This window comes from Leptospira ryugenii, from assembly GCF_003114855.1.
GTDB classification, from domain to species: domain Bacteria; phylum Spirochaetota; class Leptospiria; order Leptospirales; family Leptospiraceae; genus Leptospira_A; species Leptospira_A ryugenii.
Genome location: NZ_BFBB01000007.1, coordinates 1 through 115,343 on the forward strand (window position 1 = coordinate 1; position 115,343 = coordinate 115,343).

A 115,343-nucleotide genomic window follows, 5' to 3' on the forward strand; every position below is an offset into this window, starting at 1 on the left:
CTTTCCCTTAAACTACTTCCAGCAGGCTTAATCAGCGTGGCTTCCGTAACTCTCGGTTATCGATTGTCTGTGGCTTTGCACATCCTCGCTTATCTTGTAAGTGAGGCGCAGAACGATCGCTCGCTACTGCTCCCATAGAAAAACCGCCTGGGCTCTCCCGGTAAATGCCATTGTGTAAAAGAGGAAATTGAGGTCAAGAGAATTTAAGGAAAAAGTTTCAGGCCCCATGGGAAAATAAATTTATTATGTCTCATTAGTACTTATGAATATTAATATATACTGAATATATGAAAGCAGGCTTACCATATCACAGCATCCATTGTAGCAAATCTTCGGAAGAAATTTCCAAGATATGGGATTAACAATTAGGTATCTCCTTATGTCTAGTGGGTCAGAAATTGATTAAAAAAAAAATTTATTTTTTCGTCTGATAGAGGATGTCCCCAAATTTAAAAATGAAAATCGACCTTTCCTCAATATTGAGAGTTCATGATTCGAAAATAATGATATAGGCATGAACGTCATGAAATATCTTTCCAAAGTTCCCTTCCTGATTTTCCTGCTGCTTTGCAATTGTTTGGCATACCCTTTATTGCAAAAAGAAAAAGAGTCCAATGCCACTCTGCCGTTTGTTCTCCTTGGGATGGTACAATCCAATTCTTTGAGTGAATTTAAAGTCAAATCAATACTTCCGGAAAGAGAATCAGTCGATGTGGCTCTCAATACCAATATCCAGATAGAGTTTTCGGAAGAGCCAAGCGACACTTCGCTTAAAGATGGACATCTACAAATCACTTTGCAAGAACAAGTGATACAAGGAACCTTCCAAAAAAAAGGTAAGTTCGTCTGGTTTCAGCCAAATACAAGTTTTGACCAAAACCAAGTATACCAAGTAGACATTAGTGAAAGTTTCGTAGACAAAAATGGACAGGCATTGGAGAGCTCCTTTACCTCTTCTTTCACCACCCAGAATATAATTGATGTTACAGGACCAAGTGTACGCAATACTTACCCCGAAAAAGATGCAACGTCAGTTTCAAATCTCAGCCCAATCACTATCACATTTTCTGAGCCAATTTTAGCAGCTTCCATTAACAATACAAGCATCGTAGTTACGGTGAATGGAAGTCCTGTAACAGGAACTATAAATTTAGCTTCAAACTCATCGATTCTTTTTGTTCCTTCTCTGGCCTGGCCAAATTATGCTCTCGTATCTGTTTCGATCTCAACAGGCATACAAGATTTGAGTAATAATAGTATTGTAAATCCGCCGAGTTTCAATTTTAGAATTTCAGATACTGGAGTTGTAAGCTTTATTGCAGGTAGTGAGGCTTCTACATCAGGTTATGTAAATGGAACGGGGAATGCTGCGCGGTTTAATACTCCAAGTTATTTGACATCAGATGTATTTGGGAATGTGTTTGTTACGGACACGCAAAACTGCTCCATTAGAAGGATTACAACGAGTTCTGTCGTAACTACAATTGCTGGTTCGACGAGCGGAATATGTGCATTTACCAACAATGCAAACGGATTGTCTAGTCGCTTCAACTATCCACAGGGGATAGCTTTGAACCTGGCTCAAACTCAGATGTATGTAACTGATAAATTTTCACATGCGACAAGGAGGGTGATTAATTCCGGGAGTTTTACTGTCAGCACACTTAACGGAAATAATGCGAGTGCTAATGTTAATGGATCTGGAACGACGGCCAGGTTTTCGTTTCCGGAAGGAATTGCCTTTGATACCGCAGGCAACTACTACGTCACCGATACTGGAAATTGTGCAATTCGTAAAGTGGTAGGCAGTACAGTAAGTACGTTAGCAGGCACAAATCCTACTTCGGTTGGTGTTTGTGGCTATACCAATGCACAAGGCGGGCTTGCTCGCTTTCAATCCCCAAAAGGTCTTGTTTTAGATGTTTTTGGAAATGTGTATGTCGCTGATTCTGGTAACTGTGCTATCCGGAAAGTTAGTTCGACAGGATCAGTGACAACGTTTGCAGGCTCCGAAACTGCAGGAAACTGCGGTTTTGCGGACGGCTTAGGAACACAAGCAAGGTTCAATAATCCGCAAGGGATCACAATTGATGCTTTGGGAAATCTTTATGTGACGGATACGGGAAATTGTGCGATCCGAAAAATCAGCTCCTCTGGTGCCGTCACTACTATCGCAGGAAGTAGTCCAGGGAGTATAACCTGTGGAAATGCCATCGGTTCTATGTTCCAATCTAGATTCAACCAGCCAAAGGGAATTAGCATTGATGGGCAGGGAAGGATTTATGTGGCCGATTCCCTTAACCATACGATCAAAAGAATCATCCCTTAGTCATTTACTTTGTTTCTTCCGGTCCATCGATAACACAATCTTCAATTACCCAAGTTTTTCGGGTTATCGAAATTGTTAATCCACCAAGCGCACTTACGACTCCATCTAGCCAAGTGGTCTTAATCGATATACGATAGCTCCTTTTGCTGTCAGGGAAAAATTCTTGTTCTTTCCATTCGCGGATCGGGTATGCACCCCAAAAAAGGTACCACTGTGGAAATACCCTCTCACTTTTGCACACCTTCTCCCAGCCTTCCAATTGAATGCTGCGGTCAGAGTATGGGCTTTGGATTTTTTGAGTCGTGCAATTTAGGTGAAATGCAAGAAAAGAGAGCAAAAGGAAGTAAGATTTGTTCGGTCTCATAAGGAAAGTATCGGATTTTCTCCAAAAGAAATCAATATTTTAAGACCTTCAGTTCACTAGGATAAAATTATCTATAACTATTGTTAATCGATTAAAAATAGATCATTAAAAAATTATTTGCAAATTTTCGTCCTACCTAGTTATTGATCAGTCATGAAACAGTTCTTTTTGCCATCCCTACTGGTTTCAATTCTATCTTTGGCTCATTGCACAACAATGGAGTCTGCGATTCAATTTCCAGATCCGTCCAAAAGAGATTTGAACATCCAAAAAATTGCAGTACTCACCTTTGATATCGAAGATGCCAAATGGGACGGTGAATTCACCGATGCTTTGTCTTTGCAAATCGCAAAGCATCTACCTGTTGTTGTGATCGAAAGGGATCAACTTTCAAAGGTAGTGAACGAGCAGTCATTTTCAAAAACAGGAATCATCGATACGCAAACGGCTGTTCGTATTGGGAAAATTCTCGGCGTGGATGCATTAGTATTTGGAAGAGGTTCCGCACTTAGAAAAACGGATAGCCATGGAATTTTGCATAACAATCTAATCGATACAGTCTCACTCAAGCTGGTGAAAATCGAATCCGGTCAAGTGGTGGTCAATGCTAGAAAAAAACCAGGTGCCAATTGGTCGACATGGAAATTGACAAAGTACCTTTTAGGTTTTGGATTCATTTGGAGTAGAGAAGATATCTTGATCGAAACCTGCGAATATGATTATGTTGTGGAAAGTTTAGTAGAAAACATCAAAAGCCAACTATAGAATCCCAATTAATTTTCTTGGAGGGCACTCAGTTCAAGATGATTCAATCGTAGCCTTTGTGACAAGATATAAGATAAGGATTCAAAGAAAAGATAGCCGAACTTTGGGTGTGAGTGAACAAATTCATCAAATTTTGCACGAGAGACTACATAAAGCATAGTCTCTTCCAATGCGATGGCATCGGCTGACCTCGGCTCACTATCCAAAAATGCCATGTCGCCAAAAAAATCCCCTTTGCCAAAGGTTGCTAAATGGTGGAAGCGGGTGGCATCTAAAGGAAGCAAAATTCTTATACTTCCTTTTCGAATGAAATACATCTGGTCCGATATATCATTCTTCTTAAACAATACTTCGTTTTCTTGAATTTTAAGTTCACTTGTAAAGGTTTCAAATTGATCGATCAAATCTTTTGGGAAAGGCAAAAAGAACTCAAACTGTCTCAAATGAAGATACGGGATACGTCGAATAGGTTCCAAATTTGATTCATGCAGAATTTCATCTTCCACAAATTCGATGGCTTCATCTAACTCTTCAAAAAATTTAAGATTAGGAGTTGAATTCGATAAGCCAAAACTCTCCAGGTAAACTTGTACATTCTGACCGGTTGATAATTTTTGCGGAACACTTGTCAAAATCAAAGTACCGCCAGCATTTGCAAGCCTCTGGTGGATTTGTTTGAGTAAGTTGACAGCAGTAAAATCCAAATTTAAGATACGCCGAAAATCAAAGATCATATTTCGCACTTTATTTAAATACGGTTCTACTAAACTAAGCAATTGATCAGTTGTACCAAAGAAGAGCTGTCCCTGAAGCTCAAAAATTATATTCTGATCTCCTTTTTTTAAAAGTTCATCCAATTCTGATGGCAATCTTCTTTTTTTGGAGAATTTTTGGTTTCCTAAGAATGACCTCCTAACAACAGAAGAACGAACTTGATCTCTCAAAAAGAGGAGTATCGCAAGGATTATCCCAACTCCAGCAGCTAAAAGCAAACTCGTACTCACAGCGGAAATGACCACACATAAGATCACAAAAAAATCAAATAGTGTTGCTTGGTTTCTTAGTAAACCAACACTTTTCCAATCAATCATCCGAAAACCAATTACGATCAATATCGAAGCTAGGGCTGAAACAGGTATCCAGGAGATTAAATTTGAAAAAAATAGAATAGAGACCAAGGAAAGAACTCCAACGAAGAAACCTGATAACTTTGACTTTGCTCCACTCGAAACGTTCACAAGCGATGCACCCAACGTGCCTGCACCTGCAATTCCACCAAACACTGAACTTACACAATTTCCCAAGCCTTGCCCGAGCAATTCTCGATTGGAATCATGTCTCTTTTCAGAGTATACATCCAGCACCAAACAGGTTTTTAAAGTATCGATGGACAAAAGAAATCCCAGTGTAATCGAAGGAATGAAGAGCGTACGCCAAGAGGAGGCATTGATTAAGTTCAAATTTGTAAGATTTGCAGCAATCTGTGAATGTAGACCCTCACCTTCTGGCATAATGGGTCCAACTACGTAATGGTTATTTTCTAAAGTACGCAATTCGACATAGAACAAACTCAGAGTCCAATAGGTAACTACACCAACTATCAATGAAAAAATTGTCGGTGGTATTTTTTTAAAGAACTTAGGAGCTAATACCATCGAGACTACTGTTACCAGACCAATCAGCGGCGAGATAGGGCTACGGTGTAGAGATTGCAAATCACCTAACAGAGAACCTTCGGAAGAGATAGCCAAAACCCTAGGCAACTGACTCAAAATGAGTAAGAGTCCCAAGCCACTTAAATAACCAGCCACAACAGGATAAGGGATGTATTTGATGAGCCTACCGCCACCTAAAAGTCCTAATATGATTTGGAAGAGACCTGCAATTAGAACCGCAATGCCTACAAGAATAGGAATTTGTTGGTAGGAAAAACTCCCTCGGCGTACCTCTTCTAACACAAAGACAGAGAGAACTGCCGCGGCCGGAGCACAAGGAGCTGAGATGAGACGTGGTGTTCCGCCAGCCAAAGGTGAAACGAGACCAATGAGAATGGTTCCCAAAATGCCTGAGAGGGCTGCAAAACCTGCATAAGACTCTCCTAAAGGGCTATAAACACTCAAACCGAAGGCAATGGCGGAAGGGAGTGCAACAAACATGGCGGCCATACCCGCGAGCAAATCTGACTGAAATTTTGAAAATTTTATATTCAATGAGGGAACCGAATCGCTATTGTAAAAAGAGTTTTTTTTAGGAGATTAAAATGCAAATCAATATTGGGATTCCCGAAGCAGAACGTAGCTCAATTTCGGAAGCATTGAAAAAATTATTAGCTGATACCTATACTCTCTACCAAAAAACCCATAGCTACCATTGGAATGTGACAGGACCGATGTTTCAAACCTTACACGTGTTATTTATGACACAGTATACTGAACTTTGGAATGCAATCGACCCAATTGCAGAGAGGATTCGTTCATTGGGTTATTATGCTCCAGTCGGTGCTTGGGAATTTGCAAAGTATACTAGTATCGTCGAAGACAAAACTGTCCCCAAAGCAACAGAGATGATCAAAAATCTTGTCGAAGGGAACGAGGCCGTGATCCGAACTGCGCGGGCAGCCTATGAACCAGCAGAAAAAGGAAATGACCAAGCAACTCTAGATTTATTGACACAAAGGTTAGATATTCATGAAAAGACAGCTTGGATGTTAAGATCCTTGCTTAGTGAGTGATTTAGAAAGTTACAAACGATTATAGAAAGAATCCAGATGTGCGAGAAAATTTGTTGCATGCGTAAAATGGATAAAATGTCCGCCTTCTGGAATTGTCTCTAATCGAGCATTTGGAAATAAGTTTCCGATTAGCTTGCGATCGCTCTCCGTTATGTATTCTGAACTTCCACCCAATAAAAATAGAGATTTAGTTTGAGATGGGCTAACGTTTTCAAATTGCTCCAAAAAAACTCGGTCCGATTTTCCTATCCCGTTAACATTTAATTTCCAAACGTACTTTCCGTCTAGAGTTCTCTCTAAATTCATTTGTAGGAATTGCCGTATAAAAGAGTCTGGAACATATTCTTTCATTTTTTCATCAATCTCTGCCCTCGATCGAAACAAACTCAAGTCGAACGACATAGAAGCAATTTCATTCTCATAGATAAAAGGATAGTTTCTTGGAGCAATGTCCTGTATAACTAGAGATTTCAACAAGTTTTGATGATGCAAATCAAAGTACATGGCAACAAGCCCACCCATAGAGTGACCAAGAATGTGTAGATTTGTGAGCTTATGTGTCTGAATAAACTCCTCCACATCCTTTGCCATCTCAGGTATGGTATGAATGTTTGAATGCGGAGAGTCACCATGATTTCTAAGATCCAAAGAGTAGACATTAAAGTAGCGCGAAAGATGCTTTGAAACGCTAACCCAGTTTTTGCTTGAACCGAATAATCCATGCAATAGTAAGATCGAATCTAATGAATTGGATTTGTCTAAGCATTGATAAAATTTAAAATTTAGTTCCATAAATATTCTATTTCAAACACTCGGCTCTTAATTTCTCTGCATAGACGGAAAGAATCTTCCTCCTTTTGGCTGAAAAACTAGATACATACTTGGAGAGGCTCTCGATTTCTGATTTTAGGAATTTTGAAATTGGGGGAAAGCAAGGAATAGAATCAGAATCGTTTGTTAAGTAAGAAAGCCTTTTGTTCACGTCACGAAAATAAATCTCGGCATAATTTCCACTTGGGAATTGAGAAAGATACCTAAGTTTTGTTAGACGGATTTGTTCCAGTTCGCAGGCAAGGTCTTTCTCTGGACATTTCCGTACTGGCAGAGATTCAGATGCCATATAGGCAATGTAATCAGCATGTTTTGATCTCGGGCTGAAGTCCAAAATTTTCCAGAAGTATTCGGGATCAACATAGTACTTCTTTTCAACTTCGTCGTACAGGATTTTACTTTGGTGAACTTTTAAGAAATCATACCATTCAGTGGATTGGTTCGGACCAAGGGAAAGAGCATTTGCCTTGTCCAGAGTAACCTTCAGTGCAAACCCAACTTTTGTTTTTAATAAATTAAAATCATCACCTACAAATTCGCCAGCTGATGACCTTGCCTGGAGCGCATTTGTAATTTTCATGGATTCAGCGAGACTGATTTGGCTATTCTTCAAAGCTTTATCGCATTCAAAAATGAGTTCTCTAAAAAAAGATTTTGAAGGCACTAGTCTTACGGCTGTTCGCGGAACAAATCCAATCATTCCGTCTTTTGTTTTAATAGGAAGCCAAATATCGTCAAGTGGTTCCATACTCTTTTCATCGAGAGAAATCATTTCCGCAAAATTAAGTAAGCGTAGTACGTCACTCTTTCTATCGGGAAAAAGATATAGCTTTACATCGAATTGATTTAGGATGGGAAGTTTACCCTTTGCCTCTGTGATAACTTGATTAGGACTCTTTCTAATTTTTGGAGGCAGTAAAGCTTTTGGTTCGGAAAATAAAGAAATGGAGTAAAATAGTATGAACAGAAATAAATAAGAATACTTACGTCTGTTCATATCAATTTATTGTAGATCTAGAACCATTTTTTTGATTCTTTCTATGCCCTTCTCAATGTCTTTTTCACCCAAGGCATAGGAAAGCCGAATGGCCTGGTCGTCGCCAAAAGCAGAACCTGGAACAGCTGCTACTTGGTATTGGTCCAAAAGGATTTCACAAAAGAGTTTTGAATTTGAGGATTCACCTTTGGATTGTTTTAATTTTTGGAAGGCACTCAAAGAAAACACCTGCGTTAAATACGGGAATGCATAAAACGCCCCTTCGGGCATTCTGCAATCAATGCCAGGGATTTGATTTAGCAAACCAACTATCAACTTTCGCCTTACATCAAATGCCTGTCGCATTGTTTCCACAGGCGATTGGTCACCTAGCAAAGCCGCTTCGGCAGCCGCCTGAGCGATGGAAGATGCATTTGAGGTAGATTGGCCTTGCATTGTATCCATATTTTTGACTATTTCTGCATTGCCAGCACCGTAACCTATCCTCCAGCCGGTCATGGAGTAAGCTTTCGACACTCCATTGACAACAAAAGTTTTTTCTTTCATTTTTGTGGAAATCATCGCTGGATTCACAAATTCCAGACCATCATAAATAATTTTTTCATAGATATCGTCTGAAAGCACAATGATATCCTTTGGCTCCAAAACACTTACCAATGATTCTACCTCTTTACGAGTATATGCAGAGCCAGTTGGATTTGAAGGTGAATTAAAGATAAACACTTTGGTTTTATTTGTGATGTGTTTACTTAATTGCTCTGCATTGATTTTGAAACCAGAACTAATATCGGTAGGAACAATCACTGGGATACCTTCTGCAAGCCGTACAATATCCGCATAACTTACCCAGTAGGGCGCAGGAATGATGACTTCATCGCCTGGATTTAATACTGCCATGAAGAAGTTATACAGAACCTGTTTTCCGCCAGTTCCAACAATGATCTGATTTCTTTCGTATTTTAATCCATTGTCACGTTGTAATTTATGGATGATCGCATCACGAAGGCTAACTGTTCCGCTTACAGGCGTATATTTTGTTTTACCAGCATCGATTGCTTTCTTTGCTGCCTCTTTGATGTGCTCAGGTGTGTCAAAATCTGGCTCACCTGCACCAAAGCCGACAACATCTATGCCATTGGCTTTTAATTGGTTTGCCTTAGCAGTGATTGCTAAAGTCGGAGATGGTTCGACGACATCCAAACGTTTTGCAACGAGTTTCATTCTTTCCTCTATCATTTTAATGCTTCTTCCGGTACAGTCTCTTTGAACTGATCTAGAGTATAAATTTCGTATTCATATCCTTGTTCTGTTAAGAACAATTGACGGTTTTGACCGAATCTTTCTTCGTTGGTATCCCTTGAAATCAAAGAGTAGAAGATAGCTGTGTTGTCATTTGACTTCGGCCGCAAAATACGACCAAGTCGCTGTGCCTCTTCCTGTCGACTTCCAAAGGTTCCAGAAACCTGAATTGCAATGTTAGCATCAGGTAAATCGATGGAAAAGTTTGCCACCTTGGAAACCACCAATTGTTTGATCTGGCCTGAACGAAATGCTTGGTAGAGCTCCTGTCTCTCTGGAAGAGGAGTCTTTCCTGTAATCAAAGGAATTTTGAATTTCTGAGAAATCTCTTCCAATTGATTGATGTATTGCCCAATCACCAAGATATTGTTAGATGCATGTTTTTTGAGTATGTAATCAATAGCCCTTAACTTTTCGGGATTTTCGGAAGCCAAGCGGAATTTCTCTCTGTCATCGGCGACCGAATATCGCATACGTAAATCATCTTCCATAGGAACACGTATCTCTACGCAGTTGGCTTCCGCGATCCAGGATTTTGCCTCTAGTTCCTTCCAAGGCACATCATATTTTTTGGGTCCAATCAAAGAAAATACGTCCTCTTCCAAACCATCTTCTCTGACGAGTGTGGCTGTTAAACCTAATCTACGTTTTGCTTGCAATTCACTAGTCATTCGAAACACAGGGGCTGGAAGGAGGTGCACCTCATCGTAGACTATCAATCCCCAATTGTTCGCACTAAAGATATGGAAATGAGTGAAGTCACCACCCTTTTTCTTTCTATGAGTGAGGATATTGTATGTCGCAATGGTGATGGGTTTAATTTCTTTTAACTCACCGGAATATTCACCTATGTCTGATTCAGGTATATCCGTTTTGTCCAAGATTTCATTTCTCCATTGGCGAATGGAAAGAGTATTTGTAACTAGAATTAGAGTTTCTGCTCCAACGATCTGCATCACTCCCATTCCCACGATGGTCTTTCCCGCACCACAAGGAAGGACTACAACTCCAGATCCACCCTCATTACGGCCACCAGCATGAAATGCTTCAACAGAGGCTCTTTGGTAATCACGCATTCCAAATTTAATCCCTCCTTTAGTAACAGGTCTTAGGTTGAATGGGTATTTATTCCCTTCATCGTAACCTGCCAAATCTTCAACTGGAAACCCAATCTTGATCAATGCTTGTTTGATGTGACCACGGTATTCTTTTTTGATACGGATTTTGTCGCCTTCCATTCCGTCGACAAAGGGCTGCACAGCTCGGTTATTTGCAATCTCAGTAATGAAGCCAGCTTCGTTTGAAATGATATAAAGCTCACCTGACTCTTCTTTTACCAATTTTACTTTTCCGTATCTAGAAATTTGCTCTCTAACCTCATTGATCACGTTTTTGGGAACGGAATAGCGGGCAAACTGAACTAAACCATCTATGATTTCATCGGCCGTCATTTTAATGGAGGCTGCATTCCAAAGCGAGAGAGGAGAAATACGATACGTATGCATATACTCTGGGCTTTTTTCGAGTTCTGCAAATTTAGAAATTAAATCACGACATGCTTCAAACTCAGGGTTGTCTACCTCGAGTAACATGGTTTTATCACTTTGGACTGTGAGTGGTTTGGCCATAAAAAATACCTCTCAAAAACCAGGCTGAAAAGCAAAAGTCACCTGTCAAGCCCTTTCCCTTTAGAAGCCTTTCGAGCACTAAAATACGGTTTTTTCAGGAATTTTTTCTAAAAATCACATATAAAGAAGGGGAACCTCGCTTAACACAAGTTAGTATCCCTCTTCCATTTCTATAAAATTTGGTTGACATTTGAAAAAAGCATATTCGGAAGGCCTAACAGGGCTTACGTTTCTTTTGGCTCAGCCAAATTCACTTTGCTACACTTAATTTTCTCTCTTCCCTTAAGGAAAGAAAAGTATATATAATATCTTTTGCGCTTTGTTGGAAATGTTTAGGATCTGAAAAATACCTTCTGTATTCTCTAGCTCCATCTACACCCTGGTACAAACCAAGTATGTGTTTCAATATGTGATGTGCTTTAGTACCTCTTTCCATTTCTGATTCTAAATAAGGGATCAATTGCAAGAGGATTTCCTCTCTTGGTAGACTTGAAGGTATCTCGCCATAAAAATCACAATCAGCATTCAAAAATTGATACGGATTTTCATAGGCTGCCCGCCCTATCATTACACCATCTACATACTTTAGATGGAATTTTGCAGAATCAAAGTTTAGAATGCCACCATTGATGACAATAGGAAGCTCTGGAAAATAATCTTTCAGTTTATACACATCATCATAGCGAAGAGGCGGAACAGTGCGATTCAATGCAGGAGATAAACCTTTGAGGATAGCAATTCTTGCATGTACTATGATACGATCGACTCCTGCCTCTTTGATCTCTCTGACAAATTCGAACAGATCATCAAAACTTTCTCTTCCATCGATACCGATTCTATGCTTCACAGTGACCGGTACCTTTACTTTCGTTTTGACCATAGATACCATCTTTGCGACTAATTTGGGCTCCTTCATCAAACAGGCCCCAAAGGCACCACTCTGGACTCGGTCAGAGGGACAACCAACGTTCAAATTAATTTCGTCATATCCAAAGGATTCACCTATAATGGCCGCCTCTGCCAATAAGTTTGGATCATCACCTCCTAGTTGTAAGGCGATCGGATGCTCAATTTTATCATATTCTAAAAATCGACTAGGATTTGCACTTTTTAGGATGGCTCCCGTTGTAACCATCTCAGTATATAAATATGTTTTTTTGCTCAGGAGACGAAAAAAGTAACGAAAGTGCCGGTCTGTCCAATCCATCATCGGAGCAAGAGAAAGAGTCCACTCTGCAATTGATGGATTGTGATTCATGGCAACTTAGGCCTCCTGTGTTTGCTCCTCTCGAGATGCCAGTGTGAGAACAGAGGCAATGTCTGTCGGCACACCTCTTTGAATCTCTTCTGAGGCTATGACAGCAAAGTTTCTAGGTGGTAGATCTTTGGCGATCAGAAAAGCAAAGGGTTGTCTAAGGGTTCGCGAAATCACAAATATCAAAAATCTACCTGCTTCTGCTGCTTTTTGCAGTTCTGCAAAAACAGACTCCATGAGGCGGATGCGGAATTCGTGCGGGAGTACGATGACTGATCCTCCATCCATTTGGTCTTGCACTAAACTTCGCTGCAATCGATCTACTATCCTTGGATCGATTGTGACTACATGTAATTTTCCATCTGCGGAGAGAAAATCATTTATGATTTGGCGGGAGATTGCCTGTCTTACTGCTTCTGAAAGTAAAATGGAATCTCCACCCACCTTATTAATATTATTTGCAATTGCTTCCATGATTTTGGGTAGATTTTTAATCGATAGCCCCTCCGCCAAAAGATTTTGTAAGGTCTGCTGGATAATACCGAGTCTTCCTTGTTTATCATATTCAAGCTCCTGCACCAATGTCGGATGAGTCTGACGTAAATGCTCTAAAAGAGCTTTTACTTCTTCTCTACCTAATAGTTGAGAGGCATATGTGGAGATTAATTCTTTCAAATGTGTAATGATAACAGTGGATGGATCGACAACCGTATAACCTTTGTTTTCTACCTCAGGCCGTGTCATGGGATCAATCCAAATTGCTTTCATTCCGAAAGCTGGTTCTAAGAAATTTTCTCCAACAATTGGTTCTAGATCCCTTTGTGAGTTGTTCATCGCCATCAGACGATCTGCTTTGATAACTGCTTGTCCTACAACAACACCATTGATTCGAATTGTATAATTATCATGGGGAATCTCCAGATTATCCACGATACGTATAGCAGGAATCACCAAACCGAAGTCAGTGGCAAATTTCTTTCGAGTATTGGCAATCTGTTCAAGTAAATGTCCTCCCGCAGATGCATCCACCAATGGCAAAAGATCTCGTCCTAACTCCACTTGAATGGCTTCAACTGTGATCTCCTTAATATAATTCTCAGGTTTTTTCTCAGTTACTTTTTCTTGTGAGACTGTTTCAATCTTTTTGATCTCTTCTTTTGCTACTTGTTCAATAGAATATCCTAAATATCCTACGCCCGCAGATAAAAGAATGAGTGAAATAAATGGTAAACCTGGAATCAAACTTGCAAGACCGAGAGCGCCAGCAACAACATAGAGTGACTTTGCGTTACCAAAGAGTTGTGTTTTGATCTCTGTGGTTAATTTTTTTTCTGAGCTAGAACGAGTTACAATTATACCTGTAGCTGTAGTGGATAGGAGCCCTGGAATTTGAGAAACAAGACCATCACCTATTGTAAATCGACCATAGGTTTCTATTGCGGCTAAAAAACTTTCACCTCGAATTGTAGAACCAATGATCACGCCTCCAATCAAATTGATGGCCGTAATGATAAGACCTGCCCTTACATCTCCTTGTACAAATTTGGAAGCACCATCCATAGCCCCATAAAAATTTACTTCTCTCTGTAATTTCTCTCGTTTGAATTTCGCTTCTTGTTCGGTAATTGCTCCACTATTCAATTCCATATCGATCGACATTTGTTTCTGAGGTAATCCATCCAATGTGAACCTAGCTGCCACTTCGGAGATTCTAGTTGCACCTCGGGTAATTACAACAACCTGTACGATAGTCAAAATGATAAAGATAATGAGTCCGACTACATACTTTCCTAATCCTGCCTCTCCTCCCACGACAAATGTTCCAAATGCTTCGATTACATTTGAATTCATTGCTGGACCTTTAGAGAGAATCTGTCTTGTCGTCGATACGTTTAAGGCTAACCGATATAAGGTTGTAATTAACAGTAAACTAGGGAAGATAGAAAATTCGCTTGGATCTGTTGCGGATAAAGCCGTCAACAAGATCAATAGTCCTAAGCCGATACTCAGAACTAGTAAAATGTCCAGTATAAACCCAGGCAGTGGAACGATTAACATTCCTAAAATGACGAGAACACCGATTCCTAAAATTAAATCTGATTGTTTAAGGAGGTCTCTGATATTCATTATGTCCTACCTATTTTTCGTTTAAATTTTTCAAGAGTAAATAGAATGTTCGCCACAGCTTGGAATAGTTCATTTGGAATCTCTTTGCCGACATCCACTTGGTGGTATAAAAAACGGGCATTAGCTGGACTTTCTACAATGGGAACATCATTTTCCCTGGCTATCCTTCTGATTTCGAGTGCGAGTCGATTTTCCCCTTTTGCTATGACTCTAGGGGCTGCATCTCCTAATTCATACAAAAGAGCTACCGAGTAATGTGTTGGATTGGTGATGACAACATCTGCTTTTGGCACTTCACGAAGCATATTGCCCTGCATCATATCTCTTGCCAGCTGCATCCGTCTGTTTTTTAAGATTGGATCTCCACCATCATCTTTTGCTTCTCGCTTCGCTTCACTTGGCGTTTGCTTCAAAGACTCTTCAAATTCAAATTTTTGAAAAAAGAAATCACTAACTGCGATCGCCAATAGTAGAATGCCTGCGGTCATCATGATTTTAAATCCAGAATAGGAAATAAGAGTGATGGATTCTAAAATACCCATATTTCCAGTGAGTAGGATTTTTAAAAAGTCGCCCGCAATCAAAATATAACTAATAAAACCAATCAAAATCACCTTTGCTAAGGACTTTGCTAAATTAAACATTGTTTGGCGATTAGGCAAAATACGATTAAAGTTTGGTGTAACTCTATCAAACCGAAATGCCAATGCTCTAGGGGTAAATAAAAATCCTACTTGTACAACATTTCCTACGATGGCAAATAAAACAGTAACTGCCAAGATTGGCCAAATTAATCCTAAAAAATCCGAGGCAACCATGCCTAGCATCACTCGAAATTCCTCAGCTCCGAACCTATCGAGCGAAACACCCATCGCCATATACTTTTTAATAAATTTTGCAGTATCTTTAATAAATTTTTCACCAAATAGAAAAATTACAGCAGTCCCACCTAATAATACTAATGTGGAGGCAACCTCTTGAGACTTTGGTACATTTCCTTTCTCCCTTTCTTCTCTCCTTCTTCTTTCACTGGGAGGCTCAGTTCTACCTTCATCAGCAGCAGCAAATAGCTGGAGATTAATTTGGAAATATGGATCAAGTTTCAAAAGTTCCTGATTCATTATCTGGGCCACTCCCGGATGAGAATTGTGACCTTATCAAGTGATAATTGAATACCTTGCGTCATTTGCGAACTGATGAATGTTAATGTAGCTATAAGGGTAAGTGTACCAATAAATACTTTTAAAGGGAAAGACATAGACATCACATTCATTTGTTGTGCCGCCTTACCCATAAGTCCTTCTGCCAAACTCACTAAAAATAGTATTCCCATCACAGGTAGGGCAATTTTAAATGCCACGACAAACATGGCTCCTATTGTATCTTGGAACAGGTTGAGCAAACCGAGGTTAACTTGTTTTGTAAATTGTAGTATTTGAATCTTTTCAAAAGAATAAGCCAGGGTTTCGATCATCATTCGGTGTGCACCAATGACTAAAAAAATCGCAGTCGCCATTAAATTTTTAATCGTACCTATGGCAGGTAAGGAGTTCTGTGTGATAGGATCAAGAATTTCAGTATATCCAAAACCTATTTGGTTATTGAAAAACTCACCTGCCATTTGGAAAGAAGCAAATACTATCGATACTATAAAACCCATGATCACACCGACTAACATTTCGGAGATGACCACAATTCCATAATTAATCATATGCCCTGGAACTTCTGGCATATAGGATGCCACAACGGGGAACACAATCAGGCTTACCATAAACGAGAATATCATTTTGAGAGTAAACGAAATCGAATCTGAAGAAAAGAATGGCGCAACTAGGAACAAACCTAGCAATCGAGCTAAAACAAATAAAAAAGCTTGAAACTGAAGTAAGAAATATTCCATATCATATCTTTTCTATCATAAAGAATATCTCACGTGTGTAGTCTGTCATCACCCGAACCATCCATGCAGAGAAAAAAACGATTACAGCAAAAATTGAAACGAGTTTTGGAACGAAGGCTATCGTTGGTTCCTGGATCGAGGTGGTAGTTTGTAAAATTCCAATGATCAAACCAACAATGAGTGCAGTTATCAAAATCGGACTTGATATCTTAAGTGTTACTATGAAGGCTTCGCGGATTAAATTGATTACATCTACTTCCGTCATTTATAGCTCCTTACTAATTCGAGCACCAAAAGATTCCATCCATCGATTAAAATAAAAAGAATCAACTTTAATGGTAAAGATATCATGACTGGTGGTAACATCATAAAACCCATTGCCAATAGAGCAGAGGCAACTATCAAATCGATAACGATAAAGGGTATGAAGATATAGATGCCGATGATAAATGCCTTTTTAATTTCTGAAAGCATAAAGGCAGGAACTAAAACATAAGAAGGAACATCATCGAACGATTTTACATCCTTTACTTTCCCAATTTTTAAGAACAATGCCACATCCTTGGCACCTTCTTTCCCAAGCTGTCTTATCATAAATTGACGGAGTGGTTTTAAACTTCCCTCTAAAAATTCGTTTTGATCGATTTTCCCATTAAGATAAGGTTGAAGTGATTGGTCATTGATTTGACCGATTGTTGGTGCCATGATAAAGAATGTAACAAACAGAGCCAATCCCATCATAACTTGGTTAGGTGGCAAGTTTTGAAGAGACAAAGCTCTCCTAACAAAATCAAATACTATGACAACCTTTGTAAAGGATGTTACACTCATCACAATCGCAGGTGCTAAAGAAAGGATGGTAACCAAAAATAAAATCATCAGCGAAAGGCTTGTCTCTTTTGGTCCCTTCGCCTCATTTACATTAAAGGAAAGATTGGGAATGGGAATCCGTGTACCTCTACCAGAATTTGCCTGCGCTGAGAGGTCTAGATTGCATAGGAATAAACATTGAATGACAAAGAACGTACCAAGAAACATAAAAAGTGTCTTTCGTTGCTCAGGTTTCAAGCCGAAGGTCATGATGAACCTCCTTCCAAAAGCTCTCGGTGTTTCCTAAGTCTTTCTACACTTTCTCTCGCTTTCCTCTGGATTTCCGCATCTACCGAAAAGTCTGGGCTTTCTATTTGTTTGCGGTCTATCCTTATTTTCTTTGACAATGCCTTTGACTGAAGGCCTTCCAAAAGAGTTTCCAAGAAGTTTGGTACGTAAGGATCCGCTTCTGACTTCATTTGGTTGATCTGGTTTTTTTCATCTGGCGAAGTGATTTCCGAAATTAAGTTAATGGATCCTTCAGCTACACCTAAAACCAATATCTTCCCGCCCACTTCAACGATTTGCACAGACTGACTAGGACTTAGTGACAAAGAAGATAGAACCTTCATAAAACCTTTTACTGGGTACTTTGAGGCCTTGGAGATTTGCATTTTTTGGACAAGATAATAGCCGGCACCAACTAATATAGCTAAGACGAAAAGTATTTTTAAAAGAATCCAAGTAGCGGATGGGGAATCCTCATTAGTATCCATGTACCTTTCTTGGATAGGATTGGAAGTTTCATTGCCAGTGTTTGTGTTTGTATTCTTTTCTTCGTTCGTTGTGTTAGAATTTGTGTTTGTTGATTTATCGCCGTTTACGCCTAACTCTGTCCTGAGGATTTGATCCATTTCTTTATTGCTGGGAACATCTCCCTCAGCAAAAACTGAACTTGAAAGGAAAAGCTGTACAGCTAAGTACATAATTATCCCTAGCTTGGTTAACTTTTCCACTCTTTTCATTTTCATTTTTCGCCTTTCAGTCGATCCGTAGGGCTGACGATATCGGTAACGCGGACACCAAAGTTTTCATCGATGACCACAACCTCGCCCTTTGCTATCAGCTTTCCATTGACGAGCAAATCAACCGGCTCACCAGCTAACTTATCCAATTCGATAATTGAACCTTCACCGAGTCCTAGAATATCTTTAATGTACATTTTGGTGCGCCCCAACTCTACTGTCAGTGCCATCTGCACATCCATCAATAGGTTAAGGTTAGTTTGACCAGGTCCTGCGCCAGCATTTGCTAAAGACGGAAAGTTGACACCCTTGATACCAACAGAGCTCTGTCCAGCTCCTCCAGCACCGAATCCACCGCCTGGGACCGCAACATTCATCCCTCCTGTGGAAGCTTGGCTTTTTTGTGAGCCACCTTTTTGTATGTCCAAAATGCTGTGCGCCATATTGGAACCTATTAAATAGTACACTTTGAACGAACCTACACCATCAATGTTGAGACTGAGTGCAGTTTTTACCAAATTTTGATCATCTGGTAATTGAAGATCGCGCGGAGATTCCACCAAGGTGATATCAGCAGGTGTTCCAGACATCGCACCACCTAACTTTAATCCAATTTGTGCTGTGACTGTCCCGATGATAGGAGACATACTATCTTTTAAGGTTTGAAGTTGTGCATTATCTAATTGGCCAGGCGGTGTCATTCCACCCATCATAACACCTGCTATCTTGGCAGCATTTTCCTGAGCCATGAGAAGACTCACCTTTCCAGCAAGCGTACCACTCAAATTGGAGTAAAGACAGACCATCTTTGAACCAAATTCTTTTTGGATTTCCGAATGGTTGCTAGACTCAGTCGCGGGATTCATAAAACGCGTGTTTTTTGCTAAAATAGTTCCTAATGTATTGCCTGCGATTTGAAAAGAAGAACCTACGATATCTGATATGATATCTCGGTCTATTGGGGATAAAGCATCCGCCCCAGAAGTTGAACTTTGGCTGAGAGAAGAAAGATCAAATGTATCATCCGCGCCCTGTAAAAGCGCATCTATTTCGTCTTGTGAGAGCGAACCTTCACCCATACCCTATCTCCGGAGAATTCTAGGATAATGAGACATAATGTAAAGATTTCTGTCACCTCATTTTTTTAAGTTTGACAAAAATGAGAAGGATTCATTCAAAGGCCGAGTCAAATCCATCGGCATAGGCACGTAGGTTGTCATAGGAGTAAATCCCAGTGTTGTGGTAATCACTCCAAACCAAAGAAAGCGCATACCTGCCCACTTTGGTCCAGGAAATCAGTTGGATGGATTGGATGTGCCCAGTTGCCTGCCCTACTTTGCCCCCATGGCCTCCGCGACAGGTGGCACAAGGGCATTTTTTGCGCAGGTCTAACAAGGAGTATTTGCTTGAGGCACCATCCTTCCATTGGATCATCAGAAACTGATCGTCAAATTGTATGTCTTTCGGAATGGTTGCGAGTTGGTTTTGGATCATTACGGTTTTACTGGTAGTTTCCATTTTTTCTTTTGGAATTGGCCAACTACCGTACCATATTGGACTTTCTCTCCTAGTACTAGGTTCGGAGAAATTTCCATACTCTCGTTTTCGAAGACAAGGATTACCGTTGATCCCATTTCGAAACGCCCCATTTCACTACCCTTGTCTATGAAAATGGAAACATCTTTGTATTCGTGTTCTTTGGAAAAACGAATCCAATTGTTTGTGACAATTTTATTGTCATAGGTCACTCGTATTTTTCCTACGTTGGAAGCTCCTACTTTGATGACAGCGATTTTTCCATACTCTGTTTGTAGGAAAGTAATCAGACGTTCATTCTTTGGGAATAGCCCACGAATGTTTAAAACTGCCAAATCGTTCACTGGAAATAACTTTCCTGGTTCATAATAATAACCTAAAATTTGTCCATAGAAAGGGGAGTGGATACGGTGATAGTCCTGAGGTGACAGATAGAACGTTATGTACTTTCCATTTGTAAAGGATTTATAGTACTTCTCTGAGCCTATCAATTCCTTAACAGAATAATCGATACCTTTTGCTTGGATAATGGTTGACTCGTTTATGTTTCCGAAGCTTGTAATTTTGGAATCCGTGGGGGAAACGATGGCATTTTCCGCTGAATCAATGATCCTAGCCTCGGCACGCAAAGCCCGAGTAAAGAACTGATTTAAGGAAGCATATTCTTGGATCTCTAGCTCTGCTTCATCAAGATTGATCTTATAGGCTTTAGCAAAGGCTTTTAAGATAATAATCATCATAAAACGAGGAAGTTTGAGAGTAGAGAAGTAACCAAACAATTTGGAAATCAGGTTTTTGGGAAGGATAGTGAGAAAGAGAAGATAGATATCTTTGATGATCTCATACCTTGCACCTGATTCCGAAATGTATTTTTTTAATTCAAATTTTGCCTGCTTTGCCAATAAAATGAGTGCTATTAGCAATGGAATCGAGGTAATCAAAGCCATCGTGTATCCAAATCGCATGGCAAATAAGAGAACTGGTTCTCCTTGCGTTTGGTAAAAATAAGCTGAGATCAGAACGGATCCGAAAAATAAGATTCGGAAAAAATTGGCAAATTTTTCTCCAAAGATATAAAAGGCACTTTGTTCCCCAGTATAAAACCAACCTGCCAAACCTAAAATACCAAATAATAGAATGGAAAGGAAAAGGAGCAAGGCCCCCAATGAGTCTTTGTTTTCTAAGACTCGAGAAGGAAATTCTAAAACAGTCTCTATATTGACTGCCCCATAGGAGTAGAGCACATAACCAACTAATGTTGCTAAAATAAATCCTTCGCAGAAAGTTGCAAACATACTCACCAAACCTTGTTTGGCTGCATAATCAGTGCGCACCACCCCAGCAACGCCTGCTGACTTTCCCACACCTGCTTCCGTTGATAAGAGAAAGGAGCCCACAGATACAGAAATGGTTCTTAAAATTCCAAATAAACCAGCTCCTCCAATGGCAGGCAATGAAAATGCTTCTACAAAAATTTGTTTGAGATAGGAGAAGAATGGTGCGAGATCTTGCCCAAATAACATAACATAGGCGAAAATAAAACTCAATATCCCTATTGGAGCGATCAAGGTAGCCGCGCGGCCTATTCTTCTGATCCCCCCAATGACAATGAAAAGCAAACAAACCGCAAATGAAATAGGACCTGTCATGCCAGAGAAATTCAAACCATCTCTTGCGATGAAACTCAAGGTTAAGAAGGGAAAGACACCACCAAAACTCAAAACGGTCAAGATGGCAGTAATGGAAAATCCTATTGCCAACCATTTTGCCCTCAGAGATTTTTCGATAAAGTACATAGGCCCGGAAAGATAACGCCCGCTAGGTAGTTGATTCCGAAATTTGATGGCGAGAGTCGAAGAAACCAGACGAAGTGGCATGATCAAAAATGAGGTGACCCAGATCCAGAAAATAGTGCCAATGCCACCATAAGCTACGGCAAGGGCTGTGCCCAATAAAGTACCGGTGAGAAGTGAAGAACCTATCCCTGCAAAGAATGCTTGGGAGTGCACCAATTGGCCTTTGGAGCCTTTGAAATCCATATTCCCGGTAAGGATTTTCAGTGAAAGGAAGAGGTAGCGAATTTGGGGAAACCCAAGGCGAAAGCTCAAGATAAGGCCAGTGACCACAACCAAATAAAAGTAAGGACTGATCACGTCGGATCCTAAGACAAAAGAGAACTTTGAATCGCTTTGAAAGAATGTTTCCATAAGATATGTTCCTCACAAAATTGGATGAAAGCCGCATGTCAAGACCGATTGTCCGAAAAATCTATTGCTACGCACTTGGTCTTCTTTTGCCCTTCACCAGCATAGATGCAAACCCTTGGGAATTGGGATTTCGCTATGGCCAAGGATTCCGAGTGCCTGGTCGATTTGATTCGAACCTGAATGGATTTTCTTCCAGCTTTGATCCAACAGTTTTATCGGATGTCACAGTCTCAGGAGGAAAGGGTACGGCAACGTATGAGGCTCTTCTCCGATACTCTATAGACTCAGAATCAAAAATAAGTTTTGTCTTGGGAAGACAAGACCTCTCAACCTTAACCATCAATGAACTGACAACGGATCGATTTGCAACACAACTGAAAAATGATATCTTCTCCTACCATTTACTTGTGATGTATCATTTTGTTTACCGTCTACCACGAGGGATGGAGTGGGAAAATGGATTAGGTTTAGGTTTTGTTTCTGCTGATTGGCAAATCAGAGGATATAGTGGCGGTGGGAATTCTTCTACATCACTCTTTAACCAAAGAGGAAATCTAAGAGGGAGCGGATTGGGATATCGCCTAGAGACAGCCATCAATCTCCCGTTAGTTGACAATAATTACTTTCAGATTGGAATAGGATACCACCATATAGCAATCCCTAATTTTTCAGGGAATTACAATGGTGAAACCTCTAGTTTTTATTTGGGTTCTGAAGGCAGAGTTGGCGTATTCGATAATACAAGGGTACTCGATGCAAATGTAAGTACGGATCAGTTCTTGCGAAGGTTAGATTTAAGTTCTGGATCTTGGAACTTGTATTTTTCGGTCTTACATCGGTTTTTAGATTGACATTGCCTCTTTCTAGCTAAAATTCTGAAGAAAGATTCGTATGAAACCCGCCAAAATCATCACCATAGGCATAAAAGAACTCTCCCATCAAAAAGTAATCTTAGCAGCCTGGTACAATTTTCTGAAAGAGAGCTATGATCAGAAAAAACTTTCTGGCGAAGAATTCACAGACTTTCTAAAAGCCCATGTGATGTATGATCTCGATAAAGACCAAATTGAATTGATGTTGAGTGGCACCGAACCACTGTTAGAAGAGTTTAAAAAATCTATTTTTGGATGAACCTTCAAATCTTCGGCACTAAGAAGTGCAAAGAAACCAAAAAAACTCAATTATTTTTCCAAGAACGTCGGATTCCCTTTCAATTCATCAATCTAGCCGAAAAAGAAATGAGCAAAGGAGAACTGCGCTCCATTCTAGGTTCCGTAAAACTTGATGATTTGATTGATACCGAATCGAAAGTATACGAAGAGAAAAATCTAAAGTATATGCTATATGACAAAGAAGAGGCACTTTTGAACAATCCTCTTCTCATCAAAACTCCTGTTGTCAGAGATGGAAAACGTGCAACCATTGGATACCAGCCAGATGTCTGGAAAACATGGATTTCTGAGGCAAAAAAATAATGATTTTGACAGAGAAAGAAATCTTTATCCAACAAAGTCCCGAAAAGGTATTTTCCTATCTATACGACCTAAATACCATGCCCAACTACAATGCGAGTGTGAAGTCTGTAAAGGCACTCGATAGCAGTGGTGCTACTCTCCCCCAGTATGAAATTGAAATCAACTTTGGATTTTTTTCGTTAAAGGAAAAATACTCCATAACGGAAGTGAAAGCGAACGAGTATTTCACCGCACAATTGAAACATACTGGTCTACAATTTGAAGATCGTTATGAGATCATTGCGAAAGATAGTGGGACTTTACTGAAAGTAAAGGATATTATGGAACTGAAAGGTTTACTTGTGTTTAGCGAACCATTGGTGAAAGGTAATTTGAGCTCTCAGATGTGGGAAAACATGTTGAGGCTCAAATCGAATTTAGAGTCTACTTAGTATCTTTCCCTTCGTTTTTTGATTTTACCCATTTTACCACTTCAGGCAAGGAACCCAAAGAAGAGTGAATGCGATGCATTTCAAGTGCGGGTCTTGCAGGGATACCAAAATAAGCTGTTTTCTCTTTTGAATCTTCTGTAAGACCAGAAAGTCCCATCAATATAGATCCTTTTTTCATTGTTAGGTGTTCTGCAACAGCTGACTGCCCTGCTAAGATACATCCGTCCTCAATGGTGACCGACCCAGCTAGCACAGTGGCTCCTGCAATATAAACATAGTTTCCAACTCGACAGTTGTGGCCTACATGCACGTGGTCATCAAATTTTGTAAAATTACCTATTGTAGTCTCCTCTAAGGCGGCTCGGTCAACCGTACAGTTTGCACCCATCTCTACATCGTCACCAACAACTACGTTTCCTATTTGTGGCACCTTATAGCGAGTGCCTTTATAATCATAAAATCCAAACCCATCTGCGCCAATCACTGTATTGGAATGGATAAGATTGTTTTTCCCTAATTTACAGTTGTAGTATATAACCACTCCCGATTTTAAAACGGTGTTTTCGCCAATCTCAACTCCAGGTTCTAAAACAACATGAGGGTAAATCACACAACGATCCCCGACCACAACGCCTTCTTGAATGACAGCGAAGTCCATGATGATGACGTCTTTGCCTATCTTCGCACTTGGATGGATACTTGCTTTTTCAGAGATTCTAGCTTCGTATTTCGGAAGTCTCTCAAACAAGGAGATGGTTTCGATAAACTTTACTTTGGAGGAGTCTTCAGGGACAATGATTGCATTGGGAAATAGATCCGCTAAACTTTCGATGGTGAGTGCGATTTGGACATCCTTATGTTTAGGCAATTTGTTTATGTATTTTTTGGAAGCTATGTAATATACCGAGGTAGGATGTACGGGAGAATGGTGCTCTAAATCCTTGATTCCTGTGATCTCCAAATCCCCATTGCCTTTCCAGTTGGCTCCTAATTTTTCAGCTAATGATTGCAGACGCATATTCCGATTCACTCCATCAGATTTCCCTAAAAAGGAGACATATTGATTCGACATTTTTTCCATAAGCTCTTACTAAGGCAACGTCATTATCCGAAAATTGATATGTGAACCAAATCGTGAAACTATCTCTGTTTGCTCTCTCTATCTTCTTATTTGTATCTTACAAAGTTAGTTATGGAATAGTTTCTTTAAGTGCCCAGGAAATCGATCCTAACCTTACCAAAAAGTGGACTAGGGCCCAAGAAGAGCGGAAAGGAGTTATATTTTTTACAAAAGGAAGCTTTCGGATCGCTGATTCACATTTAGGGCATTTGCAATCTATCGCTATCTACTTATTGGAACATCCCAAAAGCCTACTATACACGAGAGGCCATGCTTGGCAGGAAGGAACTTCCCAACAGATGTGGAACTTGAGCGAATCCAGGACAAAGGAAATCGAAAGATTCATGGAAATCCATGGTGTTCCTGAGAGACAAATCAGAAGTTTGTTTTATGGGGATACAAGGCCTTTGCAAAATCTCCAATTGGTTGGCGATGTAAGTTTGCTGAGAAGAGTGGAGTACGAAATCATAGAACAATGATTTGTTGCTCAATGAAGTAATTCAAATCACTCTCCTCATCTAGGTCTGAGAGCATAGGCAAAACATATACACTTTTGTTTTGTGAATTTAATCTTTCCATTGTGATCGAAAAAACAAGATTTGTAGACCATGGAACGTCAATAAACAAAATGGGAACCATTTCTTTCATTCCGAGCAAATAATACCCTCCATCCTTTGCGGGACCTATCACTACGTCATATTGATTGAGAGAGCGAAAGGCATTGTCTATAATTTCGTTCGTAATTTCCGGACAGTCTGTACCTATAATACATACGGATCTAGCTTTTTTTAGTTCATTTTGAAATGCAGACTCCATCTTTTGTCCTAAATCTCCTTGTATCTGCACTGCATAAGGAAATTCAGTGCCAAGTCCCAAAGAGTCTTCGGGTATTTCACCTTCCCAATAGAGTATACTCTTTTGTCTGATACTTTGCATCAAACCAAAGGTAATCTGTAAAAGTTGTCGGTAGATAGACAGAGTTACTTCCTCACCTAAGGTTTTTGCCAATCTGGTTTTGACAGTCCCTAAGATGGGTTTTTTTGCAAATACAATGAGCGATTCATCCATATAAATATTCCAAACAAACTTAATTTAAAGAGAGTGAAACTAAAAACCATGTCTTCCATTTGTTTAGCATACTGGAAATAGGAAGCCATACCGAAGATACTTAAAACGAACAAAGGAATGATCTGGCTTCTGGCTAAAATGAGAATTCCATATAAGGGGATGAGATACCAGGGGTGGATAACAGGAGAAAAGAAAGTAAAGAGGGAGAGACCCAATAATACAACCTGTTGTAAATTGAACCCTTTCTTGCACAAAATCCACAGAAAGGTGATACTAGCGATAGAAAGGGAAAGGCTACCAGAGAGATACTCTAGATTTCCTATGAGGTGCAGCGGCCAATACACCAACTCTTCCAAAATCGAATGGAAACGAAAGGAGTGAAAGAATAAACCCAATCCACTTTCTCCTTGGGCCTTTATATTTTGGAAAAGGCTAAACCAAAGAAGGCAAAGTGAAAGCAGAAGTACAAAGATTGACTTAGCTCTTTCTCTTGCATTTCCTAGGAACAAAACACCTGGTATTAAAAATCCTAAACTAACTTTGATTTGTAACAATAAGGGAAATAGAAAGCGAAAATCTTGGTAACGTAAACAAAGGAGAAGGAAAAAAAAGACAATAGGATCTGGATGGATGGCATATATGCCTTCATAAAGAAGTAAGGGAGAAAAACAAAATATAGAATAGAGTTCTCTTGGAAGATGCCAAGTACGCAGAAGAAGCAGATTCCCTAGCTCAAACAACATCAGAATAACCCGCAAAACAAAGATTTGACCCTCTAAAGAATGAGAACTAAAGATCCAAGGTATTGTAAACCAACCTTGTAATGCGATCGGATACACACTATGATAGTCCCTACTGTTCATCTGGGAGTACAGGAGTTGAAATAGATTCTCTTCGTTCCCAAAATATGTATTCTGAATGGATAGTGAAGGAGGAGAGACAAAAGGAGAAATACCCTTTGCCATGAGCCCTCCATCCCATAAAAACCTAAAATAATCATCAGATAATTTTGGTTCCGGGATCATAAGCAGAACACGTAAAAAGATAGCCCAAACCATGAGCTCTGAGCTCGTCTTTTTGTTACTTTGTTTCCAAAGTAAATAAAAAAATAAATGCGTAATCAGAATCCATACTAGTACAGATGTTATACTCTCTCTCTGGAGATTCACTCCATAGAAAAATACCAAACAAGAATACAAAAATGCAGTCACACCAAACATTATGGTCTTTTTGGACGATCCCAAAGAGTCAGATAAAAAAAAGTATAAAGAATTTTGATTCCGACACGAAGTGCCATCAGAATTGTTCCTGAAATCTTGGATACACCAAACCGACGTTTGAAATAAGTGACAGGGATCTCAATTACTTTCATATTGTACTGTAGCGCCCTGATTTGCATCTCCACATTCCAACCCCAAGTTCTGTCTTTTAAACCCATTTGTAAAAGAGAACTATATCTAATGATCCTCATGGGCCCGAGATCTGTGAATTTTCTCCGGTAGAATACATAAATGAGAAAACAGGTTAGGTGATTTCCAAACCTTTGCAAAAATGACAAAGAACCCTTTTCTGCTTTGCCTAAGATTCTAGAACCAATCACAAGATCACAGTCTGCTTTTGTGAATACAGACAATAAATCCTGAACAGAGTTTGTATCGTCGGAACCATCACCATCAATAATTAGCAAAAAAGTAGGATATAGACCAGAGGCTTTGATCTCGCCAAGTGCTTTCAAAATTGCAGCTCCGTAACCCAATTTTGGTTCAAAATGTACGGTGGCTGCGAAAGATTTTGCAATTTGAGAAGAGCGATCAGTAGAGCCGTTGTCAATGACCCATATTTGATTGGGAGAAAAGAGTTGGAGGTTTAATAGATTTTGAAGGACAAGAAGTAAGTTTTCTTCTTCATTGCGAACTGGGATAACAACGATACCATCACTCACCTCTTCGTTTCTCATTCTCCAGAAAAATGCTCTCCAAAGATTTGTCTTTTCTTTTTTGAGACTCTAGGTCCCATTCACTTTCTACAATGTTAGAACTTTGTGGATAGTATTCTTTCATGTTTTTGACTTTAATCTTATATGGATCTGGCACATTTTCAAAAGTTGCCTCCATGTATTTTCTAGTCTGGTCAGAAAGTCTAACGTGAGTTAATCTAAAAATTATCTTTTTGGCTTCCTTGGGAATCTCTTCCTGCCAAGAACGTGTTTCTTTTGGTTTCAACCTATTGTCACTTTTTAACTTTGCGACAGGTGACCATTCCCAAATTTGGCCGATTCTCTTTTCCACTTTTTGTATCTCTACATTAGATGAATCGAAAAAAACCATTTCCAATTTGAAAAATCGTTCAGGGTCACCTGAGGGAATGTAGTGACCCGCTGATTCATTTTTATATGTGATTTGGATTTTGTTTCCATCCCTCTGCCAACCCAACAAACGAAATCCTGGTTGGTAACCATTTTTCAATTGGTGAGAGTATAAAGAGAATTGTTTTGGTATACCACCTCCCACAAAACCATGGATATGTGATTCTTTTGCGGATTTACCAAGTTCTTTCTTTACAAATGACCGATACTTTGTCGGCATATGACAGGAAACACAATCCTTTTCAGGAAAGTACTTTTTTGCTTCCTGCAACTCTTTCCCAGTTTGGAAGTAACAAACCAAACTTGCTTCTAATGTATAAGTTTGGTTATGGCAATCATAACATCGTTTCCGAAGTGCTTCCTTATTTACCTTAACTGGGTGCATGGCATCCGTTTTACCATTTGCACCTAGGACATAACTTTCACCATTTTCATCACTTCTCACATGGCATGTAGCGCAAGTAACAGCCTCTGCTTTCATCACAGGATCAAATTGTGGGTTTGCGATTTCTTTTGGTAGGTGGATATTTCCCTGCCGTAATCCTTCCACAAGAAACTCTCTTTGGTTTCCGACTGGGATATGACAGTTCAAACAAAGCCATGCAGGAGAGCTTTCTTTTGCCAATTCTGATTGGAATTGTAGATCTGATAGAGCATTGGCATGGGTTGAAGTTTTCCACTCCTCGTAGATTTGGCTGTGGCATTTCCCACAGTTCTCCGCACGAACTAAGCCAACGCCTTTCAGTGGTGCCAGATTGGGGATTGTCTTTGTCCAAACTTGGTTGGGAATGAGGGTATCCACAGACACTATTTGGTTTTGTAGGTAGAAAAAGTAAGCAATGATAAAAATACAAATAAAGCAAAAAAATGCAATAAAGAAATAGCGCCGCATTTGTTTCACTATTTATCGATCACCAATGGATAGTCTGACTCAGGTTTGGCGGACCACTCCCACATAGAACCAGCATAATTTTTTGCCTTGTAACCGTAACTGACTAGAACAGCCGTACTAAAACCCGATCTGACTCCTCCCGTACAATAAGAAACTACTTCTTGCCCTTTTTTATACCCTAAGCGATACAATAGATCCTTTATCTCTGAATCTGGTTTGATAAATCCTTTTGCATTGAGAAAAGACTTATAGTAAAGCCATTGTGCGCCAGGTATATGTCCTCCTCGCCTTTCCCCGTAGGGCGTATCTCCTAAATATTCTCTTTTCTCACGAACATCTAACACAAAATAATGGTTTGTCTTTTGTTGTATACTTTTCTGCAATTCAGCGGCTTCTATCGATTCTTGCACAGGCACGAAGTTTGCCGAAGAAAGTGAGGGCTTTGTTTGGTTAAGTTTCTCCTCTTTTCTCTCTGCCCATTTCAAAAAAAACCGCACGCCCCCATCCACCAAAAAAGCATTCGAATAACCAAAGGTACGCAAACTCCAAACAAGTCTTCCCTCCTCCCCCCAGCCAGCCAAAGGGTCTCCTAGGACCAGAAGAGTATGTTTTGTTTGGATTCCCTTTCCCTTTAGAAAATCCACAGCCAAGTTTTGGGGCTTCAGCTTCCCCGCATTTGGTTCTTCAGTTAGCGAGAGATCCTCCCAGGCAAGAGGAATGGAATCTGGCAGCCGGGTACTCAGCCTTAAATGGACCGCACGCGCATCAAGAAGGAGAGCTCCTTTGGACCGCAGGGCCGCTGCCTGTTTGGGAGATACAATCCAGGATCTTTGTAGGTCCCATTCTCTCGTTTCCTCTTGGTTTGTTTGGGCGCTAAGGCCCCATTGAACCCAGAGAAACGCCAGTACTGTGAGGGATGCTATGTTTGCCTTCATTTGATTCCTCTAATTAGACTCACTCCAAGAATCCAAGGCCTTTCCGTCAATAAAATAAACTTTTCCTCTGCAAAATTGAATTTTTCTTGCCTTGCCACGACATGCTGGAGACTAAGACAGAGGAAACTATATGAAAATTGGATTTTACCCGGATGTAGTGAATGAGAACGCAACACGAATCGTGGCCAGCACCGTAGTTGTTTTGGGCCTATTGACCATTGGTCTCCCCAATTGGATCAGCTTAGGCATACTTTTCTATGGCTTTACCGCTCGTGTTCTCTATGGACCCAAGTTTGAGCCCTTTGCCTACATAGTCTCACAGATCTTAGTTCCTAAATGGAAGATTCCTTTTAAGCCAACTGCTGGACCGCCCAAACGATTTGCACAATTGATCGGCTTTCTTTTTGTTCTCACAGCTGGTTCCCTTTTTTTCGCCAATCAAACGTTTTATTTCCGCCTTACAATGAGTATTCTCGTGTTTTTTGCCTCCTTAGAAGCGTTTGTTGGTTTCTGTGCTGGCTGTTTTTTCTTTGCTATTTTGATGAAGATAGGTCTAATACCTGAAGATGTTTGTGAAAAATGCAACAACCTTAACTTCAACAAGTGAGTATTGTAAAGGAGTTCATAGTTCCCAAACACCGTGTTTATTTTTATTCATTTTTTCTCCTAAGCATTAGCCTTCTCTTTGGCAATCAAAGGGTATCGGTGCAAATCGGTATCCTTTGGTTTTTGTTCTTTCTTCTCTGCCTCCAAGTTCTCCATCAGTATACATTCCAAACTGAGATCAACCTTTCTAAATATGAATGCATTTTACTCTTTTCCCTTCTCTATCTCGTCAGATTTATATTTTGCTTTGCTCCCGCCTTTTGGGAAGACGATTGGGCACGTTATCTTTGGGAAGGCAATTTGATTTTAAAGAACGATTCACCTTATCTTCGTTCGCCTGAATTTTTCTTTCAGAATCAAACATTCCCTATCTCCCCAGAAGAAGAATCCATCCTTTCCCAAATCAACCATCCAGATTGGACAAGTATCTATTCACCTGGTATCAATCTCTATTTTGCCTTGCTTTCGTTTCTCTCTCCTCTCTCCTTTATTGTATTCAAAGCATCTTATCTTTTCTTCGATCTCATCATTTGTTTTCTAATCTGGAAGGTAAGAGGAATCTGGTTTGCACTTTCATTTGCAGCATTACCTATACTCACAAAAGAAGTGTACCTAAACGGACACTTTGAACTAATTGGACTTACTTTTTTTGCAATGAGTCTTTATTGGATCCGTGAGAAGCCCCGCGCGATCTCCTTTTTTTGTCTAGGCATCGCCACTCATTGCAAGTTATGGTTTGGCATTGCTTTGCCCTTTTATTTGTGTTTCCACTCGGAACACAAGGACCCTAAGGAAAACATCTGGAAAATCTTAAAGTTGAGTATCTATTTTTTGCTTGGATATCTGTCTTTTTTCTTTCTAGCAGAACTCTTTCAACTTAAAGGAAGTGCCTTATCCATTCGAAACCTAATTCTCTTTACCAGGGAATTTCAATTCAATTCCATCGCAGTCACCCTAGTAAAATTCTGCAATCTTCCAAATGAAAACTTAATTTTACTTTTGTTAGTTGTATTCGCCATACTAGCCGAACTTTATTTCTATCGGAAGTCTAGCTGGGAGCATCTCCTACAGACTCTCACGCGATCCTTCCTACTGTTTTTTGTGCTCTCGCCTGTTGTGAATGCCTGGTATTGCCTTGCCTTTCTCCCACTCTTCTACTTCCAAAAAGAAATCCCGAGAGCGAATCAATGGATTTTATTTGTTTGGCAATGTGCGTATTTGACCTACCAAAATTTGCCCTATGCTCAGACTGGAATCTCGCACGGATTTTATGAGGTTCCAACCGCCGTTATTTTAATCGAATATACCATTATTTTAGGCATTTTCTTTCACTTTAATGACAATAAATCTATTTTAATTGACAAAACATCTAATATATTGAATAAATCCAAATATGAGCGAAACCAAGGAGATCGATGAGTTACTCACGGCCATACTAGGCTCCACCATTAAAAAAAGACGGCAGGAGTTGGGCTATTCAATGGAAAAATTAGCTCAGTTGAGTGCGATTAGCAGGAGTATGTTGGGGCTAATCGAGTCGGGCAAAACCACTCCAAGCGTAGGCATCCTTTGGAAACTCTCTCGTTCTCTCCGTACTCCGATTGCGGACCTCGTTCCCGAAACGAGAACCCTTTCCCCTAAGTTAATCAAATGGAAGGAAAGCAAAGTCCTCACTCCACAGTCCAAAGTAGGCTTACAAATCCGTGACCTCAGCCAAGAAAAAATGGGGCGATTGGCAGTTTACCATTTGAGCATCCCGCAAGGTAAACACTTACTTCCCTCTGCCTTTGAAGCAAAGGTTGACCAAAGCATTGTGGTCCTAGATGGTGAAGTGGAATTTTTGCATAATGCAAAGGTATACCACTTAGAAGCGGGAGATCGATTGGTCCTCAACACGTTTGAGCCTGTTTCCTTCCAGGTTGCCAAACAGGAACAAGCAAATCTACTCTGGATCTCGCCACTGTCTCCCTCCGATGAAAGACGGGCATAGTACAATAAACTGTCCTGTGGATGCAAATAGTATCCAATATAACCCGCAAATACTTCGCTATATTAAATAATTTGTCCTCAATAACGGATATTTTCCGAAAATTGCCCCAGAGAGCCTGGTTTTGGCTCCTGAAGGAGCATCCTATGCGACAATTAACCACAAGCATCCTTGCCCTCTTTTTGGTTTGGGCAAATGTATTCTCATGCAAACAAGATTCAAAAGACGATTTGGCACAAAACGTGCTATTAGCGGCACTTCTAACTTCGACACGAATTAGTACAGCAGCAGATCTTACGACCGAATCCAGCGTAAACTATGACGATAACCAGTTTGGTTTAGTAACTTCGACGAGAGTGAAGTCCTGGATCGACAATTGGGCGGCAAACAAACCATCTGGCATCACAGGAAACTTAGTGATCATCGTCTTCAACCCAAATGGAAGTTACACACGCCAGTATTTGAAACCAGCTGCGGGCGTTAATGTCTTTGATTGGACTAGCTCTGTTTTCAGCTCCACTGACCGATTTGCTTACCGTGCAGCTAGGGACAACGGTATCATCAATGATCCTAATGCTCTCCCCACAGGTGCTATCACTGATGAAATTCTACAAACTTACGGTATCGATGCGAGCAAAGACTTAATCGTCTTCGCAGCTGGACATGACTCTGGCTTGGGGACCAATGCTTCTCCTAGAGGATCCGTCTACCAAAACTTACACCGAGGCATCTATTGGCTACGGTATTGGGGAGTGGACCGAAAGAACTTAGCAGTGTTAAACGGTGCTTTTGACGCAAATGGTGACTTCCCTGCTTCTTATTTAACAACTAGTAGCTCAGAACTCACAAGCCCCACTAAAGGAAGTTTTTCCCTAAAATCACTGCGATCAGTAGACAACTCTGTCCTTGTACAACCTCTCGAGAATATCATTAGTTTCGTGAAAAATGGTACCTCACATAACATATACGGAATTTCGAGTTCGGTGCTGTTTGCTGATGCAAGGCACAATACTACAACTACAGCAGCAGAATTCACAGGAAACCCTGTGACAAGTACATCAGGCCCAAGTGGAGCGGCTCTCTTTGCTGGCCATATCAAAGGATCTAAATTCACACCATGGCCTGTTGTTGTGGACCAAACCACTGGAAAATTTAAATCAAAAGATGAATTGGTGAGCCTCTGGGATGATTTTACAAAGTTTAACTCAGTTAACCAATCAGGTGATGGCTTTAAAACTGGCCAAACTATTGTGCACTATTGCAGAACTAATGCTCGTTCCATGGTAACAGGACTTAGCGCTTTTCTTATTTTAGGAAAACCAAGTGTGTTCTATGAAAACTCTTTCATTGAGTGGTCTGCTCTGAGTGCAAATCACACAAATACTGCTCTCAGAACACTTCCTGCGGGACATGTATATGCTACAGACACAAATGAACTGACTGAAAGTGGATACAACACTCCAGGACCTGTTTACAATAACTCAGCTTCCTTGAGCCAATACTCTGTTTTCCGGATTAACCAGGAGGCAACCACCACTCGGAAGAATTTGGATGAGGATAGAGCATATAAGTTTCAATAGAAGCTAGAATTCCTTGATACACTGGCCTCTCGTGATCGCGAGAGGTTTTTTCAAGGAACATTATATATAGATATTAAAAAAACAAGGAATAGATCATGAATCGCATTTTTTACATTATTTTTTCTCTTTTTGTCATACACTCAATTGCATTTGCATCTGGTGGATTTAGTGGAGGAGGTGTAGGGCAAGTTACTCAGGCCAAGGATAGAGAAAAATTCCATCTCGGCAAAGCAATTTATAACTTAGAAACAGAGTTAGGTCAAGTTGATCCGAACAAAGTGAACGCCCAAACTGAAAAATTGGAATTTCTCCAAGGAGCGCTGCCAAACAGCGAAAAGAAAAGAGTCAATCTCCTTGACTTAGCCGGAAAATTAACTGATGAACAAATCCAGGCATTAGAATATTTCATAAGTGTTCGCTTTAACGTAAAGTTGGATAAGTAAAATGGCTTTATTAAAAAAACTTATCCCTATTTCATTCGTTTTTTTCAGCCTTCCGATTCTTTCTCAGACAGTATGGGCACCATACCAGAGGCAGTTATGGGTGAGGCCTATTTTTACGCATTCCGAATACAATTCTGCCTATTTGGCGAAGTCTTTTGCCAAATATGATGATAACGTAAGGATCACGGCGGGTTCTCTTGCACTCGAATATGGAATCACTGACCGACTCACTGTAGATTTTTTCTCTGGATTCGGAAAGTTAGGAAGACATAGAATTTTTGATCGTTACGCGGGTTTGCAACAAACACCTGAAGTACCGGACCGGTATGGTGTTTTGGATAGCAGGCTTGGCTTACGATACAAAATCGTCGATGAGTATGATTCAAAGTATCGATGGATGCCCACCTTGTCCGTGCGAGTCGGTGCCATCAAAAAAGGTGATTATGATAGAAATCCTCAATCACTGGGCGATGGCGCAAGTGGAGGTGAAGTCACACTTTACTATGCAAAAGACTTTGATATCTGGGGATTGGGTATCTTGGGAGATGTTGCATATCGTAAGAGAGAGTCTCCTGTTCCAGATGATATCCTCTACTATTCAGCCATTTACAAAAGATTTTTGGAATCCTTTTTCTTAACTATTGGAGGAAGAGGCCAAATCGGACAGGGTGGATATGCATATGCAGACCCCAGACAGGCCCCACCTTACAACTATTACAATCTCACCACTCAAGATTTGATTCCAGGCCTAAATCTTACAGATTTATGGATTCGGGACCAGAGACCCGCTTGGGGGAGAAAAGAGACCTTTCATAATCTTGAAATTGGATTGGGGTATTCAGATTCCTTCGGTAACTTTTACAATCTTTTCTATTCAGAGACATATGCTGGATATAACACAGCTAAGCTGAAAACAATTGGTTTTGCAGTAAACCTACCTTTCAATATCTAAAGGATTTTTTATGAAAAATTTATTTAAACCAGTATACATTGTTCTTATATTGAGTTTGGTTTTAGGTGAATGTAAAAATCCTAAAAACTATGATTTCGTACCTGCTTTTTTGAAACTTGTCCCAATTTTTGTGAAAACCAATACGGCGGAGGAGCTAAGTTTTAGTTCTGCAGATTCGTATGATGATAATTCATTTGGTCTAATTTCATTTCGAAAACTAAACCAAATTGTAAATAACTGGGACAAAACGAAAATCAATCAATTGAATGGGAAGGTGGTCGTATTACAAATTGATACCACTGGAACCTCAAATGGATTTTTTATTCCGAGTAGTGCCCAAAGACAGGTCTATTCCTACTATGTATATATAAATCCAAATGCAGTAAGCACGGGGATTTTTGGACAGTCGCGGAACAATGGAGTTTTAGAAACCGAACTCATTGTACCAGAAGGTAGAGTCGTAGATAATTTTTTAGGCGAGTATGGAATCAACCCTGCCCAGGACTATATAGTGATTGCAGCAGATAGTTCCAACCAAGATTCCTTTTTATATTCTCTCAGGCTCTACTATACCTTACGGTATTGGGGTCTAGACAAAAAGAATATAGCTTTTTTGAATGGCTCAGTTCGACAAGGAGTCCAACTGGGAGAAATTACGGCTAGCACAAGTCAAAATCGCGAGATCAAGCAAAGCTTTGCCAGTTTAAAATCTTTGTATACGGACAATACAATCTTACAAGCTACAGTCGGCGATATCTACCATGCCATTTCCAATGGCACAACTACGTTTGAAAATGTGACTAGCATTCCGGCAAACGGAATACAGTTTGTGGATGCGAGGTCAAGCCAGGAGTATTCACCTTCCACTACCACAGGAATCACCGTGCCGAATCGTTCCAGAACCTGTCCGATTGGTTCAAATTGTAAAGTACCCTTTGAAGGAAGGATCCGAGGAGCAAAAAGACTGGAGTGGAGCGAGTTGTTGGTAAGTTCTTCGACAAATGATTTCCGATTTAAAACAAAAGCAGAAATCAAACAAACCTTTCAGTTACGTGGCGTTTCAGAAACACAGACGATCATTGCCTATTGTGATCGGGGATTGCGATCCAACGCAATTTTCTTTGCGGCAGGTGCTATCCTTGGGATTCCAGTGCGACTCTACGATGCCTCATGGATTGAATGGAGTTCCCTTGCCTTTGATGAAAATGGTGATGGTTGGTCCAATCTCAGTGGAAGCTCACCCTGGAGATCAGATCGTAGTGGTCGAACAGAAGGCCTCACTACCACTACTCCAAGCAATGCGATCATACGCTTAAGCTTCCAAACGGCGAGTGCATTTTCTTCTTCATCCTACAAAACAAGGGAAGCAGATAAACTCTATCTGAGAACAGTTGGTAGTGGTAGCTCTTCTGGAGGTGGTGGATCCTCTGGATCTGGTGCAAGTGGTGGTGGTGGAAATGCCTGTGGAGGTTAAGGCCTCCGCATCACTTTCTTATTTCTGTTTAATTGTTGAAAGTTCGGCTAAAACAGTGAATTCTTCTTTAGGATGATATTTCTGATTTAGAAATATCATCGAATCTATGTTTGCTGATATGGTAAAACAATTCTTTAAATATATTTGCTTTGCCTGTTTTTTAGCAATGATTGGATGCGGTGGCTCTACTTTTTTGGAGAAACATTGGAAGTTTCCCCTAGAGGAACAGGGGCCACCTCCCAAACATTTTACTGCCTTAGAAAAGGAACTTGGTGCTAATGCCTGTGGTAACTGCCACCAAAAACAATTCCAAACATGGTCGGCAAGCCTCCATTCAAAATCTGTGGGAGGAGGCTTACGTTGGCAAATGCCTTCCTTAGGGAAAGAAAAAGCAAAAGATTGCCTTTCTTGTCACAGCCCTCTCATGGAAACAAAACAATTGGTCTTGATGCAAGAAGGTTTGGAAACCATGTATCCAGAATCTTGGAAGACCGTCTTTCTTCCAGGTAAAGAACAAAATCTGGGGATCCAGTGCGCAAGTTGTCATGTTAGAAAAAATATCCGCTATGGACCTCCTCCCACAAAACAAAAAATAGATAATAATTCTCTTCCACACAATGGTTTCAAAGCCCAAGTAGAATTTGAATCTTCTCTCTTTTGCAAATCTTGTCATGAAAGTCCTGAAAGTTCAATGCGGATCAATGGCAAAGCAATGATGGAAACTTTTTCTGAATGGGAAAGTTCACACTTCGCCAAACAGGGCATTACATGCCAAAATTGTCATATGCCATCTCGAAACCATGAATGGAAAGGTATTCATGACCCATCCTATGTTCGGTCAGGAATAGAAACAAAATTTTTCGTTAAACAAAATCAAGAAGGCCTATTGTTGGAGGGTAGTTTAACTTCAATGGCAATAGGTCATAAATTTCCAAGTTATGCGGTACCGAAGATCTATCTGAAACTCTACCATTTACGGAGAAATGGTTCCAAAAAGCTTTTGGAGGAACAATTGATTGGTCGTCTTACAGATATTTTCCTTACAAAAGAATTCAGCGATACTCGATTGGAACCTGGTGAGACCATAAAAATCCGTTACCAATTGAAACGAGAGGAGTACCAAAAAGGAGATCAATTCGAATTTTTAATCAAAGTTTCACCCGATGAGTTGTATATTCGGATGTTCGAACACAATTTACAAAATGCAAACCAACTCGGACATTCTGAAACAGTACAAAGAACCCTCAGAGATTCTCTTGTTGAGAAACAAAACTCTGATTATATTCTTACTTCTTTGATTGAGCCAGTGCCTGATCAACCTCGGCAATGATATCATCTATGTGCTCTAAACCAACAGAAACCCGAATGAGACCAGGTAAAATACCAACTGCCAATCTTTCCTCCTCTTGCATCTTTGCATGAGTGGTGGAAGCAGGATGGGTGATCGTTGTCCTAGCATCGCCAAGGTTTGCTGTCAACGAGAACCATTTCAGTGCATCCAAGAATTTTCTTCCCCGTTCCACACCACCTTTCACTACAAAGGTGACAATTCCACCACCTAGGCGCATTTGTTTCTTTGCCAATGCATACTGTGGATGTGAGGGAAGGAAAGGATACTTTACTAGTTCTATTTCCGTATGTTTTTCAAGGAATTCCGCTAGCTTCAGAGCATTCTCCGAATGTTTTTCCATTCGAATAGAAAGAGTTTCCAAACTTTTGGAGATAACCCACGCATTCATTGGCGACAATGATGGGCCAGTTGCTCTTGCGATAAATCGAATTTCTTTGATCAAATCTGCTCGGCCAAGAACTGCACCTGCGATAACTCTACCTTGACCATCCAAAAACTTTGTACCAGAATGAACAACAAGGTCGGCACCCCACTCTGCTGGTCTCTGAAGGTAGGGAGTACAAAAACAATTGTCAACGATCAAGATAAGATTTCTTTTTTTACAAAATGCAGAAATCCATTCTAGATCAATGATATCTAAAGCAGGATTTGAAGGAGTTTCTATATATACTAATTTTGTATTTGGCTGAACGGCCTCTTCCCATTGTTTTTCATTTCCAATATCTGCATAGGAGACTCCTACCTGAAATCTTGAGAAGATAAGATTTAAAACTTGGTGGGTAGATCCAAACAGTGACCTGGATGCTACAATATGATCACCTGATTTCAGTAATGCGAACATTGAATTAAAGACTGCCGCCATCCCGGAAGCAAATGGCACACCGTCTTCCGTCTTTTCCAATTTAGCTAACTTCTGGATGAGTTCTGTCGTATTTGGATTGGAAAACCGAGAGTACATGTTGCCTTGTTTTTCCTCGGCAAAAATAGCCCTTGCATCTTCAGCACTATCAAACAGAAAGCTAGAGGTTAGAAAGAGAGGAGTCGAATGCTCCTTTTGTTCCGTTTTGGGAGTTTGGATGCGAACGGCATCAGTTTCAAAATGATCAAACATAACTCCCTCCAGGTTTTGGAACAGCCCTAGGATGACAGCCATTTTTTTAGATAATTTCTGCTATTCTAACACAAATCGTTCAATATAGCAGATATATTCAAAAAAACTTAATCAATTTTCAAGATTGCTCCATCTTGCAAGTGGATGCGCTTCCCTGCGGCTGCCGCGTAATCAGGATCATGGGTTACAAAGACAATTGTGGTTTTGTCTTCTTTGTTAATCTTGCGAAAGATTTCCATCACCTTATCTCCATTTGTTGTATCCAAATTTCCCGTTGGTTCGTCGGCAAAAAGTATGCTTGGTTTTTGGATGAGAGCTCTTGCAATAGCTGTTCTTTGCTGTTCGCCACCTGACATTTGATTTGGGAATTTGTCTCGGCAATGGGAAAGAGAAAATTCATCCATTAGATATTCTGCATATTCTGTTGCTTGTTTGAGCGTCATGGATTTACGGGCTGGCATGGTTATATTTTCGAGTGCAGATAACTCAGGTAAAAGGTAATGAAATTGAAATACAAACCCAAGGTCTTTGTTTCTCATCTCATGTTTTTCTATTTCTGATAAATCAGACCAAGACTTTCCTTTTATGAAGATCTTGCCTTGTGAAGGGCTATCCAAACCACTTAGGATGTACAATAAAGTTGATTTTCCAGAACCTGACTTGCCGATAAGAGCAGTAAATTCACCTTCCAAAATTTCCATAGATATATTTTGTAAAATTATTTGTGGGGGATCACCAAAGGATTTCTGAATAGATTCCGCTTGTAGGACAACAGACATCAAATTGTGCCTCTGATGATTTCAACGGGCGATAATTTACTCGCAAGCCTTGCGGGGATATAACTCGCGACCGTTGCACTTAGCATAGAAATACAAAATGCTTTCAAATAGATAAGCACATCCCAAGAAATTACCATCGTTCGAAGAACAGCCTTTGTTTCGCCTTTGCTATTTCCTAATGGAATACCCTCAATCATATAACAACCAAATGCGCCTAACAAGAGTCCCAAAATCCCACCAAGCAAACCTAATAATACTCCTTGGATTAAAAAGAGCATGATCGTATCTTTGCCATTAAATCCTATTGATCTTAGAATTGCGATCTCTCTTTTTTTCTGATTCACAACCATATTGAGTATATTGTAAATCCCAAATGCAACTACCAATATGATCGTAAAAGTAGTTGAGTTTCGTACGATATCTTGTGTTTTAAAGACGGATAGTATACTTTCATTTGCCTGGTCCCAACTTTCTACTTTATCTTTACTAATAAATGTCCAATCCTCTGCGATGTAGGAAGCTTCTCTCAAATTTTGGATTTTAACCAAAAGTTGAGAAACCTCTCCGCCAGATTGGGTAAGGTTTTGAACTGTAGAAAGTGAGGCATACGAAGAAACATCATCCACCAAACGATTACCAGTTTTAAGTTCTCCGATGATTTTAATGGGTGAAATTTTCCCCTTGGGAGAAAGAACTTGGATCGAATCACCCACTTTCCCACCCAATTTTGTAAGGATTCCCGAACCTAAAATGACCGAAGCACCGCCACGGCTAAGATCTTTGATTTTACATTCGAAAATATATGTTTCTAGATTAGTAACCTTGGTTTGTTTATTTGGATCGATTCCTATCAACCTAGCGGGAGAACTAGCCTTCCCATTTAAAAAAATGATTTCCCGACTTAGTTGAGGAGCATAGCCTACCACTCTTGGGTCATTGTCAAGTCTCTCCATCCATCCCATTATGTTTGTTAAACGTGTGTTGTCTGTTCGCCCAACAGGCGGTGTGATCCAGCGGATTTCCTTACCTTCAAAAAAAACATCTTCAAAAGTTTTTGCCGAAATCACTTCATCTTTAGGAGATATTTTAATTTGCCCGTCAGAGTTTACCAATTGCTCCATGATCACTTGCTGAAAGCCTAACATCATTCCAGAAAACATCACATAACCAGCGGTTCCCAAAAGAATGCCGAGTATGGTTAGAATGGTCTGCTGAGGCCTAGAAAGTATTTGTCGGATTGCCAAAAAGTACATATCATTCGATACCTAACACAACTTCATCATTCTCTTTCAAATCACCTTCCAATAATTCGCCAAACTCTGAATTGATAGCCCCAAGTTTTACGCTGACTTTTTCTTTTTTTCCATCTCGGTAACGAATCACCTTTCCCTTGGATATTGACTTAATTGGTACAAGTAAGACGTCTTTTTTATCGGCTACTTGGATGGCAACATCGGCTGTCATATCTGGTAATATACCATCGGGAAAAAGATCTGCATTGACGCGCACCATAAACTGTCCTTGGCTAGGATACACACGATCGACAATTCCTGAATAGGTATGTCCCCGCACCGATTCAAAACTAAATTGTACGATCTGCTTTGGGCGGATACGCATTGCGGATTCTTGGTCTAAAGAAACGAGTATATACAAATCATCCATATCCAAAATTTTCAGTATGGAAATACCAGGCATGACTAGTTCATCGTCTGACAAATTTAGGTTGGTAACTGTGCCCGAAAAAGGTGCACGAAAGATTATCCCCGAATCATTCTTGATCAAAGCCTCCCCTTTCTGAACACTTTTTCCTTCACTCACATAGATTTCTTTGATGGCGGCGGAGATTCCAAATTTTAGAGAGTATTCTTTCTCTGGTTTCACCGTTCCCAGAGCATAAACAACTTCCACAAGAGATCCCTTCTTGAGTACGATAGTTTCTTTTTTTGAGGATCGAAAGATGAGTAAGCTAAGGAGAAGGATACCTAAGATTCCAAATAGAACCAAAAGAGGTTTGGATTTCCAATTCATACTCCAAGAAGACTTTAATTTCCCTTTTGCGAATAGTGAAAAATTAACCCTTGGGAATATACTTAGGTTGATTATTGTCAATCAGATGCAGAAAAGTTTGATCTGTTTTGCTACTTATCTAAGTACAAAAACACATTCGGCTTCTTGGTTGGCTTTATGGATCACTTTATGTAATGTGACATCAACAAATTGCCCAATTTGAAGATAATTTGCAGAGGAAGACTCTTGTAAATAGCCCTTCAAATAATTGTCGGTCACCAAACGTCCGTCTGACTCAAGTATAGCTTCTGATTTTGTCCCAAGCATCTTTTGCGCATAGGAAAGATTAAGCCTAGAACTCAGATCCATAAGTTCTAAAACTCTCCTTTTTTTAACATCTCCCGGGATAGGGTCTCCCATTGCCTCAGCACTTGTCCCTCGGCGTACGGAATACGGAAACGCATGGATCTTTGCAAATTGTAGGTCAGTTAAAATACGTTTTGTATCTTCAAAGGCTTCCTCAGTTTCATTTGGAAAACCTACGATTACGTCTGTCCCTAAAAAAAGTCCGGGAATTTTTTCTTTTGCCTTTTCTATTCTTTGGATAAAGGATTGAGGGTGGTAGGTACGTTTCATAGATTTTAGCACATCTCTGTTTCCACTTTGGATGGGAACATGTAAGAATTTACAAAACCTGGGGTGTTGCATCAAATCAATCAAACCTTCACCTACATCAGGCGGTTCAATGGAAGACAAACGGATTCTTGAATACTCGAGTATCTTCAGAATATCTTCTAGAAGTTTGACAAAGCCTTTTTCTCCGGATGACAGCCTATACCAGCCCAAATTAACGCCCGTTAACTGAATTTCGCCAACACCATTATCTTGTAGATACTTAATTTGATCTAAAACATCATCGTAGTTACGACTGACACCAAGACCCCTTGCAGACGGGATTTTACAATAAGAACATTTTCGATTGCAGCCATCTTGGATTTTTAAGTAAGCTCGTGTATGTCCTTCAGGTAAAACGTTGGAATACGAAAATCGATCACCTATCAAAGATTCATTTACTTGGGCGCCATGAACGTCGGCTACAATCCGATCAGGTAAAATACTTTTTTGATGATTACCATATACAGCAGTGACACCTGGAATCGCTGAAATAATTTCTTTATCTGTCTCAGCATAACAACCTGTTACATACACTTTTGCACCAGGGTTGGTTCGAATTGCATTTCTGATGATATTTCTATTCTTTACGTCGGCTTTGTTGGTTACCGTGCAAGTATTCACGATAATAACATTTGCTTCTTCATTGGAATCTGCTAAGGAAAATCCCTTTTCTTTTAGAATTGAAAAAAGCCCATCTGTCTCGAAAAAATTGAGACGACATCCTAATGTATGAAATTTTATTTTCACGCCGAAGGAAGTGCTTTGATCCTTTTTTCGTTTTCTAAGATTGTAGGATCATCCTCTTTCAATTGTAAGGCCTTTTGGATGCATTGTTTTGCCTCCTCTAAATAGGAGACCGCATCCTTTTTTTTGCCCAATTTTAAGTTTTGGCGGTAAAGGGCTTCTTGGACGAGAGCGAGGTTATTCCAGATTCCGGAAGAAGAGTCATTGATGCTTGCCGCCCATCTTAAACTAACATCTGCTTTTTCATAACTTTTCAAAGAGTAATAGATTTTACCTTCTAACTCAAGGAATCGTACATCGTTGGGATGATTAGCCTTTGCTTTTTCTATTTGCGATAGAGCGGTTTTACCTGCTCCTTTTTCTGCCAAAGCAAGAGCGTAAAAATACCTCATCTCCGCATTGTTTGGATAGGTAGGAATGAACTTTTCACAGAGTTCTATGAGTGCCTTCCATTTTTGAAATTTTGCAAGGATTCCGAGCAAATTGGCCGCGAGGTTTTCATCCTCTGGCTTCCTCTTTCTGGCTTCCTGGATAAAATTATATGCATTTTCATAATCATTTAACTTTTCATAATTATAGGCAAGGAGAGCATAACTTTCGTAAGTCGCCTTACCTTGTTCTAAAAGACTCTTCAACAATTCAACTGATTTGCTGTAATTTTTTAGTTTGTATTCTTCCACCGCCTGAAAATAGGAAGAACCGCTAACGGTATTTTCTTGGGCAGGGAGTTGCGAACAGAATAGTACTGCAACAATAAGGGCTAATATATGTTTCATAAAATCAATCCGAAGGGACGCCGATCGAGTTGGGATTCACCTGGTCGATGCGAGAGTGGTAAGGCTCAATAGGGTCTATGTATACAAAGACGCTAGCCGCCTGAGAAAGCAAGAAATGTTCTATATGTTCTTCTGTTATGATTTCGCTTCCATTGATAAAAAGGGAAGGAATTGAATTTTTCCCTAACAAAAGGTGAAACTCTTCTGCCGGCAAAAAATCTTCTAAGTTTAAATAGCCTGAGCCATAGTACAAACCCGATTGAAAGTAGTACTTGTAATGCACTTTAACTTCAGGCAAAACCAGATTGGGCTCAATAGTCCCAATCTGGATCCGCTCAATGGAGGCCAAGGTCCTGATCTTTCTCAATTGAAACCACATCTTCCTAACAAAGAAGTAGGAGAAGAGAAACAAAAGAGGAAAGATAATCAACATCCACTTACACGAGAGCTAGGTCTTTTCTTTCCTCATTGGAGGAAGAATCGTCATCGCGTTTCACGGGCTCCTTGTAATCGGTCCATGGGCTTTCCGCAAAAGTCAGTTTACCTTCGACCAAATCAACCTGGATACGTGTCGGGTTGTCATAGACACCTTTCAAGGATTGAATGGCCATGTAATCCTCTAACTCTCTTTGGAACACTCTGCGGAGTGGTCTTGCACCATAATTTTGGTCATAACCAATTGTTGCAAAGTGCTCTTTTGCTGGCGATGTCAGTTCAACGAGAACCTTTTTCTCTGTTAGGCGTTTGTTGAAGTCTTTCAACATGATGTCGACTATCGAAACAATTTCCTCTTTTTTGAGTGGTGCAAAGTATACCACCTCATCCACACGGTTCAAGAACTCTGGATTGAAATGTTTCTTTAATTGCTCTCTTGCCTGTTCAGCCTTATATTGCTCTCGTTCCGCCTCAAAATCTTCGAATCCCAATCGTCCACCTTTGGAAATTTCTTTGGCAGCGATATTGGAAGTCATGATGATGATTGTGTCACGGAAGTTGACCTTTCGCCCTTTTGTATCCGTTAGGTTCCCTTCTTCCATGATCTGAAGCAAAATATTAAACAGGTCATGGTGTGCCTTTTCAATCTCATCCAGAAGGATCAAACTATAAGGTTTTCGCCTCACGAACTCTGTCAACTGGCCACCATCATCATAACCTACGTAACCAGGAGGAGCTCCGATCAAACGTGAAACCGCATGTGGCTCCATATATTCAGACATATCAATGCGAAGCATCGAATCTTCGGAACCAAACAATTGCTCAGCGAGAGCCTTGGCCAACTCTGTTTTACCAACACCTGTTGGTCCGAGAAAGATAAAGGAGCCAGTAGGTCTCTTTTCGCTCTTCAAACCAGTTCTAGATCGTCTCACGGCACGTGCCACTTTTTCGATGGCTTCTGTCTGCCCAACAATTCGCTCTTTGATGACGGTTTCCAAACTTAAGAGTTTTACGTTCTCTGTTTGTTCCATTTTTTTCAATGGAATTCCAGTCCATAAGCTAATCACGGACAGAATGTCCTCTTCTTCGATAGAGACAGCATAGCCTTCGATGCGCTCTTGCCATTGTTTGATTTTCTCTTCGAGTAGAATCTTTTTGCGGTTAACATCATCACGAACTGCTGCTGCTTTTTCATACTCTTGAGCTCTGACCAAATCTTCCTTTTTTACAGAAAGTGTTTTGATTTCTTCCTCAATTTCCTTGATTTCAGTTGGCCTTTGGCAATTTGCCAATCTCGCCTTTGCACCTGCTTCATCGATGATATCAATTGCTTTGTCAGGTAAAAATCGATCGTTGATGTACCTATGTGACATTTTTACTGCTTGCTCTAAGGCTTTCGCAGAGTAACGAACTTTGTGGTGAGCTTCATATGCTTTTTTAAGTCCATCCAAGATCAAAATTGCATCATCAACCGAAGGCTCTGCAACTTTTACCATTTGGAACCTGCGTTCTAAGGCAGAATCTTTTTCGATGTACTTTCTGTACTCATTGTTGGTAGTTGCACCAATGCACTGCAGTTCGCCTCGAGCCAATGCAGGTTTCAAGATATTTGCTGCATCCACAGCACCTTCAGCAGCTCCCGCTCCAATCAAAGTGTGTAGCTCATCTATGAAGATGATGATATTTTGAGAAGATACAATTTCTTTCATGATCTTTTTCAATCGCTCTTCGAACTCACCTCGGTATTTTGTGCCAGCGATCAAACTTGCTAAATCAAGAGATAACACTCGTTTTTCGAAAAGTAAATCGGGAACTAGTTTATCAACCACTGCTTGGGCCAAACCTTCCACGATGGCTGTTTTTCCCACTCCAGATTCGCCTACAAGAACTGGATTGTTTTTTGTTTTCCTAGAAAGGATTTGAATGACTCTTTCGATTTCTTTCGCTCGGCCAATCACAGGATCCAATTTCTTTTCACGTGCAAGCTGTGTAAGATCGCGGGCAAACTCATCCAAAATTGGTGTTTTACTTTTTTCCTGTCTAGGAGGAGTTGCCGTCTGTTGCTGAGATTGTTGGCCACTCGGATTGGAGCCAACTGCACTTGCAGGAGGTGCACCGAGTAAACGTAAAATCTCTGACTTGATTACATTGTAATTTACACTAAAAGAGGATAGAGAACTTCCTGCAATGTTGTTGTTGTCTCGCAAAAGAGCGAGTAATATGTGTTCGGTGCCAACGTAATTATGTTTGAGTCTCTTTGCTTCTTCTTTAGAAACCTCAATCATTTTCTGGTATTTGTCTTGGCCTTGGGAAACATCTAAAAGGAGGGCCCCACCATTTTCTCTAGTGCGCTTCTCTACTTCCTTTTTTAGCTCATTTAGATTGATATTGAGGTTGGTTAGGATTTTAATCGCAACCGAGTCCTCTTCTCTTAGTAAACCCAAAAGAATGTGTTCAGGTCCGATAAAATCAGATCCTAATCGTTTTGCCTCATCTTGGGCGATTTCGTTGATGACTCGTTTTGCTCTTTTTGTGAACTCCAACATGCCGCACCCTTCCTTTATTACTTAGACGAACGTCCGGGATTCCCTCTTGAACCGTACCGACTCAAGCTAGGCCGAGTAAACCAAGAATTTTGAAAAATCGTAGTTTTTGAGCTGGCACGGCGTTTTTGATCGAAATTTGAACTAAAAACTGATTTGTTCCTGTATTTTCCCCTTCTCCTTTAGTGTTCGGCACAATGCAAAGAATTCCTGAGCCTTCCCATTTGCCTTGGAAGTTTTGCCAATCCGTCCAACTTTGCACCGGAAGCAAGGCTTGCACGGAAAGCCGATCTCCCCTTCCGCAGTTGCTCGGGCAGGAGTTCAGAAAGCCAATTTCCGCCTTCCAGGCCCAAAGCTTTGCTTGGAATAGGATGTTTTGGATTCTAAATCTGTCTGAGATGATGAGAGGAAGCGAATGGCTAATGCATTCCCAGCGCAAGTGGTCCTCTCCATCCTGGTAAAAACGATGGTTGCCAAATGTATGGGAAACCTTCTCACCCAAGGTAAAGCCATTTTTTGTGAGGAGTGTTTCTACCTCTTCTTGCCTCCTTTCATAGTAGGTAAAAAAGCCCTGGCGAAAGGAACGGGTGATCCGAATTCGGTAGCTCTTGGAAAGCCAGGGAAACCTGGGCACTCGCTCTTGAGAAGGGTTTTGCCTTTGGAGGAGATGGAACCTTCCTAGATTTGGCTCGAACACTTGGTAACAATCAGGACAGGCAAACTTAAGAAGCTTTTCATAGGTTTCCTTTGTGAGTCCGCAACGAGGGCAATGGTCCAAAGGTCCTCCTCAAAGAGGATTTAGTTTTCCAGATAGGATACGATTCCTTCGATGTGCCATGGACGCCAACTCCATATCATGAGTAACTAAAATCAAAGAGAATTGGAACTCTCTTTGTAAATCCTTGATCAAATCCATCAAATGACGGCTGTTATCGCGGTCTAGATTGCCTGTAGGTTCGTCGGCAAGAATCAATTGTTTGCGTCCGACCAAGGCACGGGCCACACCAACCCTTGCTGATTCACCACCTGAAAGTTGTGAAGGAAAACTTTCAGTACGATTGGCAAGGCCTACTTTCTCCAACATCGCAAAGGCAGCTTGGCGTGCTTCTTTATTTGGCACCTTTGAGATTAAGAGTGGCATCATAACATTTTCGATTGCAGTGAAGTCGGGAAGGAGTAGATGCTGCTGAAAAATAAATGAAATCTTTTCTGCTCGGAACATCTCTCTCTGCCTTTCGCTTAGGTTTTTGAGGGAGACGCCACATACTTCCACATCACCCTCATTAAACGAATCCATAGCTCCTAAGATATTTAAGAGAGTCGACTTTCCAACACCTGATGCACCTTCGACGGAAACGATCTCCCCTGCCTTTACTTCAAAATCCAAACCATCAAGGATATGGTACCTTTGGTCTAAAACTTGGTAGTACTTTTGAAGACCTCTAACTGAAATTGTGATCAAATCTTTTGTATTAGTCATTGCGAATTGTATCCACTGGGTTTAAATTGGCAGCCCATCTAGCAGGAAAATATCCTGCCAGACCGGAGAGAATGGTTGCGGCAGTTGTCACCATAAAGATAAAAGAAATATCGATATCAACTGGGATATGATCAAAATAATAGATATCCTTCGGTACCAATTCAACATTTGTCCAGGTATTTGGATTCAAAGTAGAACCCACTGCATTGATGATCTCGGAAAGGGCATTGATGATCACTTCTAATTTGGAGGCAACGAAGATCCCCCACATCCCCCCAACTAAAGAAGAAAGTATGCCGATAATCATCGCATTTAAAGTGAAAATGAGAAGAATATCATTCGAAGAAAGGCCTAGGGCTTTTAAAGTGCCAATTGACTTACGTTTTGCACGTACGAGTGAATGAACCGTAGCTACCATACCCAAAGCTGCCAACACAATGAAAAGAAAGACTATGATCGAAATGATCGTCTTTTCAAGGCGTAGTGCCGCGAGAAAATTCTCTTGCTCTTCAGCGATTGTGCGTACAGAAAAAGAAGACTGGTCCTGGATTTTTTGGTTCCAGTTTTCTTCTGTTAGTCGGCTTAAAATTTTACCTTTGGTTGCACGTAGATCATCTAGGGAATTGACCTTGATCGCGATTTGGTTGACCGCATCTTTCATTTTAAAAAAATCTTGAGCGACTGGCAATGACAGAAATACAAACTTAGAATCATAATTGTAGTATCCTGTTTTGAATAATCCTGCTAACCGAAAGGTTTGCACATTTACCTGTACTCCTCTCTCCACAGTAAATCGACCACCAGGCACAGCCATGGTGATTTCTCTTCCCATACCATAGCCATAGATTGCACTCATTTCCTTTCCAATCACCACTAACTTTTTGGTGTTTATGTTTTGGATCTCCTCACGGTTGTATTGGTAGAGTCTTGGGAAATTGGGTAATCCATTCTCGATCAGTTTTTCCAAACTGTCTACGGGTACGGCCCGTATCATGATAGGATTGAAGTTATTATTGCTCTGGATGAGACCATGGCTTGTAATATTTCCTTCTATGGATACAATGCTATTCTTAAGTGCGGGATCTGATTGAAGGTGCTCAATTACTTTTGGATAGTCATAAATGGCTCCCGAGCCATAAGCATTTTCGATTGTTATGTGAGGGCCTCCCTGCCAGAGAGATTCTTTCACCTGCTTTTGGAATCCATTGAAAATGGAGAGAACGACGACAAGGAGAGAGACTCCAGACATCATCACAATGAAAGAAAGTCTGGATTTGATCGATAAAAAACCGAGTACCCGTGAACCCCTGATGTAGCGCGTCGTTATTAATGTGACTATTCCCATGATAACCTAATCTTTTTGACAGCTTTCTTCCTTCGATAGATACTGTCAAAAAAGAACCTTATGGGCGACTCTGCAAATTATTACTCCCTAAAAGTGGCAATCCGAGATGAGGGCACTATGACCTATGTCATGTTTGCAGCCCTTCTGGACCCGATCGAAGTAAAAACGGTAAAATATGAAGGCGTTGCCAGTGGGACTCCACATTCTCTTTTGCCTGTTCGGTCCACCTTCCAAGACTATTGCAATCGCACACAAAGGGTAATTTATAAAGGTGACCAGCTCAAAAATATCACCAAATCTCTACAAGAAGTCTTAAAGAGCTCATTCTCTTCCGAAAGTACCCTCACAGAGATCCTTCACTATATCGACCACAATATGGTGGATCGACTCGAATTCATTGTCTCACAAATACATACAAAAATTGCCGGCAAATCAAACCCGCTAATTGAAATCCATTATGAAATCATCGGAAAAGGTGATGTTCAAAAAACAACCGTAGACGAAGACGAAATCGCCAGAAAAGAAGCAGCTTCCCAAAACATTGTCCCGTCTAGTTCGAGTTTTGTGATCCCCATTGACAAGCAGCTGATACAATTTCGGTTTCAACTCTCACCTGTCAATGGAACTCCACTTACGGATTTAAAACCAGGAGATACTGTTTATATACGGCCTCTTCCCGGTGACCCAATTACCGACGGCATCATCAGCTCTTTAGATTTAAAAAACGAAGATGGGATGATCAAACAGATCCCTGCTAAGATTGTGAATATCTCTAGTTCAAAGAACATATCTGAAGTAGTGATTAAAATCAATGAACAGGTTTACGGAAAGATCATTGAGGAAGAGAATTCTGTGAAAATCAAAACCTTTGATGCGCAAGCCGGAGCTGTGCCCGTGCTCACCTCAGTTGCCAGTGCTACAGAATCATCCAAGTCCGGAGGCATCCACAAAAAGGACCCAGGCGATGTCTCTCATATCATGCCGTTTATCTGGATTCTCGGCTTACTTGCCATAGGAATGTTTGCTATCTTTTTCTTCATATGAATATAAAAAATAAACTACCTCTCATCGCCTCAATTCTGCTCTTTCTACTCAGTCTACATTCCATACTTGTAGATTTTGAAATTGAAATACCAACATCGGTCAGCCTCGTCGGCGAGGAAAAGATAGAGGCTTATGAAAATCTTCAGCCCGTGATCGTTCTAAAAAAAGGCCTTTGGTATCGTCTCGACCTCATCCAAGAATCAATACGGGAGCTTGGTTCAGAAGTGGTCCCAGTTGATTCGGAACCAGAAGAAAGTGTGGACCGTTTGAATCGAATCCTCATTGGCCAAAGAATTCTTTTCTTTCTTTATAATTTTTACATCATCCTTTGTTTTTCAGCCTTCGTGACTTATCTTTTCGATGCTTGGTTTTATTTAGTCTTAAATCGATTGGTGCTTTGGCCAGGCCTACTGTTTTCTATTCAACTAACGACAGTGTACGCTAAACTTCTAGCAACACCGACCTTTTTCTATATCGCGTTCTTTATTTTCTTTGCGATTACTTTCCTGGTATCTTTGTTAGCGCTTATCCAAATCGAGAAGAGCAAAAAAGGAAAAGAAACGAAATACGAGGCCTTGAAACATTCTTCCTCTCTTGAAGAAGAAGGTAGAGCACCTATCCCTGCCGGTAGATCATCTTATGCCAAACTTTTGTATCACTTCTGCATCATCATCCTGACAGGGATTATCATTGGAAACTTTGTATATATACCTCTGTTTCTCTTGCAGAAATACTACGTTACAGAATTTACGTTTCTAATCTTTTCTTTGATTCTACTTTTATCAGCCTTTTATATATACAATTACGGAAAAGTAGGCGGAGAATCCAAGTCTTCTCAATTCCAAAATACAGTTGTGAGTATCGCTTACCTTCAATACCGGTTCTTGCGAAACGGATTTATGGGGATTTTTGCAACCATTTTGGTCGTATTCTTTGTCACCCTACTCTTTAGTTTGCTATTATTAAATATTGACATCATTCAAAACAACACGGGTCTATTTGGGAAAGGTAGCCAGTTCTAGTTTAGCATCAGAAACATTTTGGTTCGAGCGTAGACTTTGTTTCACACCATACCGACCCGTTTGGGTAATAGGTAATCCTTTGCAATAGATCACCCTTTGGCGAATACACCTCAATTGCTTCCTTTCTACCATCAGGATAGTAATAGAACCAATCCCCTACTTTGTAATCTTCAAAATAAGTTCCCTTGGATTCTATTTTTGTATCTGGGTAGTATTTAACCCAATCACCTGATCGATTCCCACCATCGTAACTCCCTTTTTCACTCACTCTTCCATTGGGGAAATAGCGTACATACTGTCCATTTTCATTGCCCCATTCTAAGGTAGGGTACCAAAACTTTCGTTTACGGACGCCTGGTGAAAAATTCATTTCGTAATATGGTTTTCCATCTGAGTATTTCCAAACCCATTGTCCTGATTTTTCCGATAGAGTATAAGCTCCTTTGGTAATCAAAAGCCCAGAATTGTAATCATACCTTTCCGCGAGACCATTGTACATCCCGTATTCATTGAGTTGAGTTTTCGCAATTAAATTGCCATTTTCATACCAAGAATATTCAAACCCATCTTTTTGTAAGATGTAGAGATTTAACTTTCGGTTGTACTTTGCTTCTATGGGAACAGATTTTGGTCTTGAATTGGATCCTAAACAGTTACATATGAATAATAATAGAATAAAGACAGTCGATATTTTCACAGCTTACCTCTTTTGTTTAATGAGTCAGTTGAATGTCAGACTCTAATTTAAACTTTCTAAGAATTTCTTTAGAAACCAAAATACGGTTCAATCGTTTTGATCTGATCGGTGTAAGATACCGAAGTGAGAGTAAAATGTACCCTTCCTCAAGTGAAGTATACACGATAGGTGTTGTTTTGCCGAGCCTAACCAAATAATTTTTCGATAACTCTCGGATTTTTTGGTCCACCAATTCAGGAGCGAGAACTAAATCCTCATTTAAGATCTGCGTACAAATTTTTTCCGCCTTTTCCCAGTTAGACTCTAGTGTGATATGAACTTTAAACTCATCCCAAACAAAGTCCATTGCATCAGACACAACAAAAAATTTATGAAGGACTAGATTGTAGTTTGGAAAGTGAATCAATCTATTGGTAGACTGTTCATTTTTTGGATCAGAGGAAACTTCGAGTAAGGTAAACTTCAAAAACCCAATGTTAACAACATCACCTTTGATGTTTTCTATCTCAATACGATCCCCAACCTGAAATCCATTGCTTCCCATGATCAAAAACCAACCAACGATATTCAACCAAACTTCTTTCAAAGAGATGACAATACCTGCTCCAGCAAGACCCAAGACTGTTGGTAAATGGGAAAGACTAGAGAATATAACAGGTAAATATACGATCGTATAGGAAATTAAAAATCCGGTTCGGATAACCTTTCTACGGTTGTATTCTATTGCTGGATCTGTTTCTGGTTTTAACTTTTCAATGATGAGCATTGTGATTTTGTAAGTCACAATCGCAAAAGCCAACATGTAGAGAAAAAGGATGAGTGTCTGTGCTAAGTCACGATCTGTTTGTCTTAATAAAGAAAGAGGATTTAGCTCCCGATAAAATTCTTTTAAATGTTCACCCAAGTTCTTTCATTCCTTTCTGCAACAATAGAGTTTTTAGAATCTGGTCTCTACCAACCGTAATTCCAAACTTAGGTTTCCCAAAATCTTCGAGCAAGACAAACTTTAATTGATTACCCTCCCGCTTTTTATCATGGAACATATGTTTAAGAATGTCCTCGGGATTTTCTTTGATTTGAAGCGGGAGTTCCAAAGCCTTCATAACGCGAATTGCGCGCTGTAAACTTGCCTCTGGAAAATGAAGCAATTCTCTTGAAAGAAGCAATGCAGTCATTATCCCAATCGATACTGCTTCCCCATGAGAGTATTTTTTATATTTTGTGAGAGACTCAATGGCATGTCCCGTAGTATGGCCTAAATTTAAAATCGCACGTAAACCAGTTTCTCTTTCATCCTGCCCAACAACCAAAGATTTGATACGAACAGATTCATCGATGCTATCCAAAAGTGCCGATGATTTTGGCTGGAAATCTGATCTTTTCGCTTTTTCCAAAAGAGTAAGCAATGGTCCCGCATCTAGAAATGCATGTTTGGTGATCTCAGCCAAACCACAACTCCACTCCTTTTTTGGGAGGGTGCTCAAAGTAAAAATCGGAGCAAACACAAATTCTGGTTGGTGAAAGGCTCCAACCATATTTTTGCCCATATCTAAATTTACAGCGACCTTTCCTCCGACAGAAGAATCCACAGAAGCAAGTAAACTCGTGGGAACCTGTACAAATCGTACACCTCGTTGGTATGTGGCAGCAATAAATCCAACAAAGTCACCCACAACGCCGCCACCAAAGGCAACCAAAACCGCTTTTCGGTCTATATCTAATTTAATCAATTCATGGTAAATTTTTTTGACTCGGTCAATGTGTTTGTTTTTCTCACCTTCCTTGGTATACAGGATGTGAAACGGGATCGCTGAATCTCTAAGCTCTTTTACTATGTATTTTTCATATATCCCGGCAATCTTTCGATTTGTGATGATGATGATAGAAGAAACTTTTGGAAGAGATGTTAACCTTTCTCGGAGTCCTTGGAAATCTTCATGGAGTTCTACTGGATAGGAAAAGTGAGAACCCTTTACCTCTCTGGATCGAAGCATCATGGTTCAGCCACCCATTTGCTTTGGTAATATATACCCGCTTTCGGTGCTTTGGATTTGAAAAACTCCTTGGTGTCGGGTCTTAAGTCCATATTTTGGATCTCTTTTCCAGTAAAAAAACCAAATCCAGAAATTGCCTGTTCTTTTTGGTTTAGCTTAGGGACAAGCTCTCTTACCTTAACTTGAAAATTCAGTTGGATCAAGTGTCGTTTTTTCTTTGGATCAATGGACTCATTTAAAAATAAAAAATGCGAACTGAGAACTACCAAATCCAATTCTTCTTTCAATTCCCTTTTTAAAGCATCTTCCGCAGACTCACCAAATTCTATCCCGCCTCCTGGCAATAACCAATAGCCATTGCCATGTTTTTTTTGTTGGATGAGCAAAACTTTCCCTTTGGGGTCGTGGATGATTGCGGCTACTCGTACTCGAAGTCCTTTCTTTTTTAAGAAAAAATCGATCATAGTATCTTCAATTCCTTTAATGCCTGTTTTGCGGCATTCTGTTCTGCACTTCGTTTATTTTTTCCACTGCCTTCAGCTGAGATATGCTGTGCTAAATGCACCTGGATTTTAAAGAATTTTTCGTGGTCAGGACCAGTTTCTGTGAGCGTAGTGTACTCAGGTATTTTTTTCCATTTCTTTTGGCAATATTCTTGAAGGATTGTTTTGAAATCCTTGGTCTCTTCAATTTCCTCCAATAGTTGGTCCATGGACCGAAAATTTGGTTTTAAAAATTTCCGACAGGCATCGAGTCCTTGGTCTAGGTAGAGAGCCCCTAAAAATGCCTCGAAACAATCTGCTTGTAAATTAGAATTCTCTCCACCTTTTTCTTTTTCACCCCTTCCTAGCAAAAGGAAATGATGGAATTCGTACTTTCTTGCGATTGCGGCTAGAGCTGGCATTGAGACTATTTTGCTTTTTAATTTTGCAAGTTTGCCTTCTTTGCCTTTTGGAATAGAGACATATAAATATTCTGCTGCTAGTACACCCAGTACGGAATCACCTAAAAATTCCAATCGTTCGTTGTCTATCCCCACTCCATCTTTTGATTCATTGGCAAAGGATCTGTGTGTAAAGGCCTGTTTTAAGAGTTTTGTGTCTTTGAATTGGGTTTTTGTGATTGTTTGGATTCTATCAAGATCGATTGGATCTCGCATATGCTGAGAAGGGTTTTGTTTAGATGAGGGAATGGATTCCAATCTTGGAAGGAAATCCGGGCCCCCCGACTGGGAAACCCGGTTTTTGATTGGGAATTAACCCTTAAGTTTATCGATGAATTTGATTACATCGCCTACTGTTTGGATCTTTTCTGCGTCTTCATCAGAAATTTCCACGCCAAACTCTTCTTCAAGAGCCATAACGAGCTCAACAGTATCAAGAGAGTCTGCACCGAGGTCATTGATGAAATGAGCTTCAGGGGTAACTTCAGACTCATCAACACCAAGTTGTTCTACGATGATTGACTTAATTTTTTCGAAATCTGCCATGTGTATCCTCCAGGCCACCGTAGCGTCTACAGTGGGGCAAAAATTGTTAAATTGTTCCGAGGTGCGTACCTTTGTGGTACCCAGTCGTTTTTTTAAAATGAAATCGTCGAAATTTTTGGCAAGTCTTATTACATTATTTTGTTCTCCCGAAAAAAATAGAGCAGAATTCACAGTCTAACACACATTATCTGAACATAATATCTCTTCGCATTGCAAAAACAGTAAGGTAGGCAATCAAGACTTATCTTTAAGGCTATTCTACTCTGTACAAAGAATTGGAATTTTTCTAAAATATTAATCCAATATATCAAATAATTCATCCAAGATATTGGATTTAATCTAGAATTTTTCCCATATCGTTCGTTTTATGACCTCAAAACATGAATTCGGAGGATGAATATGTTTAAAAAATTTACATTGGGGGTATTGTCTGTCTCCCTACTATTTACCTCGTTTTGCAAAGAGGATAAAGACAACACAAACCAACTTGTTGGCCTTTTATTCTTAGCAAATCAATTGAAAGTGAATTCTGCATCGGATCTTGCAAATGAATCCAATGACGATTATGCGCGCAATGAATATGGCTTAATTGAGGGATCAAAACTTGAATCCTATGTGAGAGATTGGCAGGCAAACAAGCCTAGCTACATCACTGGGAATTTGGTGATTCTACAGACGGATTCTGCAAACCGTATCACGGGCGATACAAAAAGACCTTTTATCGCAGAAAACCCATCAAAAGGAGTCTACGTATACCTGTTAGATGATTACCAAACATCAGGTACAACCAACTTTCGCTTTAACCAAACAAGAGATACTGGGCTTGTAAAAAACTCTGCTCGTTACCAAGCGAATGGTGCCTTCGTAGACGAATGGCTCAAAACATTCGGAATTAACCCGACAAGAGACTTAATCGTATTTGCAGTGGGTACTGGTGGCGTCACCTTGGCAAGTGGTGCAAGTAGTACTGCGGGAACAACTGTGGGAACAGGTTTTGCTGCAAAAGCAACTGGCGCCGGTCCCGTACAAGATATCACAAGAGGCGTGTATTGGCTCCGGTATTGGGGTGTAGATATTAAAAATCTTGCCATCTTGAATGGAAACATCCGATCCAATTTTGGAAATTCGGATTCTTCTCTCCTTTCAAACACTCGTTCTACGATCCCCAATTCCAATGGAAACTTTTCTGTAAAGCAGTTGAGAGTTGATAACACTGTCTTAACTCTCGGTCTCGAAGATGTCTATGAAATCGCAAAATCTGGCTTAAAAGCGAATTTGTCCGGAATCACCAGCGAACAATTCTTAGTGGATGCACGCCCAAGCGCACAATTTCTTGGAACCGTGACTACCATCAATGGTGTTGCCGCAAACACTTACTACATCACAACTTCTTGGGGTTTTTCGGGAGCACCCAATGCAGCAGCAAACCCTGCACAAAAATTTGTGCTCTTTGAAGGTGGTATCAAAGGTGCGGTTGACTTTCCTTGGGTAGACCTTTTAACTAACTCTGATACTGGGTTCCGCTATATCTCAAAATCGGATCTTAGGACATTCTTTGCTAACAAAGGTTATAAAGCAGGGAATACTGTTGTGTCTCAGTGCCGAACCAACTTCGAAGCACAGGTGAATGGATTTGCCGCTCTAAATATCCTCGGTTACCCAACCGTTTATTATGATGGCTCCCTTGTAGAATGGACTTCCTTGACGGCAGCACACCCGGCTAGTGAATTCAATAAGGTAACATCAGGCTTTAAGTGGAGAACGGACGATAGTTCCGTGTCTAGAATTTTGTGGTACAATGGATCTGCAGCAGATACGACTAGAATCCAAGCTGTTGAGTTGGATCCGAATGCAACAACTACCAAAAAGTTTATCGCTGAAGATAAAGCTTATAAATCCCTTTTCTAATAAAAGAGTGTAAAGTTCGATATCCAGATCACTACCGAAAGGAAAGTGATCTGGATGGAAAGAATCTAGGGTTTAGTGTCCCCCACCAGGTAAGAAACCACCACCATTGATGTCCAAGACATGACCAGTGATAAAACTTGATGCATCAGACGCGAGGAATGCAATTCCATTTGCGATATCATCTGGCAAACCTGCTCTCTTCAGTGGGATAGCAGAAATCATTCCTTTTTTGATCTCTTCTGGGATGGCATCGGTCATTTCCGTTGCGATAAAACCTGGAGCAATCGCATTACATCTAACCTTTCTAGAAGCAAGCTCTAATGCCACAGCTTTTGTGAAACCAATCACACCTGCTTTGGAAGCTGAGTAGTTTGTCTGTCCAATGTTTCCGTTTTCACCCGAGATAGAAGATAGATTGATGATAGAGCCACCGTTTTCTTGTTTCATCATCACTTTGATTGCGGCTTGTGTGCAGAGGTAAGTACCTGTAAGGTTTACAGCAATTACGGCATCCCACTGCTCTTTTTTCATTCTCATGAGAAGTGTATCACGAGTAATCCCTGCGTTGTTTACAAGTATGTCGACAGAACCAAACTCTTTTTTCGCTGTATCAATTAATTTTTGGGCATCTTCTTCTACTGATACGTTTGCCACTACTGCTAGTGCCTTGTATCCTTTCGATTTGAGTTCTTCAGCTGTTGCATTTGTGGTCTCTGGGTTCATATCAGCAACAACCACTGCTGCTCCCAAAGAAGCTAACTTCAAACAAGTTGCCTTTCCAATACCTCTAGCTCCACCGGTAACGATTGCCACTTTTCCATTCAAATTGATCATCTACTTCTCCTTGATTGATAAAATAAAAATGAATCCTATGAGTTTTAACTGATCCCATCACCCATGATGGATCGAAATTCCGCCATCTTTTTTCCTATCTGTTCATTGATCTTATGTTTGGCACACTCACTGATCAAACGAACAGCATTCTTTACTGCTTGGGCGTTGGAAGAGCCATGCCCTATCATACATATCCCTTCCACCCCTAGCAAAAGTGCGCCGCCGTATTCTGCATAATCGAGTCTTTTTTTGACAGCATTGAACGTTGATTTTAATAGCAATGCCCCAGTCTGCGCCAGGCTTGATTGGCGAATCGAATGTTTCAGTACATTGAATATAGATTTTGCTAAGCCTTCTGTCGCTTTTAATACAATGTTTCCCGTATAACCATCGCAAACGACAACGTCAACTTCCCTTCCGCCACCGTACAAATCACGGCCTTCGACATTTCCTATAAAATTGAAAGGGATTCTTTTTAAGATTTCAAAGGCTTTCAGAGAGGTAGCGTTGCCTTTTTTATCCTCTTCCCCATTGGAGAGAATGCCTACTTTCGGCTGTTTTATGCCGATTACTTCTCTTGAGTATATTTCACCCATAACGGCAAATTGAGCTAAATATTCAGGCTTACAATCTACATTGGCTCCTGCATCCAAAAGCAGAACAGGCAGACCCTCTTCGCGAGGAATCGGAGCAGCAATAGGTGGCCGCAAAACACCCGGTATGCGCCCTAGGTGCAGAAGAGCAGCCGCCATTGTTGCACCAGTATTGCCTGGTGAAAAAACACCTATACACTCTTTTTCTGCAACCAAACGCACTGCCTTCACTATAGAAGAATCCTCCATAGCTCGCACTGCAATCGATGGAGAATCGTTCATCCCAATGATTTCACTGGAATGCACGACTCTGATTTTTTCTGTATCGTATTCGAATTTTAAGAGGAGATCGAGTAACTCTTGTTCGTCTCCTACAATAGAAACATTGAGGCCATATTCCCGGACGGCAAGGACAGCGCCTTCCACTATGCACTCCGGGCCGTAATCTCCGCTCATCGCGTCTACGGCGACCCACATGATGATTAGTTTTCTTCGGTAGTCTTTTTTACTTTCGGTGCAACTACGAGCGCGCCTTTATAGAAACCGCAATAAGGGCATACTCGGTGGGAAAGAATATAAGAACCGCAGTTGGAACAAGGGTTCAAGTTAGGTTTTCCGATCGCATGGTGCGCTCTTTTGGTTCTAACTTTTGATTTGGATTTACGTCTCTTTGGGACTGCCATGGCTATCCTCTATGGATTACTTACTGATTTTAACTATCGTTTCGGACTAGGCTGTGAAAACAATCTATTTAATTTTCTAGGCTTTCAATTAGTGGGACGAGTTCTTTTTGTTTTGAAAAATAGGCGGATCGGTTGCATACAAGTCTTGCCGTACTCTCTAAAATCACATCAATTTCTTTCAATCCATTTGCCTTCAAGGTTCCACCAGTGGAAACCAAATCCACAATGCAATCCGAAAGACCTACGATGGGAGCAAGTTCTATGGAGCCATACAATTTGATGACTTCACAAGAAATTCCTTTGGAAAAAAAATATTCTTTCGTGAGTTCAGGGTATTTTGTTGCCACTCGAACTTTGGATCTCTTCGCATACAAATCAAAATCAGGAAAGCTAGCGAGCGAAAGTCGGCAAGCTCCGATCCTTAGGTCCACAGGAGCAATGAGATCATACTTTCCTTCCTGGATTATGTCCCATCCAACGATCCCCACATCCGCCGCACCTTCTTCCACATAGGTACAGACATCCTGGGAACGAACAAAGAGTAGCCTCAAACGTTTGTCAGGTGAGACAAAAGCAAGTTCTTTTGAATCTTCCGGTGGGAGAGCGGAAAGCCAGTTCCTTTTTTGTAAGATTTCTGCGCTTTCCATGGCAAGTCTTCCTTTCGGAAGAGCCAAGGTTAACATTTAAGACTTCCCGAGTTTTAGGAGGAGATATGTTGCTTGGAGTTTGGCTTCATCCAAATCATCCAGTCCTTCTCCATCAATGCGCAAAACTTTTTCCAAAGAAAGTTTCGCACCAGCCTTGTCTCCGCTTGCGAATTGGAGTCTGCCTGTGTGTAAAAAGGACCAAGCTTTGAAGGACTTTGCTTCCGTGTTGGTATCCAAAAGAGTGGAAGCAATCTTATAGTCTTCTAGTGCCTTGGGAATGTTTGTTTGTTGGTCTCTATAATTTCCAGCTATGTAGAAATAATATGCCTTTAATTCTTTGGGTGTATCAATGCCTGTGCCTGCTTTTTCTAAATACTCGGCAGCCTTTTCCCAATTTTTTGTTTCGGCGTATAACCGAGATAAGTCCTTCCAAACACGCAAATTCAAATCGCCAGAACTTTCATTCTTTAAAAATGATTCGAGATCAGCTATCTGTGCATCGGTAGGAATGGATTTTTCACGGTGTTTCCGTTGGATTTCTTCGAGAGCAGAAGTTTGCTTTTGGAATACATGGTCTCTGTACTCAAAAAATCCGATGATAGAGATCAGTAAAACGATCAGAACGGATAGGCTTATAAAAACAGTCTTTCGGTTGCGACCTAAATAACGAGAAAACTTCAAAAATAGCAGCTCGGCTTTGCTACCCTCAAAATCGGCGAATTCATCTTCTTTAGAATGAACCGCCTCTTCTCTTTTTTTGTCGATGATGTTCTTTTTTACAAACTTATCCATCTAGTCTAACGGTTGTTATTAAGATTTACAAAAGAACCAATGGACTCACGTGAAGGTTGGTTGTCTTCCTTCATGTATTTTGCCATTTCTTCTCTCTCCACAGCCTTATCAAAGTCTTTGATGGATAGAGAGATCTTTTTGTTATTAGGTTCAATCTTTACAACGACTGTTCTGACTTGGTCACCCACTTTGTAAAGGTCCTCTAATTTGATATTTCTTCCGTCTGGGATTTCAGAAATATGCACTAGACCTTCATAACCTGGTTCCACTTCTACAAAGACACCAAAACTTACAATAGACTTAACCTTTCCTTCCACAAGAGTACCCGGTGGGTATTTTTTGCGAAGAGCTTCATAAGGATGTTCTTGCAATTGCTTTAAACCACAGCTAATGCGCTGTGCATCTAAGTTTACATCTAGGATCTTATAGCGAACAGATTGTCCTTTTTTCAAGAGTGCCAAAGGATTTTTTTCTTTTTCATCCCAAGTAATATCAGAGATGTGAATCAATCCTTCAATGCCACTTTCTACTTCTACGAAAGCACCATATTTAGTAATTCCAGTGATCTTTCCTTCTAACTCACTACCAGCACGCACGCTAGCGGAAAGCGATTCCCAAGGGTTTGGAAGCAATTGTTTGAGACCTAAGGAGAGTCGTCTTGCTTCAAAATCGATATCCAAAATTTCAGAATCAACTTCTTGGCCTTTTTTTAGAACATCTTTTGGATGAGGTGGTTTTTTGGACCAAGAGAGTTCCGTTGTGTGGATCAAACCTTCCAAACCTTCTTTGAGTTCAACGAAAGCTCCGAAGTTTGTAAGCGAGGTTACGAGTCCACGCACGACCATACCTTTTTCTAATTCTTTCTTCGCCCATGCCCATGGGTCTTCATACAGCTGTTTGATCCCGAGGGATAGTTTGTTATTGTCTCGGTCAACTTCCAAAACAACTACATTCACCTCAGCACCTATTTGAAAGTACTGTTTGAACGGAGCGAATTTTTTATAAGAGATATCATTTTGTCTGAGAAGCCCGACGACTTCATAAACAGAAAGGAAAACGCCAAAATTAGCAATCTTAACTACTTTTCCTTGTACTTTATCCCCAACTTTTACTTTCTGTAAAAGCTCTTCCCATTTTTCCCCGTTGATTTCATCAAGGAGGGTTTTTCGAGAAACAACACCCGTCTTGGTTTTCTCGTTGAGTTCAATGATTTTGAATTGGAATTCTTTGCCAGATTCAGTGGCTTCTTTAAAACGAACGCCGACATGAGAGGCAGGCAAAAACAATTGGATGCCTTCGCTTTCTACGAGATAACCTTTGTTTTTGACTTCATTGACAATTTTTCCTGAGAGAGGGTAACCGTTTGCAAAAGCATCTTTGATTGTTTCCCAACCAACTCTTTGGTCAGCTTCCTTTTTGGATAAAACACAATAGCCATCCACTCGTCGTTTGAGGACGGCGCTAACCTTTTCTCCTCGTTTAGGAGTTTCTGAGAAATCTTCTCGTGGTACACGCGCTTCGAGTTTTTCACCAATATCGAGAAAAACAGTGTCTCCGATGACATCTACGACTGTGCCGTCAATGAGTACGCCTTTACTTGCGACACTTTCTTGTTCTTGTGTTTGCGATTCCCACTTTTCTAAAAGTTCTCCAAAGGAGGAAGTGGCATCATTTTTGGGGGAGGAAGAGGGACTGGTTGAATTCAATGGTTACCGAGATACAAAATTTAGATTTGTTTAGGTTTACTTGAGCCTAGACAGGATAGTATTAAGGACAGTTTCCGTATCTGAGTCTGAGGTGTCAATGAGTATTGCGTCGCTAGCTTGCCGGAGCGGGGCCACGGATCGGTTTTTGTCCGATTCGTCCCGAGCGATTATCTCCTCTTTGAGATGGGAAAGGTCGACTCGGATCCCCTTTTCCTGGAGTTCTTTGTATCTTCTATTTGCTCGTACATCGGCACTTGCGGTGAGAAAAAATTTATACTTTGCCTGAGGAAAGACATCGGTTCCAATATCTCGTCCATCCATGACCAAAGGGTGCTTTTTGGCGAAAGTCCGGATCAGTTGGTTCACATATTCACGGAAGGCTCGGTGAGGGGCAATATAACGGATCCGTTTGGTTAAGTCAGGGCTACGGATTTCCTCTGAGATATTCTGATTTCCTAACCAGACTTGGTTGGTTCCTTGTTCGGAAAGCTCCAGGAAGAGAGGGATTTCAGATAAAGAAAACGAAAACTCCGCTTTCTCTTCGCCTAATAATGATTTATCGGCTAGTTTCTCTGCATAAGAGGGAAACTTCGCTTCATCGCTTTCTTGTTTTTCGAATTCTTGGTAGATGGCATAGGTAAGTCCTCGGTACAAGGCACCGGAATCCAAATACAAATATCCGAGACGATTTGCTAACAAACGTGCGATGGTACTCTTTCCTGAGCCTGCTGGCCCATCTAGGGCAATTACTTTTTCAGTATAAGGAATCTCTTGGCTCATAGATTGCGTCCTAAAACTCTTTTAGTATTTGAAAAAAGCCAGGAAAAGACGTATCCACCCAAGAAACATCATCAATACTTAAGTTTACATCAGCTAACTTTGCTAAGATGGAAAAACTCATGGCAATTCTATGGTCCATAAACGTATCAATCGAGCCAGTTTTGATTTGGGATACCTCACCAAATGCATAGCCATCCTCATACTCCTCAACAGTGATGCCCAAAGTCTGTAAATTTTTCACCATCGCGTGGATGCGATCCGATTCCTTGGCTCGCAATTCTTTTGCATGACGGATAGAAAATCCGCCTTCGGAAAACAAACCAGCAATCGTAAGGATGGGAATCTCATCGATAATAGAGGGGATCAATGCTTCTTCGATTTCTATCTTTTGCAAATGGGAAGGATACACAAGGAGGTCTCCTACGATTTCACCACACTCCTTTCTTTGGTTTTGGATTTCGATCTTTCCATTCATCCTTTTGAGTACGGTGAGTACGCCAATCCGAGAAGGATTTAAGCCTACATTGGGAATTAGAGTGGGCTCACCTTTTGCGCAGAGTGCGAGGACAAGGAAAAAGGAGGCACTGGAAAGGTCTCTGGGAACTTGGTAGGCTGCCGAAGAAAACTTGTAGGGACCTTCAATCCGAAAGCGTAAAGGGCTTCTGTATTCTATCTTTCCCCCGAGGAAAGAAATCATATTTTCGGTATGGTCACGAGATAGTTCGGGCTCTTCATACTCAAGGGATATGTCGGAAGCAAGGCTAGCAAAGACCAAAGCACTTTTGATTTGGGCAGAGGCGATTGGACTTTTGTAGGTATACGCTTGTAGTTGGCTTCCCTTGACTTCCAGAGGGGCTTGACCATTTCCATGTACAGAGCGGATTTGGCCACCCATGGCTCGGATGGGATCGATGATCCTTGCCATCGGACGTTTTTGCAGAGAAGCATCACCGGTCAATACAGCTTGTATCCCAGGCAATCCAGAGAGTAGGCCTGCGGACAAACGAATCCCCGTACCTGCATTCCCAAAATCCAGTTCGGACTTTGGAGAACGTAGGTTTTTTTTCCCTGGGCTTTGGATGCGGTAGGAGCCAGGGGCTTTTTGTTCATACTGAAGCCCCAAAGCCGCAAAAGCAGAAAGGGTATGTTTTGGGTCCTCTCCCTCCAAAAATCCATGGATTTCCGAGGTGCCTTCCGAGAGAGCGCAGAAAAGTACGGTTCTGTGGGAAATGGATTTATCTCCTGGAACGGAGACAGTCATCTTTCGAGAAATATTCAGTTTTGTTTGCAACATGCTCTATTTTTCTAATTTTTTTTTGCAATTTATAGAAAGATTCCTAGTTTTTGTAGGAAGCCCATACGTTAATTCCATTATCCACACATGCCTATAGATACCAGTAAAAATAATCAAAAGATCCCGGTCAATCCTGGTGAGGTACTCTTCGTCGGAGGAAAACCTTGCCTATCCCTAAACATCCTCCATGAGGGTTCGGTTCGCATTGAGGTGACCGTTGGGGACATTTCCTTTGCTTTATACTCACTGGAAGGTGCCAATATGACACCTGCCATATTTCCTTTGTTAGAGGGAACGACTCTTCCTTTCACAGTACGAGCGAAATCTTCCTGTACGATCTCCACCTATGTAATGAACCAGTCAAATGCCAAAAAAACACTCACACAGAAAGTCTCTGTTGGTGTAATGGCTGTTCGTACAATGCTAAAAGAAATCGGCGAGCTCTATAAAAAGATCATTGCGATTCGTGGCATCAATGCCAAGGCAGAAAAGTATATAGATAATATTGGTGCGGCCTACTTTATTCTCAACCCAGCTATCTTTCCAGACCTAAGCCCTGGAGGACCTATCACCCGAGATGAAAACATCATTGATCCAGTGATGAAGTCCATACGTAACAACTTAGCAGGTTTTTATGAACAAGGCGGTATGCTTCCTGATTCCCCAACTGTCAGTTTTTTAGAAGAAGACCATGGGGAATTTTTTCAGAAAGGATACGCGGAAACTGTAGAATGGAACGATAGTATGTTTCACTTTGTACGTAAAATCTTAACCGTGAACCCAAAGATATCTCAGGCACTCTTTGAGTCAGATCCCAGTCTTTTACAAAGTGCCGCAGAAAGTTATGTTTCCACATATCGAGAGTTATTTGATATTTTGGAGAGAGAGGTACACGCCCTTCTCGATTTTTTCCAAGTCCTCTTTGGCGGAGAACAATCTTTGGTAGAGAAAATGAATCTTACTTTAGATCTATTTTCAACTGGGTATTCACCTATTCCCTCTACGACTTTACTTCCAGTTACGGAATGGTGTTTGAAGTCTTGCCAGTCCTTACTTAGCGAGTTCCAGCAAGTATTTGGTACACAATATACGGGCAATTTCTCAAGTCTCGACACCCTAGAGAAAAAGCAAAAGGAAATGACATCAAAGTACTCGCATGAACTGGACTCTAAAAAGGCAATCGAAGAGAGAAAGGCAATGTCGGGAGACGATTCCATTACAGCCGGGATTGATCTTGGAAGTCTCAAAACAGAATTACTAAACTCGGCATCTCAAATCTTAAACTATGCACAAGCAGATCCAGAAGCTGTAAAAGAGTTCTCGACCTTGATGGTCAAATTAAAGTCCTTCAAAAACCCTCTTGATCCCGACCCAGACAATCGAAAGATCCGACGAACTATCGCCAAAACCTATTGGGATGTATACCGTAGATCTTACCTGAAGTGGATCAAAGACGGAAAACGGGGTCCGACTGCTGTAGAAATGATGCTACGGTATGGTTACTTCGACGAATCCTTATTAGACGACAACCATCTACTTGAACTACGAGCTCGTATGGAGCAACCTAGGTATGATAGCAATGTACCTATCCACCTAGGAACGGAATGGTTAGACAAAATTTACGGAAGGGAGATTCCAACATCCGTTGATGAACTTGGACAAACTTTTTTTGAAAAACTCAAACTTGATCTAAAAGATTCGGGAATCAAATCAGAAAGGGATATCCCACCAGAATACGATACCGGGGAAGCACGATTACAATATGAATTGAACGCTATGTATGAGCCAAATGTGCGCTTGACCTCTGGAAATATTTCTAGCCATTTTCCTATTCTGACTCGCTATCACATAACCCTACCGCTTGACAAGTGTTATGTAACCAAATCTCATGTAAACAAGGCGATCCAGGATATTCTTGCTGTTGACTACACAGCTTTCAACCGAGAGATCCTTTACAGAAATGAAGAGATTGGCATCAAAAATGAATTTGTCCAGAGGTCAGTAATCCCTGATTTCGTCATTGTCCCTTCAATTGGGCCCAAAATCATGATGTGGCAAGATCTTTCCATTTTTAGAGGCTCTGGATCCAAAGAATCAAGAGGAAGGATCATCATCCCACACTTTGTTTTAGGAGATTTGAAAACCTTCTTGATGGAAGCTATTGCGGCATTCCGTTGGGAACTATGTAAGAATATACTTGGACCCGATTGGAACAATGTGGGAATCCCATCGATCACTGCGGATTACACCGATTATGTGCAGTTTTACAAAAAAAGTAAGGACCTCTCTCCCGAACTCAAAGAAAAAATCACATCCGATTTTAAACGATTTCGTACAGACCGAGATAAGTTTGCTTATGATTATAGCTTATGGATCAAATATGAGTCAGAAGGTGTCCAAAGAGTCAATAGAGTCGTTCGTTCCATCTTTTATCGACACATTCCATTCCACAAAGTGATCCGAGAAAAAGTCTCTGGCCAACCTGCTTTTGCTGAGCTCCACAATCGATTCAAAAACGTGCGAGGAAGACAGCATAAAGAGTTTGAAAACAAGTACAAAAAGTACATGGATGCTTCGGGTCAGCTACCGAAAGAATTGTATGAAAATTTAATGTTTTACGAAGTGTAAGAAAGGATCATACTTCTTCGACGAAGTATGGTCTGATGTACTCTCTAACTATCTCTACAACAAAACGACCCCATGACTTGGGGTCTTCTTGTGATATGTTTACCTGTTTCATCTTGGAAAAGTATGGCTGTGGTTTGAATACGGAATGTGTAAGTTCAATGGCTCTAAGATAATTATCCAATCGTTTTACTTTTACAAAATTGATGATTTCTGTTTGGATTTTTTCCTTAGGAAGGTAACCTACAATGATCATACGAGGGAAAAGGTTTTTCTTTAAAAGAGTGATGAATTCTTCGAAACTATCCACACGATCAATGAATCCTTCGTAGGCTCCTCCTCCTAGATTCATAATCTGGGTCACAATGTCCATGGAAAAGGAAACCCCTTCCATGGTAGACATATCTGAAATGATGACTAAACCTTCGTCGGGCTGGAAGACTTTGAATAGGTCTGTGCCTTTGAAGTGCCTACGTAAGAGTTTGGCAGCGGAGACATCGATTTCTTGGGCTTTTGGGACAAGAACTTTGCCGGCCCCATCCAAGATAGGATCTCGAGTCAAAAGATACCTTTTCTTTACCGCGTTTTGGTTCATAACGCGAAAGGCCTTTACCTTCTCTTCGATTTCGTCCAATGTCGAAAATCCAATTTTCAGGACGTTTTCCCGCTTTCTTTTTCCTAAATCTGTTTCTTCCATGAATAGAAAGGCCTAAACTTCTTTCTTTGTTCATCCTAAGGTTTTTGGGCTAATGTATAGCATATTTTTGTCTAAAGGTAAGAAATGATTCTGAAATTTAAGCACCTTGCTGTTTTTTTCTTAGTCGGTTGCTCCACAGTTGATTTCATACCTGATCCTGACTTTCGACAAAACTATCCAAAATACCAAAAAAAAACCTGGGAAGAGGTAGAACTTCAGTATGTGAGACCAAACAAGCCTTTTGTTGTGATGGGAGAGATCATCGTCAGAAACCAAAATGGTCAATCCTGGAGGGAATTGGAATCCAGCGTAAAGCGAGAACTCTGGGAAAGGAAGTTAGACGGTGCATGGATGACAGAAAAAAGAAGCCAAAAAGTGGACGGATTTAACTTGGAAACCCAGGATTCCCGCGGGCATACAACCAACTCCTACAAAGATGAAATGAATCTACTCATTTGGAAAGGAATAGCCTATCGCTATCGATGATGTATGAGCCCTAGAAAATTTGATTCAGAAATAAAAATCGATCCCTATGATCGTTGGATCTTTAGGGGAAATGAGATTACCAAAGAAGAGATCCTCCGGTACTTCCGAGAGAACCTCCACCAAACAGAGGAAGCAGTCTATATCCAAAATGTATTTGGAAATTTAAGTGAACATGGGTTTTTAGAAATCCAGGGATATCCTTGCCATGTCCTACATTTGGAGATAGAAGGTGAAGAACTTCTTCTCTATTGTGATGACGGAAAGCAGTTCCGTTTCCCCGATTTTGAAATTTACCAAACCAAAGAGGGCGCACTCATGGGCATACATTCCTCACAACCTTTGGTGAAGTACCGCTTTACTTGGAATGCTGCAAAGGAACTGGGTGATATCTTAGAAGAATCAAATGATTCCATTTATTTCAAGTTTGGTGAGATAAAAATGGAACTTCCTATCTATGAGGGAGAGGTACCTGTCCCTCTCCCCAACTCCTACGGATCTTCAGTTTGAATTTGTAGAGGGATTTGATCCTTCTTGTAAACTTTCCCACATCTTCCAAGCTTCAGGGAAATCCTTTTTGATTTCCATGGCTTTGTGAAGGTATTGCAAGGATCTTTCTGGGCGATTCCACAATTTATAGAGAGTTGCTAAATTGAAATAAGAGATATGCAAAGCATCGTTTTGGGCACAACGAATGGATTTTTTTAGCCAATAGATGGCATCTCGGTCTTTGCCCATTCTTAGGAGGACAACACCAATCTCATTGCATGGATTTCCATACTCATGGTTGATGGACACAGCTTTGTAGTATGAATGTAAGGCCTCTTCCCATTTGCCTTGGGAATTCTGGACCAGTCCTAAATAGAAATAAGCTTCCTCATGTTCCACTTCTTCTAAAAAGCAACGAACATGGTATTCAGCCCGGTCCAAATCTCCGGTCCTAAAAAATTGTTTGGTAAGATCTAAATGAAAAGAGAATTGTTCGAAAGACAAGGCTATCCTCGATGTTTTTCTTTTATTTTCGGACTGAGGATTTATCTCCTTGAAAACTATTTTCTAAATGTAAGTGAATGTCCTCCGCAATCGACTTTGCATCCAACTTATAATGAGCCAGGATCTGAGATCTTTCCCCGTGGTGGATAGGTTCTGGAGGTAGAGCATAGGTTTTTAGGTACTTCTTTAGGTACTTAGGGCTGATTTCGTTTAAAAGGAATCCGGATGCTCCAGCATGAATGTAACTTTCATCTAAAATGACAAAATGATTTACTTCGTCTAACAGAGCTTCTATCGTACTTTTATCAAAGGGACGCAACCAAAACAAATCGACCAAGGTAACTTCTATCCCTTTTTCTTTCAATATCTCACAACTTGTCTTAGCGAGATTTAGCATAAAGCCAACTGAGAGAACCAAAAGATCCTTTCCCTTGGAAAGTACTCGTGTACTCGCCTTTTGGATGGGTGACGGATTGGTAAACTGAAGGGTATTTAAGTCCCCATTTTCTTTTGGAAACCGAATGGCAATGGGTGCGTCTTTGTAGCCATTCATAAAGTAAAGGCTATCGATGATATCTTGAGCCGAACTGGGTACGATGATATCCATGTTGGGTAGTCCTGCTAAATAGCCTAGGTCAGATAAACCTTGGTGGGTTTCGCCGTCAGGACCCACAATGCCCGCACGGTCGATGACAAAGCGTACGGGTAAATTCATAAGGGAAACATCCTCAACGAGCTGGTCCATCGCACGTGTCAGAAATGTTGAATAGATGCACATAAAAGGAGTCACACCCACATCTGTCATCGCACCGGCAAAAGCGACAGAGTGTTGCTCTGCAATCCCAGCATCGAATGTATTTTGAGGAAACTTCTCTTGGAATTCGCGTAAGCCACTGCCCTCAATCATGGCCGGTGTGATCACAGCAATGTTCTTATGAGTCTCGGCGAGAATAGATAAAGTTTTGCCTACAATTTTTGATAGGCCAATCTTACTAGCATCGGCACTCGCCATTTTCCCATCACTTTTGTTAAATGGTGTCACTCCATGATATTTGATAGGGTCTGCTTCTGCTGGTTTGTATCCCTTTCCCTTCTGAGTTAAAACGTGGAGCAAAACAGGACCTTTTATCTTTTTGACATTTTGTAACATCTGAACGACTCGTCTGACGTCATGACCATCAATGGGGCCAAAGTAAGTAAAACCAAGATCCTCAAACAAGCCACCTGGTCTCAACATAAAATGTTTGAATGAGGACTCCATTTTGTGTGCCACACTTTCGAGAGCTGGACCTATCAATGGTAACCATTTTAAGAAATTGTAAAATACAGCTTTCCATCGATTGTAAATTTGAGATGAAATGATATTGTTCAAATAATTAGAAATAGAGCCCACATTTTTGGAAATCGACATATAATTGTCGTTTAAAATGACAAGCATATCTGGTTTGATATGACCACCATGGTTCATTGCTTCCAATGCCATACCCGTTGCAATCGATGCATCTCCAATCACTGCTATGACCTTATGGTTTTTTCCCATAAGATCTCTCGCGCAGGCTTCTCCCAATGCTTGCGAGATGGAGGTACCTGCATGACCCGTGTTGTAGAGATCATAGACTGACTCTTCTCGTTTGGGAAATCCAGACAGCCCTTGCCACTTCCTAACACTAGTTAACTGATCTTTTCTGCCAGTCAAAATTTTATGTGGATAGGTTTGGTGGCCAACATCCCAGATCAGACGATCAACAGGAGTGTTGAAAACATAGTGGAGGGCGACTGTGAGTTCGACTACACCTAAATTGCTCGCGAAATGCCCACCGACATCTGATAAGGTATCAATGATAAACTCCCGTAGGTCTTTGCAGACAGCAGGGAGCTCAGTCTCATTGTATTTTCGTAAATCTTCTGGGAATTGGATCCGATCTAAAAACGGGTATAAAGACATGTTGTTGTCATGATGCGGCTCTTTGCAAAGGACGCTTCATTTTTTCCATATCTTCTGGGTTTGTGATTCCCATCAATTCGTAAATCCGAACAGGTAAGGTTTTTCCCTTCACGCGCACTAAATCAAGTTCACGCGCGATCACTCGGTCTTTAACCTTTTCATATGTGTGCTCAGAAATGATGATATTGGTACCATACATTTTATTGGACCCTTCTAAACGAGAGCCAAGGTTGATCGTGTCTCCCATACAGGTGTATTCCATTCTATGAGATGAACCCATGTTCCCCACTACGGCAGGACCTGAATTGAGACCGATTCCTATGTCGATGACTGGTACCTTGCGTTCTGCCCATTTTTTTTGGAGTTCTTTTAGATGCTCTAATTGGGCAAGGGCCGCCACACAAGCATAGTATGCATGGTCTTCTAGAGGTACGGGTGCACCCCAAAATGCCATAATGGCATCACCCATATACTTATCGATAGTACCTTTGTACTCGATGATGAGCTCTGTCATGGCGGAGAGATATTCATTTAAAAGTTTTACAAGGTCTTCTGGGCCGAGAGCTTCCGAAATCGTCGTGAATCCTCGGACGTCCGAGAAGAAGATAGTAATCTCACGTTTTGATCCGCCTAATGCGAGATTGTCGGGGTGTTTCAATAGTTCGTCCACGACATCAGCAGATACGAATTTTGAGAAGGTTTGACGTATGTATTTTACGTTTTCTTCTTCTGTTAAGATACGGAATCCGATGATAGCCACAAACACGACTACCTGCTCAATTGTAACCGAAGGCAATACGGTTATTAAGTTAAAGGATTGGAACAAATAAAGTGTGAGCACGCCGTAGAGCAAAAGCTGTGTCAACATGATCACGAAACCCCAATGTGTTTTGACACGAGGTTGCAGGATTCCAATCATAACACCTAACACAATGTATATTGCAAAGGTAGCCCAGTTCGGGAGAGTAGACATAAAATCTTGATTTAGGATGGTGTTGATAGCATGTGCGTGGTGTTCAATTCCAGACATATCACCAAAGGGAGAGAGGTGAGAGTCTTTGGATGCTCCACGACCAGTTGCGTAATACATAGCAACCAAAAAGATCTGGTTATTGAATTGATTGGATTCAATCACTTCCTCATCCCATTGGTTGGCTACTTCAAAGATTTCATACTCTTTAAAAGAATACCGACCACCAGCGAAGTTGATTTCCATTTGGCCTTCGATGTCAATGGGAATGATGACTTCACGTTTTTCATTGGGAATTGCCATCAAATCTTTTTCTTCAAAGGCTCTCTTAGCAATGTTGAACTCACGAAGTGTCTTTTTGGGAATGTTCATGAGTTTCACATATTTCCCCATATTCACTTCTACATCCCTTTGGACATCAATGCCATAGTATTGGCAGACGATCAATAGGTCTATGGACGGAAAGTACTCGAACTCTTTTTCTGGACCAGAGCGTGAAACCTTTACAACCAAAGGCATACGTCTATTCAAGCCAGACTCATCCTTTTTGACATTTGCAAAGCCTAAACCAGCAGACAGTTCACCGATCTGCTCGATTGGCGGTTGTGGGAATTTGACCCAACTAACGCCAATATCACCTTCGTCGATGACATTTTTCAATTTAAAACGCCGGAGTATCTCTAATCGCTTCTCCAAATTGAGTACGGACTCTTTGGATTCAGCACTGGTTTCCATAGGGTAGTCAAATAACACCCGTCGGTTGGTTTGCAGTGCTTCTACCATTTCTTCCATCTGTCCGGGTTTGTAATCTACGAAGAAAATATCGAACATCAATGTGTTTTCGGATTTGCTAAAGGTTTTGATGATGTTGGCGTAATACTTCCATGGAAGTGGCCAGGTACCTTGCAATTTCTCTAGAGATTCTGTGGTGATACCCACAATTTTGATGTCTTTACGAGCCTTTGGAGGTGGTTGGTAAGTGATCGATTCAACTCTACCTGTATCACTCTCATGTTCCTTTTTTGTCGTTGTTCCTCGCAAAAACTGAAACCGAGTCGATATGGAGTTCTCTTCCAAATCCTTGAGGGGTTGGAAGGTATTTACCAAGGTATACATAAAGATTGCAATCACGAAGGAAAGCCAAATGGCACCAGACTTTTGTTTGTCGCTGGATACCTTTTCTATGATTTTATAAACAAAGAAACTTGATAGGAGGAGAATTGTCATCCCACCCAATAAGAAGAAAAAGGAATAATCCCACTCTGGTAAAAAAACAGATAGGGTTACCCCACCTGTTCCACCCAGTGCAATGAGTAATATGAGATAATCTAAGATCGAAAGAGATTTAGATTCTTTGTCAGCCATAGAGACCTATCCTACGAGGAATTTCCTAGCCATTTTCCTCATAAAATTCGCAAGACTCAAACGTTATTTTGCTCCTCCTGAGGAATGGGAGAAATTTTTTAAGGGAAACTGTTTCGAATCGAGAGGCAGTACTCCGAAAGTTTTTGGCAACAAGCTACGGTATCAGCGCCTGACTCTTCAATGATCCTCTGGATCGCGGAACCAATGATGATTCCGTCCGCATAATGTGCGATTTGCGAAGCCTGCTCCGGGCTGGAAATGCCAAAGCCAGCACAAATTGGCAATTGAAGGATTTCTTTTAAACTTCTGATTCGTTCTTCCAAATCCAAAGAAAACTCCCGCCGTTCACCTGTGACTCCAAAGGAGGTCACATAGTAGATAAAACCGGAAGATGTTTTCTTTAGAGCCTGGACTCGTCTCTTTGTGGTGGCTGGTGTAATGAGATGGATCAAGTCCATATCCCTCTTTTCGAGGGCGGCGAAGAGATCTTCGCTTTCTTGTGTATCAAAGGGAAGGTCTGGGATGACAAGGCCTTCTACCCCAGAATCCTTTGCCTGGTCCAAAAAGGAGGCAACTCCACAATGGTAGATTGGGTTAAAATAGGTAAGATAAACGAGAGGTCGGTCAGGTTTGTGGGAGTGGATTTGTTTTGTGGTTTGGAAAATCTTTGCAAAATCAAAAGGATTTTTGAGAGCACGTGCCACAGCCCTTTGGATCACCGGACCATCCGCAACTGGGTCCGAAAAGGGTATGCCTAGCTCTAAGATATCGGCACCCGAATCCAAAATGGTTTGGCCGTATTTGACAGAGGCCTCGTAATGAGGATCCCCCAAAGTAAAGAAGGGTACGAAAACCGATTTATTTGTCTTGTTTGCAAAATAGTCTTTGATCTTACTCATGTTTTCCACCACCTAAGATGCGTAAGACCTCCACAACATCCTTATCACCACGCCCAGATAGGCAAACAACAAGGTGCTTTTTTTTGCCAAGTTTTTTTGCAACATCTTTAGCAACATGAAAGGCATGAGCTGTTTCAAGTGCTGGTATGATCCCTTCTAAGCGAGTGATTTCTAAAAAGGAAGCAAGAGCCTCCTCGTCTGTAACCATGCGGTATTCAACTCGTCCAGATGTTGATAGATAGGCGTGCTCAGGTCCCACTCCTGGGTAATCAAGACCAGCACTTACCGAGTGAGCTGGTACAATCTGTCCATTTGTATCTTGGATGATTAATGTCTTTGTGCCATGTAAAAAACCAGTCTTCCCAAAGGTTATGGTCGCAGAATGTTCTCCTGGTTTTTGTCCCATGCCACCTGCCTCGGCACCGTATAATTTTACTTTTTTGTCCTTCACAAAATCATGAAACATGCCAATTGCATTGGAACCACCACCCACACAGGCAACTACAGCATCTGGCAATTGTTTGGTGGCTTTTTTGAATTGTTTTTTGGTTTCCTTTCCAATTAAAGACTGTAAGTCACGAACAATGGTAGGGAAAGGATGAGGGCCAATCGCACTCCCAACTATATAATGAGTTGTTTTTACGTTAAGTGCCCAATCCCGCATAGCTTCACTAGTCGCTTCCTTGAGAGTGGCCTCGCCAGAAGTAACTGGTAAAATTTTGGCACCTAACATTTCAATTTTTTTGGCATTTAGGTTTTGTCTTTTTACGTCAACTGCACCCATATAGATGATGGTTTCCAATCCGAACATAGCACCGACTGTGGCTGTTGCCAAACCATGTTGGCCTGCCCCTGTCTCGGCGATGATACGCTTTTTGCCCATGTGCTTTGCAAGTAAAGCTTGGCCAATTGCATTGTTGATTTTATGGGCTCCAGTATGATTCAGATCTTCTCGTTTAAGCCAAATATTCGCACCACCCCACTCTTTGGTTAGGCGCTCGGCATAGGTCAAAGGGGAAGGTCTTCCCACATAATTTTTGAGATAAAAATTCAGTTCGTTTTGGAACTTTTTATTTTTTTTGAGCTTTCGGTAAGTGCTTTCCAACTCTTCCAAGGCTTCAGTTAAAATTTCAGGAGCGTAGCGTCCCCCAAATTCTCCAAAGTATCCAGCTTCATACTTTCCCATATATCTAGAATGGGAAGGCTCGGAATTTAGAAAAGGTTTCTTTCAAATTTAATTTGAAATTATTAAGACGAGAAACCGACGAATGGGCTCATACTTGCCCCCTTTCTTTGCCGATATTTGTAGCTGGAAGAGCCATGGCAGAAGAGCAAAAAGAGATCGTATGGCAGTATGGGCGAAGGCAAGGAGACAGTCTCCCTGGAGTGATCCTAAAGGAAGATGGCCGTTATTACGTTAAGTCTGCATTTTATGCCAACCTTAATGAACAGGTCACAAGGCTTTCTATGCTCATGGATGTCTCACGCTCCATCATGGCTGAGATTGATCTGGATTCCCTCCTACAACTCATCATGCAAAAAGTAACTTTGGTGATGAATGCAGATCGCTCTTCCTTGTTTCTGGTTGACCATGAAAAGAAACAACTATGGACCCGAGTGGCTCAAGGTGCCTCGGAAATCCGTCTCCCTCTTGGGGAGGGCATCGCTGGAGACGTTGCATTGACAGGCAAGACAGCCAATATCCCTGATGCTTATGAAGACATACGTTTCAATAAAGAGTTTGATATCAAAACTGGTTATCGAACCAAATCCATTCTTTGTATGGGAATACGAAACCAAAGCGGAAAAATCATTGGAACGATCCAAGTTCTGAACAAAAAAGATGAAACAGCTTTTTCCGAGTCCGACGAAGCATTGTTAGCTGCATTTTGCGGATTGGCAGGTATTTCCTTGGAAAATGCTAGGGCCTATGAAGAATTACAGCTTGAAAGAGATTCTTTGGAAATTCGCGTACAAGAAAGAACGAAAGAGCTGGCTTCCGAAAAAAAGAAATCAGATGAGCTATTGTTGAATATTTTACCATTCGAGATCGCGGAGGAATTAAAAACAAAAGGCGAAGCTGAGCCTAGAAATTTTGAAAAGGTAACGGTTATGTTTACTGATTTCAAAGGCTTCACTCAAGTAGCAGAAACTATGACCGCCGAAAGTTTAGTTTCCGATTTAGATAACTGCTTTTATTATTTTGATGAAGTCATGGATAGACGCAAAGTTGAGAAGATAAAAACAATAGGCGATTCCTACATGTGCGCTGGGGGACTTCCGAATGCGAACAATACAAATCCCATCGAAGTAGTCTTAGCCGCGATGGAAATCAAAAACTTTATGGAAAAGCTCAAAGAAATCAAAACCAATATGGGGCAGGCTTACTGGGAACTTAGAATCGGAATTCATACAGGACCTGTTATTGCAGGCGTTGTAGGAAAACGAAAGTTTGCCTTTGATATTTGGGGAGATACAGTGAACACGGCAAGCCGTATGGAGTCCTCAGGATATCCAGGTGAAATCAATATCTCGGAGGCAACCTATCAGGAGATTAAAGATTTCTTTGTTTGCGAAGCTCGGGGTAAGATTGCTGCCAAAAATAAAGGTGATATAGAGATGTACTTCGTGAAAAGAATCATACCAGAGCTGTCGAACGATGAGGGTGGCCAAGTCCCCAACCAAACCTTTTTCCAAAAACTGGAGAGATTGGGATCTTAAACCTCAAACAGCCGCAACTCGTCTTTCCAAATCCGCCTTTAATTCTGATATCTTTTTGTCCAAAACAGAGGTTAAATCACCAATGTCTTGGAATCGTATCGTCTCTTCCAACATAGACTTTCGGTCAAGAACAGTGATTTCTCCCTTTTCTAGAAACCCCTTACCCATCGTGATTCGTATGGGATAGCCAATTAACTCAGAGTCTTTAAATTTAAAGCCAGGTCCTAAATCACGATCGTCCCAGATGATATCATATCCTTTCTTTTTGAGTTCTGTATATACTGCTTCTATTTTTGCTTGGTCTTCTGGGGCTTTTGCTATACTCACCAAACAAATCTCAAACGGAGCAATTGAGATCGGCCAAAAAATACCCTTCTCATCATTGGACTGTTCAATCACAGTAGCCATACAACGATTCACACCTATACCATAACAGCCCATAGTTGTAAGATTAGCCTTTCCTTTATCATTGAGGACATTGATATCGAAAGCCTTGCTGTATTTTTGTCCCAATTTAAATATGTGTCCCACTTCTATCCCTTTTTCAGCTTTTAAGGGTGCTTGGCAATTTGGGCACTGGTCCCCTGCTCTAGCTTGTGTAAGATCTATGGAAGTGGTTGTGTTTGGGTCTAGATGGTTTTTGAGTTGTAAATTTTTGATGTGAACATCTACGGCATTTCCACCTGCCACGTAAGCAGATTCCCAATCCAATAAAGTATCAACTAATACCAAAAGATCACTCTGGGGCTTAATGCTTGGTCCAATAAATCCTGGAACTAAACCAAACTTTTGTAATTCGGAGTTTCCCATAGGTCGCAATTCATTTGCAACTAGATAGTTCTTCAATTTGTTTTCATTCAGCTCACGGTCTCCAGGCAAAAAGACCAAAACATACTTTCCATCATAGGAAAGTGCCACAGCCTTAATGGTTTGAGAGGCTTCTATGCCTAAAAAATTGGCCACTTCATCGATTGTCTTCTGATTGGGAGTCGCAACTGGCTCTTCCTTTCCTGAAGGGATATGTTTTGGGTAAAGAAAGGAGGTCGGCGTTTTTTCAATATTGCCTGAATAATTGCAAGAGGGACAAATCGTAAGTGTTTCTTCACCGATTGGTGAGACGACCATAAATTCTTCAGAAGCAGAACCACCCATATTTCCAGAATCTGCTTGTACCGGGATTGTCTCCAGACCCATACGGGAAAAAATTCTGCGGTATGTCTTTCGCATTGTTTGGTACGTTTTGTCCAATGAATCTTCATCAAGATGAAAAGAATATGCGTCTTTCATCGTAAATTCTCTGGAACGAATCACACCAAATCTAGGCCGGATCTCATCCCTAAATTTTGTATGGATTTGGTATACATTGATTGGCAGGTCTTTGTAAGATTTTAACATCGGTTTGACGAGGGTACAAAATGATTCTTCATGTGTTGGTCCGAGGCAATTTTCTACATCATGCCTATCTTTAATGCGAAACATTTCTTTGCCCATTTTGTCCCAACGACCAGATTCTTTCCAAATCTCAGCGGGTGTTAAAATAGGAAGTTGGAATTCCAGTGCACCCGATAAATCCATTTCTTCCCTGACTATATTCTCTATCTTTTTGAGAATGCGTAAACCCAAAGGCAAATAACTATATAAACCTGATGAGGATTTTCGCACCAAACCGGCACGCAGCATTAGTTTATGTGAAGCAACAACTGCATCCTGCGGATCATCCTTGGTTGTTGGAATTAGATACTTACTGGCTTTCATTCAAGGTCCTATTAAAAAAATCGCATAACATCATTAAAAGATACATATAAAAACAATCCGACTAAAAAGAAGAATCCCATTCTAAAAACGGCTTCAACTGCTTTGCGAGGCAAAGGTCGACCAGCTATCGCTTCATAAGCATAGAGTACGATATGTCCGCCATCAGCCATAGGGATTGGCAAGAGATTCATGACCATTAGCGCAAGAGATATCCTTGCGACAAAGTCAAAATAGGTGCTCCAACCATATTCAAGACTACTCCCAGCAATCTGCACTATACCCACGGGGCCAGAGAGAGAATCTTTCGGGCTAAGGACTCCTGAGAAGATCATGGAGATGCCTTTCAGAGTGGTTCCGATATTCTCACCTACTTTCTTCACAGAGGAGAGGAAAGCTTCGCTCAGTGATTTTTCTTTGCTTTCTGTTTCGGCAACAAACTTCATTGAGGGTCTAAATCCTAAAAGACCAATGGGTTTCAATTTGAGTTCGGAAGAATATTTCATGTTTCCAATCCATATTTCTTTCCTTTGGCCCCCTTCAGTTTGCAAATAAGATGTGAAACTTTCGGCATTCGAAAATACCTTTCCGTCCACTCTCAGTTGTTCAAGCCTTGAAGTAATTTCGGGATCATAACTATCCAAGCGAAAATAAGGGACATTGAGTTCAGGAAATTCAGGGTGTTTTATGTTTATGAATTCAAATACGTTGGCACCTAATACTGGTATATCGACAGTGACAAGTTCGGTTGACCACGGAGTGAAGAGAGGGTACTTTTTTCTTTCTACAAAAACTGGGATGGTCTTGTTTTGGTACTTTCCAAGCTCTGTCTGCAACTCTGAAACCGTTTGAACATCGACTTGGTTAACTTTTAAGATAACATCTCCATCTTTTAGGTATTTAAGAGCTCGTTTTCTAAGGCTTACTTCTCTTTCTTTTTTTTCTCTGAGCTTCAGGATTTCTTCCGGAATCTCTTCTTTGCGCTCTTCTAGCTGTTTTTGGAAATATGCAGAGGATTGGTCCTCTTTATCTAAGATCTGGGAAAGAAAATGATTGATTTGCTCAGAATAGGTAAACGTAGCCTCTACCCTTCTTTCTCCAAAAGGTTCGACACCAATTGTTGGTCGACCTCCAGCGCTGTACATATGTGGGTGAATGGTTACTTGCTTTTTCTCTGACCCACGTTCGTATTCAATTTGAATGGGTTCACCTTTGGACAAGCTGATGCGTGTGAATAATTCTTCAAAATTTTCTGTTGATTGTCCATTAACAGAAACAATTCGATCTCCCGTCCTTACACCAGCTTGGTAGGCCGGAGAGTTGATTTGATTTGATTGGTCGATGAAGATTCGGTTGCTTGGTGGATTGTCTCCAGCCATTTCCAGAGCAAGAAAGATTAAAAAACCCATCACCAAATTGGCGAATGGACCACCTAATACAGGTATCATGCGCTTCAAAGGAGGAGTCGAGAGCAATTCGCCCGGCCTGCCCTTTGTTTTTTTCCCATATTCATCTCCCTTGAAGAGTACATAACCTCCTAAAGGAATGGCTGTTATTTGGTAGATTGTTTTTCCAATTCTTTTTTTCCAAATTCCCTTTCCATAACCCAAAGAAAAAATTCTCGCCTCTACACCCACCAATTTGCCACACAATAAATGTCCAAGTTCATGCACAAATATGGATACGGCTAACATTAATACTGCGCCTAATACTAGTATGATCATCGCATGACTCCTTTTTTAAAATTCTCAAGGACAAAGTTTCTAACTTCTCTGTCTTTTTCCAAATAACCTGCTAAGTCATTAGGAAAGCTGTTCTCTACTTTAGACAAACTTTCATCAATGACTTGTGGTATCTCTGTAAAATGAATGCGTTCTTCCAAAAACAATGCGACAGCTACCTCATTCGCTGCATTAAAGATAGCCGGTGCTGTTCCGCCCGCTCTGCCTGCTTGGTAGGCCAATGCTAAGGCTGGGTATCGTTTGGCCTCTGGCTCTCGAAAGTGCAGTTCTTTCCAAGAGAAAGGCTTTCTTTCAAGCAGGAGTTTTGGAGTTTTTGAGGGATAGAAGAGCGAATGTGCTATGGGAAAGATCATATCAGGATGGCTTGCATACAGAAAACAAGCTCCGTCTTTGGTTTCGATGAGACCATGAGCGATACTCTCAGGGTGGATGACCACTTCTATTTGGTCATAAGAAAAGCCAAAGAGAAAATGGGCTTCTATGACTTCCAAACCCTTATTCACAAGACCAGCGGAATCAACTGTAATCTTTGGGCCCATAGACCAAGTTGGGTGTTTGAGTGCCTGCTGCACAGTAACATGTTTGAACTCGTCTAAAGGTAAATCGCGAAAACTTCCACCAGAAGCAGTTAAGGTAATCGCTCTTATATTGTTTCTTTCTTCTTTTTCTAGCAGCTGAAAGAGTGCATTGTGTTCGGAATCCACTGGCACCATAGAAACACCATGTTCCTCTACTAATGCATTGATTAAGGGTCCAAAGGTTACTAAGGTTTCTTTATTGGCAATGGCGATCTTTTTTTTTGCCTTTATGGCGGTGATGGTTGGTCTTGCGCCAATAGAACCTACAATTGCAGTCACAACTGTTCGTACTTCGGACAAGGAAACAATCTCATCGAGACCTTCTTCACCATAGACAATTTTTGTAGAGAGAAAGGCATCACCTAAGATTTGCCTTGCGCCTTCATCAGTTATGCAGACAAGGAGCGGAGAAAACTCTTGGATTAAATCTTTCGCCAACTTTATGTTGGAATGTACACTAAAGGCCTTGAGGGAAAAAAAATTGGGAAAAGAGCGAAGTACCTTTACCGTGGATTGGCCAACCGATCCTGAGATCCCAAGAACACAAATTCCTTCCATTCTATTTAGACTGTACGATTAAACAGGAAATCCTAACATTCCTTTGAAGAGAAAATAGTAATACATGGCTGGCACCGTAAAGAGGAGTGCATCGGCAAGATCCAAAAGGCCACCATGGCCTGGAATGATAGCGGAAGAATCCTTCATCTTGGCATCACGCTTCATTGCTGATTCCGCCAAATCTCCCATTACAGAAAGTATAGAAAAAGTGAAGCCCAAAAGGATGGATTCCAACAATCCAACAGGGACTTTCATTCCAGAAAAATGTTCCCACAATGCATTCAATATGAGTACAGATAGTACGGAAGAAACATTACCCATGATGTATCCTTCCCAGGTTTTTTTCGGCGATATTTTGAGTCCCGCTGGGTGTTTTCCGAACCATCGGCCCCCAAAGTAAGCGCCTGAATCGCTAATAAATGTAATGGTAGAAACTAAAAAGATATAATAAGCACCAAAAGGAAAGGCGAGCAGTAACAAAAAGTGACCAAGGGGAAGTGCCAGATAGACAACTCCTGCTACAGTTGAGCTCACCGAAAATAAGGCACCATCTAATGGCCGTTTAAAAATTTGCAAAACCCAAAGGCTAATGGAGAGGACAATGATCAGAAAAGGAACTGGATGGAATCCTTCTCTTAAAACAGTGGAAAGTTTAAGTGCCCATGATGGTGGAGTGATCTGGAATTGAATGCCGAGGAATTGGAAGTAGTAAACTGTAAAAATGGCGATTGCAAACAATGTTCCCGTCAGTGCAAAGGGTTTTGACTCCTCGCGCTTACAAAAGGAATAAAACTCCCGCAAACCCAAGATGATAGCCACCAATCCAAAGAAATAAAATTCTAGAAAATAAAATCCAGAATGAAAGATCATAAAGACGTAAAAAGTAACAAGGGCTATTGCCGAAAGGATTCTTAACGTTGTTTCACTCATGAAAGACCACCAAATTTTCGTTTACGCGATTCAAAAAAATGAAGCGCTTCTTCCAAATCTCTTTCTCCATAATCTGGCCAAAGGGTATTTGTAAAAAAGAACTCAGCATAGGCAATTTGCCATAACAAAAAATTGGAAACTCTTTGTTCACCTGCCGTTCTGATCAATAAGTCTACAGGGGGAAGGGGGTGTGTATACAAATATTTTTGGAATTCTTTTGGACTGACAGCTTTGTCGAGTGGGATTTTTTTCTCCTTTCGATCAGACATCAGTTTGGAAAAACTTTGTAATATTTCTTCCTGACCACCATAGTTGAGACAAAAATTCGCAACTAATCGCTTATTTTTTTTTGTCAGCTCCATTGCTCTGTCAATCTTTTGTAACACTTTGTTCGAGAGTTTGGATCGATTGCCAGAATGGTGAATGCGGATGCCTTTTTCATGGATATCATCCAAACGAGTATCAATAAATTCAATGAGTAGATTGAATATGGCTTGGATTTCCGAGAGTGGCCGTTTCCAATTTTCCGTGGAAAAGGCATATAAGGATACGTTTTTGATTTCAAAGTGAAGGGCTACATCTAACAGACGATCGATAGCCTTTGCGCCTTCCCTATGGCCTTCTGATCGTTTTTTGCCTTTTGCTTCCGCCCACCTACCATTGCCATCCATGATCACGGCGATATGGGCAGGAATCGTTTTGAATTTCATTCTAAGGGAAATTTAGATCAAACAGTTGTGATCTCTTTTTCCTTTTCTTTTTCTAAATCACTAATCTTTGCAATATAGGAATCAGTGATCTTTTGGATTTTGTCTTGGTGGCCCTTCATCTCATCCTGAGAAAGTTCTGCCTGGTGTTTTTTTAAATCGTCGTTCGCATCTCTTCTAATATTCCGAATGGCAACCTTCTTATCTTCCGCTTTTGACTTAACAACTTTTGCCAGCTCTTTCCGTCTTTCACCCGTTAGTTCTGGAATGTTGATACGGATACTGGAACCATCGTTATTTGGTGTAAGACCAAGACCAGCAGCAAAAATAGCTTTTTCTATGTCTTTTAACATTCCCTTTTCAAAAGGAGTGATTAAGATCATTCTTGGTTCTGGAACGGCGATTTTTCCTAATTGGTTCAAAGGAGTCAAAGTTCCATAATAATCAACGCGCACATCTTCAACCATCATTGGATTTGCCTTTCCTGTACGAATTGTGGAAAAGTCTTTTTTGAGGGCATCGACGGTTTTATCCATTTTGCCCTGCATAGTTTTGATAATTTCATCTACCATCTTCGATCACATCCTCAGAGTTAGAAATCAAAGTACCTATTGTTTCACCGCCGACCAAGGATTTTAAGTTGCCCGCTTTAAAAATATCGAACACGATGATCGGCATATTGTTGTCCATACAAAGGCTAAGAGCCGTTGAATCCATAACCTTTAGTCTACGTTTGATGGATTCCATAAAGGAAACTTGTTTGTAACGAACGGCATTCGGATCTTTTTTGGGATCTGCTGTGTACACTCCGTCCACTTTGGTTGCTTTCAAAATCACCTCGCAGCCAACTTCGACAGCACGTAAAGAAGCTGTAGTATCCGTAGTAAAGTAAGGATTGCCAGTGCCACCAGCAAAGATGATCACTCTCTTTTTCTCGAGGTGGCGGACAGCCCTTCTTCGGATATATGGTTCTGCTACTGCCTTCATTTCGATTGCGGATAGGACTCGAGTGTACATCCCTTGTTTTTCGCAAGCATCTTGTAAGGCGAGGGCATTCATGATGGTGCCTAGCATTCCCATATAGTCTGCAGTTGAGCGATCCATACCAGATTTTGCGAGAGTTTCGCCGCGGATCATATTCCCTCCGCCTACAACAACGGCTACTTGCACACCCATGTCATAAACGGATTTGATTTGCCCGGCTAAAGAAAAAGTTTTGTTTGGGTCAATGCCCAATTCACCCTCTCCAGCGAGGGCTTCGCCAGAGAGTTTGATCAGAATCCGAGAGTATTTGGGATTACTGCCCACCTACTTGGAACCTCGCGAATCTGCGGATGGTGATGTTTTCTCCAAATTTCGCAATCGCTTCTTGGAGAAGGTCATTCACCGTTTTGCTATTGTCGCGGATCGATTTTTGGTTTAACAAACAGATGTCTTCGTAATATTTTTTGAGCTTTCCAGGAAGGATCTTTTCGATCTGTTCTGGTTTTTTTCCTTCTTGTTCTAGGAGTGCTTTTTGGACTTTGGATTCGTTTTCAATTTCCGATGCCGGGATCTCCGTTTCACTCACGTAAAGCGGACTCATTGCAGTGATCTGCAAAGCGATCTCTTTTCCAAGAGCTTCAAAGTCAGAGTTATTGGCAACGAAATCTGTTTCACAATTAAGCTCTAAGATAACACCTGTTTTGCCATTTCCATGGACGTATGATATTACCTTTCCTTCCCCTGTTTCACGGCCGGCACGCTTTGCAGCTTTGGCAAGGCCTTTCTCACGCAGGTAAGTAACAGACTTTTCTATGTCACCATTGTTTTCTTCGAGAGCTTTTTTGCAATCCATCATCCCCGCGCCAGTTCTTTCGCGGAGGTCTTTGATTAAATCTGAACTAATCGCCATTATTCGGCACCTTCCCCTTTGTCTTTTGCTTCGGAAACAACAGCTTTTACAGCTTCCGGATCAACTGGAATGTCTTTAGATACTGGAGGCAATTCTTCGTCCATGATGAACTTTCCGGACTCATCGTACTCACCTTGGTATTCCAATGCAAGCTGTTCTGCGTCCATATCTTCACTGAAATTGGTTTGGATGACTTCCCCACCTGTTCCTTCAAGGACAGCATTTGCCATGGTATCAAGGAAAAGGGAAATGGCACGGATGGCATCGTCGTTGCCAGGAATTGGGTAATCAATCGGCTCTGGGTCACAGTTTGTATCGATCACTGCGAAGACTTTAAGGCCAAGTTTCTTTGCTTCTTTGACAGCAATCTCTTCTTTTTTAGGATCGATGACAAAGAGAATTTCAGGAACAACAGCCATATCCTTTATGCCACCCAGAGTTTGTCTGAGTTTTTCCAATTCTCTTTTAAGAGAGAGTGCTTCTTTTTTTGTGCGGGCTTCTTGTTCGAAGGAATTATTTTCCTCCATTTGCTCAAGTCGCTTCAAACGAGCGATGGATTTTTTAACTGTATTCCAGTTGGTGAGAAGACCACCTAACCAACGGTTAGACACATAGTACATATTGCAAGCTTGTGCTGCTCTTTCGATGGCGCCACGGGCTTGTTTTTTGGTTCCAACAAATAAAACCTTTTTGCCTTGCCCTGTTAATTTGCGAAGAGCATCATAAGCTTCTTTTGTTTTTTGGACCGTTTTTTGAAGGTCAATGATGTGGATCCCGTTTCTTGCCGTATAAACATACGGAGACATCTTTGGATTCCAACGACGTGTTTGGTGGCCGAAGTGAACTCCTGCTTCGAGGAGGCTCTTCATAGATATAACAGACATAGTTACCCCTTATTCGTGCGAGGTTTCCAGAGACTACAATTTAAGTTTGCAGGGGTTAGCTGGCCCTCGACATTCGATCTGCGAAACCTAGGAATGTTCACCCTTGGGTGCCATTTTCATAGGCTTCCTCGTCAGGATTTGGAATTTGGGCAGATTGTCAAGGATTCGGAAAGTAGAAACCCAAGCACCGAGCTGAAAATGGGGCAAACCAATCTATGGGCTATCCGAAATTTGCTTTTCTCTTTTCCTGGAAGGAGAGAATGCCCTCCCGGCCTTCCGGTGATCTCATCATTTGGATCGCCTTCTCTGTGACACGTTTGTATTCCGATTCTTCATAATGGCGAGTGGAATGGGCGCTACGGATCGTTTCGAGAATGGCAGAAGGAGCGTTTTCTTCAATTTTTTTTGCTAATTCTTCTGCTCGAGTCAGTAGCATTTGGGGCTCCACAAGCTCCTGCAAAAGACCCAAGCGGTAGGCCTCCTCTCCATTGAAAACATCTCCCGTCAAAAGATACCTCATCGCATTGCCCCAGCCAAATTCCTGAACCATTCGGAATGTGGCGCCACCCATGGCACAAAACCCTCTTTGTACTTCAGCCTGGGTAAACCGAGAACTTCGCGTACCAATCCGTATATCAGCCGCTAATGCAAGCTCCAATCCGATGGTAAAACAAAATCCACTGATTGCAACGATTAGAGGTTTGCTACGCCTTCTACCGATCAATCCATGTGGGTCCACTGAGTTTTCTGGATACTGCACCTTCCCCTCAGAAATCAAATGTTGGGTCACTTCTTCGATTTCCAAACCAACAGTGAAATGTTTGCTAGTTGAATGGAGGATAGCAACGCGAGCTTCGCTATGCTCTTCAAATAAAGTGAATGCTTCAGTCAATTCGTGTAACATCTGGATATGAAACGCATTGTTGGTATCAGGCCGATCCAATCCTATTTTCATGATTTTATCTTTGTATTCTAACTGAATGAATTCCATACAAATCCCCCTGGTGAACCGATCGGTCTACTTTTACAAAAGGGAATCCAGTTGTCGATTTTTTTTCTCTCTTTTTTTTATCTTAAATCCAAACAAATCTGCTTTACAAATTTGTTCAATAGGCACATAGATAAAAGGTATGTTTATCTTAGCCATTGTGTAGACCGCCAAAGCGGTGAGCTTGTTTTGGATGCCCCACCTAAATTTATATAGGAGAAGGCAATCTAATCATAGGCGGTCTATTCCTCACACATCCACTGTTTTGGTCTGATTTTTGTTTTGCCGCAAAAACTGGAAATGTCACGAAAAGATGATGGCACGAATTTTCACAAATTCTCCAAACAAAGACGAACTTTCGACGATGAAGAAGAGATTCATCCAAGAACATCTGTAAAGAGATCCCATAGGTATCGATCGGATACTCGAGAGTTTCGTTGTGTTGAATGTAAAAAAATGGTCTCTCCACCAGGCTTTGGAACCGAGCAGAGAAACCATTGCCCAAACTGTCTGACAAGTTTGCATTTGGATAATACACCTGGCGACCGAAGAGCGGTTTGTGGTAGTAAAATGGAAGCGATTTCAATCTGGGTGCGGAAAGGTGAGTGGGTGATATTGCACAGATGCAAAGGCTGTTCTGTGATCCATGCCAATCGCATTGCCCCAGACGATAATGAATCTTTGCTTCTGTCATTAGCAGCTCAGGCCATGGCGAAACCAAGCTTTCGTTTGTATGAAGAAGACAATGATCCGGTGGGAGAGCCACCGGATTGAAGTAAGAACTTACTTGTTGAGCAACTCTTTTAAGTAATCCTCATATTCCAAAATCTGAGGTTTATAAACACCTACCTTGAGAGAATCCGCTACTTCCATGGTTTGTAGATTGAAATCGCCTTGGTCTTCTCTCCCCCACCAAGCACCAAGATGCTCGTACCTATTTGTAAATGATTTGCTATCGATTAAGTTTAATTTTTTATCATACAATAAAAATTGTGATTCCGTTGCCATACTAGACCAACATGGAACTGTACCTATAGTCGCTATGCAGAGATGAGCAGTCAAAAGAATGCGTCCTACATTTCCCAAATGATCATCAAATGCAGGACCATGGATTGCAATGAGATAGTAATCAACATCTCTTCTTTTCAGAGAATAAGTCATGTTTTCTCCTACTTTTTTGATCTCGATCATTTTTGAGATTTCTGCGAATCCAGAAATCTTTACTTTCCCCAAATAATTCGTAGCCACTTCTTTTGCTAACTCTGAAGATACACTTGTATCAAAACCAGTGCTTGGGATAGTATCAATCGGCTTGCCGATTGATAGAAGGGAGGATGTAGGATTTTTATAGTCTAACACTGCTGTAGTTGTCGTCACTCTCCCCGAAGTATAGGAGGAATAGCTGTATGGATAAAACCCAACTAAGGCAATTTTCGCTTTGGGACTGAAATCATTGAGTTTTGGCTTATACTCGCGAACAAAAACTAAGTTTTTGCAAGCTAAGAAAGATGCGAGAACTGTAATACAAACAAAAATAAGGCGTAGCATTTAAATCTCCTTCATGATAGATTCGCGATTCTCACATTTAGGTAAATGAAAGCAATCAAAAAATGGCTATTTCATTTAAAATTTCCATTTCAATGCGTACAAATTGGACAATCAGGCAGGATCTGGCTCTCTACAGAGAGTAAAAAGAAAGGAATTGAAGGAATTCTCGCGAGAAGTAGTCTAAAGAAATATTTGGATAGTCGAATGAAAATTTGAAGCATTACTTTGAATGGAAACGATAAGCTGACAAAAAATAAATTTACTATCCGATGTAAGACCTGTCATGGAACAAAGACGAAATCAATATAGAATCATCAATGTCGCAAGGCTCGTCGTCATCACTATTTCGACATTCTTTTCACTACATTATGAATTTCTCTTCTTTCAAACTGCCTCTCTTCTTTTTTTTGCCTTTGCTTTATTTTGGTTTCTCTCCGATGAATTCGGATGGATTCCAGAAGAGCGATACCCCTATAGCGTCTTCATTCCTACCTTTTTAGATTTAACAATTATTTCCGTATTCATGTACTTCACAGGTACTTATTATTCTATGGCCATTGCTGGGTATTTACTCGCAACTGCAGTTTGTTCCCTCAATTTAAAAGTACCGCAAGGTGCTTTCGCTGTGGTCATGTCTATCCTATATTACGGAGGATTTTCCATTCTAGTCTATTTGAATGTATTCGATTTTGTGAACGTCTTAGGGGAAGAGATAGAACTCAAAAGAGAAGGACTTTTGATCAACATATCATTGTTTTCTGTATTCAACATCGCCTTACATTTAATCGTCAAAAATCTTTCGATAGAAAATAGAAAGTTACTCTTACTGAAGGAAGCGGAAAAAGAAAAGGCCGATGCAGCGAACCAAGTGAAATCACTTTTTTTGGCCAATATGAGCCATGAAATCAGAACACCCATGACTGGTATCTTGGGTATGACAGGACTTTTAAAAGATTCCGATCTAAATTCAGAGCAAAGAGAATATGTGGACTCTATTCTTAGCAGTGGGAGCTCTCTCTTAAGGATTATCAACGATATCCTTGATTTTTCCAAGATAGAATCTGGTAAAATCGAAATCGAATACATGCCATTTCAGATCCGAAGCCTGCAAGCAGACCTTACTTCTTTGTTTTTATCTGATACTCAAAAACAGAACTTACATTTAGAATTTGTCTTTGATGAAACTCTTCCTGAGGAGGTGCTGATCGATTCGATCCGTTTGCGACAAGTTCTCATCAATTTGATTGGAAATGCTATTAAATTTAGTAAAATGAATGCCTCCATCACTGTGAATGTGACTGTTTTAGAACAATCTCCTTTGAAGATTTTTTTCTCTGTAAAAGACAATGGAATTGGGATCTCAAAGGACAAAATTGGAAAGTTATTTTCTCCCTTCGAACAATTAGATCGTTCCAAAACACGGCAGTTTGGTGGAACAGGCCTGGGACTTGCCATATCAAAACGTTTGGTAGATTTGATGAAAGGAACATTTTATGTCAGTAGCATTGAAAATGAAGAAACCGTTTTCTCTTTCTTTGTCATCGCGGAAAGGATAGATAAAGACTCCAAAGTCCTTTCCTCAACAAATGATAAAAACGAATACGAGATCCGCCCAGATTTGAAAGTTTTGGTTGTAGATGACAATGCCATCAACCAAAAGCTCATCAAAAAATTAATGGAAAAAACCAATCTAACGGTGGACCAAGCGTTCGATGGAAAGGAAGCTCTAGGAAAGGTGAAAGAGTTTTATTATGATTTGGTCTTTATGGATATCCAGATGCCTGTGATGGATGGGATTACTGCGACTATGGAAATCCATAAATTAAATCTCGAGAGGATGCCAAAGATTGTTGCTTTAACGGCAAATGCATTCCAGGAAGATATAGACTTGTGTAGACAAGTTGGGATGTTTGATTTTCTTCCCAAGCCGATTGATTCTGAAAAGTTGTATACGATACTGCAGACTGTTTCCAAATCAAGTGATCAGAAGCGGCTTTCTTAAATTAAATCGTCATCTGTGAAAAGATCAGGACTTTAAAATATGAAAAGTAAATCCAACGTATGAATCCAGAGAGCTCAAAGCAAAACTTTTTACCCATTTTAAAACAGATCAATGATGGAGAACAAAACCGATATGGGGAGATAGAATATGTACACTCTGAAGATAAGAGGCTTTCGCTCTTAAAATCTTTGCTCCCTGCAATCGAGACACAAAAATTCGAAAAAAAGGAAAAACAAACTCTAACTTCGATCATCTATTGGTACTTAAATGGAACTGTTGGAGAATTTGATACAGTTTGTACGATTTTTCTACCTCTCTACCATATCGATATGGTGAGAAAAGGTTTTGCTGATCACTTAGCAGACAATATGGCTCTCCACCACCAGATTTCCAACATACAGAATATCTTTAGGACCATACAAAAAAATGCAATCCCTGCCAAGGAATGGATTGAGGATGCCATCATCTGTTTGGGAAAGGAAAAAGCAAAAGGCGATACAGAAGCAGAAAGTCTTCTATCCTCTTTACGAAATTTTTTGGGTTATCCAAGTAACGAAACCAAATGACTAGAGCAACACTGCGTTTCATTTCATTTCATTTCGTTCCTCAGCGGATAGTGATGGCTATTTACGCTGGTGCGAGCATTAACATCCCACAGCCAAATGCTTTGCCAGAGCCGATCCCTTGCGTATATGCTTTTTTAAAGGCTTCGGTGTTAGTTACTCGAAGGATGCCGGTGAAGTGGACTTGCAATAAATCTAATTCATGCAAAATCTTCATGTTTTTTTTCTTTGAGACCTTTTCTTTTTCACCTTTATCAAATTGTAAGTTTAGAATCTCAAATCCAGATAGCTCCCCTTTACGTTTTAACCAATCAACTTGTTCATAGTCTTTATAGATTCCCACTCGTTTAGAAGGTAATTTTTCTCTCTGCTCTTTGGAAATAGTTTGTATTAGTTTTTCTAGCTTTAATTTTCCTTCTCTATATTTCTCCCGATATTCTCTTGATTCCTTTTCTGGAAAGTCTTTCAATTCCTCTTTAAAAAGAAGCCTATAATTCTTTATCTTCTTAGTTGGATTTGCTTTTAGCGAAAATCGAAAAGAACGATCCTCTTCTATAAAATTATCCAAATTCAAATTTAGAATCTGTGGTTTTCCTTTTAAAAACTCTTCCCCATTAAATGCATTATCCCAAAGCGGAGATACATTAGATAATACTAATATTCTTGGTTTGGGTTCTCCAGCTTGTTTAAAATTTTCTTCAACTCGGTACAAGAAATCTGGATTCATACTTTCACTTTTTTGTTTTTCAAATCCCATACATAGTCTTTGATGAATCTTATAGGGATTTGTTATCCAATTTGCCGCTTTGCTGCTTCGTGAATTTATTTCAAGATTGGATAGGTACATTTTGTTTTACCTCACTTTTATAAAATTCTTTTCTTTCGCTAAACTGCCATCTCTTACGACTTAAAACTTCATCTCTTCTTGTTCTAATATCAGCATTCTCGTCTCCTTCATCTTCCCAAATGTACTCAATAAAATTAGATTTCAACTTTTCATTTTCAAAGAAATAGTTTATATTTTCTTTCTTAAATCTTTCTTTGAGATTTTGTTCATATTTACTAAAAGCTAAAAATAAATCATTTGCATTGACTAAACTTGCAAATACAGGAGATGAAAGTACACAAGATTTTCTTCCTAGAAACAAAGAGAAGATCGGTTCATTCAACTTCTTTTGAATTTCTACTAAATCTATTTCTTGCTTTTTTTTCCTAATACAAACATCATACATTGCATCCATTCGATAATCGCGAGAAGACAGAATTGTGTTTAACTCCAATTTCTCTCTAAGCTCATCTTTACGAGTCGAATAAATTATTTTTCCTTTACTTGGAGGTACTTGTACTGTATGATAATCTCTGAGTAATATTCCTGGGCTATAAACTTTCACACCAAAGGATAAAGATTGAGTGAGTAAAATATGCTTTTCTTCCTCTTCTCGCTTGTATCCTAAAGCCGATGCAAGTAATCCCATAATTGCTGATTTGGAAGGATAGGAAAAGCTATGACGGTTTTCTCCCACAGCTATTTCTCCCCAGGAAGCAATTGGACCATATAACCGGAAAACTAAATAGTCTTTCATATTTAATCTTCCTTTATAAAACTAGAAATACTTTCCAAACTACCTTCCCCTTTCAGGACGTTAAACGATTTCTCTCCTTCAGAACATTTTCCATAGACTTTTTCAAAATTCATTCTCATCTTCTCAATTTCATCAATGGATTTGGCTAACATATCTTTATCCTCAATTGGCTTTAAAAAAGAAACATGCAAAGAACGAGGTTGTTGGTTTCCTTTTTCAGCTAGACAGAACATGGCTCTCGCACGTGAGGCAAAACTGTTTTGTTTACCGGTTGGAGAAACGGTAGTACAGGCTTCCAATAAAGAAGTAATTGTTTGATTGGTTAAGTTTCTATCGCCGTTAAGATTTTCTAATAAAAGATTTCTATCTATGCAAATATATAAATAGAAAAGTCCAGCTCCAAATTCTGTGTCACCTAAATGTCCTGCACCAGCATCTACATCGTTTTTATTCAAATCATCAATAGCAGTAAAGAAATCATCTTCAACTGCAACTTTGTGGACGGTGATTGCATGGGCAACTTGGACAGCAGCTTCTTTATTGAAACTGGGTGAAGAGGCTAACATTCTTCCAAACATTGCAATGTCAGCAGAAGAGTTTTCTTTTTTTAAAAGTTTTAATTCTTCCTCTTTAGGTGCTCTTTTTTCACTTGCAAGTTTTGCAATTAGAGCTTCAATCATAGTTTTTTCTTCCGTACTAAAATGTGCAAGTTGCTCAATCTCTAAATCATTATTTGGACTTTCTTTCTTTTCACCTTTAAGTTTACCGAATACTCCCACAATGCTCTTTGCCCAATCTTTTGCATCTTTATCCTTAACTCCCTTTTCTTTTAAGCTTTCAAAAATTTGAATACCCATTTCTTTCGTTCTAATACCGATATGAGTAGAGAGTTTTTCTTTAAAGGAATCAGATGTTCTCCAAGCTCTTTTTAAACTTTGGGAAGAAATCCGTAAGCGATTAACACCGCCCATGATAGCCGTTTTAGGTCTTCCCAAATCATCTCTGTTTAAATTAGATGGGGGGTAAGAGGTAAGTAAATGTAGTTGAATGAATCTATTCATTGTTTGCTCCTAGTGCAATTGTGTTTTCTAAATCGTCATTATTGTTTTCGCTTGGATTTGTAGTTCCATAGTAATCATAAGCCCATTGCTTTTTGACCTTATCTCCTAATCCCCAGAAGTAGAGTGAGTAGAATATATCGAAAATATTTACTTTACGATCTACATGGTGGATTACTCGAATTATTTTCTGATAAAATAATTCATCTTCTGATATACTAGAATATTGCAATATTCTTCTGAATCGAATATCGCTCACTAATGCTTGGTCACTCCCTGATTTTTTTTGTGATAATTGTCTTGCGAAGTTTATGGGAATGTTTTCTTTCACATGCGAAAGAATTCCCGCTATAGCACAAATCCGATCAGAGGAAAGTTTAAACTGTATATCGTCACTTATTCTTAATTTCGAAATTAAGATTTGACTAACGGGAAGGAAAACAGTTTCAGTGGGAGTATTGCACCTTCTTAAATTGGCTCTATTTCCGTTATTTCTTTGTAAGTCATTCCACCATTGCAATATAATTTCTCCGCTCGGAGAATCTTTATCGAACACTCTCATTTCTTTATTGCTCCTATATTGTTATTTGCCTTTTTCTTTGCTGCTGGTTTATCTTTGATTGGTAATCCAAAATCATTTCTAATCTTATCTCCTAGATTCCAGGAGATTAAACTTTTTCTTGCTTCCACAATCCGTTTTAAATTTTCAAACTCGACAGAGCCAGATTCTACATATAATTCAAAAACCTTTAACGATTCTTCATTTAAATACTTTAACCATTCTTCTTTTGCTTCATTATTAAATGGAAATTCTTTTCCTAAATTATCCCGAATCGTTTTTGCTAAATTGTAAAATTTAGTTTCTGTTGCTTTGAAAAAACTAATTTTCAAATAATCAAAATCGCCTTTTGGTTTTTGATCTTGATTAAACCAAGCATCTTTCACTTTAGTTTGTAAATTGTTAGCTACTTGTGTTGCTGCTTGTAAAATTTTAGAAATTTCTGATTCATATTTATCAATAAATTTTGGATCAATGGAATAAATAGGAATTAAACTTTCATACCAATTTCTAGCTTTCATATTATCCATATCAAAGCCAAATGCCCAGACTCTTGTTTGCTCTTCTGGGAATTTTCTATTCTCAAAATAATAACTTAGAACTTTTGCATTTTTATCTTTATCTTTTTTGCCATAAACAAAAGACATCCATTGGTTATATATGATTCCACCTGGCTGAGGATGAAAAGGAAGCCATGTTTCTCCAAGTTCCTTATCCTTTGTAAAATAATATGGACTTAAAGGATGAATCCAAGAACCTCCTCCATAATCCAATCCATAACCTTTGACTAGATAAGATTTAACTGAAATATCTGATTCTATATTGCAGACATCGCAATGAATATTTTCTTTTGATTGTTGCAATTGAATTCTTCTTGGGTAAGACCAATAAACAGATAAAGGATTCAAATCATTTATTGTTGTTTTAGAACCTTTTGAATTTTGTTTATAGTATTTATTTGTAATCCAAGGAAAAACATTTTCATAATTTTTTTCTTTTTTTGGTTCCTGTGAAAAACAATCTTTAGGAAGCACATTGATCCAAATATCTGACCATAATGTATGTAGTTCTTGATCTTCTTTTTTTGTTGAATTAAATTTTAAAATGGTAGTAATAGGTCCTCCTCCCCGAATAGAAGTTAAATGACCTTGCCCACCAGACGGAGAATTTGTTTGAAGAGTGAAAAGTGCAGATGCCGCACAGTGATTGCAAATTTTTTCAACAGAACCTCTTTTTGTAAAAAAATCTTTGTTCTCTTTGATTGTATTTTCACCAGGCGATTCAATTAGAAGTGCCGAAATATTTGCAGTATTCGCATCAGAGTCCAAACTAATATCCTGCATAAAACGAACCTTTTCTCCAAATAAGTCGAATGCAAAAGCAATTTTATCCGTTTCTTTTTTTAGTTCTTCTGGATTTGGAGGAGAGTTAAATTTATCCTCCCATTCGTTTTCATCCTTAGGTGCATAGACTGTTTGAAATAATCCGATTAAGAATTGATACAAAGCTCCTTGAAAATCAGGACGAGGAGTTACAATTTCAATGATAGGATTATCAGAATTAACCCCATCTGTAATTTGAGAGGGAGCAATTTTTTCAATCTCTCCTTTTTTTCTCTGAACAGTAATCCATTTATCTTGCATTAGATTCATGCTTCCTCTCCTTGTTTCATTTTTCTAAATCCTATATGTTCATTGTATGAAACAAAGACTTCGTTGTTTTGTTTGTCTAGGACTGTACCAATCCAATTTCCTAGTTCATTTTTTGTGAGAGGAATTAATATCGAATACTTACCCTTATCTGGTAAATTTTCTTTACAGGCATCTATTGCCTTATTCAAATCGTTATCCTCGCTTATTTTTTCATACTTAAGAATATACGACATGACTTTCACTTCACTATTAGCCCAAGGATAGCTTCCTTTATTATACCAAGGGGTTAATTTCCCTTCTTCCCATTTTGCTAAACTCACTTTGATCGTTTCTTCTCCTAATCGAGTGGGCGCATTAATATCATTCCAAATCGTTTCATTATCAATAGCAGTGTAACCTGATTCCAAGTTAATGGTATTGTTTTTGGCTTGAGAAGCTTTTTGTTTATCAATATTATTATTTTCATTAGTTATCTCGATTAAGCTTTGCGGAATCGCTTCTTTATCTCCATAAACAAAGTCAATTAAAGTGCGTGCTTCCTCTGGCATTTTGATTTCACCTTTTTGTTTCAGCACTTTCGCGGTTAAATAAAGTTTACCGTGATCAGGATAAACTTTTGCCCCTCCACGAAATACAGAACTATACCAATTCTTCTCTGGCTCATCATTAACTAATGGAGAATAAACATATAGAACGGGCTTTTCTCTTTGGTCTTTAGCAAAAACTCGGTTACCTAGTTGATCTCTCGTATGGCGGTGCAATCTTCCAGCTCTTTGAATAATTAGATCAATCGGAGCTAGGTCTGTTACCATTATATCAAAATCTAAGTCGAGAGATTGTTCCACAACTTGAGTGGCTATTACTATTTTTCCACTTCGCTTTATTGCATTACTTTCTTTTCCAAATAATTCTAAGACCTGTTGTTCTTTATCTAATCTATCTCCCATTGCAAATCTAGCGTGAAATAGAACTATATTTTCTTTTTTATAATTGCCATCAGAAGTAAGCATTTCATAGGAATTCATTGCGTCTGTTACAGTATTTCTTATCCAACAAACACATTTGTTTTCGTGGATGGATTTCTGAATTAATTTATAGATTTCCCCTTCTTCGTGAATCAATTCAACTTTCACTGTTCGTTTCACTTCTTCACGAGTCGCTACTGGAATTAGGATTGGCGATTGATTCAGAACAACTTGAGTGATCAGTGGATAAGGATGTTTAACATCTATAGAATTTTCTTCTATAATTTGATTTGAATAGGCAGAGATAAATTTCTTTTTTAAAGAATTTGGCATTGTAGCAGTTAGTAGAATTACACTAGCTCCTATTTTTGCCTGTGTCTTTAAAAGTGATTCAATCAATTCATTCATATAACTATCATAAGCATGAACCTCATCTAGAATCAGGACTTTATTCATCATCCCAAAAAGTCGCAAGGATTGAAACTTAGAAAGAAGTATAGAAATTAAAACTTGGTCTATTGTTCCAACAGCAACATCAGCTAACGTCGACTTTTTACTGCTATCCGCTAACCAAGCAATACAACTAGCAGAAGCTGATTCTTCATCTTGAGCATAAGAAATATCCTCAGGAATTTTTTCTGATATAATCGTATCTTTAAATATATCAGACAATCCTCTTGCACCATGAGCCAATACTAATGAAGCTTGCGAATTTAGTTCATACAATTTTTGATAAAAAGAAGCAACACGGTTATACATTCCATTAGCCGTTGCCATAGTTGGGAGACCGATAAACAGTCCATCGCTACCAGTTGTTTCCATTAACCGCTTAGCTAGAATAAATGAGGCTTCTGTTTTTCCTGCTCCTGTAACATCTTCTAGAATGATCAACTGTGGTTCATTTTGTATTTTCAAAGAATCGCAGGCGGCCTGAAGCGGTGTAGGTGAAAAAGATAAATTATCAGCAATATTCGAAAATAATTCTGATGGAGTTGCGTATTTGGATATTTTGCATGGTAAAACTCCTGCTATTGCAATTGCTTTTCTAGCTCGTGGAATGGCGAAATCATTCCAATATTTTTCTAAAGAAATTTTATCTGATTTGAATTCAAAAATTTCCTTGTTTGAACCAATCCAATCACATAATACGGATAAGCCGGCTAACCAAAAGGAAGTTCTTGTAAGTCTACCCTTTACATCTTCAAAATCAATCGTCGTAAATTTTTCTACCATTGAGCCTGATAAAAATAAATGATATGTATCACTTAAGAAGTGAAAAGACTCTTTTATATTGTTTTCAAGAAACTGTGAATATATATCAACTGTATTGCCAGTGTAGCCAGTATTGGATGGAGGTTTGCCATGATGACCAGTTGTAATCGAAACGAATAATTCTAGAATATCCTTTACCTTTCTATTTTCTATAAAGTTCAGATTAAAAAAATTTGATTCAAGTAAAATACCATTTAAATTACCGCGCTTATTAATGAGAAATTTATTTTTCCAGAGTATAAAACCTAAACTGTCATGTCGAATTATGTAATTTTTTGCCGTTGATCCAGGATTGAGTTTTGAATAAATACTTTTAACTTGACCTTGAAAAGCATCGGAAAATTTTCCAAGATCATGAATGGCAAGAAAGAACAGGAAAAGATTTTTAAATAAAGCTGATTCAATGCCCGTCAAAGTAGAAAATCTAGATAATAGCTTCGGATTTTCCTCAAGTAATACTTCCCCCACCGCAGAAACATCCAAACAATGATAAGGCAAGAGATGGTAATTGCCGGCTATATCTGCCTTCCCCCAATATTTAAAATATCCGTTTGACTCGTCCAATTTACTCATAACTAAAGTTTACAGCGAAGCTAGGACAAAAGAGGGCAAAAGAACAAAAAATTGTCTGAAAAAGTAAGAAAGTGAACGTTAAATGAAAAAAACCTAACATTTGCTTATTTTTAGTGTTCCAATTTTCGATTTTTAAAGGGTCATGGCAAATAAAAATCTACAAGAGCTACCAAAATTTGAAGATAATTGGAGTTATCTCTACTTCGAGAAAGGGAAAATCGATCAGTTTCAAAAATCAATAGCCTTTCATTTTCTCGAAAAGACCGTCCCGATACCTATTGAAACGATTACTTTACTGATGTTAGGTCCAGGAACCACGATCACCCATGAGGCAATCAAAAGAATCAGTGAAAGTCGCTCACTCGTGGCGTGGACTGGAGAAATGGGCGTTCGATTTTATTCCGCAGGGTACACAGGAACGTATTCTGCGAAAAATCTCCTTAAACAAGTTGAAAGTTATGCGAATCCACTAAAAAGAGATCGCATTGTTCGCCGAATGTACCAAATGCGCTTCCAAGAGGTTCTCGATCCGTCTTTGTCAATTGAACAAATTAGAGGGAAAGAGGGAGCAAGAGTTCGTAATATCTATAAAACATATTCCGAATCCATCGGTGTTGAATGGAAGGCCCGCTCCTATGACCAGTCAAATTGGGATTACTCGGATCCCTTGAACAGAGCATTATCGTCGGCAAATGCTTGTTTATATGGAATCGTTCATGCGGCTATTTTAAGTTCAGGATTTTCTCCAGGCATCGGATTTGTGCACACAGGAAAACAATTATCATTTGTGTATGATATTGCAGATTTATACAAATCAGAAGTTTCGATACCTCTCGCGTTTGATGTTGTTAAGGAAAGCAATTTCGATGTTGAACGACGTGTCCGATTTCAATGTAGAGATTATTTCAAAGCCGCAAAACTGATGAAACGTATTATTCCCGATATAAAGGAGTTGCTCTATGGTGGTGATATTAATGCAGAAAGCGAAGATTTCCCAGAGGGGAGAGATGTCGCGATTAGCTATTGAAATCAAGGCGGGTGTCTTTGTTGCAACGATAAACGCGCGGGTTCGAGATGAACTCTGGAAACGAATGACGGAGGAGTGGCGAAATCCATGTATCATGATCTTCAGCATGAATAACGAACAAGGTTTTGAGATTCGAACATTTGGTGATCCAGAACGTGAGGTTTTAGACTTTGATGGCTTATTTCTCTTGGCTCGACCTTCAGAAAACCGAACCTCGGATGATTTGTCAGAGGTTGATGATACAAAAATAGATTGAAAGGCCTGTCAAGTGATAGTTTACTATACATGTATTTAGCCTATTCCCCACGCATGTGGGGTTGAACCGAACTCATCGCCTTTCTTGATATCGAACAAAGCTATTCCCCACGCATGTGGGGTTGAACCGTGACCGTTTTGCTTTTTTCTCTTTTTCCTCTTCTATTCCCCACGCATGTGGGGTTGAACCGAAGCTGAAACAGCTTATAGGGAAAATGCATAACTATTCCCCACGCATGTGGGGTTGAACCGACTCTCCTTATGCCAGAAACCAAAAGGGAAAACTATTCCCCACGCATGTGGGGTTGAACCGATTACGCCATCCTGGAGATTTATCCTGTCAGCCTATTCCCCACGCATGTGGGGTTGAACCGGCCACCCAAAGTCGTTCCCTGTTAGGGTTACTCTATTCCCCACGCATGTGGGGTTGAACCGTCAAACAGGCTTTTATTGGTTCGGTCATTTCCTATTCCCCACGCATGTGGGGTTGAACCGGGACAAGGGCTTTTTTTTCGCCTTCAACGATTCTATTCCCCACGCATGTGGGGTTGAACCGACGAGTACGCTATGATTTTTACGCGCGAATTTCTATTCCCCACGCATGTGGGGTTGAACCGTAGACCCGGAGCAACGAAGCCCCGTAATTTTTCTATTCCCCACGCATGTGGGGTTGAACCGGATTTCATTTAGTACCCCAGGGATTCGTATTTCTATTCCCCACGCATGTGGGGTTGAACCGAAAGTCTTTTCAGTTTCTCGTCTGTTGTGCCACTATTCCCCACGCATGTGGGGTTGAACCGGATTGGTCCTACCGTCGGCCCTAAAGGAGTGACTATTCCCCACGCATGTGGGGTTGAACCGAAAACGAGGTGCTTGCGGTGTCATATGATGCCTATTCCCCACGCATGTGGGGTTGAACCGTAATCTCCTATATCTATCAAATACTCTGTTCTCTATTCCCCACGCATGTGGGGTTGAACCGGAGGATTGAATCCGCCATTAACTATCCCTTTTCTATTCCCCACGCATGTGGGGTTGAACCGTCTAACGGACTCGTTACCTTTGAACCGATCCGCTATTCCCCACGCATGTGGGGTTGAACCGCAGAATACCAAATCAGAGGATATTTGAAAAGCCTATTCCCCACGCATGTGGGGTTGAACCGCGGAACTACTGCCGTAGCAGATGCAAGCGTTACTATTCCCCACGCATGTGGGGTTGAACCGCTAAAAATGTATGAGGGGGTCGCACACTTTTTCTATTCCCCACGCATGTGGGGTTGAACCGGTGGTTATCCTTGCAACAAGGCGGGATACTCGCTATTCCCCACGCATGTGGGGTTGAACCGTCACAAGACACGGACATATCACTCCTTTAGGGCTATTCCCCACGCATGTGGGGTTGAACCGGATAAAGGGTTTTGGCAAAGGTCATTAAATTCCTATTCCCCACGCATGTGGGGTTGAACCGAAATTTGTTCTTCATTTAAACGGTGGTATTTTCTATTCCCCACGCATGTGGGGTTGAACCAATAAATAACAAATCGGAGGGTGAGCCGATACTCTATTCCCCACGCATGTGGGGTTGAACCCCACGGCTGGATTGTAAAGAACCACAAATTTACTATTCCCCACGCATGTGGGGTTGAACCGGTATCAATGTCAATGTAGAGTTTAGGGATATGCTATTCCCCACGCATGTGGGGTTGAACCGTTTCGGCGTTTATCATAGACGACTTGCGAATCCTATTCCCCACGCATGTGGGGTTGAACCGTAGCCCAGTTGCCTTAGTGTAGTTGTTGTTACCTATTCCCCACGCATGTGGGGTTGAACCGCAACATTATCTCCAAGGGTAGACGGATCTCCTCTATTCCCCACGCATGTGGGGTTGAACCGCGGAAGCGAAGCTTTGCTTTTGTGGTTGAAAGCTATTCCCCACGCATGTGGGGTTGAACCGTTCTCGAGCACCTCTTCATCCAGGACACAACGCTATTCCCCACCCATGTGGGGTTGAACCGCTGAGAGCTTACATCGTCATCGTCACCTTTAGCTATTCCCCACGCATGTGGGGTTGAACCGAAACCGACGTTGCAAAAAGACAAGCACTCGCACTATTCCCCACGCATGTGGGGTTGAACCGGATGGCTCTATGCTGAACGAGCGTCTCGCAATCTATTCCCCACGCATGTGGGGTTGAACCGCAAGATGAGTTCCCACCCCGCTCGGCCCGATTCTATTCCCCACGCATGTGGGGTTGAACCGCATGGGGCAACGCAAATTTTGGTTCCGTTTCGCTATTCCCCACGCATGTGGGGTTGAACCGTGCAAGAGCCTTTTCTAGTGCCTCGCCTGTAACTATTCCCCACGCATGTGGGGTTGAACCGAAAGGTAAGTCAAAAGAATGAAAGTTCATCCACTATTCCCCACGCATGTGGGGTTGAACCGCTTTGGAAAATCATGGCTGGGCAAATGCAAGCTATTCCCCACGCATGTGGGGTTGAACCGGAATTGATTGTTACGGATGAAATCACAGTAGCTATTCCCCACGCATGTGGGGTTGAACCGATAGAAAGGCACTTAAAGAAAAGTATCTCCCGCTATTCCCCACGCATGTGGGGTTGAACCGTTGAATGAAGAGTGAAAGGGAAAGCAACGTCCCTATTCCCCACGCATGTGGGGTTGAACCGATCAGAGTTTGGCATAAGGATCTTAATAACAACTATTCCCCACGCATGTGGGGTTGAACCGTATATTTGTATATTGATACGGTAGGGGACATTCTATTCCCCACGCATGTGGGGTTGAACCGTAAACCTAGACGGTCATTGGATGAGGATTGTACTATTCCCCCCCACGCATGTGGGGTTGAACCTAACGCGAAGAAGGCTTGCCTGACGTATTGCACCTCTGTTCATTTATAACAACTCTTAGGTTATGGCTGGAGCCACTCTCTTCTTATCGTTGAGCGAAGTGAAAAAAATTTGCCCTCTACTTTAATAGAATCCTTAAAACCATGTATTTATTTCTGGTCAAGGCACCGGCATGTTTGCTTCATTTTCTAAATTGCTACCAATTTTCAAATCAATACCACTTATGCACATTAGGTGATGCGGGGACGATCTTTGATTTTAGCAAGAACTCGTGAGATATCTGGCATAGTTATTTTCCTTGACTTTTTTTCTGGGAAAACGATAATCTCAGTGGAGTCTTCTAGGTGTTCCCACCAGGGGCATTTGGAGCCCGGCGGTTAGGAATGCCTCTATGGCTACCCTAAGTGCTGGCACGGGGATTAATGAGGCCAGTAATCGAGGTTCATCTTCTCTGAAGAGAGGTACCTTGGTAGCTTTAAAGATTTGTCGAGGGCACACGGACGGACAAAACGACTTTTTCAAAGGTCTAGCTACCCGAAAGAACCTAACCCTCATTCTTTTCATCAAATTTTGAAAACTTTTTCAGTTTTTTGTGAATTGGCATTTCATAGCCAGTTAATACCCGATGCCCATTTTCTTTAATTATAAATGCTACGACTTTCTCATTAAATTGCGCTTCTTTGGAGGCTATTGCCAACCTATCTGGATAATTTTAACTTCATGTAATTCACCAGATTCCAATGTCTTCGCAAGTTTTTGGAAAAGAACCAAAAAGTCTCCTTCCGTATTATATTTACTATTTTTTTCGTTTTTCCTACTTTCAATAATATTTGCTAAACCAAATCCCCACTTGCCGTCCTTCCCATAAGGGAAATCTATCCCACCAATATCATCTCTTGTTACAATATCTGGGATATACCGAGATTTTTCTTTTAACAAACGTTTAATCCCTTCCTTAGCGGATAGAGATGGTCCCTGCAGCAGGGATCGCAGTGGAAATCCGCCTAGGATTGCAACGGAGAGCCCGGTCGTGCCTACTTACTGTTTACTGATAAATCAAACTGCGAGCTGCCCACATCTTTTGTCCTAGGTCTTGTGTAAAATTTGGACAAAGGAGAGATAAGATGCGTTTCTTTGGTTTTCAATTTCTTATTTGTGCGGTGACTGTTGGCCTATCTGCTTGCTGGTTTCCCGAACTCGTGCCCGATCGGGACTGTGCTCTACCATGTAAATACTATACACAAAGGCTCAAGGTACTTGCACTCCAAGAGGAATACGATTTGAAACTCAGGATCTGGGAATACCACCTGGGGATGATCCTCCAGGGAAGGTAGCGATAGAAGGAAACTGTCCCATCGGGAAAATAGACACTATTTTTGATAGTAAGAACCGATGAGAATCTTACATATTGTCTTCTATACAGATGAAGGCTCAGGGTTTTTTCTCTATTTTGTATGCTGTATCGGTTTGTCTGTCTTGCCAAAAGGGAGATTGGTCAAACCTATGTGACCCAGATTCCCCAGCCCGCGCGCAAATCATCGTTCTTTCTGCTCTGACTTCTAGTAACCAAAGCCCTTGCCTATTGGAATCTGGCCTCGGCCGACTAAGCCCAGCCGACTTTTCAAAAAAAGACATCACTTCTTTTTCCATCCCTTCTCTCAACATAACAGGAATTATATCTGAAAACAGAATACAGCTGACGGCTGATAATTTAACATCTCTCACACCTTTGGTCGCAAAATTCACAACAACTGGAAAGTCGGTTACCGTCAATGGTGTTGAACAAATCAGTGAAGTGACGATCAACTCCTTTGATACAAATCTCACATACGTAGTCACAGCATTAGATAATTCTACCAAAAGTTATGTGGTCACTCTTACGGCTCCAAGAACTTACGGTAGCTCATCTCTACGGGTATGGTTACGAGCAGACTCACTTGCCTTAAATGATGGAGATGCAGTGCAAACTTGGAATGATGTGAGCGGCTTTGGGAACAACGCTACGCAAAGTGTTGTATCGCAACGGCCAATCTTAAAAAAGAACCAGATCGGAACTCTTTCGACAGTTCAATTTAGATCAGGAAATACTCAAAGACTCGACTTCTCAGGAGCCACAGGTCTTTACATAACAAATAGTGGTTCTTTTTTCGTCGTTATGAAACTGATAGGTACGAATGCCCTAGGGACAACGATATTAAACCTTCATCGAGCACAAGGAAGGGAGTTTTCCTTGGTACACTTAACAGGACAATTTTTGGTTTGTCGTAACGGACTGGCATGCGCTCAATCTTCGGGCTTCGCTCTACCATTTAACAGCTATGTTGCGATAGGAAGTTTCCAAAATGCAAACACAACCGTCACGGAATTATGGAATGGGGATTTTAAAGGATCTATCTCAGCTGTGGGTGCAGATTTTGACTACTCGGGTGGAGGTACACCAGGCGAAGGGTATTTAAATAATGGAAATCTAGACGCTGACATTGCGGAAGTTTTGTTTTTCAATACGCTCATCACGCAAAATGAACAAGACAAGATCTTTTGTTATCTGCGTGCAAAATACAATTTAACTGCAACGACAACTAGCTGCGGAAACTAAAGGGCTTCAAAAAATACAGTCAATCTGTACTCCCACTTCCTCTGCTTTGAGGATCGGATCTCTTTTTGTAAATGTTTTCCATTGGAAACTTTGTCTCTCCTTCCATGTCTGGCCACTTACCTCTGTATTTAGAAACAGATCTAAAAAAGTCACCGCTAAGAATAAACCAAGAGATACGTTTTGACGATTGGTATATTGCTGTTTGGTGATAGTAGCGCCAGAAAAAGGATCAACTGTATCCTCCTGTAAAGTATCATAAAAATTAAATCGAACCAAGGCTTCCACAGGACGCAATGTATCATTTTCAATTCGATTCGAAGTGTTATACAAAAAAATGATCTCTCTGTTGTTTAAAACATCTTCAGGAGGATTACGGTATTTAGAATATAGAAAAAGAAAAAATAATTTACTACTTACAAGAGAAATACCTTCTCCGTATTGACCCCTGGTAAACGAGGCAGAATAAAATGGTAAAAGTGAATAGTAAATCGGAACCGAAGGAATCGGTTTTTGTGTTGTAGACTCCGATATGGAAGTTGATTTTTCTATCTCTTCCAAAGGAACTTCTTCTTTTTGTGTGATTTGCGGGTATTGTATAGGTCCGGGCTCTATCGATAGTACTTCACCTTTGGAAATATATTCTATTTTTTTATCGACATAAAGCAATTTGATTTTGTCTCCTTCGAGATAAGATTTAACATTGAGTATCTTTTTACCAGATTTGAGAGTCACAATGTCTGCCGACAGGGAATGAATTCCAAAGAATAGCAGAATAGAAATCTTAACTTTGCACATATAGTTAGAAAAGGATGCTCCTAATTTCAGAAACAGAAATGGACTGTAACTTTCCCTTTCGATTTAAAATATAAATATCCTCATCCTGCCATATTTCATCTACTTCTAAGATAAGACCTGTCTTTAAAATGACTTTATTGCCTGGTACTGATTGTATTTTTTTTGGAGAAATTTGATCTACACTTAGGCGATTGTTGGTATTTGCATCTTCTCGCAAAGAGTTAAATGCATTGCGAAGATTGGAATTTTTTTCCTTTTTTGCTTTTTTCAAAGAAAAATTCTGTGGTGAGGAAAGAAGAAGCTCCTCTCCTTCTTTGATGGATAGATTTTCTCTTTGTGAATCAGCTTTCTTGAGATGACTGAATAAAACTTCCCCTTCAAATATACTTAGCTTGGTATTTTCCGTTTTTGAAATATAGACAGAGGTTCCTAAAAATTGAACCGTATAATCCTCTCCCAAATATACCACTAACTTTTCTTCCAATGAAGATTCCATAGTCGTGATATAGAATACACCTTTGACTACATCTACCTTCCATTCGCCATTCTCAAAGGAAATGTTTGCCAATGAATGTGGTAAGATACGGATACGTTGTCTTCGTAGACGCTTGAATTCAAAATCACAGCCTGACATTTCTTTGGTCTCGATCATGATTCTTTGGGGAAAATCAGATTTTGTTTGGCAAATTCCTAAACTTCGTATCAGAGTAAACTGCGCCGAAATTTGAGGATCTTCCACCTGTTTGTTTGCCAAACTTACATAAACTCCCCATAAGATTCCTAAAAACAGTAAGGCGGCCGTTGCCAGTTGATACTTACGAAAAGGTGATGTTTTTTTCTTAGGAATTGTAAGGCTCAATTTATGGATTTGAGAGTCCATCTTGGATAGCTCTTGGAATGTTCTATGCAACTGAGTGGATCCTTTAACCAACTTGGCTAGATGCGCCTCCTCCTCTTCTGTCAATGCATCGAAAATATAATCAGCAACAAAAGCAGAGAACTCCTCGCCATGTGATTCATAGTATGCAATGGGATGGTTCCAAGTTTCTTTCTTCATAACTTGCCTAAAAATATATCTCTTAAATCTACTAGAATTTTTGAATATCGTCTCGATATGGTCCTTCGATTCAAGCCGAGAGATTTTGCCATCTCATCCAAAGTCATTGCCTTAAATATCTTCATATGAATGATACTTCGATCTGTTTCTTCTAATTTTTCAATGCAGTCTCGTAACTGTACAATATGTCCCTCGTCAAATTCTGAAATTTCGTGCCTGGGTGAAGTTAGATGGTCCATATTACTTTCTAAATCTACAATCCTAAGCTTTTTTTTCCTTTCTAAATCGAGAAAATGATTTTTTAAAATCCTTTTTGCCCAGGTGATGAAGGAGCCTTTTTCTGATTGAAAACTTTGCTCTGCTTGCAAAATCTTTATGTACGTTTCTTGTAAAAGATCTTCCGCCTCTACTTTATCATGGCACAAGAACAAAGCATATAGATACAGTCTATCATGGTTCTCTTTTAATATCTCTTCAAATTGGGAAGAACTCATGTATCATTTGATATCTATAGGGAGAGTTACGGTTGGCAAGCGAATCTTTTGTAGAATGGAATGGAACTGCCAAATTTCCTTCCCATTCACCATTCGGCATTTCAGTCTGAATCAAATGTTTGTTGTACAACCTGTGAACTCTACAGTTCCCGAGGAGCTACCAGAAGTTCCTGAATAGGAATAACTGGCTGAGTCGGTGGAAAAATTGATCGTTCCTCCGCCTGTTCTTGATCCTGTAATGACAACTGTTGCCTCTCCACTCACAGGTTTGCAAGTTGATGCATCCCAAACGACATCTTTAAACGTTGTTAGCGTATCAAATTTAAGGATATTGTGGCTTACCTTTACAGAACCATTAATCGTCCTTCTGCGGTTAGAACCTGTTCCACTTACAGTATGTACGAGTGCTGTGGGAGTTGTAATCGAGTGATCGAAAATTGTGGCCCCTCGGGAATTGCTTCCGATTCTTGATTCAGTGATGGTTACACTATAGGTACTGGAAGAAGAGCTTACGGCAGACCAGGTGGCCTGGGAAGCAATCCTTTCATTTCCAGATGTAATTCTTTCGCCTGTGCCAACTACTTTGACAGAAATGGAACGAAAGCGATCGGTTATGGTGCGGTTCAATGCGACTTTCAGATTGCTTCCTATTTGTAAGTAGGGACTAGTGGTAGCCAACTGGTCCCAGTACACTTCCCGATTTCCGTTTTGTAGAAAGCGACTTGCGCGGAGTAAAATGCAATCATTGAAAACTCTTCGTCCAAAAAAGGAGCTAGGACCCGTTCCCGTAAATGGAGCTGAGCTTGCTTCAATTGTTCTGCTAATCGTTCCTCCTCCCAGACAAGTATACGTAGAGGTAAAGGTGGCGGCCATCAAACTAGAGTCAGGGAAAGCCAATCCTCGCATAAAATCTTCTATCTTAAGCTTTAGGTCTAAGAAGGGATTTGGATGAGATCCAAGGAAGGCAACGGATGCTCCATCGGAAGTAATCGACTCCATTGAAGAAGTACTCGCATCTAAGCTCTGTTCAATGGTTGTCCCTATGGGGTCGGAATCTTGCCCTTGGTTGGCAAGGAGTAGAAATGTGAAGAGTCGATTTCTGTCTCTGTCCTCTTCTTCGGCTTCTTGTCGCGCTTTTCTGCAGGAAAAACTCATACATATGGCCACTAAGGAACAAATCAAGGCAATGTGTTTCATAGAATACTCCAGTCTCTTTATTTATAAATACGCAAAAAACAAATTATAGGGGCATCTAAATCAGAAAAAATTACGTATTTGCAGAAGCTCTCTGAAAATGTGCAAGAAGGATAAGTTCCATCCAATCGATAAAGATCCGGACTCGTTTGGCAAGGAGCCTCCGTTGTGGGTATACAATTTTCATTTGCATAGGTTCAGCAGGAAAATCTGGCAAAATTTCGACTAAACTTCCCTCTTCCAATTCCTTTAAAATTCCGATTCTTGGAGTTTGGCAAATTCCTAGTCCTGCTAGACATGCAGCTTTGTATGCATCCGCGGTATCAACCTGAATCTGACCATTCATAGGATATTCTACATATTCCTTACCATCGTAGTATTCAAATCCAGGATTTGGGACTCCAACAAGAGTATTAAAAAAAACCAAAGAATGTGTTTTTAAATCTTCAATTTGTTTTGGAATACCATGCTTCTTCAAATACTTGGGGCTCGCTACATTGGCGAACTGCACTATTCCTAACTTTCTTTCTGCTAAAGCATTGTCTTTGTAATTTCCCCCTCGCACAACGCAATCTATACCTTCACGAATGAGGTCGACCCTTCTTTCAGAGCTTGAGAGTTCGATTTGTACCAAAGGATAGGTTTCTAAAAAATCAGGGATGCGAGGAATGATAACATCGCGAGCCACTGGATTAGACATATCAACTCTGATTTTACCAGAAATGACACCAGTATCTTTCTGAAACATTGTTTCCACTTCATCTATATCATCTAACAAATCTTTGATTCGATCATAAAAACTTCTACCTTCAGAAGTAAGTTTAACAATTCTCGTTGTTCTCTCAAACAATCTTGCGTTCAAATGTTTTTCCAAAAGACTTATAGTCGATGAAATAGAACCTTTTGTTAGGTGAAAATGATTGGCAGCCGCACTGAAACTTTGAAACTCTGCCACTCTCGCAAAAACCCGCATTGCAAAGACTCTGTCCATATACCTTAAACCTATTGTTCTATATTATTATACAATACGACTCTTAATTTAGCACTGTATATAAAAAAAGAACTATTCTTCCCTCCCGCCGTCAAGTACTCTCGGCTTTAAGAGACTTTTAGGAGAAGGAAAATGGATCGAAAACATATACTCATTACAGGTGCTGGCGGAGGTTTCGGTTTGCTCACAGTAAAATTCTTGTTAGATGCAGGTCATACTGTGATCGCAAGCTTGAGAGATACCGAGGGCAGGAACCAGACAAAAGCAAACAATCTCAAGGAAATGGGAGCCAAAATCATAGAGATGGATGTGACGGACCAGAATAGTGTCGATCGCGGTGTAAAGAAAGCAATTGAAATGTCGGATCACATTGATGTTTTGATCAACAATGCTGGTGTAGGTGTTTTAGGAGTCCAAGAAACCTTTACGGACAATGATTTACAAAAATTATTTGATATCAATGTGTTTGGAGTACATCGTACCACAAGAACCATATTGCCTCATTTGCGGAATCTGAAAACAGGACTCATCATAAACATATCTAGCTTATTAGGGCGAATTGCAGTTCCTTTTTACGGGCCTTATAATGCTTCAAAGTGGGCACTCGAGGCTCTCTCTGAAAACTATCGTATCGAGTCTTCTCAATTTGGAGTTGATGTTTGTATCGTAGAACCAGGCGGTTACCCAACTAGCTTTATTGATAATCTAATGCGACCTTCCGATGTTCTGCGAATTTCTTCCTTGAAAGAATTGTCTGATACTGCCGAAGGATTTCTCAAAGGATTTGAAGAGGCATTGGCGCATAACCCTCTACAAAATCCAGTCGATGTCGCAAAAGCTATCTTAGGTTTGGTGGAGACAAATGCAGGCAGTCGACCATTCAGAACGGTAGTCGATAAAATGGGAATGGGAAATCCGATCGAATCCTATAATGCCTCGTTGGCCGACATCACAAAAGCTATCTTTACAAATTTTGGAATCGCACATTTGTTACAGCTTAAAGTAAATTGATTCGGATCCCCTTAGCAAACTGTCTCAATTGTTAAGGGGATTTCGGTGTTTCGACTGGAAATTATTTCGTAACGTATGTTCTAACTAAATTGATTGGCAGTTTGCCTATTCTTGATTTTCTATCCATAACACAAACAATTATGCAACTTGAGAAAGCCCTTAAAGACAAAATCAACCAAAAGACAAAACCCTTAGGATCTCTCGGAAGACTAGAAGACCTTGCTTATCAGATTGGACTTGTCCAAAACCGCCTTGATCCTGTTTTACGAAGCCCTACTATACTCGTGTTTGCTGGAGATCACGGAATTGTTTCAGAAGGTGTAAGCGCCTTCCCTCAAGAAGTGACCTATCAAATGGTTTTTAATTTTTTACAAGGAGGTGCGGCCATCAATGTTTTCTCAAATCAAAATGATATTGCACTCCAAGTCATCGATGCTGGCGTAAATTTTGATTTTCCTCCTCATCCAAAGTTGATTTCTGCAAAAGTCGCCAAAGGAACCAAAAACTTTTTGAAAGAAAAAGCAATGAGCACGGTCGAACTCGAGAAAGCCTTATCGATAGGCCAAAAACTCTGTTATGAATTAGCATCAACCGGATGTAATGTGATTGGATTCGGAGAAATGGGAATCGGCAATACTTCTTCAGCTTCCATGTTGATGTCTTATATCACTGGCCTACCTTTAGAAGAATGTGTAGGAAGAGGGACTGGTTTGAATGATGCACAACTGACAAAAAAACTCTCGGTCTTAAAAAATGCTCAGTTGTTTCATGGACCAATGTCAAATCCAAAAGAAATACTCCAGTCTTTTGCCGGTTTTGAAATGGCAGAGATGTGCGGGGCAATGCTTGCAGCTTACGAACAAAAAATGATTCTTTTGATCGATGGTTTTATCGCATCTGCAGTTTTTTTAGTCGCTCAATCAATCCTTCCGGAAATCAAACACAATGCAGTGTTTTGCCATTTGAGCGATGAGGCCGGCCACCAAAACTTATTGCGATTTTTAGGTGTTGATCCATTACTCAAACTCCAGATGCGCTTGGGGGAAGGTACGGGATGTTCTGTCGCCTATCCAATATTAGAAAGTGCAGTTCGATTTTTAAACGAGATGGCAAGTTTTGAAAGTGCACAAGTTTCAAACAAGGACAATCAATGAAAGAACAAGTTAGGATTTTTTTTACAGCATTGATGTTCTATACTCGCATCCCGTGCCCCAAAGAGGTCGACCATTCTCCTGAGTACATCAACAAAGCCACTCGTTATTTTCCACTCATAGGTTGGATCGTAGGCAGTATTTCGTTTTTGGCGTATTGGATAATTTCTTATGTTTTTGGAATGCAGCTGGCTGTTTTGTTTTCTTTAGTGGTTGGAGTCCTTTTGACAGGAGCATTCCACGAAGATGGGTTTGCAGATGTATTTGATGGATTTGGTGGTGGCTGGAGCAAAGAAAAGATTTTAGAAATCATGAAGGACAGTAGGATAGGAGCATTCGGCGCGATTGCACTTATTTTTTTGTTTTCTCTCAAGTTTTTGGCACTTCACAGTGTATTGATTTCCTTTGGCAAGCACCATTTATTATTTGTAAGTCTGCTGTTTATCGCATACCATGCCTTGGCTCGTTTTTCAGCGATATGCTTAGCCTTTACATCAGAATATGCAAGAGACGATGAGCTTTCCAAAGCTAAACCTATCGCAAAGTCACATAGCAAAGCGGAGGTGATTGGAGCGAGTCTCTTTGGCCTGCTGCCAATTGTTTTGCTTTCCTATTTCCATTGGCAAATGGTCTTTGTAGTGTTCCCTCTTATCCTTCTTGTTCTTTATGCCAGGTCATACTTTCAAAAATGGATCGGCGGCTACACTGGGGATTGTCTTGGGGCTCTTGAGCAGGCCTCCGAATGTTTGATCCTTCTCACTTGGATCACCTTGGCAAAAATGATGTGAAGGTAAGGCCACTTCGGGCATCACTGCACATTCCTCGCTACAACTCCATCAATGTCGCCCCCGTTGTCGAAGGCATGTGGATATGTATAAGGATTGCCGGTAGCCGGATTTGTTACTGCCGAGGCTGAGGTAAGTTTGATAAACTTGAAACCAGATGTTTTGATCTGGTCGCGCACTGTAGTTGTGCAAGTACCGCTTGCTGTCACTTGGTCCAAATCAAAGCCGTCACCACCTCCCTTCAGAAAACCGTTTCCGGTTGAGGTAAACAGCTCCTCAAGAGAGAAAGTCTTGCTTCCCATATTATAAATGACAGGCCTCAAACCAGCAAAGCCTCCCCACGAAGATATCTTATTGAGAGTCGAGGAAGTGGAGTCGTAGGTTAGAGGGAAACCACAGTAGACAGAATTATCCAAAGATACCTCCACCACCATCGGATCCATCGCATAACGATCACTTGTATCACTAAGCTTGAATGGATTTTCATACACAATAAAGTCTATACCGCTACCATTTAACACTGATTTACCGCCCCAAGAGAGGACAGCACTTGCACCAGTCCCAGTTAAATTCATGGCATACACATCTAGGGAGCCAGAAAATTCTCCTCCACCACATATTCCATTGGTTGCCTTTGATGAATCGTTAAAACCATTCACTGTGGAACTGCCGGAGACAAAATTTGTCGCAATGGGTATATCTGATGGAAGAGTTATTACTGGACAAGGAGTAGTATTTGTTGACGATGTT

General features: G+C 40.4%; 110 protein-coding genes and 1 CRISPR repeat array (1 of these 111 running past the window's edge). Of the genes, 33 read left to right on the forward strand and 77 right to left on the reverse strand.

Annotated elements, in window-relative coordinates; all coding sequences use genetic code 11:
• The first annotated feature begins 514 nt into the window (after nucleotides 1-514).
• Nucleotides 515-2,329 (forward strand): Ig-like domain-containing protein, encoded by a 1,815-nt coding sequence (locus DI060_RS11055; protein WP_108976579.1) that lies wholly within the window; start codon nucleotides 515-517, stop codon nucleotides 2,327-2,329.
• A 4-nt stretch (nucleotides 2,330-2,333) separates the two neighbouring features.
• Here DI060_RS11055 and DI060_RS11060 read toward each other — a convergent pair whose 3' ends face one another.
• Nucleotides 2,334-2,693 (reverse strand): hypothetical protein, encoded by a 360-nt coding sequence (locus tag DI060_RS11060; RefSeq protein WP_108976580.1) that lies wholly within the window; start codon nucleotides 2,691-2,693, stop codon nucleotides 2,334-2,336.
• A gap of 153 nt (nucleotides 2,694-2,846) precedes the next feature.
• Here DI060_RS11060 and DI060_RS11065 point away from each other — a divergent pair, with 153 nt between their 5' ends.
• Nucleotides 2,847-3,458 carry a CsgG/HfaB family protein gene (locus DI060_RS11065; protein WP_244594373.1) on the forward strand — a complete coding sequence of 204 codons (612 nt, stop codon included), beginning with the start codon at nucleotides 2,847-2,849 and terminating at the stop codon, nucleotides 3,456-3,458.
• A gap of 8 nt (nucleotides 3,459-3,466) precedes the next feature.
• On the opposite strand, the gene DI060_RS11070 is transcribed toward DI060_RS11065, so the two are convergent.
• Nucleotides 3,467-5,668 carry a SulP family inorganic anion transporter gene (locus tag DI060_RS11070; protein ID WP_108976581.1) on the reverse strand — a complete coding sequence of 734 codons (2,202 nt, stop codon included), beginning with the start codon at nucleotides 5,666-5,668 and terminating at the stop codon, nucleotides 3,467-3,469.
• A 50-nt stretch (nucleotides 5,669-5,718) separates the two neighbouring features.
• On the opposite strand from DI060_RS11070, the gene DI060_RS11075 reads away from it, so the two are divergent.
• The gene (locus DI060_RS11075; protein ID WP_108976582.1) at nucleotides 5,719-6,189 is read left to right on the forward strand and encodes a Dps family protein; all 471 of its coding nucleotides are present in this window, start codon (nucleotides 5,719-5,721) and stop codon (nucleotides 6,187-6,189) included.
• Between the two features lie 9 nt (nucleotides 6,190-6,198).
• On the opposite strand, the gene DI060_RS11080 is transcribed toward DI060_RS11075, so the two are convergent.
• The 14 genes from DI060_RS11080 to asd form a co-directional block, all read right to left on the reverse strand.
• Entirely contained in the window at nucleotides 6,199-6,981 is a 783-nt protein-coding gene (locus DI060_RS11080) for an alpha/beta fold hydrolase (protein ID WP_108976583.1), read from the reverse strand.
• A 7-nt stretch (nucleotides 6,982-6,988) separates the two neighbouring features.
• Nucleotides 6,989-8,017: an SH3 domain-containing protein gene (locus DI060_RS11085; protein WP_108976584.1), complete on the reverse strand. Its 1,029-nt coding sequence runs from the start codon at nucleotides 8,015-8,017 to the stop codon at nucleotides 6,989-6,991.
• Between the two features lie 6 nt (nucleotides 8,018-8,023).
• Nucleotides 8,024-9,238 (reverse strand): pyridoxal phosphate-dependent aminotransferase, encoded by a 1,215-nt coding sequence (locus DI060_RS11090; protein ID WP_108977106.1) that lies wholly within the window; start codon nucleotides 9,236-9,238, stop codon nucleotides 8,024-8,026.
• 11 nt (nucleotides 9,239-9,249) lie between these two features.
• Entirely contained in the window at nucleotides 9,250-10,944 is a 1,695-nt protein-coding gene (locus DI060_RS11095; RefSeq protein ID WP_108976585.1) for a DNA repair helicase XPB, read from the reverse strand.
• Between the two features lie 250 nt (nucleotides 10,945-11,194).
• On the reverse strand, nucleotides 11,195-12,202 hold the full coding sequence (gene dusA, locus DI060_RS11100; protein WP_108976586.1) for a tRNA dihydrouridine(20/20a) synthase DusA: 1,008 nt from the start codon (nucleotides 12,200-12,202) through the stop codon (nucleotides 11,195-11,197).
• Nucleotides 12,203-12,208: 6 nt separating this feature from the next.
• Nucleotides 12,209-14,326: a flagellar biosynthesis protein FlhA gene (locus tag DI060_RS11105; protein WP_108976587.1), complete on the reverse strand. Its 2,118-nt coding sequence runs from the start codon at nucleotides 14,324-14,326 to the stop codon at nucleotides 12,209-12,211.
• Nucleotides 14,326-15,447: an EscU/YscU/HrcU family type III secretion system export apparatus switch protein gene (locus DI060_RS11110; protein ID WP_108976588.1), complete on the reverse strand. Its 1,122-nt coding sequence runs from the start codon at nucleotides 15,445-15,447 to the stop codon at nucleotides 14,326-14,328. Before DI060_RS11110 ends, DI060_RS11105 begins: the two co-directional genes overlap by 1 nt.
• Entirely contained in the window at nucleotides 15,447-16,226 is a 780-nt protein-coding gene (gene fliR, locus DI060_RS11115) for a flagellar biosynthetic protein FliR (RefSeq protein WP_108976589.1), read from the reverse strand. The genes DI060_RS11110 and fliR overlap by 1 nt, the downstream gene beginning before the upstream one ends.
• A 1-nt stretch (nucleotide 16,227) precedes the next feature.
• Nucleotides 16,228-16,491, reverse strand: a complete 264-nt coding sequence (fliQ, locus tag DI060_RS11120; protein ID WP_108976590.1) for a flagellar biosynthesis protein FliQ — start codon at nucleotides 16,489-16,491, stop codon at nucleotides 16,228-16,230.
• Nucleotides 16,488-17,264: a flagellar type III secretion system pore protein FliP gene (gene fliP, locus DI060_RS11125; protein WP_244594389.1), complete on the reverse strand. Its 777-nt coding sequence runs from the start codon at nucleotides 17,262-17,264 to the stop codon at nucleotides 16,488-16,490. Before fliP ends, fliQ begins: the two co-directional genes overlap by 4 nt.
• Before the next feature lie 38 nt (nucleotides 17,265-17,302).
• Nucleotides 17,303-18,022 (reverse strand): flagellar biosynthetic protein FliO, encoded by a 720-nt coding sequence (gene fliO, locus DI060_RS11130; protein WP_108977110.1) that lies wholly within the window; start codon nucleotides 18,020-18,022, stop codon nucleotides 17,303-17,305.
• A gap of 41 nt (nucleotides 18,023-18,063) precedes the next feature.
• Nucleotides 18,064-19,140, reverse strand: coding sequence for a flagellar motor switch protein FliN (fliN, locus tag DI060_RS11135; protein ID WP_108976591.1), 1,077 nt, complete (start codon nucleotides 19,138-19,140; stop codon nucleotides 18,064-18,066).
• Nucleotides 19,141-19,231: 91 nt separating this feature from the next.
• Nucleotides 19,232-19,555, reverse strand: a complete 324-nt coding sequence (locus DI060_RS11140; RefSeq protein ID WP_108976593.1) for a DUF971 domain-containing protein — start codon at nucleotides 19,553-19,555, stop codon at nucleotides 19,232-19,234.
• A complete protein-coding gene (gene asd / locus DI060_RS11145; RefSeq protein WP_108976595.1) occupies nucleotides 19,555-21,804 on the reverse strand; it encodes an archaetidylserine decarboxylase in 2,250 nt (749 codons plus the stop codon). Before asd ends, DI060_RS11140 begins: the two co-directional genes overlap by 1 nt.
• Nucleotides 21,805-21,839: 35 nt before the next feature.
• Between asd and DI060_RS11150 the strand changes: the two genes are divergently transcribed.
• Genes DI060_RS11150 through DI060_RS11165 form a run of 4 tightly spaced genes read left to right on the forward strand, consistent with a single transcriptional unit; the run spans nucleotide 21,840 to nucleotide 23,710 of the window.
• Complete coding sequence (locus tag DI060_RS11150; protein ID WP_108977112.1) at nucleotides 21,840-22,655, forward strand: LIC_11366 family protein; 816 nt, start codon at nucleotides 21,840-21,842, stop codon at nucleotides 22,653-22,655.
• A 40-nt stretch (nucleotides 22,656-22,695) separates the two neighbouring features.
• A complete protein-coding gene (locus DI060_RS11155; RefSeq protein WP_108976597.1) occupies nucleotides 22,696-22,935 on the forward strand; it encodes a hypothetical protein in 240 nt (79 codons plus the stop codon).
• Nucleotides 22,932-23,279 carry an arsenate reductase family protein gene (locus tag DI060_RS11160; RefSeq protein WP_108976599.1) on the forward strand — a complete coding sequence of 116 codons (348 nt, stop codon included), beginning with the start codon at nucleotides 22,932-22,934 and terminating at the stop codon, nucleotides 23,277-23,279. Before DI060_RS11155 ends, DI060_RS11160 begins: the two co-directional genes overlap by 4 nt.
• Nucleotides 23,279-23,710, forward strand: a complete 432-nt coding sequence (locus tag DI060_RS11165) for an SRPBCC family protein (protein WP_108976601.1) — start codon at nucleotides 23,279-23,281, stop codon at nucleotides 23,708-23,710. Before DI060_RS11160 ends, DI060_RS11165 begins: the two co-directional genes overlap by 1 nt.
• Here the strand turns inward: DI060_RS11165 and lpxD are convergent.
• Entirely contained in the window at nucleotides 23,703-24,728 is a 1,026-nt protein-coding gene (gene lpxD, locus DI060_RS11170; protein WP_108977114.1) for a UDP-3-O-(3-hydroxymyristoyl)glucosamine N-acyltransferase, read from the reverse strand. The genes DI060_RS11165 and lpxD overlap by 8 nt on opposite strands.
• 104 nt (nucleotides 24,729-24,832) lie before the next feature.
• Here lpxD and DI060_RS11175 point away from each other — a divergent pair, with 104 nt between their 5' ends.
• A complete protein-coding gene (locus DI060_RS11175; protein WP_108976603.1) occupies nucleotides 24,833-25,309 on the forward strand; it encodes an OmpA family protein in 477 nt (158 codons plus the stop codon).
• On the opposite strand, the gene DI060_RS11180 is transcribed toward DI060_RS11175, so the two are convergent.
• Genes DI060_RS11180 through DI060_RS11200 form a run of 5 tightly spaced genes read right to left on the reverse strand, consistent with a single transcriptional unit; the run spans nucleotide 25,296 to nucleotide 30,090 of the window.
• Nucleotides 25,296-25,898, reverse strand: a complete 603-nt coding sequence (locus tag DI060_RS11180) for a TIGR04282 family arsenosugar biosynthesis glycosyltransferase (RefSeq protein WP_108976606.1) — start codon at nucleotides 25,896-25,898, stop codon at nucleotides 25,296-25,298. The two genes, DI060_RS11175 and DI060_RS11180, sit on opposite strands and share 14 nt — an antisense overlap.
• Nucleotides 25,856-27,118 (reverse strand): hypothetical protein, encoded by a 1,263-nt coding sequence (locus DI060_RS11185; RefSeq protein ID WP_108976608.1) that lies wholly within the window; start codon nucleotides 27,116-27,118, stop codon nucleotides 25,856-25,858. Before DI060_RS11185 ends, DI060_RS11180 begins: the two co-directional genes overlap by 43 nt.
• Nucleotides 27,118-27,855: a glycosyltransferase family 2 protein gene (locus tag DI060_RS11190; protein WP_108976610.1), complete on the reverse strand. Its 738-nt coding sequence runs from the start codon at nucleotides 27,853-27,855 to the stop codon at nucleotides 27,118-27,120. The genes DI060_RS11185 and DI060_RS11190 overlap by 1 nt, the downstream gene beginning before the upstream one ends.
• Nucleotides 27,833-29,155, reverse strand: a complete 1,323-nt coding sequence (locus DI060_RS11195; protein WP_108976612.1) for a multiheme c-type cytochrome — start codon at nucleotides 29,153-29,155, stop codon at nucleotides 27,833-27,835. The genes DI060_RS11190 and DI060_RS11195 overlap by 23 nt, the downstream gene beginning before the upstream one ends.
• 8 nt (nucleotides 29,156-29,163) lie before the next feature.
• Nucleotides 29,164-30,090 (reverse strand): sulfurtransferase, encoded by a 927-nt coding sequence (locus tag DI060_RS11200; RefSeq protein ID WP_108976614.1) that lies wholly within the window; start codon nucleotides 30,088-30,090, stop codon nucleotides 29,164-29,166.
• 130 nt (nucleotides 30,091-30,220) lie between these two features.
• Here DI060_RS11200 and DI060_RS11205 point away from each other — a divergent pair, with 130 nt between their 5' ends.
• From DI060_RS11205 to DI060_RS11240, 8 genes are all read left to right on the forward strand, one after another.
• On the forward strand, nucleotides 30,221-30,697 hold the full coding sequence (locus tag DI060_RS11205) for a DUF4395 domain-containing protein (RefSeq protein WP_108976616.1): 477 nt from the start codon (nucleotides 30,221-30,223) through the stop codon (nucleotides 30,695-30,697).
• A complete protein-coding gene (locus tag DI060_RS11210) occupies nucleotides 30,694-32,115 on the forward strand; it encodes a hypothetical protein (RefSeq protein ID WP_108976618.1) in 1,422 nt (473 codons plus the stop codon). The genes DI060_RS11205 and DI060_RS11210 overlap by 4 nt, the downstream gene beginning before the upstream one ends.
• Entirely contained in the window at nucleotides 32,090-32,686 is a 597-nt protein-coding gene (locus tag DI060_RS11215; protein ID WP_108976621.1) for a helix-turn-helix domain-containing protein, read from the forward strand. The genes DI060_RS11210 and DI060_RS11215 overlap by 26 nt, the downstream gene beginning before the upstream one ends.
• 143 nt (nucleotides 32,687-32,829) lie before the next feature.
• Nucleotides 32,830-34,263 carry a sulfurtransferase gene (locus tag DI060_RS11220; protein WP_108976623.1) on the forward strand — a complete coding sequence of 478 codons (1,434 nt, stop codon included), beginning with the start codon at nucleotides 32,830-32,832 and terminating at the stop codon, nucleotides 34,261-34,263.
• A 95-nt stretch (nucleotides 34,264-34,358) separates the two neighbouring features.
• Nucleotides 34,359-34,706, forward strand: coding sequence for a hypothetical protein (locus tag DI060_RS11225; RefSeq protein WP_108976625.1), 348 nt, complete (start codon nucleotides 34,359-34,361; stop codon nucleotides 34,704-34,706).
• 1 nt (nucleotide 34,707) lies between these two features.
• A complete protein-coding gene (locus DI060_RS11230; protein WP_108976627.1) occupies nucleotides 34,708-35,658 on the forward strand; it encodes a hypothetical protein in 951 nt (316 codons plus the stop codon).
• 10 nt (nucleotides 35,659-35,668) lie between these two features.
• The gene (locus DI060_RS11235) at nucleotides 35,669-37,132 is read left to right on the forward strand and encodes a sulfurtransferase (RefSeq protein ID WP_108976629.1); all 1,464 of its coding nucleotides are present in this window, start codon (nucleotides 35,669-35,671) and stop codon (nucleotides 37,130-37,132) included.
• A gap of 106 nt (nucleotides 37,133-37,238) precedes the next feature.
• The gene (locus DI060_RS11240; RefSeq protein ID WP_108976631.1) at nucleotides 37,239-38,462 is read left to right on the forward strand and encodes a multiheme c-type cytochrome; all 1,224 of its coding nucleotides are present in this window, start codon (nucleotides 37,239-37,241) and stop codon (nucleotides 38,460-38,462) included.
• Here DI060_RS11240 and DI060_RS11245 read toward each other — a convergent pair.
• From DI060_RS11245 to DI060_RS11295, 11 genes are all read right to left on the reverse strand, one after another.
• Nucleotides 38,419-39,594 (reverse strand): trans-sulfuration enzyme family protein, encoded by a 1,176-nt coding sequence (locus DI060_RS11245; RefSeq protein ID WP_108977116.1) that lies wholly within the window; start codon nucleotides 39,592-39,594, stop codon nucleotides 38,419-38,421. The two genes, DI060_RS11240 and DI060_RS11245, sit on opposite strands and share 44 nt — an antisense overlap.
• 107 nt (nucleotides 39,595-39,701) lie before the next feature.
• Nucleotides 39,702-40,373 (reverse strand): ABC transporter ATP-binding protein, encoded by a 672-nt coding sequence (locus DI060_RS11250; RefSeq protein ID WP_108976633.1) that lies wholly within the window; start codon nucleotides 40,371-40,373, stop codon nucleotides 39,702-39,704.
• Nucleotides 40,373-41,626 carry an ABC transporter permease gene (locus DI060_RS11255; RefSeq protein WP_108976635.1) on the reverse strand — a complete coding sequence of 418 codons (1,254 nt, stop codon included), beginning with the start codon at nucleotides 41,624-41,626 and terminating at the stop codon, nucleotides 40,373-40,375. The genes DI060_RS11250 and DI060_RS11255 overlap by 1 nt, the downstream gene beginning before the upstream one ends.
• Before the next feature lies 1 nt (nucleotide 41,627).
• On the reverse strand, nucleotides 41,628-42,401 hold the full coding sequence (locus tag DI060_RS11260) for an efflux RND transporter periplasmic adaptor subunit (RefSeq protein WP_108976637.1): 774 nt from the start codon (nucleotides 42,399-42,401) through the stop codon (nucleotides 41,628-41,630).
• Between the two features lie 114 nt (nucleotides 42,402-42,515).
• Complete coding sequence (mtaB, locus tag DI060_RS11265; RefSeq protein WP_108976639.1) at nucleotides 42,516-43,802, reverse strand: tRNA (N(6)-L-threonylcarbamoyladenosine(37)-C(2))-methylthiotransferase MtaB; 1,287 nt, start codon at nucleotides 43,800-43,802, stop codon at nucleotides 42,516-42,518.
• A complete protein-coding gene (locus DI060_RS11270; protein WP_108976641.1) occupies nucleotides 43,799-44,575 on the reverse strand; it encodes a tetratricopeptide repeat protein in 777 nt (258 codons plus the stop codon). Before DI060_RS11270 ends, mtaB begins: the two co-directional genes overlap by 4 nt.
• A 4-nt stretch (nucleotides 44,576-44,579) precedes the next feature.
• Nucleotides 44,580-44,954 (reverse strand): hypothetical protein, encoded by a 375-nt coding sequence (locus DI060_RS11275; RefSeq protein ID WP_244594375.1) that lies wholly within the window; start codon nucleotides 44,952-44,954, stop codon nucleotides 44,580-44,582.
• Nucleotides 44,955-45,012: 58 nt separating this feature from the next.
• Nucleotides 45,013-47,556 (reverse strand): ATP-dependent Clp protease ATP-binding subunit, encoded by a 2,544-nt coding sequence (locus tag DI060_RS11280; protein ID WP_108976645.1) that lies wholly within the window; start codon nucleotides 47,554-47,556, stop codon nucleotides 45,013-45,015.
• A gap of 61 nt (nucleotides 47,557-47,617) precedes the next feature.
• Nucleotides 47,618-48,331 carry a hypothetical protein gene (locus DI060_RS11285; RefSeq protein WP_108976647.1) on the reverse strand — a complete coding sequence of 238 codons (714 nt, stop codon included), beginning with the start codon at nucleotides 48,329-48,331 and terminating at the stop codon, nucleotides 47,618-47,620.
• A 9-nt stretch (nucleotides 48,332-48,340) separates the two neighbouring features.
• Nucleotides 48,341-49,015, reverse strand: coding sequence for an ABC transporter ATP-binding protein (locus tag DI060_RS11290; RefSeq protein ID WP_209452039.1), 675 nt, complete (start codon nucleotides 49,013-49,015; stop codon nucleotides 48,341-48,343).
• Nucleotides 49,016-49,025: 10 nt separating this feature from the next.
• A complete protein-coding gene (locus DI060_RS11295) occupies nucleotides 49,026-50,378 on the reverse strand; it encodes an ABC transporter permease (protein WP_108976650.1) in 1,353 nt (450 codons plus the stop codon).
• A 60-nt stretch (nucleotides 50,379-50,438) separates the two neighbouring features.
• On the opposite strand from DI060_RS11295, the gene DI060_RS11300 reads away from it, so the two are divergent.
• Together DI060_RS11300 and DI060_RS11305 are read left to right on the forward strand one after the other, a co-directional pair.
• Nucleotides 50,439-51,422 carry a hypothetical protein gene (locus DI060_RS11300; RefSeq protein WP_108976652.1) on the forward strand — a complete coding sequence of 328 codons (984 nt, stop codon included), beginning with the start codon at nucleotides 50,439-50,441 and terminating at the stop codon, nucleotides 51,420-51,422.
• Nucleotides 51,419-52,444, forward strand: coding sequence for an LIC_10230 family protein (locus DI060_RS11305; protein WP_108976654.1), 1,026 nt, complete (start codon nucleotides 51,419-51,421; stop codon nucleotides 52,442-52,444). The genes DI060_RS11300 and DI060_RS11305 overlap by 4 nt, the downstream gene beginning before the upstream one ends.
• A gap of 7 nt (nucleotides 52,445-52,451) precedes the next feature.
• Here the strand turns inward: DI060_RS11305 and DI060_RS11310 are convergent, their stop codons facing one another.
• The 6 genes from DI060_RS11310 to acpP all read right to left on the reverse strand — a co-directional run bounded on the left by DI060_RS11310 (nucleotide 52,452) and on the right by acpP (nucleotide 56,624).
• The gene (locus DI060_RS11310; protein ID WP_108976656.1) at nucleotides 52,452-53,141 is read right to left on the reverse strand and encodes a toxin-antitoxin system YwqK family antitoxin; all 690 of its coding nucleotides are present in this window, start codon (nucleotides 53,139-53,141) and stop codon (nucleotides 52,452-52,454) included.
• A gap of 16 nt (nucleotides 53,142-53,157) precedes the next feature.
• The gene (locus DI060_RS11315) at nucleotides 53,158-54,045 is read right to left on the reverse strand and encodes a mechanosensitive ion channel family protein (protein WP_209452034.1); all 888 of its coding nucleotides are present in this window, start codon (nucleotides 54,043-54,045) and stop codon (nucleotides 53,158-53,160) included.
• On the reverse strand, nucleotides 54,038-55,138 hold the full coding sequence (gene aroB / locus DI060_RS11320) for a 3-dehydroquinate synthase (protein ID WP_108976658.1): 1,101 nt from the start codon (nucleotides 55,136-55,138) through the stop codon (nucleotides 54,038-54,040). Before aroB ends, DI060_RS11315 begins: the two co-directional genes overlap by 8 nt.
• A complete protein-coding gene (locus DI060_RS11325) occupies nucleotides 55,135-55,596 on the reverse strand; it encodes an NUDIX hydrolase (protein ID WP_108977120.1) in 462 nt (153 codons plus the stop codon). Before DI060_RS11325 ends, aroB begins: the two co-directional genes overlap by 4 nt.
• Nucleotides 55,596-56,294, reverse strand: a complete 699-nt coding sequence (gene rnc / locus DI060_RS11330) for a ribonuclease III (protein WP_108976660.1) — start codon at nucleotides 56,292-56,294, stop codon at nucleotides 55,596-55,598. Before rnc ends, DI060_RS11325 begins: the two co-directional genes overlap by 1 nt.
• A 96-nt stretch (nucleotides 56,295-56,390) precedes the next feature.
• Nucleotides 56,391-56,624: an acyl carrier protein gene (gene acpP / locus DI060_RS11335; protein ID WP_002974954.1), complete on the reverse strand. Its 234-nt coding sequence runs from the start codon at nucleotides 56,622-56,624 to the stop codon at nucleotides 56,391-56,393.
• 399 nt (nucleotides 56,625-57,023) lie between these two features.
• On the opposite strand from acpP, the gene DI060_RS11340 reads away from it, so the two are divergent.
• Nucleotides 57,024-58,532, forward strand: a complete 1,509-nt coding sequence (locus tag DI060_RS11340) for a rhodanese-like domain-containing protein (protein ID WP_108976662.1) — start codon at nucleotides 57,024-57,026, stop codon at nucleotides 58,530-58,532.
• Between the two features lie 72 nt (nucleotides 58,533-58,604).
• Here DI060_RS11340 and fabG read toward each other — a convergent pair whose 3' ends face one another.
• From fabG to aroA, 8 genes are all read right to left on the reverse strand, one after another.
• A complete protein-coding gene (fabG, locus tag DI060_RS11345; protein ID WP_108976664.1) occupies nucleotides 58,605-59,366 on the reverse strand; it encodes a 3-oxoacyl-ACP reductase FabG in 762 nt (253 codons plus the stop codon).
• 44 nt (nucleotides 59,367-59,410) lie between these two features.
• The gene (gene plsX / locus DI060_RS11350; protein ID WP_108976666.1) at nucleotides 59,411-60,436 is read right to left on the reverse strand and encodes a phosphate acyltransferase PlsX; all 1,026 of its coding nucleotides are present in this window, start codon (nucleotides 60,434-60,436) and stop codon (nucleotides 59,411-59,413) included.
• Between the two features lie 5 nt (nucleotides 60,437-60,441).
• Nucleotides 60,442-60,642: a 50S ribosomal protein L32 gene (rpmF, locus tag DI060_RS11355; RefSeq protein WP_108976668.1), complete on the reverse strand. Its 201-nt coding sequence runs from the start codon at nucleotides 60,640-60,642 to the stop codon at nucleotides 60,442-60,444.
• A 68-nt stretch (nucleotides 60,643-60,710) separates the two neighbouring features.
• Complete coding sequence (gene hisG / locus DI060_RS11360) at nucleotides 60,711-61,325, reverse strand: ATP phosphoribosyltransferase (protein ID WP_108976670.1); 615 nt, start codon at nucleotides 61,323-61,325, stop codon at nucleotides 60,711-60,713.
• Complete coding sequence (locus DI060_RS11365; RefSeq protein WP_108976672.1) at nucleotides 61,326-62,081, reverse strand: tetratricopeptide repeat protein; 756 nt, start codon at nucleotides 62,079-62,081, stop codon at nucleotides 61,326-61,328.
• 5 nt (nucleotides 62,082-62,086) lie between these two features.
• Entirely contained in the window at nucleotides 62,087-63,787 is a 1,701-nt protein-coding gene (locus tag DI060_RS11370; protein WP_108976674.1) for a 30S ribosomal protein S1, read from the reverse strand.
• Between the two features lie 36 nt (nucleotides 63,788-63,823).
• Complete coding sequence (gene cmk, locus DI060_RS11375) at nucleotides 63,824-64,567, reverse strand: (d)CMP kinase (RefSeq protein WP_108976676.1); 744 nt, start codon at nucleotides 64,565-64,567, stop codon at nucleotides 63,824-63,826.
• A 10-nt stretch (nucleotides 64,568-64,577) separates the two neighbouring features.
• Nucleotides 64,578-65,861, reverse strand: a complete 1,284-nt coding sequence (gene aroA, locus DI060_RS11380) for a 3-phosphoshikimate 1-carboxyvinyltransferase (RefSeq protein WP_108976678.1) — start codon at nucleotides 65,859-65,861, stop codon at nucleotides 64,578-64,580.
• 87 nt (nucleotides 65,862-65,948) lie between these two features.
• Between aroA and DI060_RS11385 the strand changes: the two genes are divergently transcribed.
• Nucleotides 65,949-68,489, forward strand: a complete 2,541-nt coding sequence (locus tag DI060_RS11385) for a cyclic nucleotide-binding domain-containing protein (RefSeq protein ID WP_108976680.1) — start codon at nucleotides 65,949-65,951, stop codon at nucleotides 68,487-68,489.
• A 7-nt stretch (nucleotides 68,490-68,496) separates the two neighbouring features.
• On the opposite strand, the gene DI060_RS11390 is transcribed toward DI060_RS11385, so the two are convergent.
• Nucleotides 68,497-69,183 (reverse strand): hypothetical protein, encoded by a 687-nt coding sequence (locus DI060_RS11390; protein WP_108976682.1) that lies wholly within the window; start codon nucleotides 69,181-69,183, stop codon nucleotides 68,497-68,499.
• An 84-nt stretch (nucleotides 69,184-69,267) separates the two neighbouring features.
• On the opposite strand from DI060_RS11390, the gene DI060_RS11395 reads away from it, so the two are divergent.
• Nucleotides 69,268-69,669, forward strand: a complete 402-nt coding sequence (locus DI060_RS11395) for a hypothetical protein (protein ID WP_108976684.1) — start codon at nucleotides 69,268-69,270, stop codon at nucleotides 69,667-69,669.
• A gap of 3 nt (nucleotides 69,670-69,672) precedes the next feature.
• Nucleotides 69,673-70,176 carry a hypothetical protein gene (locus DI060_RS11400; protein ID WP_108976686.1) on the forward strand — a complete coding sequence of 168 codons (504 nt, stop codon included), beginning with the start codon at nucleotides 69,673-69,675 and terminating at the stop codon, nucleotides 70,174-70,176.
• Here the strand turns inward: DI060_RS11400 and DI060_RS11405 are convergent.
• The 5 genes from DI060_RS11405 to trpB form a co-directional block, all read right to left on the reverse strand.
• Nucleotides 70,168-70,659, reverse strand: a complete 492-nt coding sequence (locus DI060_RS11405; protein WP_108976688.1) for a tetratricopeptide repeat protein — start codon at nucleotides 70,657-70,659, stop codon at nucleotides 70,168-70,170. The two genes, DI060_RS11400 and DI060_RS11405, sit on opposite strands and share 9 nt — an antisense overlap.
• Nucleotides 70,660-70,681: 22 nt before the next feature.
• Entirely contained in the window at nucleotides 70,682-72,604 is a 1,923-nt protein-coding gene (dxs, locus tag DI060_RS11410; protein ID WP_108976690.1) for a 1-deoxy-D-xylulose-5-phosphate synthase, read from the reverse strand.
• Between the two features lie 7 nt (nucleotides 72,605-72,611).
• Nucleotides 72,612-74,939, reverse strand: coding sequence for an adenylate/guanylate cyclase domain-containing protein (locus DI060_RS11415; RefSeq protein ID WP_108976692.1), 2,328 nt, complete (start codon nucleotides 74,937-74,939; stop codon nucleotides 72,612-72,614).
• 98 nt (nucleotides 74,940-75,037) lie between these two features.
• Complete coding sequence (gene trpA, locus DI060_RS11420) at nucleotides 75,038-75,838, reverse strand: tryptophan synthase subunit alpha (protein WP_108976694.1); 801 nt, start codon at nucleotides 75,836-75,838, stop codon at nucleotides 75,038-75,040.
• On the reverse strand, nucleotides 75,831-77,024 hold the full coding sequence (gene trpB, locus DI060_RS11425) for a tryptophan synthase subunit beta (protein ID WP_108976696.1): 1,194 nt from the start codon (nucleotides 77,022-77,024) through the stop codon (nucleotides 75,831-75,833). Before trpB ends, trpA begins: the two co-directional genes overlap by 8 nt.
• Nucleotides 77,025-77,158: 134 nt before the next feature.
• Here trpB and DI060_RS11430 point away from each other — a divergent pair, with 134 nt between their 5' ends.
• Nucleotides 77,159-78,559 (forward strand): adenylate/guanylate cyclase domain-containing protein, encoded by a 1,401-nt coding sequence (locus tag DI060_RS11430; RefSeq protein ID WP_108976698.1) that lies wholly within the window; start codon nucleotides 77,159-77,161, stop codon nucleotides 78,557-78,559.
• Between the two features lie 3 nt (nucleotides 78,560-78,562).
• Here DI060_RS11430 and DI060_RS11435 read toward each other — a convergent pair whose 3' ends face one another.
• The 10 genes from DI060_RS11435 to DI060_RS11480 form a co-directional block, all read right to left on the reverse strand.
• Nucleotides 78,563-80,314 carry a proline--tRNA ligase gene (locus DI060_RS11435; protein ID WP_108976700.1) on the reverse strand — a complete coding sequence of 584 codons (1,752 nt, stop codon included), beginning with the start codon at nucleotides 80,312-80,314 and terminating at the stop codon, nucleotides 78,563-78,565.
• Between the two features lie 11 nt (nucleotides 80,315-80,325).
• Nucleotides 80,326-82,035: a site-2 protease family protein gene (locus tag DI060_RS11440; protein ID WP_108976702.1), complete on the reverse strand. Its 1,710-nt coding sequence runs from the start codon at nucleotides 82,033-82,035 to the stop codon at nucleotides 80,326-80,328.
• Nucleotides 82,032-83,189: a 1-deoxy-D-xylulose-5-phosphate reductoisomerase gene (gene dxr, locus DI060_RS11445; protein ID WP_108976704.1), complete on the reverse strand. Its 1,158-nt coding sequence runs from the start codon at nucleotides 83,187-83,189 to the stop codon at nucleotides 82,032-82,034. The genes DI060_RS11440 and dxr overlap by 4 nt, the downstream gene beginning before the upstream one ends.
• A gap of 18 nt (nucleotides 83,190-83,207) precedes the next feature.
• The gene (locus DI060_RS11450) at nucleotides 83,208-84,119 is read right to left on the reverse strand and encodes a phosphatidate cytidylyltransferase (RefSeq protein ID WP_108976706.1); all 912 of its coding nucleotides are present in this window, start codon (nucleotides 84,117-84,119) and stop codon (nucleotides 83,208-83,210) included.
• Nucleotides 84,116-84,829, reverse strand: coding sequence for an isoprenyl transferase (locus DI060_RS11455; protein ID WP_108976708.1), 714 nt, complete (start codon nucleotides 84,827-84,829; stop codon nucleotides 84,116-84,118). Before DI060_RS11455 ends, DI060_RS11450 begins: the two co-directional genes overlap by 4 nt.
• A 17-nt stretch (nucleotides 84,830-84,846) precedes the next feature.
• Nucleotides 84,847-85,398 (reverse strand): ribosome recycling factor, encoded by a 552-nt coding sequence (frr, locus tag DI060_RS11460; protein WP_108976710.1) that lies wholly within the window; start codon nucleotides 85,396-85,398, stop codon nucleotides 84,847-84,849.
• The gene (gene pyrH / locus DI060_RS11465) at nucleotides 85,388-86,134 is read right to left on the reverse strand and encodes a UMP kinase (RefSeq protein WP_108976712.1); all 747 of its coding nucleotides are present in this window, start codon (nucleotides 86,132-86,134) and stop codon (nucleotides 85,388-85,390) included. Before pyrH ends, frr begins: the two co-directional genes overlap by 11 nt.
• A complete protein-coding gene (tsf, locus tag DI060_RS11470; RefSeq protein WP_108976714.1) occupies nucleotides 86,124-86,720 on the reverse strand; it encodes a translation elongation factor Ts in 597 nt (198 codons plus the stop codon). Before tsf ends, pyrH begins: the two co-directional genes overlap by 11 nt.
• Nucleotides 86,720-87,604: a 30S ribosomal protein S2 gene (rpsB, locus tag DI060_RS11475; protein WP_108976716.1), complete on the reverse strand. Its 885-nt coding sequence runs from the start codon at nucleotides 87,602-87,604 to the stop codon at nucleotides 86,720-86,722. The genes tsf and rpsB overlap by 1 nt, the downstream gene beginning before the upstream one ends.
• Before the next feature lie 220 nt (nucleotides 87,605-87,824).
• The gene (locus DI060_RS11480; protein ID WP_108976718.1) at nucleotides 87,825-88,595 is read right to left on the reverse strand and encodes a crotonase/enoyl-CoA hydratase family protein; all 771 of its coding nucleotides are present in this window, start codon (nucleotides 88,593-88,595) and stop codon (nucleotides 87,825-87,827) included.
• Between the two features lie 297 nt (nucleotides 88,596-88,892).
• On the opposite strand from DI060_RS11480, the gene DI060_RS11485 reads away from it, so the two are divergent.
• Nucleotides 88,893-89,366: an RNHCP domain-containing protein gene (locus tag DI060_RS11485; RefSeq protein ID WP_108976720.1), complete on the forward strand. Its 474-nt coding sequence runs from the start codon at nucleotides 88,893-88,895 to the stop codon at nucleotides 89,364-89,366.
• Nucleotides 89,367-89,375: 9 nt separating this feature from the next.
• Here DI060_RS11485 and DI060_RS11490 read toward each other — a convergent pair whose 3' ends face one another.
• Nucleotides 89,376-90,140, reverse strand: coding sequence for an Lp29 family lipoprotein (locus DI060_RS11490; RefSeq protein WP_108976722.1), 765 nt, complete (start codon nucleotides 90,138-90,140; stop codon nucleotides 89,376-89,378).
• Nucleotides 90,141-90,423: 283 nt separating this feature from the next.
• On the opposite strand from DI060_RS11490, the gene DI060_RS11495 reads away from it, so the two are divergent.
• A complete protein-coding gene (locus DI060_RS11495) occupies nucleotides 90,424-92,142 on the forward strand; it encodes an ATP-binding protein (RefSeq protein WP_108976724.1) in 1,719 nt (572 codons plus the stop codon).
• A gap of 59 nt (nucleotides 92,143-92,201) precedes the next feature.
• On the forward strand, nucleotides 92,202-92,708 hold the full coding sequence (locus DI060_RS11500) for a hypothetical protein (RefSeq protein WP_108976726.1): 507 nt from the start codon (nucleotides 92,202-92,204) through the stop codon (nucleotides 92,706-92,708).
• A 61-nt stretch (nucleotides 92,709-92,769) separates the two neighbouring features.
• Here the strand turns inward: DI060_RS11500 and cas6e are convergent, their stop codons facing one another.
• The 6 genes from cas6e to DI060_RS11530 are packed head-to-tail and all read right to left on the reverse strand — an operon-like array spanning nucleotide 92,770 to nucleotide 100,367.
• A complete protein-coding gene (gene cas6e / locus DI060_RS11505; RefSeq protein ID WP_108976728.1) occupies nucleotides 92,770-93,552 on the reverse strand; it encodes a type I-E CRISPR-associated protein Cas6/Cse3/CasE in 783 nt (260 codons plus the stop codon).
• On the reverse strand, nucleotides 93,533-94,288 hold the full coding sequence (gene cas5e, locus DI060_RS11510) for a type I-E CRISPR-associated protein Cas5/CasD (RefSeq protein ID WP_108976730.1): 756 nt from the start codon (nucleotides 94,286-94,288) through the stop codon (nucleotides 93,533-93,535). Before cas5e ends, cas6e begins: the two co-directional genes overlap by 20 nt.
• A 2-nt stretch (nucleotides 94,289-94,290) precedes the next feature.
• On the reverse strand, nucleotides 94,291-95,349 hold the full coding sequence (gene cas7e / locus DI060_RS11515) for a type I-E CRISPR-associated protein Cas7/Cse4/CasC (protein ID WP_108976732.1): 1,059 nt from the start codon (nucleotides 95,347-95,349) through the stop codon (nucleotides 94,291-94,293).
• The gene (casB, locus tag DI060_RS11520) at nucleotides 95,342-95,908 is read right to left on the reverse strand and encodes a type I-E CRISPR-associated protein Cse2/CasB (protein ID WP_108976734.1); all 567 of its coding nucleotides are present in this window, start codon (nucleotides 95,906-95,908) and stop codon (nucleotides 95,342-95,344) included. Before casB ends, cas7e begins: the two co-directional genes overlap by 8 nt.
• On the reverse strand, nucleotides 95,905-97,557 hold the full coding sequence (casA, locus tag DI060_RS11525) for a type I-E CRISPR-associated protein Cse1/CasA (protein WP_108976737.1): 1,653 nt from the start codon (nucleotides 97,555-97,557) through the stop codon (nucleotides 95,905-95,907). The genes casB and casA overlap by 4 nt, the downstream gene beginning before the upstream one ends.
• Complete coding sequence (locus DI060_RS11530) at nucleotides 97,554-100,367, reverse strand: CRISPR-associated helicase/endonuclease Cas3 (RefSeq protein ID WP_108976739.1); 2,814 nt, start codon at nucleotides 100,365-100,367, stop codon at nucleotides 97,554-97,556. The genes casA and DI060_RS11530 overlap by 4 nt, the downstream gene beginning before the upstream one ends.
• A gap of 142 nt (nucleotides 100,368-100,509) precedes the next feature.
• Here DI060_RS11530 and cas1e point away from each other — a divergent pair, with 142 nt between their 5' ends.
• Nucleotides 100,510-101,394, forward strand: a complete 885-nt coding sequence (gene cas1e, locus DI060_RS11535) for a type I-E CRISPR-associated endonuclease Cas1e (protein WP_108976741.1) — start codon at nucleotides 100,510-100,512, stop codon at nucleotides 101,392-101,394.
• Entirely contained in the window at nucleotides 101,375-101,650 is a 276-nt protein-coding gene (gene cas2e, locus DI060_RS11540; RefSeq protein ID WP_439956911.1) for a type I-E CRISPR-associated endoribonuclease Cas2e, read from the forward strand. The genes cas1e and cas2e overlap by 20 nt, the downstream gene beginning before the upstream one ends.
• A 40-nt stretch (nucleotides 101,651-101,690) precedes the next feature.
• A CRISPR array of direct repeats spans nucleotides 101,691-104,522; the repeat unit is 29 nt; unit sequence CTATTCCCCACGCATGTGGGGTTGAACCG.
• 684 nt (nucleotides 104,523-105,206) lie between these two features.
• Here cas2e and DI060_RS11545 read toward each other — a convergent pair.
• Nucleotides 105,207-105,458 (reverse strand): hypothetical protein, encoded by a 252-nt coding sequence (locus DI060_RS11545; RefSeq protein ID WP_108976745.1) that lies wholly within the window; start codon nucleotides 105,456-105,458, stop codon nucleotides 105,207-105,209.
• Between the two features lie 185 nt (nucleotides 105,459-105,643).
• Here DI060_RS11545 and DI060_RS11550 point away from each other — a divergent pair, with 185 nt between their 5' ends.
• Both DI060_RS11550 and DI060_RS11555 read left to right on the forward strand, forming a co-directional pair.
• On the forward strand, nucleotides 105,644-105,853 hold the full coding sequence (locus tag DI060_RS11550; RefSeq protein ID WP_108976747.1) for a hypothetical protein: 210 nt from the start codon (nucleotides 105,644-105,646) through the stop codon (nucleotides 105,851-105,853).
• Nucleotides 105,854-105,927: 74 nt separating this feature from the next.
• Complete coding sequence (locus DI060_RS11555) at nucleotides 105,928-107,115, forward strand: DUF5018 domain-containing protein (protein ID WP_135355046.1); 1,188 nt, start codon at nucleotides 105,928-105,930, stop codon at nucleotides 107,113-107,115.
• 6 nt (nucleotides 107,116-107,121) lie between these two features.
• On the opposite strand, the gene DI060_RS11560 is transcribed toward DI060_RS11555, so the two are convergent.
• The 5 genes from DI060_RS11560 to DI060_RS11580 form a co-directional block, all read right to left on the reverse strand.
• Complete coding sequence (locus tag DI060_RS11560; protein WP_209452035.1) at nucleotides 107,122-107,847, reverse strand: hypothetical protein; 726 nt, start codon at nucleotides 107,845-107,847, stop codon at nucleotides 107,122-107,124.
• 67 nt (nucleotides 107,848-107,914) lie between these two features.
• On the reverse strand, nucleotides 107,915-108,967 hold the full coding sequence (locus tag DI060_RS11565; RefSeq protein ID WP_108976753.1) for a hypothetical protein: 1,053 nt from the start codon (nucleotides 108,965-108,967) through the stop codon (nucleotides 107,915-107,917).
• Nucleotides 108,964-109,461 (reverse strand): RNA polymerase sigma factor, encoded by a 498-nt coding sequence (locus DI060_RS11570; RefSeq protein ID WP_108976755.1) that lies wholly within the window; start codon nucleotides 109,459-109,461, stop codon nucleotides 108,964-108,966. The genes DI060_RS11565 and DI060_RS11570 overlap by 4 nt, the downstream gene beginning before the upstream one ends.
• Before the next feature lie 111 nt (nucleotides 109,462-109,572).
• Nucleotides 109,573-110,658, reverse strand: coding sequence for a hypothetical protein (locus tag DI060_RS11575; RefSeq protein ID WP_108976757.1), 1,086 nt, complete (start codon nucleotides 110,656-110,658; stop codon nucleotides 109,573-109,575).
• Nucleotides 110,659-110,728: 70 nt separating this feature from the next.
• Nucleotides 110,729-111,646: a LysR family transcriptional regulator gene (locus tag DI060_RS11580; RefSeq protein WP_108976759.1), complete on the reverse strand. Its 918-nt coding sequence runs from the start codon at nucleotides 111,644-111,646 to the stop codon at nucleotides 110,729-110,731.
• Between the two features lie 132 nt (nucleotides 111,647-111,778).
• Here DI060_RS11580 and DI060_RS11585 point away from each other — a divergent pair, with 132 nt between their 5' ends.
• The 3 genes from DI060_RS11585 to DI060_RS11595 all read left to right on the forward strand — a co-directional run bounded on the left by DI060_RS11585 (nucleotide 111,779) and on the right by DI060_RS11595 (nucleotide 114,596).
• Complete coding sequence (locus DI060_RS11585; RefSeq protein WP_108976761.1) at nucleotides 111,779-112,657, forward strand: SDR family oxidoreductase; 879 nt, start codon at nucleotides 111,779-111,781, stop codon at nucleotides 112,655-112,657.
• A gap of 137 nt (nucleotides 112,658-112,794) precedes the next feature.
• Nucleotides 112,795-113,811 carry a nicotinate-nucleotide--dimethylbenzimidazole phosphoribosyltransferase gene (gene cobT, locus DI060_RS11590; RefSeq protein ID WP_282097149.1) on the forward strand — a complete coding sequence of 339 codons (1,017 nt, stop codon included), beginning with the start codon at nucleotides 112,795-112,797 and terminating at the stop codon, nucleotides 113,809-113,811.
• Nucleotides 113,808-114,596 (forward strand): adenosylcobinamide-GDP ribazoletransferase, encoded by a 789-nt coding sequence (locus DI060_RS11595; protein WP_108976763.1) that lies wholly within the window; start codon nucleotides 113,808-113,810, stop codon nucleotides 114,594-114,596. The genes cobT and DI060_RS11595 overlap by 4 nt, the downstream gene beginning before the upstream one ends.
• Nucleotides 114,597-114,616: 20 nt before the next feature.
• Here the strand turns inward: DI060_RS11595 and DI060_RS11600 are convergent, their stop codons facing one another.
• Nucleotides 114,617-115,343, reverse strand: the 3' portion of a protein-coding gene (locus tag DI060_RS11600; RefSeq protein WP_108976765.1) for an LIC_13355 family lipoprotein. It continues 116 nt past the right edge of the window; 727 of the gene's 843 nt are visible here — the last part of the coding sequence; the start codon falls outside the window, past its right edge; its stop codon occupies nucleotides 114,617-114,619.

Coding starts and splice junctions, on each gene's coding strand:
- DI060_RS11400 (WP_108976686.1), top strand. CDS start 69,673: ATGAGCCCTAGAAAATTTGATTCAGAAATAAAAATCGATCCCTATGAT.
- DI060_RS11110 (WP_108976588.1), bottom strand. CDS start 15,447: ATGAATCAGGAACTTTTGAAACTTGATCCATATTTCCAAATTAATCTC.
- cas1e (WP_108976741.1), top strand. CDS start 100,510: ATGGCAAATAAAAATCTACAAGAGCTACCAAAATTTGAAGATAATTGG.
- DI060_RS11500 (WP_108976726.1), top strand. CDS start 92,202: ATGAATCCAGAGAGCTCAAAGCAAAACTTTTTACCCATTTTAAAACAG.
- DI060_RS11530 (WP_108976739.1), bottom strand. CDS start 100,367: ATGAGTAAATTGGACGAGTCAAACGGATATTTTAAATATTGGGGGAAG.
- DI060_RS11595 (WP_108976763.1), top strand. CDS start 113,808: ATGAAAGAACAAGTTAGGATTTTTTTTACAGCATTGATGTTCTATACT.
- fliO (WP_108977110.1), bottom strand. CDS start 18,022: ATGTACTTAGCTGTACAGCTTTTCCTTTCAAGTTCAGTTTTTGCTGAG.
- DI060_RS11150 (WP_108977112.1), top strand. CDS start 21,840: ATGTCAAGACCGATTGTCCGAAAAATCTATTGCTACGCACTTGGTCTT.
- DI060_RS11235 (WP_108976629.1), top strand. CDS start 35,669: ATGAAAAATTTATTTAAACCAGTATACATTGTTCTTATATTGAGTTTG.
- fliP (WP_244594389.1), bottom strand. CDS start 17,264: ATGTTTCTTGGTACGTTCTTTGTCATTCAATGTTTATTCCTATGCAAT.
- DI060_RS11550 (WP_108976747.1), top strand. CDS start 105,644: ATGCGTTTCTTTGGTTTTCAATTTCTTATTTGTGCGGTGACTGTTGGC.
- DI060_RS11160 (WP_108976599.1), top strand. CDS start 22,932: ATGAACCTTCAAATCTTCGGCACTAAGAAGTGCAAAGAAACCAAAAAA.
- DI060_RS11190 (WP_108976610.1), bottom strand. CDS start 27,855: ATGAGAAACGAAGAGGTGAGTGATGGTATCGTTGTTATCCCAGTTCGC.
- DI060_RS11200 (WP_108976614.1), bottom strand. CDS start 30,090: ATGAAGGCAAACATAGCATCCCTCACAGTACTGGCGTTTCTCTGGGTT.
- casB (WP_108976734.1), bottom strand. CDS start 95,908: ATGAGAGTGTTCGATAAAGATTCTCCGAGCGGAGAAATTATATTGCAA.
- DI060_RS11480 (WP_108976718.1), bottom strand. CDS start 88,595: ATGGAATTCATTCAGTTAGAATACAAAGATAAAATCATGAAAATAGGA.
- DI060_RS11385 (WP_108976680.1), top strand. CDS start 65,949: ATGCCTATAGATACCAGTAAAAATAATCAAAAGATCCCGGTCAATCCT.
- DI060_RS11575 (WP_108976757.1), bottom strand. CDS start 110,658: ATGAAACACATTGCCTTGATTTGTTCCTTAGTGGCCATATGTATGAGT.
- trpA (WP_108976694.1), bottom strand. CDS start 75,838: ATGAGTAAGATCAAAGACTATTTTGCAAACAAGACAAATAAATCGGTT.
- DI060_RS11455 (WP_108976708.1), bottom strand. CDS start 84,829: ATGAAATTCAAAACGATTCCTGCCCATATCGCCGTGATCATGGATGGC.
- DI060_RS11270 (WP_108976641.1), bottom strand. CDS start 44,575: ATGAAACATATATTAGCCCTTATTGTTGCAGTACTATTCTGTTCGCAA.
- DI060_RS11140 (WP_108976593.1), bottom strand. CDS start 19,555: ATGATCCAAAACCAACTCGCAACCATTCCGAAAGACATACAATTTGAC.
- DI060_RS11435 (WP_108976700.1), bottom strand. CDS start 80,314: ATGAAAGCCAGTAAGTATCTAATTCCAACAACCAAGGATGATCCGCAG.
- DI060_RS11105 (WP_108976587.1), bottom strand. CDS start 14,326: ATGAATATCAGAGACCTCCTTAAACAATCAGATTTAATTTTAGGAATC.
- DI060_RS11580 (WP_108976759.1), bottom strand. CDS start 111,646: ATGGACAGAGTCTTTGCAATGCGGGTTTTTGCGAGAGTGGCAGAGTTT.
- acpP (WP_002974954.1), bottom strand. CDS start 56,624: ATGGCAGATTTCGAAAAAATTAAGTCAATCATCGTAGAACAACTTGGT.
- DI060_RS11095 (WP_108976585.1), bottom strand. CDS start 10,944: ATGGCCAAACCACTCACAGTCCAAAGTGATAAAACCATGTTACTCGAG.
- DI060_RS11570 (WP_108976755.1), bottom strand. CDS start 109,461: ATGAGTTCTTCCCAATTTGAAGAGATATTAAAAGAGAACCATGATAGA.
- DI060_RS11225 (WP_108976625.1), top strand. CDS start 34,359: ATGAATCGCATTTTTTACATTATTTTTTCTCTTTTTGTCATACACTCA.
- rpsB (WP_108976716.1), bottom strand. CDS start 87,604: ATGTCTGTTATATCTATGAAGAGCCTCCTCGAAGCAGGAGTTCACTTC.
- DI060_RS11450 (WP_108976706.1), bottom strand. CDS start 84,119: ATGAGTGAAACAACGTTAAGAATCCTTTCGGCAATAGCCCTTGTTACT.
- DI060_RS11250 (WP_108976633.1), bottom strand. CDS start 40,373: ATGTCTGTTGTCCTACAAGCGGAATCTATTCAGAAATCCTTTGGTGAT.
- DI060_RS11255 (WP_108976635.1), bottom strand. CDS start 41,626: ATGTACTTTTTGGCAATCCGACAAATACTTTCTAGGCCTCAGCAGACC.
- plsX (WP_108976666.1), bottom strand. CDS start 60,436: ATGTGGGTCGCCGTAGACGCGATGAGCGGAGATTACGGCCCGGAGTGC.
- DI060_RS11055 (WP_108976579.1), top strand. CDS start 515: ATGAACGTCATGAAATATCTTTCCAAAGTTCCCTTCCTGATTTTCCTG.
- DI060_RS11340 (WP_108976662.1), top strand. CDS start 57,024: ATGTTTAAAAAATTTACATTGGGGGTATTGTCTGTCTCCCTACTATTT.
- DI060_RS11215 (WP_108976621.1), top strand. CDS start 32,090: ATGAGCGAAACCAAGGAGATCGATGAGTTACTCACGGCCATACTAGGC.
- DI060_RS11300 (WP_108976652.1), top strand. CDS start 50,439: ATGGGCGACTCTGCAAATTATTACTCCCTAAAAGTGGCAATCCGAGAT.
- DI060_RS11295 (WP_108976650.1), bottom strand. CDS start 50,378: ATGGGAATAGTCACATTAATAACGACGCGCTACATCAGGGGTTCACGG.
- DI060_RS11185 (WP_108976608.1), bottom strand. CDS start 27,118: ATGTTTGGTGTGACTGCATTTTTGTATTCTTGTTTGGTATTTTTCTAT.
- DI060_RS11075 (WP_108976582.1), top strand. CDS start 5,719: ATGCAAATCAATATTGGGATTCCCGAAGCAGAACGTAGCTCAATTTCG.
- DI060_RS11195 (WP_108976612.1), bottom strand. CDS start 29,155: ATGCGGCGCTATTTCTTTATTGCATTTTTTTGCTTTATTTGTATTTTT.
- aroB (WP_108976658.1), bottom strand. CDS start 55,138: ATGATGCTTCGATCCAGAGAGGTAAAGGGTTCTCACTTTTCCTATCCA.
- frr (WP_108976710.1), bottom strand. CDS start 85,398: ATGGTAGATGAAATTATCAAAACTATGCAGGGCAAAATGGATAAAACC.
- DI060_RS11565 (WP_108976753.1), bottom strand. CDS start 108,967: ATGAAGAAAGAAACTTGGAACCATCCCATTGCATACTATGAATCACAT.
- DI060_RS11430 (WP_108976698.1), top strand. CDS start 77,159: ATGGCAGAAGAGCAAAAAGAGATCGTATGGCAGTATGGGCGAAGGCAA.
- DI060_RS11280 (WP_108976645.1), bottom strand. CDS start 47,556: ATGTTGGAGTTCACAAAAAGAGCAAAACGAGTCATCAACGAAATCGCC.
- DI060_RS11495 (WP_108976724.1), top strand. CDS start 90,424: ATGGAACAAAGACGAAATCAATATAGAATCATCAATGTCGCAAGGCTC.
- DI060_RS11165 (WP_108976601.1), top strand. CDS start 23,279: ATGATTTTGACAGAGAAAGAAATCTTTATCCAACAAAGTCCCGAAAAG.
- cmk (WP_108976676.1), bottom strand. CDS start 64,567: ATGAGCCAAGAGATTCCTTATACTGAAAAAGTAATTGCCCTAGATGGG.
- DI060_RS11155 (WP_108976597.1), top strand. CDS start 22,696: ATGAAACCCGCCAAAATCATCACCATAGGCATAAAAGAACTCTCCCAT.
- DI060_RS11395 (WP_108976684.1), top strand. CDS start 69,268: ATGATTCTGAAATTTAAGCACCTTGCTGTTTTTTTCTTAGTCGGTTGC.
- DI060_RS11440 (WP_108976702.1), bottom strand. CDS start 82,035: ATGATCATACTAGTATTAGGCGCAGTATTAATGTTAGCCGTATCCATA.
- DI060_RS11065 (WP_244594373.1), top strand. CDS start 2,847: ATGAAACAGTTCTTTTTGCCATCCCTACTGGTTTCAATTCTATCTTTG.
- lpxD (WP_108977114.1), bottom strand. CDS start 24,728: ATGCGTCTGCAATCATTAGCTGAAAAATTAGGAGCCAACTGGAAAGGC.
- DI060_RS11240 (WP_108976631.1), top strand. CDS start 37,239: ATGTTTGCTGATATGGTAAAACAATTCTTTAAATATATTTGCTTTGCC.
- DI060_RS11230 (WP_108976627.1), top strand. CDS start 34,708: ATGGCTTTATTAAAAAAACTTATCCCTATTTCATTCGTTTTTTTCAGC.
- DI060_RS11060 (WP_108976580.1), bottom strand. CDS start 2,693: ATGAGACCGAACAAATCTTACTTCCTTTTGCTCTCTTTTCTTGCATTT.
- casA (WP_108976737.1), bottom strand. CDS start 97,557: ATGAATCTAATGCAAGATAAATGGATTACTGTTCAGAGAAAAAAAGGA.
- DI060_RS11390 (WP_108976682.1), bottom strand. CDS start 69,183: ATGGAAGAAACAGATTTAGGAAAAAGAAAGCGGGAAAACGTCCTGAAA.
- dusA (WP_108976586.1), bottom strand. CDS start 12,202: ATGAATCACAATCCATCAATTGCAGAGTGGACTCTTTCTCTTGCTCCG.
- DI060_RS11080 (WP_108976583.1), bottom strand. CDS start 6,981: ATGGAACTAAATTTTAAATTTTATCAATGCTTAGACAAATCCAATTCA.
- DI060_RS11365 (WP_108976672.1), bottom strand. CDS start 62,081: ATGGATAAGTTTGTAAAAAAGAACATCATCGACAAAAAAAGAGAAGAG.
- DI060_RS11485 (WP_108976720.1), top strand. CDS start 88,893: ATGTCACGAAAAGATGATGGCACGAATTTTCACAAATTCTCCAAACAA.
- DI060_RS11085 (WP_108976584.1), bottom strand. CDS start 8,017: ATGAACAGACGTAAGTATTCTTATTTATTTCTGTTCATACTATTTTAC.
- cas6e (WP_108976728.1), bottom strand. CDS start 93,552: ATGTACCTATCCAATCTTGAAATAAATTCACGAAGCAGCAAAGCGGCA.
- DI060_RS11585 (WP_108976761.1), top strand. CDS start 111,779: ATGGATCGAAAACATATACTCATTACAGGTGCTGGCGGAGGTTTCGGT.
- DI060_RS11415 (WP_108976692.1), bottom strand. CDS start 74,939: ATGGCTGACAAAGAATCTAAATCTCTTTCGATCTTAGATTATCTCATA.
- hisG (WP_108976670.1), bottom strand. CDS start 61,325: ATGTTAACCTTGGCTCTTCCGAAAGGAAGACTTGCCATGGAAAGCGCA.
- tsf (WP_108976714.1), bottom strand. CDS start 86,720: ATGGCGATTAGTTCAGATTTAATCAAAGACCTCCGCGAAAGAACTGGC.
- rnc (WP_108976660.1), bottom strand. CDS start 56,294: ATGCGAGATCCAATCGATCTTGATAGAATCCAAACAATCACAAAAACC.
- cas2e (WP_439956911.1), top strand. CDS start 101,375: ATGTCGCGATTAGCTATTGAAATCAAGGCGGGTGTCTTTGTTGCAACG.
- asd (WP_108976595.1), bottom strand. CDS start 21,804: ATGGAAACATTCTTTCAAAGCGATTCAAAGTTCTCTTTTGTCTTAGGA.
- fliN (WP_108976591.1), bottom strand. CDS start 19,140: ATGGGTGAAGGTTCGCTCTCACAAGACGAAATAGATGCGCTTTTACAG.
- DI060_RS11305 (WP_108976654.1), top strand. CDS start 51,419: ATGAATATAAAAAATAAACTACCTCTCATCGCCTCAATTCTGCTCTTT.
- DI060_RS11180 (WP_108976606.1), bottom strand. CDS start 25,898: ATGGATGAATCGCTCATTGTATTTGCAAAAAAACCCATCTTAGGGACT.
- DI060_RS11260 (WP_108976637.1), bottom strand. CDS start 42,401: ATGAATTGGAAATCCAAACCTCTTTTGGTTCTATTTGGAATCTTAGGT.
- fabG (WP_108976664.1), bottom strand. CDS start 59,366: ATGATCAATTTGAATGGAAAAGTGGCAATCGTTACCGGTGGAGCTAGA.
- dxs (WP_108976690.1), bottom strand. CDS start 72,604: ATGTCTTTATACCCGTTTTTAGATCGGATCCAATTCCCAGAAGATTTA.
- DI060_RS11275 (WP_244594375.1), bottom strand. CDS start 44,954: ATGTGGTTTCAATTGAGAAAGATCAGGACCTTGGCCTCCATTGAGCGG.
- aroA (WP_108976678.1), bottom strand. CDS start 65,861: ATGTTGCAAACAAAACTGAATATTTCTCGAAAGATGACTGTCTCCGTT.
- dxr (WP_108976704.1), bottom strand. CDS start 83,189: ATGGAAGGAATTTGTGTTCTTGGGATCTCAGGATCGGTTGGCCAATCC.
- DI060_RS11090 (WP_108977106.1), bottom strand. CDS start 9,238: ATGAAACTCGTTGCAAAACGTTTGGATGTCGTCGAACCATCTCCGACT.
- DI060_RS11220 (WP_108976623.1), top strand. CDS start 32,830: ATGCGACAATTAACCACAAGCATCCTTGCCCTCTTTTTGGTTTGGGCA.
- DI060_RS11205 (WP_108976616.1), top strand. CDS start 30,221: ATGAAAATTGGATTTTACCCGGATGTAGTGAATGAGAACGCAACACGA.
- cas5e (WP_108976730.1), bottom strand. CDS start 94,288: ATGAAAGACTATTTAGTTTTCCGGTTATATGGTCCAATTGCTTCCTGG.
- cas7e (WP_108976732.1), bottom strand. CDS start 95,349: ATGAATAGATTCATTCAACTACATTTACTTACCTCTTACCCCCCATCT.
- fliR (WP_108976589.1), bottom strand. CDS start 16,226: ATGGAATATTTCTTACTTCAGTTTCAAGCTTTTTTATTTGTTTTAGCT.
- DI060_RS11245 (WP_108977116.1), bottom strand. CDS start 39,594: ATGTTTGATCATTTTGAAACTGATGCCGTTCGCATCCAAACTCCCAAA.
- rpmF (WP_108976668.1), bottom strand. CDS start 60,642: ATGGCAGTCCCAAAGAGACGTAAATCCAAATCAAAAGTTAGAACCAAA.
- DI060_RS11490 (WP_108976722.1), bottom strand. CDS start 90,140: ATGCTACGCCTTATTTTTGTTTGTATTACAGTTCTCGCATCTTTCTTA.
- trpB (WP_108976696.1), bottom strand. CDS start 77,024: ATGGGAAAGTATGAAGCTGGATACTTTGGAGAATTTGGGGGACGCTAC.
- fliQ (WP_108976590.1), bottom strand. CDS start 16,491: ATGACGGAAGTAGATGTAATCAATTTAATCCGCGAAGCCTTCATAGTA.